The following is a 115,343-nucleotide window of genomic DNA, read 5'->3' as shown; positions in this document are numbered from 1 at the left end:
AGCTGGAAGAAGGACAAATCAACCATTAAAGTGCTGTTGGCTATTAGCTGGTAGCTTTTAGCTTAAAATTATATAAAGAAATAAATTTAATAATAACTTAAAAAAGCTGAAAGCAAAATGCCAATTGCCGGAAGCGAATCAACATTATGATAAACATTGTTCTGTTCGGCCCTCCAGGAAGTGGAAAAGGAACGCAAGCCCAGAATCTGATCGAAAAATTCAATTTAAAACAGGTTTCAACAGGTGATCTTTTCAGATACAACATGAAAAACGACACTGAACTTGGAAAACTGGCTAAATCATACATCGATAAGGGTGAATTGGTTCCGGATCAGGTAACAACAGATATGCTGATCGATGAGATCAAAAAACCTACTGATACCAATGGTTTTATCTTTGACGGATATCCAAGAACGACTGCTCAGACAGAAGCTTTGGAAAAAATCGTTAAAGAAGTATTACATGACGAGATAGACATCTGTCTTTCATTGGTAGTAGAGGATAAAATTTTGGTGGAGAGACTTCTGAAAAGAGGTGAAACCAGCGGAAGATCAGATGACAGCAATGTAGAGATCATCGAAAACAGAATTAAAGAATATTATACCAAAACAGCAGAAGTTGCCGAGCTTTATAAGCAGCAGGGTAAATATGTAGAGGTAAACGGTGTTGGAGAAATTGATGAAATTTCCCAAAAACTTTTCGCTGAGGTAGAGAAAATTAAATAATCGGGAATGAGCAAGGGATACAAAATAACGTCCCGCAACCCGCAACACAAACTATATGTCTAACTTTGTAGATTACGTAAAGATCCATTGTAAAAGCGGACACGGAGGTGCTGGTTCTGCCCACCTTCGCCGTGAAAAGTATATTCCTAAAGGTGGTCCTGACGGCGGCGACGGAGGTCGTGGAGGTCACATCATCATGAAAGGAAATGCCAACGAATGGACTTTGCTTCCCCTTCGATACACCCGTCACGTAAAAGCTGAACGTGGTGAAAACGGAGGAAAAAACCAGCTTACGGGAGCTTTCGGAGCTGATGTTTATATTGAAGTTCCGGTAGGAACTATTGCCAAAAATGAAGAAGGCGAAATTATCGGTGAAATTTTAGAAGACGGACAGGAAATCATTCTGATGCATGGTGGTAAAGGAGGTTTGGGAAATGAGCACTTCAAATCTTCTACCAATCAGACCCCGAGATATGCACAGCCAGGTCTTCCGGGAGAAGAAGGTTATATCGTTTTCGAGCTTAAAATTTTGGCTGACGTAGGGCTGGTTGGATTTCCGAATGCCGGAAAATCTACACTTCTGGCATCTGTTTCTGCGGCAAAACCCAAAATTGCCAACTACGCTTTTACCACATTGACTCCTAACCTTGGAATTGTAGATTACAGAAATTACAAATCATTTGTAATGGCTGATATTCCGGGGATTATTGAAGGAGCAGCTGAAGGAAAAGGCTTGGGACACAGATTCCTGAGACATATTGAAAGAAACTCTATCCTATTGTTCTTAATTCCGGCTGATTCCGAAAATCATTTCCAGGAGTTTAAAATTCTTGAGAATGAATTAAAAGAATACAACCCTGAATTACTGGACAAAGATTTCATCATTTCTGTTTCAAAATCCGATCTTCTGGATGATGAACTGAAAAAAGAAATTGCAGCAGAATTTCCTGAGAACAGACAGCCTTTGTTCTTCTCGGGAGTTACCGGTGAAGGTCTTATGGAACTGAAAGATGCCATCTGGAAACAATTGCACGGATAAAATTGTACATTGAATTACTTTTATAGTAACTGCATCATAAAAAAACAGCCTCAGATTTCTCTGAGGCTGTTTTTATTTATAAAATTGCTCTTATTGAAATCAACTTAACAGATTTATCCCTTTATATTTAACATAAAAACAAAAAAACATTTTATCTTTTGGAACAATTATTGACGTGACCCTTTGAAATTGAAAAGCTATGAAATATTTACTAGGCCTTTGTGCATTGATCTTTTTATTTTCCTGTAACACTTCTCAGAAAGTAAATTCCAAATATTCTACCATTGAATATGAAGCGACTCCATGTTTTGGATTCTGCCCTGTTTTTAAAATGACAATTAATCCGGACAGAACTGCTGTTTTTGAGGCAGAACATTTTAATTTTAATGACAAGCCTTCAAAGGATGAATTTTCCAAGCCACGTGAAGGCACTTTTAAAGGAACCATCAAAGAAGAAGATTATAATCAATTAATCAGCTTGCTGGATGGGCTTAATGTAAAAGGTTTAAATGATAAATACGGAGAACACAATATTACGGATCTTCCAACCTCTTATTTAAGAATCAAATTTGCTGACGGAACTTCAAAAAATGTAGAAGATTATGGAAAACGCGGAAGTGAGAAGCTTTCGGAAGTCTATAAGTTTTTGAGAATCTAAGAAAAAACCAGCAATGGACTAAGGTGAAATAAGCCTTATAAAAATATTTAAACTATCTTTGTCATAATAATTCCTTCTTCTGGGAGGAATTATTATTTACAGAACTATTAACCATTCAAAAAAAACATGAAAAAGAACATTTTTTTCGCTCTGGCATTTGTTTTATCAACAATAAGTAATGCACAAACAACTTCCGAATCGATGAGCTTTGGGGTAAAAGGAGGATATACATTATCCAGCATGAAATTCTTTAATACACAGCTCGATTCAAAATCTTATTTCTACGTCGGAATCCTGGCCGAGCAGCCATTGTCCTCTAAGTTTGGTTTGCAGGCCGAAGTATTATATACCCAACTGGGAGGTAAAGACGCTTATCCATGGTATGAGTTGGTAGGCAATGAAGTGGTAAACATGGGTAACATGCACTTTAATTATAAATTCAACCAGATACAGGTTCCCATTTCAGTAAAATATTATATTGTCCCAGAGCTTTCTGCTTCTGTAGGGATGAACTTAGGATTTAATATTTCATCCAAAGTAAAAATGAATACTGTTTTTGATGAGACTGAAACACACAATTACGAATCTTTAAAAACCTTGAATTTATTTCCATTTCTAGGCGCAGAATATAAGATTAATGAAAAGTTTTTTGTGGATGCCAGGTACAATTTCAATTTTATAGAAATGAATAAAAACAATGCGGTTCCTATTAAAATAGGATTTCTGCAGGCTGGTGTAGGATATAGATTTAAATAAACTGCAGGTATTTAACAGAAAAAATGGCGGCTCATATTCGGGCTGCCATTTCTGTTTTTCAATAGGCAATAAGTCTACAAAAGCGGAATGAGATACTTAAAAATATTTAAACTACCTTTGCAGAATGTAATTCTTTCAGACTGAAGGAATTTTTATTTAAATTTTAAAATAATTCATTTGAATTTTACAGACTTAAACTTAATAGAACCTATTGCAAAAGCAATTCAGGAGCAGGGTTACACGACTCCTACTCCTATCCAGGAAAGATCTATTCCTGATATATTAGACGGCAGAGACTTTTTAGGCTGCGCACAGACAGGAACAGGTAAAACAGCGGCTTTTTCTATTCCTATTCTACAGAATTTATCCAAAAATAAAATTCCCAATAAACATATAAAAGCATTAATTCTTACTCCCACCAGAGAACTGGCCATTCAGATTGAGGAAAATATTAATGCTTATGGTAAATATCTTCCGTTAAAGCAACTTGTTATTTTCGGAGGAGTAAAACAAGGAAATCAGGAAGCTGCATTGAAAAAAGGAGTTGATATTCTGGTAGCAACACCGGGAAGACTCTTAGACTTCATTGCACAGGGAATCATCAGCCTGAAAAATCTTGAAATCTTTGTACTGGATGAAGCAGACAGAATGCTGGACATGGGATTTGTACACGATGTAAAAAGAGTCATTAAACTTTTACCTCAGAGAAGACAGACTTTATTCTTTTCAGCAACAATGCCGGGTGAAATTCAGAAGCTGGCTAACTCAATTCTGAATAATCCTGTAAAAGTAGAGGTAACTCCGGTTTCATCTACAGCAGATACTATCAAACAATCTGTATATTTTGTAGAAAAAGATAATAAACTGAATCTGCTTTCTCATATTCTGAAAAATGATATTTCAGATTCTGTATTGGTTTTTGCCAGAACGAAGCACGGTGCGGATAAGATTTCCAGAAAATTACAGAAAGACAATATTTCTGCAGAAGCTATCCACGGCAACAAGTCCCAGAACGCAAGACAGAATGCTCTGAATAACTTTAAATCCGGTAAAACAAGAGTTCTGGTAGCAACGGATATTGCAGCCAGAGGAATTGATATTGATGAACTGAAATTCGTAATCAATTTTGAGCTTTCCGATGTTTCTGAAACCTATGTACACCGAATCGGAAGAACAGGAAGAGCCGGAGCTGAAGGCACCTCTATTTCTTTTGTAGACGGCCTTGATCTTTTAAACTTAAAGAACACAGAAAAGCTGATTGGGAAGAAAATCCCCGTGGTTAAAGACCATCCTTTCCATACGGATGATCTGGTTGCACAGAAGAGAGATTCCAATAACAAACCAGTTCCTGCCGGGGGTGAAAAACCTAAAGCAAGCAACAATAATAATTCAAGATCAGGTAAAAACCGTAAAAAGCCTTCACCAACGGCTTCAGTAGGATTTAAAAAACCTAAGAATAAGAATTTCACCAGAAAGAAATAAAAGACAAACCCCTTTCAATATTGGAAGGGGTTTTATTTATCTTGTCATTAAATTGTATTACTTAAAAAGTTTCTTTGCATTTTCAGTTGTAGTACGGTCTATTTCAGAAAAGTCTTTTCCATAAATATTCACCAGTTTTCCGGCTACGAGATCAAGATATGAACTTTCGTTTCTTTTTCCCCTGTAAGGAACCGGAGCCAGATATGGAGAATCTGTTTCCAAAACAATTTTATCTAATGGAATTTCATGCAGAAACTGATCTATCTTTCCGTTTTTGAAAGTCACTACTCCACCGATGCCTAAAATAAAATTAAGATCAATAGCATGCTGTGCCTGTTCAAGATTTCCTGAAAAACAATGGAAAATTCCTCTCAGTTTCGGATGCTTTTTTCTTTCCAGTACCTCAAAAGTTTCATCAAAGCTTTCTCTCGTGTGAATCACGATCGGAAGATCTTTTTCTATTGCCCAATCGATCTGCTGTTCAAAAGCTTTCACCTGAATATCCAAAGTTGTTTTATCCCAATAGAGATCAATTCCGATTTCTCCTATTGCAGGAAAATGTCTCTGATCAAGGTAATTTTTCACAATTTCAAGTTCTTTCTCCCAGGATTCCGGTTTTACATAACAAGGATGCAGACCCATCATTGAAAAAATCTGTCCCGGATATTCCGTTTCCAGCTGCAGCATTTTTTCATGGGATTCAGAGTCAATGGCAGGAAGGTAAAATTCTGTAATTCCTTTATCTAAAGCTCTCTGGATAGCTTCTTTTCGGTCTTCATCGAATTCTTCTGCGTACAGATGTGTATGTGTATCAATCATTTTATTTAAATTTCAACAGATCTTCATAAGGATTTTCAAGTCCCAGCAATAATCCGAAAGCCGGTTCTGTTTTTATACCCTGTTTTTTCAGTTCTATTATTTTTTGTTTAAATTCTTCTCCCTTTTCCTGTAATATTTTGTATTCAGCAATCATATGAAGATATGCATTCTGCTCAGTTGTCGGTTTATTCTGTCCAAAAATCTCTATAGGAAATTCATCCAGCATGAAATTTAATGTAATGCATTTTCCACCATTGATGATAGGATATTCAACTTTCGTTTCCACGTTGTGAGGAATAAACCTGCTGAACATCAAATCATCCAGAAAATCTTCTTCAAATCTAAGATCCACTTCAAAAATAAGATCCAGATCACTTCCTTCTATGTCTATTTCAATAGGAACAGTTCCTGCTAAAATAGGTGAATAAGCTTTTAATTTTTCAAAAATATGATACTTTGTTAGAATATTATAAGCTTTTCTCTGCCTTTCATTTCCGTTTTTCAAATAGTCAATCTTTGTAAAATCAGGCATTTAGAATATTTTATGTTTTACTTTCCTACGCTGATTTTCTATTCTTTGATCCAGCTTTTCTCTGAACTCAATAAATTTTGGATCTTTCTTATCATTGGTCTTATGCTCCAGGGCTTTGATAATTTTAAAATTTTCTTTGATAAAATCCTTGGTTTCATCAGAAAAATAAGCATTTCCAAATTTCTCGAAAATATAATTGACAGCCTGCGTACTGGGATGAATCATATCTTCTTTATAAAAACGGTAATCCCGCAGATCATCCATTAAAATTTCATAAACGGGCAGATAATGGCAGTCTTCGAACATCGAAATCGATTCGTGAATTGCTGTAATCAGTTTGGATTTACTTAACTGGTTTTCTACCATTCCATCCTTGGTATGCCTTACTGGTGAAACCGTAAACAGGATCTGTACTCCTTCTTTACAGATGTCTTTAAGATCCAGAATGGTCTGGTAAATCGAACTAGTCAGTTCCTGGTGCGAAAGCAGTCTCTTTTCAAAAAACTTCTGTGGAATTTTGTGACAGTTGGCTACCAGTTTATTTTTCGGCAGAAACTCATAAATAAATGATGATCCATAGGTAATGATGATCCAGTCGGCTTCCTGAAGAAAGGCATTTCCCGCTTCAATGGCGCTGTTAATTTTATCCAAGGTCTGATGAATATAACGGGTATCAAAACTGGTGTGGTGGTCCAGAGAAATATATTCATCATTGTAAGTGATCAGTTCCTCTTCTTCATAAAATGCAGAATCATGTAATCTGTTGACTGCATTATTGATAGAAAAAGGATTGAAAATGGTCCCAAAAGGATTATTTAAAGTCTGAAGCTGCCCGTCCTGCAGTAAGTCTGTCATTTCAGAGGCAAAACATGAACCTATCGAAAATATTTTATCTTCAATCTCAATCTTTTTATCTGATGCGGGGATATCAACTTCTGTCCTGAATTTCATTTATAAGGGATTAGGATTTAGGTATCAGGACTCAGGCCAACTAATTCCTAAGCCCTAATTCCTATAACCTTATTTAACTTTCTCTTCTCAACAAATAATTTGCCAGTTCGATAAAAGGTTTTTTCTTCTCTTCCGGCACATCTATTTTCTGAAGATAGCTTTGTCCGATTTCATTATGTTTTTCGATCAGACGCAATGCTTTCTCATCTACTTTTGTTCTTCTGAAAATCTTTTCAACTCCGTATACCTTATCTACATTTTCAGTTTTTTTGGAATACCAGTAATCCAGCTCTTTTCTTTCTTCATCTGTAGCGTGTTCTCTTGCCAGCAGATACAGAACGGTTTTCTTGTTTTCATAAATATCTCCGGCATGCTTTTTCCCGAACTGTGCCTGATCTCCGAATACATCAAGATAATCATCCATAATCTGGAAGGCAATTCCAATATGTTTTCCGAAATTGAAAATCGCTTTGGCATCTTTGAAGTCTGCTTTTGCAATCAAAGCTCCGATCTCAAATGAAGAAGCACTCAGAACACCGGTCTTATATGTAATCATTCTGATATAATCGTCAAAAGTAACATCCTTCTGAGTTTCAAAGTTGATATCATACTGCTGTCCTTCACATAATAAAAGGCCTGTGTGAGTAAATATTCTGATACATGCCTTGAAGATTTCAGGTTCAAGATCTTCAAAAAATTTATACGCTTTAAGCATCAGTCCGTCCCCGGAAAGAATTCCAACATTAAGGCCATGCAGGGTATGAATAGTTGGCTTATTTCTTCTCAAAGGCGCCTCATCCATAATGTCGTCATGAATCAGCGTGAAATTATGGAAAAACTCGATGGCCAGTGCAGGCTTAATTGCTTCTTTAAGATCTCCTCCGAACATCTCACATGCCATAAGCACCATAATGGGACGAAGACGTTTTCCACCATGGGAAATAATATAGTTCATCGGCTCATATAGTTCCGAAGGTTTATCTTTAAAAGTATATTTCGTAATAGCGTCCGCAACAATCTGCTGGTATCTGTCTAAAAATTCCATAAAATCTTATAATTTGAACAAAAATACGATTTTTCAAGGCTTTATAAAACAAAAAACTTTGCCCTTTTGGACAAAGTTTATATGATAATATGAGTTATATCTTAAGATAAGAAAGTCACCACAAGATAGGTAATTCCTGCTACAATAGCTGAGATTGGAATTGTTAATACCCAAGCCCAAAGAAGGCTTACCGTAATCCCCCATCTAACAGCTGAAACTCTTTTTGTCAAGCCTACCCCGATGATAGAACCTGTAATTGTATGGGTTGTAGATACAGGAATACCGAAGTGGTCTGTGATGAATAAAGTAATAGCACCTGCAGTTTCTGCACTTACTCCTTCTAATGAAGTTACTTTAGTAATTTTGGTTCCCATTGTTTTGATGATTTTCCAACCACCGCTCATGGTTCCTAAACCAATGGCAAGGAATGAAACCAAAGGAACCCAGATATAATGCTGAGCAAAATAATCAAAACGTTCTGCAGAAGGAATATTCAGATACTGAACATCCTGAAGCATATTAACATGATAATAAATTACTGCTGCACCAATGATCCCCATTACTTTCTGTGCATCATTCAAACCGTGTCCCAAGCTGAATAAAGCTGAAGAAGCCAATTGCAGCCTTTTGAAAGACTGGTCTGCTTTGTGCGGGTTTGATCTTTTATAAAGGTGTATAATAATCAGTGTAATGATAACGGAGATAATCATCCCTATAATCGGAGCCATGAAAATGAACAGGAAAATAGGAATTACTTTATCAAACTTCACCACACTCTGATGCGTTACCTGATTGAAAGCTTCTTTAATGGTGCCCCATGTTCCAAGGTCCGGCTGCGCTGCTGCCACATCATGATAATCCATCATGAAAGCATGCATAAGAGCAGCTCCAAGGAAACCTCCGATCAGCGTATGTGATGATGATGATGGGATTCCGAACCACCATGTCAGCAGGTTCCAGGCAATAGCTGCCACAAGACCGGAAAGTATAACTTCAAGGGTGATAAAATTCTCGTTAACTGTTTTGGCAATTGTATTACCGATTTTGAATTCTCCAATAATATAAGCAGCAATGAAGAACGCTGCAAAGTTCCAAAGCGCCGCCCAAAGTACAGCCTGGAATGGAGTTAAAACTTTTGTAGAAACTATAGTTGCAATTGAGTTGGCAGCATCATGGAAACCATTGATATAATCGAAGATAAGAGCCAGCGCAATAATAACTATCAGTAAAATAGGAAATTCCATTTTTTGCTATGTATTAGGCGTATTTAATCATGATGTTCTCAATCGTATTGGCAACATCTTCTGCTTTGTCCGTTACAACTTCAAGGTAGTTCAATACAGATGAAACTTTAATAATGTTGATGGCATCATTGGTTTCAAATAATTCTACCATTGAATTGGAAAGCAGGTCGTCCGCAATATTCTCAATAGAGTTCACCTTAATACAAGCTTCTTTCACCTGTTCCATATTTTTAAACCCTTTAAGGTTTTTCATCGCATTCTGAATTTCAAGACATGCTTTGTGGATCAATAAGGAGAAGTCTGAATAAGCCTTCATCTCAGGTGATTTATAAAGGAAAATATATTTTGTGGATGCGTAGATATAATCAGCAATATCATCAAGTCCTGTTGCCAGCGTGTGGATATCCTCGCGGTCAAAAGGTGTAATGAAGTTTTTCCCTAATTCTACGAAAATTTCGTGTGTAAGTTCATCATTCTTATGTTCGAAGTCACTCATTTTCTTCAACATTGAATCATCATTAAGATCGAAATCCTTGATTCCTGTGTTGAATTCTTCTGACATTGCAACTAGATTTTCAGTTACTTTTTCGAAAAGTACAAAGAAGATTTTATCTTTTGGTTGAAAAGCGTGGAAAATATTACCAATTCCCATTTTTTAGTATTTATAATTCGAGTGCAAATTTCTTAAAAAAGGATTGTACGTGAAACTATATAACATTAAGTTTTGTTAACATTCGCTTAACAACTGATTATCAAACAAAAAAACCGGCATAAATGCCGGTTTTATATGGTTTTGAAAGAGATTAGTTTGCCACCTCGGCTCTCATATCTTTTCCTTTAAATTTCATGGATTGAATATTGCTCAAAACATTGTCTTTGAACGATTTTTCAACTTCGAAGAAAGAGAATTTCTCTAAGATTTCAATATCACCGATTTCAGCTCTTTTCTTGCTCTTTCCGCCAGCAGTAGCTTTATTGATAATATCTAAAACATCAAGCTTCTTTAAATGGTCTTTTTTACCAAGGTTGAAGAAGAATCTTACCATGTTTTCATCTCTTCTTCTTGGCTTTCCACCACGCTCCCTGTCTCTTCCTCTGTCTCTGTCGCGGCCACGATCTCTGTCTCTGTCACGTCGGTCTCTTCTTGAGTAATCATCATCTCTGCTGCTTAATTTTTGCTCAACAAGATCATGCTTGTCTTTGTAGTATAAAGCAAGATCTTTCAGCTGGAACTGCAGAAGCTGGTGTACCAGTTCTTCTTTTGTAAAGTTGCTCAGATCCGGGATTAAACTGTCATCAAATTCAAAAAGATCTTCATGCTCCGTCAATAATTTTTCGAATACACCTCCTACCTGAGCTTTGATAATATCATCACCTGTAGGAATCGTTCTTTCATGAATTTCAATTTTTGTTGCAGATTTGATCTGTTTCAGTTTTCTGCTTTCTTCAGGCTTGATCAGAGCCATAGAAATACCGTCTTTTCCGGCTCTACCTGTTCTTCCGCTTCTGTGAACGAATACTTCAGGATCATCCGGTAAAGAGAAGTGAATAACGTGAGTCAGTGAGTTTACATCTAATCCTCTTGCCGCAACGTCTGTCGCTACAAGAATATCAATGTTTTTCAATCTGAATTTCTTCATTACCGTATCTCTCTGCGCCTGAGAAAGGTCTCCGTGAAGAGCATCCGCTGCATATCCGTTCTGCATTAAGAAATCAGCAACCTCCTGAGTTTCCATTCTCGTTCTGCAGAAGATGATAGAATACTGGTTAGGATTGGCATCGATTAATCTTTTCAATGCTTCTTTTTTCTGGCGGTACCCTACCACATAGTATTCATGCGTAATGTTCTTCTTCACTTCATTGATAGAACCTACAGAAATACGGTGAGGTTTTGTAAGGTAATTTTTGGAAATTCTTTCCACTTCTTTATTCATCGTTGCAGAGAATAAGAAAGTCTGTTTTGTTTCCGGAGTTTCGCTTAGAATGGTTTCCAATTCATCTTTGAATCCCATTGAAAGCATTTCATCAGCTTCGTCTAATACTAACCAATGAATGGCAGAAAAGTCTAATGCCTTTCTGTTGATAAGATCAATTACTCTTCCCGGAGTTCCCACAATGATTTGCGGTTTATCCTTCAAAGATCTCATTTGCTCTACAATACTACTTCCACCATAAACCGCAGTAGTTTTGATGTCTTTCATGTACTTAGAGTAATTCTTTATGTCTTTAGAAATCTGAAGACATAATTCCCGTGTCGGACAAAGCACCAATAATTGGATTTTGCGACTCGTATCGTCAATCATATCCAAAATCGGAAGCGAAAACGCTGCTGTTTTGCCTGTCCCTGTCTGCGCAAGTGCGATCAAGTCGCGAATATCTGAAAGAATAAAAGGGATAGTCTGTTTTTGGATTTCTGTTGGGCTTTCGTAACCCAGTTCGCCAATTGCCTTAAGGATATCAGGACTTAAATTGGTTTCCGTAAATAAATTCATTAACTATTTTAAAATTTTTGCAAAGATACAATAAATATTTGATTTGTTTTTGAATAAATTTTTAAATATGCAAACTTAAATTCACAATCTTTTAATGTATTTTTAATTTTTGGAAAATTAAACCTAAAAAAACATGCTTTGAGTTAAAAACTTGCTAAACATTATTTTTTTTTATTAAATTGGATTGATTTTTTCTGTGTTATTTATGAATTTTCAAAAATAAAGCCATGAAAAGCAAATTTTTCTTTTTGATATTCTCATGCATAGCCATTGAAATATTTGCTCAGACACCTCATTATCCACCCGCCTGGACATTGGAAAACTGTATCGAATATGCAAAAGCAAATAATATTTCCATTAATTCTTTACGGCTTTCAAAAAATTCGGCTGAACAGGATCTTCTTCAGGCAAAAGAAGCAAAATATCCCAACGTAAGCGGAATTATTTCACAAGGACTTTTTGCCCTCAACGGAAGTAACGGACTTCATATGACCGGTGCACAGACACAAAGTATAGGAGCCAATTCATCTATGACTCTTTATCATGCCAACTATATCAAAAACAACGAAGCTTCAAAAAATCTCCTGGTACAGATGGCTGACCTTTCAGTACAGGAAGCCCAGAACAGCATTACCCTTACCATTGCACAGGCTTATCTGAATATTCTGATGAATCAGGAAAACATCATTTCTCTTGAAAATGTACTGAAAACAACACAAACTCAGTTAAAACAAGGAGACCAGCTATACAAAGCAGGAAGCCTTTCTAAATTAAATTATCTTCAGATACAATCACAGGTTGCCCAGGATCAGTATAACCTGACCGCTGCCCAAAACAATCTTCGGACCAATACTGTTAATCTGAAACAAATCCTGCAGCTTCCTTCAGATTATGATTTTCAGATCGTAAAACCCGACAGCATTATGGTTGACAACCAGCTGAAGCCTCTGCAGGATGTACAAAACCTCGCACAAGATCAACGTCCTGAAGTAAAATATGGAGAACTGAACGTAGAAAATTCCAATACAAATCTGAAAATGGCCAGAGCCTCCATTCAGCCTACATTGAGTCTGACAGGAAATATTTCCACCAATTACTCTAACGGAAACGGAAATTATTTTAATCAGCTGGGAAACAATTTCTACATGCCTGTCGGCTTAAGCCTTGGCATTCCGATTTACAACAACAGAATTTATAAGACACAGATTGAGAAATCAAAAATTGCCATTGAACAGGCCAATCTTGACTTACTGAATACCAGAACGGTTCTTAACCAACAGATAGAGCAATCTTATATCAATCTTCAGAATGCGCTGTCTCAATATGATTCTGCCTTTAAGCAGATGGACATCAGTAAGCAAAGCTATGATATTGTTAACGCTCAAATGAAAATAGGAAGTATTGACTATGTGCAGCTTCAACAGCAGAGATTGCTATATATACAGTCTGTTCAGAATTATCTGCAGGCCAAATATACTGCAGTTCTTAACAAGCAGATCTATGAATTTTACGCAGGTAACCCTATAAATCTAAAGTAAACTATGAACACAAAGAATAAAAAATGGTTATATTGGGTTGTGGGCGGCATCATTGCAATAGGTGCAGTCTGGTTTTTCTTCATCCGGGAAAAAGAAATAAAAATCCAGCTTGAGACCGTAAAACCTGAAATGGGAGACATATCCAATTCCATTACCGCTACAGGAACCATTCAGCCTGTCGATACTGTTGCGGTAGGTACTCAGGTATCAGGAATTATCAAAAACATTTATGTGGATTTCAATTCTACTGTAAAAAAGGGACAGTTACTGGCTACTTTAGATCCTGATCTGTTGAAGTTCCAGTCAGAACAGATCAAAGCCAACCTGCAAAATGCAAAAAGTAATCTTGCTTACAACGAAATCAATATCAACAGACAATCTCAGTTGTACAAAGTCGGAGCGATCAGCAAAGCAGATTATGATAATGCCACAAATCAGTACAATGCAGCAAAAGCACAGGTAAATGCTGTAACCGCACAGCTTTCTACCGCTGATAAAAACCTGTCATTGACTAATATCTATTCTCCAATCGACGGAACTGTTCTCAACAGAAATGTAAGTGAGGGACAGACCGTAGCTTCAAGCTTCAGCACTCCTACCCTGTTCAGTATTGCCAAGGATCTTACCAAAATGAGGGTACGGGCCTCAGTAGATGAAGCAGATATCGGGAATGTAAAAGTGGGTCAGAAAGCAACATTTACCGTAGACGCTTTTCCGGATGAAACTTTTGACGGTGAAGTGTCCGAAGTACGCCTTCATCCCACCGTTTCATCAAATGTAGTGAACTATACCACCATCATCAATGCAGATAATTCCAGCTTAAAACTAAAACCAGGAATGACAGCAAACATTACGATTTACACACAGGTTTTAAACAATGTTATGAAAATTCCTGTGGCAGCAACCAGCTTCCGGCCAGACAGTCTTGTGATCAAAAAATACAAAGTTAATTCTCCGTTTACCAATGGTAAAAAGCATGAAAAAGGACAATGGAAAAAACAGGATAAAGGAACCGAAAATAAAAGTGAAGCAGCCGTCTGGATTATTGCTAAAGACAGTACTATTTCCCGGAAAAAAATAAAAACAGGAATGGACAATGATACCGAAATACAGGTAATATCAGGATTAAATAAAAATGACAATATTATCACCGGTTATAAAGTTCTTTCAAAAAAAACTTCCGGCGGACAGGCTAAAAGCCCATTCATGCCTCAAAGAAGAGGTGGCGGAAATAACAGAAACAGCGGCGGCGGCGGACCAAGATAGCCTAGCAACCAGCAAAACAAAAAAGTCATGGCAGAAAAAATTCTGGAGATCACAGATCTGAAAAGAGAGTTCAGGATGGGCGAAGAAGTTGTTCATGCACTGAAAGGCGTCACATTTACCGTAGAAAAAGGAGAATTTGTAACCATTATGGGAAGCAGCGGATCCGGAAAATCTACCCTTCTAAATATTATTGGCTGTCTTGACAAGCCATCTGGCGGCGATTATATTCTGGATGGCGTTAATATTAAGAACCTTGACCGTGATGAACTGGCTGTTCTCAGAAATCAGAAAATAGGTTTTGTATTCCAGGCTTACAACCTACTTCCAAGAACGACTGCAAAAGAAAATGTAGAGCTGCCTCTCCTCTACAATTCGAAAATATCTACAGAAGAGCGCCATAAAAGAGCCATAGATGCCTTAACTGCTGTAAAACTTGAAAGCAGGATTGATCATCTCCCTAATCAAATGTCCGGAGGACAACAACAAAGGGTAGCTATTGCCAGAGCTTTGGTAAACGAACCTGTAATGATTCTGGCAGATGAAGCCACAGGAAACCTGGATACCAGAACCTCCTATGAAATTATGGCTTTAATGCAGGATCTGCATCAGCAGGGGCGAACAATTGTTTTTGTAACACATGAACCCGACATTGCCACCTTTAGCAGCAGAACAGTGACCCTCCGCGATGGGAAAGTGATCAAAGACATTCAGAATGACAATATAAAGTCTGCCAAAGAGGCTTTGGAAAACCTTCCGGTAAATGATGATTATCAATAATATCAAACTGAAAATTTATTACCATGAACTTTTCAAACCTTTTCAGAATTGCATGGAAAGCTCTTTTACGGAATAAGCTTCGTGCATTTTTAACTATGCTTGGTATTATTATCGGCGTTGCTTCTGTAATCGCCATGACTGCCATTGGTGAAGGTTCAAAAAAAAGCATCAGTGATCAGCTTTCTTCTATGGGATCCAATATGATCACTATCCGGCCGTCCAGTAATGTGAATGTTTCCGGAGGTGCCAGAATCGGTGCTTCAGGATTACAGACGCTGAGACCTCAGGATGCGGACGCCATTTCAAAAGGAGCAGCAGATGTTTCTTATGTCTCTCCTGCCGTGCAGACTAACGGACAATCGATCAACGGCCCTAATAACTGGCCAACTCAATTACAGGGAGTAAATGAAGAATATTTTAACATCCGGGACTGGGGCATTTCCGAGGGGAATCTTTTCACCAAGAAAGACGTCACCTCATCCAATAAAGTCTGTCTTTTAGGGCAAACTGTTTACAACAGTTTATTTCCCAATGGTGAAGATGCTGTAGGAAGTATTATAAGGTTTAACAAAGTTCCTATGAAAGTCATTGGAATCCTTGCTCCAAAAGGATCTAATGCATTCGGGCAGGATCAGGATGATGTGATTATTGCTCCGTTCAATACCGTTCAGAGAAGATTTTTGGGAATTACCTATGTTCAGACGATTTATGCAGCGTCATCGAATGAAAACACATCGCAGCAGGCTACAGAACAGGTATCTGAGATCCTTAGAAAACAGCACAAACTGCCTGCCGACGGAAGCAATGATGATTTCAGTGTGAGAACCCAGGCTGAACTGATCTCCACTATGAGTTCTACCAGTCAGCTTCTGACCGTACTTTTATCAGCGATTGCCGGTATTTCTCTTGTTGTGGGGGGAATCGGAATTATGAATATTATGTATGTATCGGTAACGGAAAGAACCAAAGAGATCGGACTGAGAATGTCTATCGGCGCCAGAGGTAAAGATATTCTGTATCAATTCCTTATTGAAGCGATATTGATCAGTATTACCGGCGGAATTCTTGGCGTACTTTTAGGGATACTGTCTTCGGAACTCGTTACATTTTTTCTTTCGTGGCCAACATTTATTACAGAGTCATCAATTATAATCTCTTTTATCGTCTGTGCCGTGACGGGAGTCTTTTTCGGATATTATCCTGCTTTGAAAGCTTCAAAACTTGATCCTATTGAGGCTTTAAGATATGAATAGTTTTTGTACATTTGAATGATAGGCTTTGGGATTCAGATTTTAGATTCGAGGCTTAGCAACAACAAAATAAACACCTAATACAATATGTCCGCAAGCATTTCTTCCAAGACGTTTGATTTTTTAAAAAAATTAAATAAAAACAATAACCGCGAATGGTTTAATGAGAATAAAAACCTCTACACGGAAGCTCAGCAGAATGTAGTTTCATTTTTAGATGAACTGATTAAGGAAATGTCTGGTTTTGATGAAGAGCTTGCCAAGATTGACAGTAAAAAAGCATTATTCAGAATTTACAGGGACACCCGTTTCTCAAAAGACAAATCACCTTACAAAACCAATTTCGGAGCTTCTCTGGGAATGGGTAAAGGAAATCAGAAAGGAGGCTATTACCTGCACATGGAACCCGGAAAATCTTTTCTGGCAGGAGGAATTTATATGCCCGAATCTTCTGTACTGAAAGAAGTTCGTAAAGAAATTTCGCTGTATGGGGATGATTTCCTTAAAATTCTCAACAATAAAGAATTCAAAAAACACTTTCCTGAACTTGACCAGGACGATAAACTGAAAAAAATCCCTCAAGGTTTCGAAAAAGAAGATCCCATGGGAGAGTATCTTAAGCTTAAAAATTTTATTGTGATATATTCTGTGAAGGATGATGAAGTGCTGGATAAAAATGCTGTGAAAAATATGAGTAAAATTTTCAAACTGATGAAACCTTTCAATGATTTCCTGAATGCTCCTTTTCTTTAACACCTGAGTTTTTTGAATCCGGATCACTCAGATCTTCCAGGATAAACGACATAATTCAGCAAATTCTGCTTTGCAGTACTTTTGGTAAAGTTTCAAAAATAAACGGCTATTTTGTTACTTTAAAAACTCACTAAAATTCAAACGGTTACAAAACATTTTTTTACAATCTCTACTGAAATTCAACGTATTATAATTAACATTTTTTAAGAAAAGTTTTACATTTTTACGTATCTTTGCTGTTCGCCAAAAAGCCTACAATGTCTTTATACCAAAAAATTGCAGAAAAACTACAGTATATAAGTCCGAATTTCTACAAAAAAAGATATTTTAAAACTTTAAATAATCTTAGTAAAAATAATTTTTCGGAGCGTAATGTAGAACCGGAACTGGTATGGATTAAAGAATACCTTTCAAAAAATGCAGTGATATTAGACATTGGTGCCAATGTGGGAACCTTCCTGTATCAACTGGAAAACGCACTGGATCATGAAAACATTTATGGTTTTGAGCCCAATAAGAAACTTTACCGAAGACTGAAAAGGCTGTTTCCGGCAATGCATATCCTTCCTCTGGCACTTTCTGATGAAAACAGAATTGCAGAGTTCAAAGTACCTGTTATCAATGGAAAAACGATTGCTTCACGCGGTACTTTAAACACTTCCTATAAAGAAAAAGGGGAAGAGAAAAGCTATACGGAGAGAGTAAAGGTCATCAAGCTGGACGAATGGGCTGCACTGGAACATTTCAATAGACTTGATTTCATCAAAATAGACGTAGAAGGAAATGAAATAAAAACATTGTCCGGAGCGAGAGAAACCATCAGACGATTTCAGCCGACTTTAATGGTTGAAATGGAACAAAGACACCACGACACCCCTATCTGGAATGAAATATCCGAAGTAATGAACTGGGGATACGAAGCCAAATACCTGAACAGAGACAGCTTTATGCTGGAAAATCTTACAGAAGATATTATAACACAAAATACAAACGACGAAAAAAATAAAACTCAGTACATCAACAATATTATTTTTATACCTAAAAACATTTAAAACAACTTTATGAGTGTAGTAGCGAGACAAGGCTTCAAATATTCCATTATCGGTTATATTGGTTTTTTGCTGGGCACCGTTTCCGCAATATTCATATTTCCGAATGATTTTGAATTTATGGAAAGCTGCGCTACATTCTTCCTACCGCAGAAATGCTGGTTCCTTTTGTTGTATTGGGCATCTCCTATTCGAATGTAAAGTTTTTTCACACCGTGGAAAGAGATGGCAAAAAGCAGAATATGCTGTCACTGTCACTGCTTACTGTTTTTATCAATTTTCTTATTTTCACAGTGGTATTTTTCTTACTTCCTTATTTTTATCCGAAGTTCAGGCATTCAGAGGCATGGAAGATCAAAGAAATGATTCTTCCGCTGATCTTAATCCTTTCATTTTGTGCTATTTTTAATAAATACACTTCCAATTATAAGAGAATTGTAGTTTCCAATATTTTCGATAATCTGTTTCCGAAAATAGCCAATCTTGGAGCATTCTGTCTTTTTTTCTTTGCTTTATCCCAGAATATCAATGCGGCAATATCACAAAAAATTGCGTTTGCTTTCTTTTTTGGAATTTTCTTTTTGATGCTTTTGGGTTACATTTATTACACCAACAAGCTTGAAAAGATTCAGCTGGATTTTAATACAGATTATTTAAGAAGAATAATTTCTGGAAAGAGTTTTTCAATTACAGTTTCTTCGGATTTCTTGGGACTTTCGGAAATTACCTGGCCATAAACAGTTTTATGATCGGGGAATTTATGGGAATGGAAGAAGTAGGAATTTACTCGGTTTTATATGCTCTTATTTCGCTGATTTCTATTCCACAACTGGGATTGTTCAATATTTCTGCTCCTATCATTAATAAAACACTGGCAGACGGAGATATGGTAGAACTGGACAGGTTCCATAAGAAAACATCCTTAACACTGTATTTCCTGGGTGCGGTTTTATTTTCCTGTATTATGGTAGGTTTCCCTTATCTGACGCAATTCATGCCCAAGAACGGAACCATGCTCAGAGAATACGAGCCTGTGGTATGGATCTGGGGTTCTGCTGTATTAATAGACCTTGCCACCGGCTTCAATGGAAATATTATTTCACTGTCAAAATATTACAGATTCAATATTCTGGTTATGCTTTTACTGGCTGGGTTAACGATCGGACTGAATTATTATTTCATTAAAAACACGGATCTCAAACTGATCGGAATTGCTTTATCTACAGCGATCTCCCTTACGATCTACAATGTGGTGAAAATCGTTTTCAATTATATTGTCTTTAAGGTTTCGCCTTTAAGTATTGAAATGATTTTTGTCTCCATCATATGTACGCTGGCAATTACAGTAGCCATTGTTCTTCCAAACTTTAACAGCAATCTGCTTAATCTTGTCTATAAACCCGCAGTTGTCTTACTGTTGATTTATATTGGAAATCATTTCACAAAAATCTTCCCTGTTGAAGATTATCTGAATATAAGGTTTATTAAGAGTGTGTTTAAGATTAAATAATCACTTCCCAGTTTGAAAGAGGAAGCGTCGGAGATTCAGAGTAAGCTGTATAAAAACTGCTCCAGTTTTTTCTGAATTTCTTTCCTGCCATATGTTTTGTAAAAATCAAATGAGGTTTCTGAAAGTGCAGTTAGCTGATCAATAACATTTTCTTTCTCAGGAATAATAAAATCAAGTTTTGAAGGATAATCTCTTGGGAAAACAGCCCATTTTCCATAAGCTACCGCGTCTCCCAGGTTCCCCGTCATTTTAGTCACTCCATAAGTTTCTTTCATGCTGAAAAATTCCGTCTCCTGCTGAATCGGACACCATAAAACATCTGCTTTCTGCATCCATCTTTCAAAATCTTCAGATGAAACTCTTTCGGAAAAATAAGTGATTTCAATATTTCCAGGCAATTTTTCAGACAACTGTGCGAGTTGTTTCAATTCATGCCCGGTTGCTTTTCCAAGGAAAACAAACTTACAAGGTTTATCAGTTTTCAGATTCTGAATAGTTTTAAAAATATAGTCATAATCCCTTCTTTTTTGAGATACTCCGCCGGGAATAAGTATAATGAGATTTTCATTTTTTGTTTTGTCAAAATCCCTCGTATAAAATAGCGGTAGAAACTTATACTTTTCTGAGATTAAAGCTTCGTCCAATACCAAAAGAGAGCCGGAAGTCTGATATACCTTTGTTTTGTAGAATAGCCCTTCTTTAAGCCATAGTTTTAATCTGAAAACAACGTCTCCTTTGAAAACGCTTTTTATCAGATCAAATTTCGATGCTTTGATAAAATTAAGATTGTGGGAAATAACTGCTGTATTGTACTTTTTTGTTATCGCTAAAAATGTGTTAAAATAACGGTGAACCGTTCCAATAACAACGAGATCATAATCTTTCCCTTTTAACTGATCCAGAATCATTGAGCTGTCTGATAAATACACAGGCTCATCACTATGATTCATCTGATCTTTAATTCTTTTTGAAAAATAATAGTCTACTGAAAACTCCAGAGAGTCTTTCATAATATCCATGAAAGCCTTGGCAATTTCTGCGTGGGTGTCTATTTCTATGTAAGCTATTTTTTTCACGATGGGAGTTACATTCTTAAGTTTCGGCTAAAGCCGATGGATTTTTTATTTTTTTAATTAAACGGGCCAAAGCCCATTCCTGTTGAATTTTTCCAATAATGATTCATGAATCCTTCTACAATTCCTGGATTTACACTTCTTACATCTTCAGCCATTTCTTCTTCAGCATTTTCCAACGTTGATCATTTACAGCTTTCTGTTCTTCTTTTGTAATTTTCAATTCCAGTTTCTTTGATCTGCAGCCTTCATAAGACTTAACAATGTCTAAGAAAAAACCGACAGACTTGCTTTTCATCGCTTCTTTTGAAGAGGCAATATATGCAAGAAACCTATTCAGCCCAAGGAAATAAAAATATCTTCCGTAATAATCGGCAGAACGTATTGTGTAATCAGCTCCTTTTACTTTGATCAGCTTTACATGGAGTTCAGGTAAAACAACTTCCTTCCATCCCAGATTTTCAAGCAATATGGAATCAATATTATCCCAGCCCAGTGTTTCTCTTAATCCTCCGATCTGCATAAAACAATCTTTACGATAAGCCTTCATAGGGCCTCTTACATGATGCTTATTGGAATTCCCTTCATATACCCATTTGCCGTCTTTTTCTATATACAGAAGTCCTCCTACCAAACCATATTTTGGGTTATTGGCAAAAGCTACTTCTACAGTTTCCAGATAATTATCCGGAAGAATAATATCGGCATCAAATTTACAGATGATATCAAAATCATTCAGGAGCTGAGTCTGAAGTCCGCTTTTAAAGGCATGAACAACTTTTGAGCCCGGCTGATGTTCTGATTTCTGAAGGGTAACGGTTTCAAAACGGGAATCCGCTTCCGTATATTTCCTGATGACTTCAGGTGTTCTGTCTGTAGAACCGTCATTCACGACCACCACTTTAAAATCCTTGCTGCTTTGCTGCTGTAAAGAATCAAGAGTAAAGGAGAGGTTGTCTTCTTCGTTATGAGCAGGAATTATAATTAAAAACCTCACGGGAATGATAAATTGATGAATGATGAATGAGTAATGATCAATGATAAGAATCCACGAAGAGCATCAATTATCACTGATCATTAATTGTTTATAAATTTATTTGTTATGCGGTTTCAGCATGTTTTTCGGATCAAGGATCTCATCCAGTTTTTCCTGGGAAAGAATTCCTTTTTCCAACACAAGGTTGTAAACGCTTTTTCCGGTTTCCAATGCTTCTTTTGCAATCTGTGTAGACTGTTTGTACCCGATATAAGGATTCAATGCCGTTACAATTCCGATGCTGTGTTTTACCATATTCAGGCAAACTTCTTTGTTGGCTGTAATTCCAACCACACATTTCTCACGAAGGGTATCCAAAGCATTACAAAGGAAATTGATGTTTTCCATAATGGCATGGGAAAGTACAGGTTCCATTACATTCAGCTGCAATTGACCTGCCTCAGCGGCAAAAGTTACGGTAAGATCATTTCCGAATACTTTGAAACAAACCTGGTTCACCACTTCCGGAATCACAGGATTCACTTTGCCAGGCATAATAGAAGATCCCGGCTGCATTGGTGGAAGGTTAATTTCAAAAAGACCTGCTCTCGGACCTGATGAAAGCAATCTTAAATCGTTACAGATTTTAGATAGTTTAACAGCTAAACGTTTTGTTGCAGAAGAATAGATTACATAAGATCCTGTATCAGGAGTAGCTTCTACCAAATCCGGTGCAGAAACAATCGGGAATCCTGTAATCTGGGCTAAGTTTTTAGCACAAAGAGTGGCATAACCTACCGGAGCATTTAATCCCGTTCCGATAGCTGTTGCTCCCATATTCACTTCCACAAAAAGGCTGGCATTGTTATTCAGCTTGGAAATGTCTTCTTCGAGAGTGGCAGCATAGGCTTCAAATTCTTGTCCCAAAGTCATAGGAACAGCGTCCTGAAGCTGTGTACGTCCCATTTTGATCACATCATGAAACTCCTGTCCTTTTGCACGGAAAGCCGCAATAATTTTTTCCAGTCTTTCCACCAGTCCGATATTCATCTGAAGCAATCCCATTTTGATCGCTGTAGGATAAGCATCATTGGTAGACTGTGAAAGGTTGATATGGTCATTAGGTGAACAGAATTCATATTCTCCCTTATTTTTTCCTAATTTTTCCAACACGATATTGGCAATCACTTCGTTGGCATTCATGTTGATGGAAGTTCCTGCCCCACCCTGGATCATATCTACCGGAAACTGGTCATGATATTTCCCTTCTACAATTTCATCACACGCTTCTGCTATCTTGAAATACAGGTTTTCGTCTAAAAGCCCCAGTTCATAGTTGGTTTTTGCTGCTGCCTTTTTAACAAAAGCCAGCCCTCTTATAAACTCCGGATACGAAGACAAAAGCTGCCCTGAAATTTTAAAATTGTTGATAGCTCGTTGTGTCTGAACCCCATAATAAGCGTCTAAAGGCACATTAAGTTCGCCCAATAAATCACTTTCTTTTCTGAAATTTTCCATTACAGATATTTTACTGTTTTTGATCGTTTAAAGATAGCAAAAACGCATCTAACCGATGCGTTTTAATCTGAATTATTTTACCGGATATTTTTGATTTAACGCCTGCAGTATTGCCCATGTTTCGGCATCCATGATTCCGTCATAATTCTGCGGACGGAAATGATACTGGAATGCCTCAATTGTTTTCTTGGTAGCGTCATCCCATTGTCCGTTGGAATCAAGTGCATATCCGAATTTCTGCAGTGAAGTCTGAATAAGGAAGATAAAGCCAGGCTCATTATATTTTGCGGTAATGTCTGCCTGGGCAGCTTCAAGATAAGTTTGCTTAGCTGCTTCATCATACCACATTCCAATCTGGTATTCGTCATACAGCTTTTTCCATGGGAACATAGGCCCCGGATCCTGCTTTCTTGTAGGAGCAATATCTGAATGGCCAAGCACATTGGTAGGCTGAATCTGATATCTTGTTACAATATCTTTAACCAATGCCGCTACTTTTTTCACCTGATCGTCACTAAAAGGAGCAAATGTTCTTTTACCCGTAGCATCTGTCGTATATCCTGTATTTACAATTTCAATACCGATAGAAGTATCATTAAGGTTTTTGTCGTTTCTCCAAGCACTTACCCCTGCATGATAAGAGCGTTTGTTCTCATCTACCAGCTGGTAAATCTCATTATCTCCTGTATTATTTACCAGATAATGCGCACTCACTGCCTGCTGGGTAAGAACTGTAATTGATTTGTCGTCCGGAAGTGCGGTATAATGTAATATTAAGTAACGCTGTCTGAAGTTCTGGGCAATGGCCGGAAAATAGGTCTTCACTACTTTATATCCGGCTGGTTTTGCAGATACAATAGAACCATAACTTGCCGTGTTATCATTTTTTGTTGGATCTGCTATATTGGTAGTAAAAAAGTCGACCCCATGATCAGATACCACTTTTGGTTTTGGAGCAACCGGAGGTGTTGTCTGAACTGTTGGTTTCGCCTGTGTTACCGGGGTTTTCGGTTTGTACGTATTTTTTTTCACATTTTGTTGGGAAGTACATGAAAAAACAAATGTGCTTAATCCGATGATATATAATGTCTTACGCATCAGTTTGATTTTTGGATGATTTATTACTTCAAAAATACACAAAATTTTCTTGAATTTTATTTGGTAAATAAAGAAATCTGTTCTATATTTGCACTCGCAATAACGGAACAACGATCATTAAAAATAAACAAAAAGGAGGGTTGCCGGAGTGGTTAACGGAGCAGTTTGCTAAACTGTCGACGCGAAAGTGTCGCAAGGGTTCGAATCCCTTACCCTCCGCTCTTCTATATATTCGGGGCGTAGCGTAGTCCGGTCATCGCGCCTGGTTTGGGACCAGGAGGTCGCAGGTTCGAATCCTGCCGCCCCGACTTTTTAATGTGCTTATTAACTAAGCGGGAATCAACTTTTAAGGGTGCGTAGCTCAGCTGGATAGAGCATCTGCCTTCTAAGCAGACGGTCAAAGGTTCGAATCCTTTCGCGCTCACTTCATGGTCATCAGGATTTTTTAGATTCTGATGACTTTTTTTTTGCTTATCTAAATCGTTCTTACTCAGCTTAATAAGATTCAAAAAAGCATTTGATTTTGGAGTTCGAAAACGTCTGCCATCAAATTCTAATTTATGGTAGTAAATTGAACTGGCTATATTTCTTCTATCTTTTACCGACGCGTCAATGTATCTCTTAGCAATATTAGAAATAGAATCCAAGGCTGCAGATAACTTACCAGGGACATCCTGATCTTTGCTTGCTTTCGTTAAACCTTTCAAGGTTTCTTCCAGCTCATCCACCTTGTGTTTGCATTCTAATTTTACCTGTGCATAATCTTCTTCGTCCAGTCTATCAGTCAAAAATAAATCTCTTGCCTTACTGAGTTTCTGAGTAATTTTATCAATCTCTTCGGTGATTGCTTGTCTTTCCCCATCAACATTACTGCAATGCTTTCGATAATTCTTTAAAAGAATAACCTTTAAGGTATCTCGGTATTCCGGCAGTATTTCAAATTCACGTAGATTTTCTATAAACTTTTCGTTTACGGCATCTGAATTATGGCGAAAACCACATTTAGAATTACAATGATAATAACTATAACGTTTTGTATTTCCTTTTGAAGTACTTGCCGTCAGCGTATTTCCGCAGCGTGGACAAATTAATACTCCTCTTAATGGGAAGCTTTCATTATGTAGTACTCTATTCTCACCCTGCTCGGAATTATTCCTTCTACTCTTTCCTTCCAAAACTTTCTGCACCCTATCAAAAAGTTCCTCGGTAATGAGTGGTACGTGTTTACCTTTCACATAATGTGCAGCCTCGTTCTCAAACTCAGAAATAAATACCTTTCCTGTATAAACAGGATTTCGAACAGCAACCATGAAGGCATTTCTAGTAAGGTCTTTACCTTCTCGTTTGTTCATTAATTTTCTGACGTGTTCAGATGGCAACTCACCTTTTGCAATCTCCTCAAACGCCCAAACAATATTTTCCGCTTCTGGATGCTTCACTCCGATATATTTTGTACCATCTTCTGTACATCTATTAACATATCCGTAGGGTGGAATTCCCATTATACGACCTTCTTTTCTTGCCCGTCTCATACCATAGAACACATTTAATGCCCGACGGTCATTTTCTACTTCAGGGGTTGAAAGATAGATTGCCAGAACTATTTTATTTTCGGGAATTTTAAGATCAAGCGGCTGCTCTATAGCTTGTGGATCTACCTCTAAACCTTCCAGAACGCTGATCATATGATATGCCTCGCCAATATTTCTGCTGAAACGGTCCCACTTCGTAAATAAGATTAATCTAGGTTCCCTATCGCTCCTATTCCTTTTCTTAAGATTCTTAAGATACTTGCTCCACTCGGGACGGTCAAAATTTTTTGCTGAATGGTCTTCAAAAATGACATTCTCAACGGCAATACCATATTTAGCACAGTATACCTGCAGTCGCTCCGCCTGGTCACGCTGTGAATACCCTTTGTCAGCCTGCTCATCTGTGGACACACGGATATAAAGATCCGCAATCTTACTGCTAAAATTCTTTTTCATAGATATAAAATTACATTTGACTTTCTTTGTAATGGTCTCTGGAAGATCTGGACATCTTCACGATCATAAGTTGGAACTCTGATGTTCAAACCAACAGTCCCAAATAAAATAGTAGTTTTCATTTGAAAAAATTTACGAATTATTATACTTGGTTAAAATGCTGAATCAATTAACTGATTGCTAATTATTTATCAGCGAAAACAATTAAACAAAGTTACAAAAAATTGATTATTCAGGGGAGAAGAAATGTTTAATTGTAATCCTTGTCAACATATATAAAAACTCAAGCATTTCTTTTGCTTCCTGTTCCGTAACATCACGTCCCGTTTTTCTTACGGTTTCCATAAATTGCTCAAACGGTATTTCCTCCAATTCTATAAAACAGGAATGTTTTAACATCTCAGCATTAATCGATTTATTATTTTTTGAAGAAACAGATTTTGCCATAATTTCCGCATTTAGATCGGTTGGGCTACCCACCAAATTATATGGCCAACTTAGCAGTAAAAATATTTGTGAATCCACCAGTACCCTACGTTTTCCTCAAAAATCCTCCTCATTCCTATTCCATTAATAAAAAATAAAATTTGGGTGTTTTAGATTAACAGCTTAACCATTTAAATCTGTTGCAGGGGTTCTTTTTATTTATTTTAACCAATTAATAGTATATTTATTTCTCAAAGTAAAAGCTTAAAAAGTAAAATTCTAAACTACCAATGTTATAACCTGATCCATATTTATGACAAATAATGAAATTGCATTACTTATAAATTCGAAAGAGAAAATAGATGACAAATTTGCAATCTGGATGGCACATTACGATATTTTGCAAAGTAGGGGAAGAATTTTCACCAAAGATAACGATGGTCACGAGGTCAGTAAAATCTACTGTAATTGCAGCAATTGCAACAAAATTCCTGAAAATAAAAAAAATAAGAAACTCTATTTGTTAATGTTTAACCAGTCCTTTACAGCACTTCGAGAAGAACTTGAAAAAACATCCAGTTATAGGGAAAAACTCGATATCTGGATAAACAGGTTTGGTATTAATTATTGCGCAACTTATATAAATGAAGATCAGGAATTATCAATATTACCAGAGACTTCAAGCGAAATCGAGGATTATAATAAGATGCAATACAATCTTTGGAAAAATCATCTTTTTTCTTTCAAGGGTAAGGAGAAGTATTGCAAGACAGACCTCTTTTCACGAGTTGACGATTTAAATAAACAATTGCTATTATCTCCTTTCAAAGATGAAGTCATAAAGCAAACCAAAACACAAATATTGGTACAATATGAAAGTGAAGTCAATAGTAAAACCAAACAGTATTTTAATAATTTAATTATAGGAAAGCCAGAACCCTTCAACCTAAAAATATGGGAACTAACTGAACTAATTAATTACATTGACGCGAATGAAGCCTATAAATTCCTATGCTATTTACACAACCAAAATATGATAATAAAAGAAGCATTTTTAAGCCACGCTGCAGATGTCATTGCAGAAAGAGATAAAGGTATGACATGGACACAGATTGCAAAGTATTTCACCGAAAGGGCGGTACAATTTAATAGAGATATACCTTATGCTGATAAAAATTTCCTCAATCTTGAAGATAAAAACGGAAAAAAGGTTTCAAATAAAAGAACAGCGTTCTTTGAAAACCTTAAGGCTTTTAGTCCAAACGAACAGTTTGAAATTATTAATGATCTCTGTGATTCATACAGCGGAACTCCAGGTGCAATCCAGCTAAAACAGCTCCTTATTACCCAGTACAAAGACCTAAGAATGACATCTCCTATTGATGATAGCGCAGAGAAAATCGAGGAGGTTTCCGGAATTCTTAGCATGTTTCCAAAGGCCGAGGCCGCATACAATACAGCAGTCGAAAAATTTAAAAATAATATTTATCAACGAAATGCTGTCGATGATTTACGCCTAAGTCTTGAATTACTTGTAAAAGAAATATTAAATAATGAAAAATCCCTTGAGAATCAGCAGGCAGAACTGAAAAAATTCCTAACCTCACGAAAAGTTCTGCCCGAAATAGCCAATCTTATCTGGGCAAATATCGATAACATAACAAAATATCATAATAGATATGTGAAACATGACGATAATGTTGGAAAAACTGACAGCGAGACGATGTTGGACATGACTACAACTATTATTAAGATTATAATAAAAGCCGCTACTTAATTTAATGTTAAAATAAGAGCAATGCCCTTAGCATTGCTCTTTTTCTTATAATCCCTTTTTCCAAAAAACACTAAACATCTATTTAAAAGAATATGTACTATTCTTAAAAATTACACAATATTATCTGACCATGTTAAAAGAAACTGGGTCATTAATTCTATATATTGCTCAGCGTCCTGCTTCGCCATTAAAATCCCAGGGTGGCCAGCATTATTTCGAGTTTCTCTTAGTTCATTGATCATATCGATCTGCAACGATAAAGGATCAACAAACATAGAACTTAAAACGGTATTCAATAAGGTAAACTCAGATGCATTGCAACAAACAGATATCCTGTTCATTCCAAATTTAAATTTTTCCAGAGATCCCTGCATTACACCTATTTTCCACTTTTTGGTAGCATTAACAGATCCGAACAATTTCTTTAACTCATTTTCCATAGCTCTTCCATACTGCAGAACAACCGGAGAAAAATCACTGCCTACACTGATTATATTTAAAAGATACTGGCCAGATGCCAAATAATCTATCGTTCTATTATCAAGTTTTGCACTGTTAAAAATAGAACATATATTTTGCACATAACGTTGTACATCAGTTTTATGATGATATTCATCTATTTTTTCTTCCAAAAGAGTAATCTTCTCTTCATTTTCATCAAGGTTCTTTTTTAAGCCTATGAATTCGGTGATAAAGCGATCGCGCCTAATATTAAGAAGGCTTAACTGTAAATTGTTGGATTCATCAAAAAAACCACTGTCAAATGCTTCATAATTTATGCTTCCATCCTCTGCAATTGCAATTGTTTCAACTTGTTTCTTACCGTCGGCTAATGCATGTATGTTCCTTAAATAGAATATTTTTATGGAATCTGAAAAATCATTATTACTCGCGACCAAATTTTGAAAATTGCGTATCAAATACTCACTGTGAGTTTCAACAACAAATTGGATATTAAATTTTTTATTAGCTTCATAAAACATTTCCGAAAGTAACGACTGCCATTTTGGATGTAAGTTCGTTTCTGGCTCTTCGATCAAAAGTAAACTCGGGTCGAACTGATCCATATAATATTCACCATCGTCACCATAGTCATGTAGAATTCTTTTATTTTTTTCTGCTAATACACTTATTTGAATTAATAATAAAATAAGCTGTTTGATTCCATAACCATAATCAACGAGCTCTCTTTTTTTCCCAATATTATCAATGACCGAAACGAAAATCAACTGATAATCAAGTCTTAATTCGACATCTAATCTTTTCCCAATTTCAAACGCTTGTAAATATTTATTCACGAATGTATTAGGATCATGCTGCAAAGGTATATAAGCCTTTAGCAAATTTACGAAAGGAGAATTTAAGGACGCGTTATAAATTCTTACATGCTGTTCGCGAACCGTTGATAGGTAATTTATAGAAAGTAAACGGTGCTTTAAAACTTCCCAACCTTTTTTGAATGTCTCCTCCAGAACATTATATTTGTTAATAGTTTCATCCGTACTTTCTGTTTCCATCCATTTCAGATTATCTCTAATTATTTCCAAAATACTTCCATAAAATACATCTTCTACTTCTGGCTGTGGATAAAAAACCTCCGGAGGCTCAAAGTCATGATCACCAATCTTAAGTTTTCCCTTTCGATCTCCAGTTTCTTCTAACTGCTTAATAAAATCGTTCCATTTCCCAATATCCGGTTTTGATCTGAAGGCATTGACGACAGCGGAAGGTATAAAGCAATAATCTTCTTTCTCTGCAATATTATCAACCCAATCAAGCCACCTAGTGTTACGCTCCTCTTCTACATAAAAATTATAAAATTCGTATATTTCAGACAAGTAGCTGCTCAATTTGCTAGAATTGAACTTCCATTCCACGAGACCAACCATAGGATCTTCGAATGGTCTTGCGAAAATGCCATAAATTTTCCAAAGATCTTTTTTTGAAATATCTGGATCTTGAATTAGCTTTTCATATTCCTGGGTTTGCTTCTCATACTCCTTCTTGTCATCTGCAATATCCTCCTCAGTTGCATTCTTAAATTCAAAATAAAACAGAAAATCATGGTCCTTTCCGTCACAAACTTCCATTTTCCTAAGTTTTCCTTTGTAAGAATCTGTATCCAAAACAGAATATGTAAGCTTAATGTATGTGTATCTCTGACCAAAATAATTGAATGGTAAGGAAATCATAACTTCCTTGTTTTCCTTATTAAATAACAAGTTTTCAAGATTTCCCAACAAATGCTCCTGATCCGTTAAATCTAATTCATTTGGAAAGACGTCTCCGCTAACACTATTCTTCAACAGCTGCATTCCCTTAATTATAGAGCTTTTACCTGAATTATTGGTGCCAGTAAGCAGATTAATAGCAGTTAAGTTCTCGAAAAATCCATCGTGATCATTAAATATTCTGAAATTTCTAAAACCTACAATATCAATTGGATGCATATTTCTTTAGAGATCTATTTTTTATTTTCTACCACCTTTGTTGTTTTCCATGTTCTGACCTCAAATAAAACAGCTGCATCACCGGTATTATTCCATACAGAGTTTCCGAGGTTCCAGAACAAAGTATATCTTTTATTTTTACCGCCGTTAATTTCCTCGGTTTTGTTCGTACCACTTTTGGTGTACAGAATTACCTCATCTCCTTTTTTTACATTCTTCGAGACAAACCAATACATATGCCGCATTTTGTTTGAAATCTCAGTATCGCCAACAAAAGTTGTATCAACAATAATATAATAACATAGATCGCAATCTTCTAGAACTGATATATTTACTCGTTCGGACGCAAGAGTGCCATAATCAGTGACACTATTAATTATTAGATTCATAATAGGTTATTTAGCTTTTAAGCAATTTATTGATTTTTTCGTTCTTAACAAAACTGATTTAGATACTTAAAAAAATTAGTTAAATTTATAAATAGGAACAATATAAAGCTAAAATGTCCCATCTTTTTGAACATCATAAATTTACTGTAGAAATTAAAGGCTTAAAAATTGCTGTTATTGAGCATACAGTGCAGGACCAAAAAGTTTTTCATCTTGCATTTGCAGATAATAGAAAACCTTTGGTAATTACTAAAGCAAAGACTTGGAATGGAGAAATTTGGACAAGTATACCACAAGGTAGACAGCAAGAAGCGGAAAAATTTGGTAATGAAATTAGTAAACACTTAAAAGAATAGAGCTATGTGTTATTATAATGGACAACGCGTATCACGGGAGGAATTCATAAGATTAATGGATCTTGAAAAAGCCGTTATGAACTATGACTTTCTGGATCAGGAAATACATGAAGGTTTTAATTACGGAAATATTGCGGTACTTAGACCCACAGAGGACAAGTGCAATTTTGATATCGTACAGATGGAATGGGGATTTATACCATCTTATATCAAAAATAGAGACGATGTAAAAAAAATGCGTTTTGGCTATAAGGACGGCGCAGGAAAATGGCATCAAGCTTACACCACATTAAATGCCAAAGGTGAGGAGCTTCTTTTGAAGGATGAAAATACCGGACGTGAGAAAATGTTTCGCAAGGCAGCGCTTGAAAGACGATGTCTAATTTTATCCAGCGAATTTTATGAATGGCGACATATTTACCGTCTGAACAAGAAAACAAACCAGCCCCTAAAAACAGCCGATAAATATCCATATCATATCGGATTAATAAATAAAGAATATTTTTTTATTGCTGCGATCTGGCAGAACTGGACTGATAAGGATACAGGTGAAACAGTTGACACAGTTGCGCTTGTAACCACCGAAGCGAACTCTCTGATGAAGCAGATCCACAACTCAAAAAACCGTATGCCTACAATGCTTCCTGATGAACTCGCTTGGGAATGGATGATGTCAGACCTAACTGAAGAACAGATAACTGAACTAGCAACTTATCAGATCAATTCAAACGAGATGGAAGCTTATACGATCGAGAAGGAATTTAAGACCACCGGAACGCCAACGAAAGCTTTTGTGTATGAAGGTGTGCCTGAACTAACTTACGAAGTATAATCAATAAAAAAGGAAGCAAAAATGTTCTACAAGGCTCTTTTGCTTCCTTAGTATATAAAAAAAAACAAAAGCAGGAAATCCTGCTTTTGTCATTAAATATCTAAAGTCCTAAATACATTTTGAAATCAAAATGCTTTCTTGTCTTTGGTTCTAAAAGACGATAATAACTTTGCGGTTTGCCGTCCCTTCCGACATACAGAGGAACGTAAAAGGGATTGAAAGTATTAACCTCCTCAAAACTCCAATTAGGAAAGTTAAATTTACGTTTTGTAACCTCCATCATATAAAAATTGAGCAGAAAACGACTTTCCTTGTCCCACACCGTCTTTCTGACCTTTTCATTAATTGTCGAAAAGTCAGATTCATTTGGATCATAATCCACCTGCAATTTAAATGCTTTGTTAAAACGTGCCAGAAATTCGGCAGATTTTTCATCGATATTTTCAGCAGTGATTTTTTCCAGCTCCTCCTGCAAGTCTGTTTCCAAAATTCCATAATCGTAACGTTCCGTAGAATCCAAAAACTCCAAAGCATTATCTTCCTTGTCAAACAGTAAAAAGAATTTCTTATTACCATCAGCCATAACTCTAAATTCGTTTTTGTCCTTGTGCTTGGTGCAGGACTTATGCGTATTAAGGTTTTGCTTAAAAAATTCAAAATTCTGCAATTCTTTCCTGATTGCCTCAAAATCATTCAGATTATAATTTGTTTCGACGATTTTAAAATTCTGCTGTCCCATTAAATTCATGTATATTATCGGAAATAAAATTAGTGTAATTTTTTTTATGTTCATGACTTTTAATTTGGAGTTCTATATGCAGGTACACTTGTACCACCCAATTTTACCGCTGTATTAAATAGGTTTATGATTGAGGACGTCATAAAGCGAACCTTCATCAAACTCCCTTCCATTCTATACATACTGTAAAAATGAACAAGATCGATGTTTAAATTTCTAGCATATCCCATCAATGGGCCTGTTAGATTAACCCCTGCAGGAGAAGCGATGATCATTACGCCGCCCGGAATTCCGTGCGTCAAATTATTGATTGATAATGCATTCATTTCTCGTTTTACCTGCGCAGTTGCTATTCCAATATTTCTAAAAGTATTCTTAACTTCATAAAATACGCCGTCAGGCACATAATTGGTATCGGTTGCCAATGGTGAGGTCGCATCAGGAACGGTACCGTAGTAATTTTTTCCGATCGTATTATCCTTTACATTAGGTCCAATATTAAACTGAGCCCAATCTATAAATACCTTTTCAAACATATGCCCTAAATAATTTTCGTCAGTTCCACTCAGCTGTCCTCTTCCCCTTCCTAAAATGTACTGTGCATATATTTCCTTTGTTAAAGGCATATACCCGCCAAAAACATCAACATCTGAACCGCTCTGATTGTAATCTGGGGATATGATGTACTTAAATCGATCAGCAATACCTTCAGTAGCGGTCACATTATTCCCACCAATATTAAAGGAATAGCTTAATCCCGTAAATCCTACCAACGCACTCTTAAAGATATTCTGTCCCGTCGCTAACCCATTAAAGATACTTCCAACAGCGCCTACTACGGAGTTTTGTACGAATTTGGTCCCATTGACACTGATATTCTGAATACTCTGCCCAATGGCTGCTCCGGCAAATGCACCACCCACAACAGCTGTCCAGGTCTGTTTCCAGTCCCATTTTACAGGGTTCAACTGTCCATGATTGGCCTGAACCCCGCTAATGTAACTTCCCACTACCATACCAATTAACCAACCCCATATTTCCCCGCTTGGATCATTATATAATAACGGATTATTCATTACATAACCGTATTTATTATAGTTCTGCGTGTTCGTAGGATCTTGGATATTTTCATCCGCGTTCAAAAATCTTCTTAATAGCGGATCATACAGCCTTCCGTTCATGTGGACGATACCTACCTGCATAAAATGCTCATGGCTGGTATATCCACGATCAAGAAGTAAGCTTGCCGTTTTCAGCGTTGCCTTATCCGTAATAACGGCTCCGGAACCTATCTTTAGGTGAGTAAAGTTCCCCCAGGCATCATAATGTCTTTGCTCTAACTTATTGCCGGCTTCATCTGTGATCGCCAGGATACTTCCCAGATAGTCTTTGTGCAAAAATTTAAATGATCCAGTACTCTCCCCAAAATTCTTTAAGAAAACTATGTTCGATTCGTAAGGTGTGCCAGCAATGTAAAGAATATGCTTTTCCTGGTTTGTTGTCTGGTCGAATACAATCTCAAAACTTCCGTCTTCATTGTAAAATTTAGATTCCTGAACCTGCCAAACTGGTGGCAGAGGTTGTAAGTTCTCGCCTGTTGAAAATGACTCCACGGGTGGATCTCCCGGATCTCCACCGCCGAACTGTTTTAACTTAATAATATCGACACGCTGCCTCATCGAACCTAGCCCGTACTTGAAACTGATACGGTCTTTTTCGCCATTGATCTGTACAGGATCATTATTCTCGTTGTAAAGTATCGATTGAATAAGATCACCGTTGTAATTCTGTGTTCCTGCGGCATTCAATGTCATTCCCGTCGGCTGGTAAATCTTAGACTGATTTTCATATTTCATCGTACCTACCTGGTCATTTTGAAGGATTCTACCCTTAATGTCATAGGTATTTTGAGAAAGCTGTCCTGTTCTCGGATCAGTCCAGTTGATCAGACGGTTGTTTTCATCATAATTGAATGATTCTGAAATATTGAAATCACCTAATGTCTCCCTGAGCTTCAGTTCATTTTTAACAGCATCAAACGTATATTTGATATTTAAAATACTTTGCTGTACCACTGAGGAGTGCTTGATCTCAGTTAGGAAACCTGTCGCTTCATTATAAGAATTTAGAATATTTGTACCACCTAATTTGGCTGTCAGCGCCTGCCCTTTTGAATTGCTGGTCTGCAGTTCCCACAAGATCTTCCCTGAATTTTTTTCCTTTAACTGATAAAGTTCACCGTTCCACGAGCTGTAAACATTTTCGATCTTTACATTGGTCGTAACTCCAGCAGACTGCAGTTCTTTTTCATAAGAAGATATTCTTCCTTTACTATCATAAATGATATTCTTTTCAAGGTATTTCTTCCCGTTGCTGTTCTCTGTTGAAGATAATGGTCTACCATAAGTATCGAAAGTAAAGGTGGTGCTGAAAGCCTGACCTGCAACTGTGCCGGACTTTGAGGTAAGCTGTCCCTTGGTGTTATATCCGAAAGAAATGCTTTTGTTAGTGGTCTGACCACTATCAATTGTTGAAAATTCGGTCTGGGATATTAATTGCCCAAGATTATTATAGACAAATTCCTTTGTTCCCCTAGGGCTGGTCGTCTTTTTTCCTTTTCCTAATCCATCAAATTCATATTTATACACGCCATTGGATGGATCGTTATGTTCGGACTTTCTGCCCCATACATCATATTTTGTACTGACTGTATTTTCACCATATTTCGCTTTGATCTGCTGTCCTGCAGCATTGTAACTGAACTGGATCGTTCCGCCCTTGTCTGTTGAGGAAATGATGTTTCCAAGTATATCGCTAGTTTTTGAGGTAACCTTATTATAATTATTAAGCTCAGTTGTGGTAACGGTTACTCCGGAAGTTACTGTTTCCACTTTCTTTCCTACAAATGAGCTTATGGCTCCAGAAGCGTTTAAGGTAGCTAAACCAGTTGTGGTCACTTTCACCGGATAGACAGTATCGTCATACGTAATTACGTTCCATAATGTAGGGGAACCACTGTCGAAATACTGCTCGCTTTCAGCAGTCTTTCTACCCAAAATATCATATTTCGTATCTTTTGAAATGAACTGTCCCTGCGCAAATGCCTTGCTGGATTTTTTATAGACCTGACCCCATTCATTTGTAAAAGTTTTGGTCACATTCCCATCCGCAGCCTGTTGAGTAATGGTTACATTATATTTGTTATCCTTGTCATATTGATAGGTAGTAATTCCACCTAAATTTGATGCTGAGGTTAACATTTTATCCCATGAATCATATGTATTGGTAACAACAATTCCGAAAGGGTCTGTCTGAGTCTCTAATTTCCCCCAGATATTATAAGTACTATTGGTCTCTAAGTTTAGATTATCAGTCTGCTTGGATACAAAACGTCCCGTTGCATCATATACTTTACCATTACTTTCCGTACTGGAATCAATACTGTTGCTAGTAACCTTTTGCGTTACATTACCAAAACCATCATAGGTAAATGTATCCAGCAGATAACCGGAGTTGTCCCTATTCCATTTTTTTACCGTTTTTAGATTGTTATTATCATAGGTGTACTCTTCCTTGTTCGACTGTACATCACTATAAGCCTGTACAGTTTCATTTTTTGATAACGGACGTCCGACATAATAATTTGCTCCAGTTCCAGCTGGATTATTAGCATAGAGGTAATTGGTAGTCTTAACTGCATACGAAGTATTAAGTTTCGATAGGGTCTGGGAAGGAAGATAAAAATCGCCATAAGTCACGGTACTTTCGGAAACCGCACCCGTCAGGAAATCCTTTGCTCTGGTTATTTTCGGAAAAATTGCCGTTACTACTTTAGCCTTATTGCCATCGTTGACAGTTGTCACTATTTGTCCGTCAACAAGTTTGTCCGTCTGATAGACCGTAGATTTAAAACTTAAAAGCTGATTATTGTTTTCAGAAATATCCGCTGGAAATATTTTAGTTTCATCGTTGGTTCTGATCGACCATTCCTTAATGGTTGCACCCTGGTTAAGTGGGTCGGTTTCCACCCCGGACCATACGTGCGTACTAAGTAAAGTGTTTGCAGGATAAATAGTTGTATTCCATGCTGAACTTGCTATTTGTCGAAAACCTATCGTCTTTCTATTGTGCAGGTTCATAATAAGGCCACGATAGCGGAACAATTTAAATCTGCCACTGTTAGGCTGATTACCCCATTCAGAAATCCTTGAAACCAGTTGTGAATTTACATTCGCCAGCTCCATCAATGGATATTGTTCATTTTTAACACCTGTATAACACGCTGCACATCCACTTATCCCTGTATCGTAGCTGATTAAGGTTCCCCTTCCTGCCTGATTTATTCTTTCCACCATTGCCCTCTGCAGGTTGGAAAAATGATAATAATTGTTTATGCCCCCCACATTTGAATTACTGGGTCTGAACAGATATAACTCATTCTGTCTTAGTCCCAAAAGTTCCCTGTAAATAAGAGGTGCATTATAATTATTCGTTACCGGGGTATCGGAACCAAATTGTATCTTACCATTCGCGTAACCTTGGCTCGGACGAACCTTGATAGTAAAAGATGAACTTGCTGATGTCGGTGAGGCGATATTATAGCTTGTACTAAAATCTATGATATCCGACTTTCCATCGGCATTGATGTCCAAAACCTTTGCAGTTGAATAATAACCATTTTGAGATGATGTATAACTGTCAGTAGCATTAAAATCATTGAAATATGGCGTTTTCTCAAAGCTTTTACCGTTGTTCAGATTCACAAAGTAATGGTTGTTAACATTCGTTCTGCTAAATAGATCTGAAATTCCATCGCCATTGAAATCTGCTACCTGTACACTCGCCGATAAGCCCAAATAGTCCGCATTGTAGACTTCAACCAAACTGTAATTCCCCTGGGCATCTTTTTTGACATTATATGCCTGTAATAAATTAGCAGGTACGAATTCACCATTTACCGTAGAACCCCAATTCGGACTGGATTGCGCTATATCATCAAGACCGTCACCATTGAAGTCTCCCATGACAATGTCCTCACTTTTGGTTAGGTAAAATTCAACATATGGAAATGTGCTGTCCTGTTGTTTGGCAACGAAATATTTTGTTTCATCTATGCTGGAACTCTCGCAATTGATCGGCCGTCCGTTTGGATCTAAACTAGGATCAACGGTACCACCTCCGCCACCACCGGGACACCATGTATTGGTGATGCGGATCGATTTTTCAATCAGTACCTCAGAAATGCCATCGCCATCAATGTCATATTGAAGCAGTTTTCTGATAGACGATGTTTTATCATAGTAAGTTAAAGGATTTGTTGTCGATGTGTGCTCTGTTTCGCTCCACTGGCTTCCCGGAATGACTTTAGTCTCAACAAGGGTCAACGCATTGGGATAGAGAAAACCTGAACCCGTATAGGAAATAGGTTTTGTAAGGTCAATAAGATAATATTTCAGCGTTACATCCTTTGTTGTGGAATTCAGTGTATATGAAACAAAACCCTGCCGGCTGCTCGTATAATTATTGCTGTCTTTAATAGTTATCGGAATCGCGCCGTTGTATACATTTTCTGTTCCTAAATAATAAAGTGGCGAAGTATTACCACCTGTACTTAAATAATATCCCGTGGGATTACCTCCCCAAGCATTATTATATACAATAAAATCAGTGCTGTGTATCCCCCTAAAATCACCACTAAGGGCCATTTCGCGAAACGGTGTCCATGTACCATCAGAAACAGAACCTGTCGCACCACTTTGATTTTCATTACGGTGAAATTCGATCGGATTTGCTGGTTGATTGTCAGCACTGAACTCCTGTATCTTATCGACAAACTGATATTTTGAAACATCTAATTTGTAAGTGATTTCATATTTGCGGTACTGTGAGTTATTAGTCTTTGATACAATGCTGTTCAGAAGCTTGTCCTGTATTAAAGCGATTCCATTGACGTACGATTGTTCGATTAATTGCCTTGTATATGTCCCATTATAATTGAACTGAACCTCGTTATAATGAGCTTTTCCCAGACTTTCATTACCGCCCCATTTTATACTCGAGATCAATGAAACATTCGTTCCGCTGCCCTGCAGATAGTCATACGAGATATAATTTCCCTGTGGGTCCTTCCACTTAACAATATTATATTCCAGAGGAGTTCTGGCATTACTACTTCCCGAAGCTGTTGCTCCGTACCATGCCAGTGAACCATCTGCTAAAGTAACCTCCCAATATTCCGGCCCACTCCAGATTTGACCTGTGATCGAACCTACAGACTTAATTTTTGTGTTCGAGAATTTTTCCGTTACGTACTCCGCTCCATCTTTACCATACTCGCCTGATTTCAAAATTAAACGTTGACCGTTAAAACTGTAGTAATCGGAATAATCAAGCTGTACGCCCCTAAATTCACCGTCTTTTTCTATATTTTTACCAACCCTGGAGATTGATGTAATACCCGAAATATTCCATCCGTACCCCGCAGTACCGTTCCCAGCGCCACTCAGATAAACAAGACCTACCTGCGGAGATACATTTTTAACGCCGGGCGGTAAATCGATTGCCATATTAAATTGAAGCTGTCCTCCTTCATTTACATCTATATTCCCCTGCGTATCATGAAAATACTGCGAAGGGCTTACAAATTGCCCGAAGGTCATCAGCGAAATGAAAATCTGTAGAAAGGACAGTAAGAATGTCTTTTTGTTAATAAATTTCATATCCATTTTATTTATCTTTTTGTGATGTTCTTACTCAGTGTTCTTCCGTCTTTCAGTACAAATCTTACGACATAGACACCCCAATCATACCCCGTCATATTGATCTTGAGCTGCTTATTCAAACTCGGCAAATTCTGTTGCTGAAATTTCCAGTGCACAGTACTATGCTGGTAGAGTGAAACTGATTCAATCAGTCCATCAACCTTGTCCGTCCAGTCAATGGTCAAATAATCATTTACAGGAACCGGATACAAACGGATCTCTTTGAAGAACTCAGCTTCTGTCATAACCTGGGTCTGCCCCACGGAGGCTACCTTATTCTCCTTTTTGTCGGAGCTTTCAGCAGCCTGCTTTCCATTGATGTCCGGTCCCCTATACCGCTGGTTCCCGGCTTCATCATACTTAAAATAAACTTCGGATGTTTGAGAAAATCCGAATACCCCTATCGATAAGGATAATAGGGAGATAAATTTTCTTTTCATAAAATCATAATATTATTTTGTTAATAAATTAGGTTTCTATTGTAAGTGGGGAGTAACCCTATCATAGGGTCATATATTTACCATTCAAGCGCACAATTGATGCTTCGAAATTACCTGCAGCTTCCTTGCATTTTTTTTAAAACACCTTGATGGATTTTTTTAGCTGTATTAAAGCGAGCTTAGTTAGCTTTAAATTTTCCCGTAGGGGTAGCTAATCGAAATGTCTAAAAGTAGGAGGATTACAATTTAGGGGATAAATTGCATAATTAAAGTTTTGCATTTTGGTTAGGTTATTTTGTTTCAGGCAGTTAAGATAAAAAATATTGAAATTCAGTGATTAAGTGATTCCACTATTTATTTATCGGGTTTTTACGGATTGTACAGTATTAGAAAATTGCATATCAAACTGGTTATAATTCACTTCTAATATGTAAAAATTTCCAACTTTACTTAATATTTCCGTGCATAGGATAACACTATTCAACACTGTAATTACTTTTGAACTGCCTTGAGAAATTTAGTCAGATAACCTATAATGTGGGTGCCTTTTAAGAATTTGGTTCTAGGCTGAAACCCTACAAATATTTACAGCTTAAAGAAGCGCATAACCTTCTCTAACAGAGATGCCTTTTGTTTAATTAAAATTTGAACATGACTAGCCTGCTTATGGAGTTTTAAATAATTTTCAAAACTAAAACCGATATCCGCCTTATAAAATTCTTCAGTGCAATTCATATAAAAATCATTTTCCAACTCATCAATAGCTTTTTGTTCATTATCAATTATATCTGACCACTTATAAATTTTTTCCAGAAGGTTTCTCTTTAGTAAATTTTCCAGCGGATCACCCAGATCCTGGTCCTCCAAAACTGTCACGCAGGAATCAATGATTGCAGTGTTCAGCGTTAATTCAAACTCCTTGTTTTGTTCGAACTCATTAAAGTAAAATGCAAAATGCCCTTCACCTATATACAGTCTTTCTTTTGGATGCATTTTCAAATATTTATGTAATAATCCAGCTTCAACGTCGCTGATGCTTACATCAATACTGATACTATAAAATATTTCCATGATAAGTTTTTTAGCACAATTTACATCACTTTAAATAAAAATGATATCTCTTTATGAGCCGTATTTGCTTTCACTGTCGAGAACATTACAGAAAACAGTAAATCTTTCCTATTTTAAAATATAAAATTTATAACTGGACTGGCCACTCCTAGCCCCATTAATTGAACATATCAGTCCCCCTCACTGTTGCATTTCCCTTCTGTTGAGAAATCATCAATTTATAAAATTTATAAAAAAATATCCTAAGCCTGCATTACTAAAACTGAAAAAATATTGCTATATTAACAACTAAATTAAGCCAGTATTAACAAATGAAGATTTCGTACAAGGAGGTCGGTTCCGAATTTATTACCGCAAACGATGAATTATTTAATCTACTCATAGTTACTGCAACAGAAACTGAGAAAAAAGAACTTCATCAATATTTAAAGCCCTTACCAGAAGAGGATAAAATTATAAAAGTATCAAAAGATAAACAGACTTATTTTTTAGGGACCTTCGGAGCCTATCCTGCAGTTCATGTCGCATGCGATGACATGGGAGCCGTAAGCAGAAATGGATCTATTACAACAACAATGCACGCAATTTCTTTATGGAAACCCAAAGCTGTACTCATGGTAGGTATAGCATTTGGTATTGATAAAAAGAAGCAAAAAATAGGCGATGTTTTAGTAGCAGAAAGGATCGTTGCTTACGAATCTCAAAGGGTTGGCATAAAAGTGATACCCCGTGGAAAAGAAGGCCCTGCAAGTTCAGTACTCGTTAACAGGTTTAAGTCAGTGACCGATTGGGAGTATAAGATCGGCACACGTACACCGCAAATAATTTCCGGCTTGATATTATCCGGAGAAAAACTTATTGACGACCAGGAATTTAGGGATGAACTTTTAAAAGCTGAACCAACTGCAATCGGCGGGGAAATGGAAGGCGCCGGCATTTATGCAGCCTGCGACGGCCAGGTCCATCATTGGATTTTAGTAAAAGCAATCTGCGATTACGCTGACGGTAACAAAAGTAAAAAGAAGGCCCATAACCAAAAAGTAGCTATTTCTTCAGCAGTTAATCTCTGTGAACATGTTTTTAGCTCTCCATATGGTTTTGATGATATTTTGACCACAACGGCCCCTAAGAAAATAGTTGATAAATTATCAACCTCAAAAAAAAAAGTTCATGAAGCACTAAAAATTCAGACGAACCGTCAGATTAAAAAGCAGATAAATTCAGGTAAGTACATTCCCGACACCTTTATAGAGATGGGCCGGCAGAAGGATCTACTTCGAAATATGGCTCATCCTGTTTTATTTGCCGAGAAGTGTCTTAAAGAAGTAGAGGTTCTGGACTTTTCTGCTTTGGAGAAAAGACTGAAAAAACTGGCCCTTCCACCTTTTAGTTTTAATCCCTCGTTATTTAAATTCGAGCCTAAGCAAGTGAACATTACCAATATCAGTGAACAGGCGCAAAACTGGTTACAAAATCTCCGAGATACTGATAACAGAATCAAACAAATAAATCTTGGAAATGAATGTAGTTTGTTTTCTTACAAATTGAGAGATAATCTATCTGATCTGGAAAGTCTAAAATCCAAGGTTGCATTGATCAAAGAAATGCCAGGTCAGGGGAAAACAAATTTTGTATGTGACTTCTCACAAAATTTTCTGCTCAAATTAGATATCCCGTGCGTCTTTCTGCTGGGAACAGAAATTGATGCAAACGATATCAGAAGCTCAATTCTTAAAAGAGTATTTCCTGATGGTGAGGAAGTAACCTTTGTGGAGTTTATGGCTGAACTAAAAGATTACGCACTAAAAACCGGTAAATGTTTTGTAATTATTATTGACGGACTGAACGAAAACGGTAATCCAGCTGAACTGAGTAAGTCCCTTAATGAATTTATATCAGAAATTCTTGATTACGACTTTGTGCGTATGATCCTGACCTGTAGAACAGAATACTACAAAGCTAATTTTGCAAAACTTGAAAACTCGAGCTTCAAAGAGGAAATTTTACAAATTGATTCGCTTAACAATTATAGGTACCACCACGAAGACAAAGTAAACCGAAAGCTTTTTGACAGATATCTTGAGCACTTTAAAATCAAGTATAAGTCCTTTAGCCATAAAGCCTATGGCCAGCTGGTCGATAATTTTTTATTGTTGCGGATTTTTTGTGATGCCTACCAAGGTAAGGACGTTCATAAGGTTGAAAATATTTACAAAGAGGAACTGTTTACACAATACTTTGAGGTAAAAACCAAGGAAATAAATGATCGTCTTAAATCGAATGACGATTTTGGTATAAGTGGAGAAATCGATATCAAGAAGTTTATCTTGGCAATCGTTGAATACATGATAAAACATAACGAATACGCCAATATACCCCTTGATGATATTATTCACGGCAAAAACAAGGAACTGTACATTAGATTTCTTGATGAAAATATATTGGTTCGTCGTGACCTACAAAATAATGATGATATTTTTGACACATCGGAAACTGTCAACTTTACATTCGATGAATTTCGTGATTTTCTATTGTCTAAATATCTGATCTCCAAAACTTATAAAAATTCACCCGCAGAATTTGAAAATTTTCTAAATGACCAGTTTATTGAAGGATCTCCTATTCGCGAAGGCTGCGGAATATTTTTATTCCATGCATCCCGAAAATCGGGCGACGGTGATTTAATTAAACTAATCGAAAAACAGGACTGGTATGAATATATATTCGAGCGATCAATTTTTAATCTAAAAGACGAATATATAGAAGAAAAAGACAGGGAAAGATTGTTTAGTAATTTATTAATACATGCCTATAATTCCGCTCGGATCTTATACGCCCTATTGTCACGAACTGACTTACAGCGCCATAAAAACCTAAATATCCAACATTTATTTGAGCATTTAAGGTCATTAACCAGTACAAATTATGATAAAGCCTTTATCAGGGCTTTCTCATTAAGTGATTGGTCCGGCGGCTTAATAAGACAAAATGATATTTTAGATCGATTAAAGAAAAGGCTAGCATCAAAGAAGTTTGAGGATGTACACCACCATCCCTTTGAATTACTCATTTATATGTTTACAAATCCCAACAACTGGGAAATAAAATCAATTTATGAAAGATATAGATACAAATATCCCGACAAAGCAAAAGAGCAGCTTTCGAAAGCTCTGAAAGCGAAAAATGAAAATCTAGTTAAAGAAATTAAATCCTTTTGTAAGCAATATGGTATTATTTTATGAATCTTATAAGATCATGGTGCTGATGCATCCTGACTTAACCGAAAAGAATTTCCTAAAAAAAACAGGTGCAAAAGATGGGTATGCAAAAAAAATGTTCACGGAAATGTATCAGAGCATAATTTCTGAACGAATAGACGTGATTGCTGAATACAAAAAATTTTATTCCGTTGAATATGGGACCCTTGAGGAATATCTGTACAAAAAATACAATCTTGAAGTTGAATCGATTGAAGAATTAATGGAAGCCCTTGAGGAAAATAAAGAGTGTCGACTTTATCGAAAGGACCAAAATTCATATGGAAATTGGGAAATATCAACATTTATGAATTCTGAAACAATGTTCGACCGAATTACTGAAATACTTTTAACCAAATAATTATGAAAGTTAGATATGATTTTGTGACCAATAGTTCTTCTACCTCTTTTATTATAATCAGTGATGGAGAATTTAAGCTTAATACATTCATTAAGGCTGTCGGCATTGATACCAGCAGCCAGTTTATTGATATTTACAAACAGCTATTTGAATGTTTTAAAGACAGCATGACACCAGCCCGCGAGCTTCACCGAAGAGAGGGATTCAGTCTCAGTTTTGAAGATTTTATTAAAAATCGGCTATGGTACGGTGAGGAATTGCTCCCAAAAATATTGGAAAGCGAGAAAAAAGGTAAACTAATTTATATCGGCAAGCTCAGTAGCGATCATGACGATGTAGAGACATTTTTCTGCACAGACGAGTTTATAATAGAAAATCCTAAATTGTATATAGATGCTAGAGAAAATGGATGGTAATAACCGAAGTATTGTGCACAAACATTATCCAGAACAAAATTACCGGATAATGTTCAATAAAAAAACAGGCTACTTTATTCGCGCGGAAGAAAAAGGATATCCCGAACCGCTGTGGGCAATGCATGGTCCGGAGCTTTTGGATATCAGTATTACAAACTGGTGTGACAAGGGATGTAGCTTCTGCTACAGAAAATCTACGGTGAAGGGATCACACATGTCACTACATGACTATGAACATATTATGAAGGAAGCGCAAGCTGCTGATGTACTCCAAGTTGCCTTGGGTGGGGGGAATCCCAATCAACATCCTGATTTCATAAAAATACTTCAAAAGACTGTAGAATATGGTATTGTACCATGCTATACTACCAACGGTCGTGGACTGACGGATGAAATACTGCACGCAACCAAGGAGTATTGTGGCTCAGTCGCGATAAGTGCTTATGAACCATATACCGAATTCAGGACTCACCTTGAGCTTCTCTTTCAGTATGGAATTAAGGCAAATGTACATTTCGTTACTGACAGTCAAACTATAGATACAGCTATAGAATGGCTGGAAAATCCACCATACTTTTTGGATGGTATAAATTCAATTATATTCTTAAACTATAAACCGATCGGAAGAAATCCCAACCTCTCATTACTATTAAAAGATCCAGAAAAAATTAGCAGGTTCTATGCTTTGGTAAATGAAAAAAAGCAGGCATTTAAAATTGGATTTGACAGTTGCAGCATTTCTGGCGTTGTTAAGCATGTACATGTTAATACTAGCTTTTACGAAGGATGTGATGCCGGAAGGTTTTCAGCTTTCATCGATGAGAATTTACGTATGATGCCATGCTCATTTATGACTAATAATGATTGGTTTGGAGATTTAAAAACGCATTCTTTAGTGGATATCTGGCAAAATAATCAATTCTTCAAAAAATATAGAGGTAACATTCTTAATAACGGCTGTAACGGTTGCTCCCATCAAAGTACTTGCATGGGCGGCTGTCCTTTTATCGAAGAGCTTTCACAATGTGGCTGGAAAGATGAACGACTAAATTTAAAATATAACTTTTAAACCTTCAGCTAACGTCTAATGAAATTTCGAAGATCTGGAAGCAAATATGGTCCGCGAAATTTAAATGTAGGGGTACGATTGCAGATCTATAGCTTGTAAAATAAAATTTGGGTGTCCAACATAACTTGGTCACCCATTTTATTTTGACCACTATATCTTTTTATAACAAAAGTATTTCAGAAACCTTCTCATCAACTATTTTCCTACCAAGATTATATTTTCAACTAGTTTTTCTTACTGTCTCAAAATGGGTGTGCTTCTCCAAGTATGTGATATAATGGCGAGCAAATTTGAAAAAATCAAATAAAGGACGTCCAGATTTTTCACTATGCTTCAAAAAAATGCGTAGCATACTGAAATTATCAGCACATATTTAAAACAAACTGTAAATCGAAACAACTACAATTGGGCGTGCCCTTCACTCATTTTCATAAATGACCGGAGGACCGCGCTTTTCACTATATCTTTTGCCCAAGCAAAAGGATGCCATTTCAATCACTCACGCAAGATTATGTTTCTTTTATATCCCTATTTTTTTAACAGTTATATTTTTTCCCCTTCAAAAGCAAAGCACATTTACTCCATCGCTTCACCACTCCGTAAAAGAGCTTTCTGCTCCCCATACATAGCAAATCGCAAGCTGTCCACAGCATACCTCCACAATCATCTCGCAATTCCCTATGAAATAACAATGCCTTTAACCCCATAAATCTATTAAAGAGATAAGATTGGGGGAATCAGTTTTATCAAAAGAACAGTCGAAAAAGACATTCAAAAGTACATCGGGCAGCCAACCCTCAGCCCGCAAAAGACTACGGCATAAACACATGCCGTCGCACTCACCCATCCTTTATTCCGTTTCCTTTTGCCTTACCGCAATTCCCCTATGTACGGATTGACTTTCTTTTTTTTCCTGTTTTTTCTTTTGAAAAAATGATTTGGGGCCGAGCCTCAGCAGGACTGGAAAGGGAGCAAACGTAACAAGATTGTACAACAACTTAAAAACAAAAGTTATGAACATTTCAGGAAGGCTGACACAAGATGCAACCGTCAGCAAAACAACATCAGGTAAGGAAGTGGTAAACTTCAGGGTGGCGGTAAATGACGGCTACAAAAACAAACAGGGGGAATGGGTGGACAACACCGCATTTATTGAATGTGCCTACTGGCGAAGCGCAAAGCCAGTCTCATGGCTCAAACAGGGGCTATATGTAGAACTAACAGGACAAATCAGCGCAAGGGCGTGGAATGGAAAGGACGGCAACCCAAAAGCGGGGCTGAACTTCACAACCTCCAATATCAAACCCGCTTGGGGAACAGCATCGGAAAAAGATTCTCTGCAGGCTAGTAAAAAACAGGAACCTGCCAACACTGCAAAAGAGGACGAAAATGATGACCTACCATTTTAGGCAGGACATCACAAGATCCAAATCATTTAACCCTTTAATAATTAGAAATCATGGGACACAATTTAAATTTCAACAACAGAACAGGACGCTACTCATTTTTTAGTGTAAAAGAAAAGGCATGGCACGGACTAGGACAGATTGTTCAAGACTACCCCACCAGTGCCGAAGCAATCAGACACGCAGGTCTTGACTACGAAGTAGAAAAAAGCCCTTTGTTCACCAAAGGATCAGGAATTGTACAGATTTCGGACGGTATCGTTATTCAGGACACTGAAATCGAAGTACCTAACTATTTCGCCAATATCCGCACAGATAACAATACCGTTCTCGGCGTTGTGGGTAGAGATTACCACATTGTGCAAAATAAAGACGCCTTTAAGTTTTTTGATTCTATCGTAGGTGGTGGAAGTGGTATTCTGTACGAGACTGCAGGAGCACTCGGGCAGGGCGAACGCATATTCATTACCGCCAAACTTCCAAATTATATCCGTATAGGAGGTTCGGATGATGTGATTGAAAAATACATCTTCCTGACCACAAGCCATGACGGAAGCGGAAGCATTACAGCAGCCTTTACACCGATCAGAATCGTATGCCAAAACACCCTGAACGCATCACTGCGCAATATGAGCAACGTTGTAAGAATCAAACATACCGCAGGCGCAAAACAACGTCTGAGTGATGCCCACAAAGTAATGGGACTGGCAAACACCATGACCACGCAGATGGATGGAATTTTTAACCATTGGGCAACCATCAAAATCAAGGACAGCGAAGTTAAAAAGTTGATACAGCTTGCCTTATGCCCAAATACGGAAGCCTATAACCTGCTAAAAAAAGGGGCTGAGGACGAACTATCGACCATGTTCAAAAATACGGTTGACGATGCCTTCGCATACGCCATGATGAACGATACACAGCAACTGGAAACAACCAAAGGCACGCTGTTCGGGGCTTACAATGCCGTAACTGGCTACTTTCAAAATGTACGGAACTACAAGGACAATGAATCGAAGTTACAGAGCATCGTTCTCGGAGGTACTGCGCAACTGAAATCACAGAAAGCATTCGACCTATGCACATCTTTCGAGAAAATCGGAACAGACATTTTCCAACTGAATTAAGCACAGCCCAAAAGGTGGCAGGCTTGTATAGAACTGCCACCTTTTTAAAATGAAAATATCATGAAATCATTACAAGAAATGAACAATAACGAAAGGGCATTTGCCGTTGCAAGGCTCTTTCCGGATCAGCTCGGAACGTTGACCAACTTTATTAAAACCGAAATTGCGCATTTACGTGAGAAAGAGCAGGATATTAGAAAAGCATGGCCACCAAACTGCATTGTAACAGCCGATTATTGGTATAGCCTTGTGCAGAATGCTGAACAGACAATAGAAAAATTCGGTGTACTGCTATACCGCAATCCGAGGATTTTTGCCGACCATTTTTTCTATCAGGATAACAGCGTTTTCGGTATTCACTGTATGATAAGATTTGCAGGTTCCCAAGTGACACCCACCATGCTGAGACTGGCAATAGAACTCTATTTCGGTGACGATAAGGTAGTAACTATTGATTTTAGAAAGAACGAAACCTCAAATTAAAAAGATATGAAAACCTTACATCACATGAACAACCTTGACAGAGCCTATCTGCTCGCAAGACTGTTTCCCGAAGAACTCAAACCACTGACCGAATTTATCAAGAAGGAAGCGGAACTGTGGCACAACCATAGAACCGAGATTGAAGAAAATTGGACTGAAAAAGATATTGATGTCAGTATATGGTTTGACTACATAGCCAATTTTGAGCACAGATGCCTTAAAAACGGCACAAGGCTGTACAGAAATAAAAAGACGTTCAGAGATCAATTGTTTGACGGTTACGATGCGCTTTTCTCCATGCATGCTACCATACATTATACCGAGCAGAAGGAATGTAGCCGAGACTTTAAATACGCCATTTATATGCTGTTCGGTGATAGAAAAATTGTAGACATAAACTTAAATCCTTAGTCATGAAAAAATCAGATAAAATGACTGATGTCATGCTGATCAAGGCATTTAGCGAAGTAGGTCGAAACAACTATGAAGTAGCCATTATCCCCCTTTGGGGGGACTGGCTAAAAAAGTCTCTTGAAACAACAGATCTGCTCGAAATCCTAAATGTAGAATCCTATTCGGGATATATCGCACGGAAAGAACATGGTATTTCCTTTCTGCTGTGCAGGACAGCAAAAGTACCATTCTACGAGCAGTGGCTCGGTGAAAAAGAACTGGCTTTTTTAGATGCCAAAGCGGAGGAAATCGAGCAGTTATGCAGGCACTTTGACTGCATAAAAAGCGATTCGCTGATAGTTCATCCCTCTGGAATGGCAAATTACGAAGCTTTTGAAAATGTCAAATTCAGAACAGTCGATTTTGACATCACATTGATACAGGAAATTTTAACCGCTAAAAATTAAAAAAAATGACACGTTCAAACTTACATATCACATTATCAAACGGACAGCAGATTATCTGTGTTGCCGATACTACGAGCGCACCCGAACAGGGCTATATCGTGGAGGAAGTATTCACCCCTCTGTTAAACTTCAATAACCACATCAAAGAAATGGATTTTCTCAAAAAGCACTGTACAATGGATGAAAGAAGGGTAAACGCCATGTATAGATATTACATAAATCTTATAACAAAAGAGATCAGGATGTACGAGGAAAATTACAACTATCGTGCTGACCGATTTTATAAGGGTGCAGATCTAACCGAGCGTTATACAAGCTACGTAGAAACCCTAAATAACCAAGATAGTGAAGAACCAAATTGAAACAGAATTAAAATTAAGTAACAAACTCATAAATATTTAAAAAATGGAAATACTGGCAAAATATAAGTTCGCAGACTGGCTCTATAACAGGTTTGTAGAGAATTACAAAAATCAGAATGTAGTGGAAGCGTTCATTTTCTTGGATATTCTTTCACGATACCAAATGTTCGCAATGGAAGTCCGTAAACTTTCCGATCAGCGAAGACACATCAAGGAACTATACAGGGACATTAACAAGGCTCTGAAAAATGGAACCGCACATAAACTTTTTCTCACAGGGGAGGAAGGTACAGCGGAATTTAAAAGGGAAATGAAAGCCTACGAAGACTACCTACGGGAACAGGGCTTTTCAGAATCATATATCACTGAGTGCGTAAGCGACAAAGCAATGAACTACTATGGAAACAGCTAATTTTTTCAGACAGATTGCACAGATGGACATCAACAGCAAATTGACGCTATCTATTACAAAAGCAACAGAAAACAGGATACTCGTATCTATTTTGATCGAGAATGATGGTTGCGCAGATAAGGCAAAAAATGTCATTCCTCCTTTTAATCTAAAAGGAAGTCCCGAAGAACTGGATTTTGGATTCTTTGAACATATCAAAAAACCCGTTCAGATGGCAGACGGACTGATTTCTAATATGCAAAATTTTCTAAAGGGACTGGAAACCGCTCAGGCTAACTCTGCGATGGAAAAACAGAAATCAGATAAGGAAAAAGCTAAGGGCAGAAAGTATAGCGAAGCACTACTGAAAGCTGATGCCCTTGCCAAAGTAGGAAAGTACAAGGATGCATGGACGGCACTGCCGAAAGTCGGTGATTATCCCGAGCATAAGGAAGACATCAGAAAGAAACAGGATGAGTACGAAAAGCAATTTGTTCCCGATCTCTGGTCAGCTTCCGAGCAGAAAGCAGAGCAGGAACAAGAGCAGGAAAAGGTCGATCAAGAAGAATATAACCCTTAAAATGCAATATTATGTTAGTAGCAACAACACTTCAGCGAGTTTTTATCCTCAAAGAAAAAGAACATGAAATCAGGCTCGATGATCCCGAGCCAAAGTGGAATCTTCAGGCGGTACTGAATTTTTATTCAAATAACTACCCTGCCCTGACAACGGCAAAAATTTCACGTCCTACAATTGTGGACGACATTGTGGAATACCGCTTTGAGACAGTTATCGGAACTAAAGGTTAATTAAAATTCAAAACCCATGAACCATGCAAAAGAAATATCCACAAACGGTAAAACTGCCAACAGCAGTAAGCCAGTCACAACTTCACCGCCAGTTGTGCGGGTTCGGGAACTGGATGAAACGCCCGAAGGATGCAGGAGAAATTCGCAAGGACAAACGGCAGTCCGCTCCGCACACGATGTTACCAATGCCTTTTTAGGAATGCAGTTCCATGCAAGATTGCAGGAACCTGAAATTGGCGAAAATTACGACAGTTCTAAATTGGAGAGGGAGTTTTTTAAATCCCTCTCCAATATCTCAAAAAAACTGAATGTAACTAAACTGGAATGTGCAGGTCTGCCCTATCCGTACAACATTTCGGAATCACTGGAACACCTGAAAACACAGCTTAAACTTAGCACCGAGGACTGGCGGGAAATTAGATTGGTCAATGATGGAAAGTGTACATTTTTTGCCAAAGAGGACAGATACAACACAGGATGTACACTATATTATATCCCTGTAATTCCACTTTACACAATCCTGCACAATAGAAAAACCGTAAAAGCAAGTAAACTTTTGGTCTGTGTTTACGCATATATCTATCAGGTACTCGCTGTTCCCTATTACAGAAATGACGATTGCTACCTGAACTCCATGTACGATATGCTCGAAAACTCTTATTTGGACGATGAGGAGGAAGATTCAAATTCAGATGAATATTTAACTGAGTTCAAGGATGCAGAATTGATAGGAAATCATATAAAAGAACTAATCACAGAACCTACGAATCTACAGTCTTTTAAAAAGCTCTTACACAGATTTAAACCAAAAAATGAATTTGAAAGAGATGTTCATTCAATAGCCAGTTCATTTTATGAACTCTTTACCACCTATCCAAATGTCCGCATTGATCGGAAATATTTTCCATTACGGTACAGGGAAATGACCGAAGAATCCGAACGCCCTGTCACCCTTGACAACTACGTTTCATTCTGCGCTTCCATCGAAGGAAGCCTTTTTCACACGCTTTGCGATTTTGTAAATGGCGACCTGCAGGAATTTTCGGAGATAGACGAACCGACAAGGTTTATTCCCTTTGATAACAGAAAAATAGAAAATAATGATTTCGATTTTGAAACAAAGGTATTTGACAATATTGACAGGCTCATTCAGCTATGGCAGGAACATAACTTTTAAAAAATAGAACTCATGGAAGATATAACCAACAGCTTCGCAAATTATTTTGACCCTACCTGCGCATTGGTGTTTTATCAGTGTAAGACAGGCTTTAATGAAACGTATGTCGAATATTTTGACATGGAAAATGGTATACCCATCAATCCACATCCCCTATCTGTGAACGAGGGCAAAAGACTTGCGACAGCTTTACAGGTGGATGAAGAAAATCTTAACCTTTTAAAATCGAGTGGCATCCTTAACAACAACCTGCTATCATTCGATGCTAAATCCGCTACTATTGTCTGGTACACAAAAGCACAGTTTCGGGATCTGCACTTTAGTAGCCATCTTGGGATAAAGTCGGGAAAAGCACATACCCCTCCAATGGTATGGGTTGCAGACAGGGAAACGCTGAAAGTTTTTGCACTTTCAACATCGAGAAAGCCCACAATCAATACACCGCTTTACAACGCACCATATTTTAACGTCTATGCGGATGGCTCCGTATGTATGGGGACTGTGGATATTTCAACTGCTGAAACTGGTTCCATTGACCAGCTGATGAAATTATGGGAAAACTACTTTTTCAATAGCTACTTTTCACACCTTATGTCTGACCATAATCCTGTTAAGGGAAACTGTGTGATGCTGTGGGAAAACCTTATCGATAACGGTAAACTATTCCCTACTGAAATGCTTGTAAAAACATCACAAAAACTTAAAGACATTTTATTATGAGAACGCCAAAGAAAAATATCCATTTCTTGGACAATTATCTGTTAAGTCCAACAAATCCCATTCGTGTAAATGTAATTGGTGCGGGCGGAACGGGCTCTAAATTTATGACCGCACTTATGGAAATCAATCATAGTTTAATGGAACTTGACCACCCAGGATTGGACGTACACCTGTGGGACGATGATATTATTACAGCTTCCAATATCGGACGGCAACGGTTTGCTGAATCGGAACGGAATCTTTATAAATCGCAAGCCATCATCAATAGGCTTAACAGGTGGGCTGGTACAAACTGGAAAGCGGAAACAAGAAAATTCGAGCGTAATGCCGATGGACAAATACCCGACTACGCAAGCGCATCAATTTACGTAACCTGTACAGATACGGTTGCATCAAGAATTGAAATAAACAAGATATTGCAGAAGTTAACCAAAGATTATAGTTACCACAGGGACAAAGCAAAGTATTGGCTAGACCTCGGCAATACCAAATTTTCAGGACAGGGCATACTTTCAACTATCGGAAACATAGATCAGCCGACCTCAAAAAAGTTCAAAACATTTGAAAACCTACCATCTATTATTGAGGAATATGGTACAGCTATGCAAATCTCGGAACAGCAAGATGATACCCCGAGCTGTTCACTGGCGGAATCACTTGAAAAACAGGATCTTTTCATCAATAGTACCATTGCGCACTTGGGGGCATCGCTTTTATGGAACCTGCTAAAGGACGGTATGACAGAAAACCGTGGTTTTTTCCTCAATCTGAAAAATTTTAAATCACAACCCATTACCGTCGGCAGTTGAAAAAACTGCCGGCGGCCAAAAGCCTTCGGCTTTTGGCGCGAAAATCGGCTGCAACGGCTGTAACCTTCTACGCTATCCCCGCTTCGACAGCCGTTGCGGGTTATTTGTGGGATACATAGTATCCCAGTTAGCTTCGCAGATATGTTTTTTATCGTTTTATATTCTTTATAAGATAAATAATTCAGACATCGAATTTTATAATAAAATAGAGAAATTATGTCATATCATTTTTCGTGAAATCAATCCCCGTCTAATAAAGAAAAGTTCCTTCCTGGTCTTTTCCGGTCACGCTCAAATTCCTCCCACTCTTCAAGTGTATATTTTTTCCCTTCGAAGATCTTGTGTACATTTCCTTCATAGCTATCAAAATCTGTATGTACCTCATAAGTAATTTCCTCCAAAAGATCCTGTTCGCCTTTAACAGTTAAACTGAAAGTTATCTGTTTCACTACGTCAGCAACAGTATCTTTAATAACAATTATTTTGGAATCAATGGAAAAGTCTCTGGATACATGGTAATCCTTTACTTTACTCCTAAACCCCTGATCAAGAAGTAGGTTATCAAGAAACTGTTCGTTTAACGTTACCCAGCCTTCGAGCAATATTTCCCTTTCATGTGCTTTTTTGCAGACAAATACAGTATCCAAGGGTATATCCAGTGGCATTGACAAATATTGCAGTCCCCTGTAATTTTCGCCCTCAGTATAAGTGCCATTGGAATCTATAAAGAAAGGTAAATAGACACCATTTGAAAAGGTATCATGTTCCATCCCTAATGGTGAATTGAAATATAATTTTTCAATGACCATCAATAGAACTCTGTTTGATGGATTACGATGTTTATCCCTAAAACGGTTCCACTTGGGTTTAAAATTCTTTTTATTGATAATTGCAGCAATCCCTAAATCGCGGGAATACTTCCATTCGACAGGACTGAACAATAAAGGATCGTTCGTGTTGCTGCTTTTATAGCTAAGATTGGTAAAGGTAAAATTCGATTCTGCTTTATCACCATCCACTTTTTCTAATGTGAATGTACCAGAGGATTCTATATTGAATAACGATTTACCTTTATAAGAACTTTTTTTGTGAAATGAAAATCTATATTCCACTGCGTTCAATAGATCGGACATGATTTAACGGCGGATGATGGCCATCCTATAATTTACTGTTTATACGGCATAATTTTCGGGGTTTGCACTTTCCAAATACCCCTGCTGTGCATCTTTCTTCATCGAATCAATCATACTTTCAGGAAGCATATAGTGGTTTAGCATCTTTTCTTCCATCTCCTTCATCTTTTCTTCATCGTTTAAGGCATTGTACAGTTTAAACAGGATCTCATCTTCGGTAAGGAACTGATAAGGATCATTTACATAGTTAGCTCTGAAAGCAACAAATTCTTTGATTTTATTAGCTGCCTTTTCATATTGACCAATTCGTATAAGGGACGAATAGAGCCTATTATACGCAAACGATAGCCATTGGGCAAAAATTTGACGTTGCTCATCGGCTGAATACTCATTCCTACCTATATCAAAATTGGCAAGCAGATATTCAGCTTCCTTAATTGCATCTTCATATTTTTCCAGGTTGTAATATAATAATACAAGCCTAAGATGCCCCATTTTAAAGGGAATGCCCGTTGAAATAGATTCCTTATAGTATTTTTCGGCCAGTTCATCATCACCCTTCTTCTCTGCAATAAGACCTTTGAGCTCAAATATCTCCGGATAACTAGGATCTATTTCCAGTGCTTTTGCGCAATATTCCTCCGCCACTTCCACGGAATCGGCATCAAGATAAGAACTTGCTAAAAGTGCTAAGTACTTCTTTTCTTTCGGGAACTCATTATTTAAAATATGTAAGTTGGCGATTGCTTTTTCTGTTTCACCAAACATTTTTTGATTGCTAATTTTCTGCAATAACTTCTCTATTTCTTGCTCATTCATTATTCAAATTTTATAATTGTGTGAAAAACTAACCCCTAAAAGTGTTACCAGGAGGTAGCTTACCATGCGTCGCCGTATATGCATCGATCAAAGAAACTTCCTCAGCGTTGGCTGTAGCATAGTTCACATTCTGTAAATACCACTCATAAGGTAATAATTTTCCTGAAGATAGATTATTTAAAATATATTCATCTTTATCACCATGATATAATTGGAAAATTACTAAATATCTTGCATAAACCGACTTAAAAGAAGTTAATCCATATTTCCAGATTGCTCCACTCATCATAAATTGATTTACGAACCCAGCTCCAAACGTGTAATTACGCATTAGTCCGGGTGTTCCCACATGAAGGTCATAAACATTATAAATATCTTTCTCACGCCTTCTTGTTCGAGGCTTTACCTGTGGAACTGTAATCGGCGGTGCTATCGGAACTGTAACGGGTTTATCCAGGGGTATGTCTATTGGAGGAGGTACTGGTTTTGGCAGATCCTCATCTATTGCTGGAGGCGGAGCAGGTATAGCTGGACTGGAAACAAATTCCCAGATCACCTTTGCTGTTTCCGCTACTGCATTGCCTACAGCAGAGAAAAAATCACATATATCGTCCCAGAAATACCAGATTGCAGCAATCGCAACAACTGCTAGAATTATCCATCCGATAGGATTCCACGACATCGAAGTCCCTGCGGTGGTTGCGCTTGCAAAAAAACCACTTGCTCCACCTGCTATTGCTAACTCCATAATTTAATTTTTTTTATAGTTGTCCTGAGTTCTTACAGCTTATAATACCACCATAGGGACATATACATTTTGATACGTCTGATAATGGTTTTTTATCCAATATTTTGATCTTTGGTACAGCCTTGATCCAAGTCAATGGAACACCTGAAAGTTCAAGATTTAAACGGCAGATTCCTTTCAGTGCGCACAATCCAAAATGAGAGATATTCAATCCTGCAACATTGTCTTTATCAGTTGCAAACTTTCCCTCCCGGAGCTTGATCTTCGGATTGGAAGTAACAATCAACGTTGATGTCAGTAAGCCCTTGTCACAATCCAGAATCGCCTGGTCTTTTAGATATTCCATTTTAGGTCAATTTAACTTCAATTCCACCTTTCACATTTATATTCTTGTCATTACTGATCGTAATATCACCTCCTTTGGCCGTGATGTCGATCGTACCTGAACCACCTCCCTTTTCAGAGGGCGTAGCATTTATCGCCAGATTGTTGCTTCCTGTAACAGTGATGTCCTTTCCGGTCAAGCTGATTGTACCGTCTTCTTTCATTTTCAGAGAACTGTTTCCGATAGTAATTGTTAGGCTCTTTTTTCCCTTAAAATTGATATTACCCTCATCATCCATTTCAAAAATCGAAGTCGCAGGACTGTTTTCTTTTGCACCTACATTGATGGAACTTGTACTGCCAGCATTGACAACATGATTTAAATTAGCATCAGTAGTGGCATTGCCCGTTCCGTCAAAATACATATTTGCGCCACCTTTGTCTTTAAGATTTATTGAACCTGCACCATTATCATATTTTAGTTCTGTTCCACTCCTTCCACTAAAAGACATAATATTGTTTCCTGTTCCTCCACCAGCTCCAATGCCACCGTGGAAAAGACCACCCATAACAAAAGGTCGGTCAGGATGCTGGTAGACGAAATTTACCATCACCTGATCTCCTACCTCTGGAACTGACATAAAGCCCCTATTCGTTTTCACATCATCACTGCTTCCTGCATCAGGTGACATGACCCGGATAAACTCGGAGCAATCCGTCCCCTGTTGCCAGTCGAATTGAACCTGAACTCTTCCCTGGTTTAATGGATCTGTATTGGATACCACCTTTCCAAATTGCGGTTCAGCTTTTGGGGCAATAAATTCTGGTCGGGGGATATAACCCGAATCAGCGGCTATAGCCTCAAAACGCCCGCTATAGTATCCCCTTGCATCAACTTCATGTAAGACTTCCGTTAATAACAATCGGGTAAAATATGACGTCTCGCTGGTTTCTGCTTTTCGCATTTCCATGTCCGCTATACAACCCGGATAGAGGAACGGTACAGTGGATATTCCGGTAGTAACAAATACCTCCGCAGCCTTGCTGCCAGCAGTACCCTTCTGTGAAGCTTCAACATCCAAAAATGAATTTGCCTTTATCGGTGCTATACGCAATGAAGGAGTTTTAAAAGTGTTAGCAGAGATTTCATAGGCTCGCTGAGCGATATCTGAAGTATGTTTAATAGCTGGATCTCCTCCGGTCAATTTCTCATTCTTACGGCTATTGTAACCGTAGAAAGAAGGCTTGACATGCTGGGCTTTCATGCTTATTTTCACATCACTGAGATTCCTGCCGTATACTAGCTTTACAGGGTTTTCAGCTGGCGGAAGCTTTCCAAAATGCAATACCTCTCCATCATAGAAGAACTGTTCTCCATAAGCCTCCGCCATCCGCCCCAAATAGTTATAATGCGTTTCTTCATATTGAGAACTGTAACTTATGTTCCCGTAGTTCGCATCAATCCTGAAATCAAACTTATTGGGATCAAGTCCCTCGTTTATAACTTGTTGGGCAATACTATTGAGACTAATTTCCTGACTTCCCCCAAAACTTTGCGTATGGGGTGCAGCGTCCAACAAAATTGTCGGGCTTTCACCAATAAGGACTATATTACCCAAACTTCCCTGATCCTGACTGAAACCGACCTCAGTCACAACCCCTACAAAATTTCTTTCAGGGCTTTCTTCTACATCTTTATATCTGAAAACAACGGTAATCCGTTTTCCAAGGAAATTTTGAGCCTCTTCTAAATTGTGGTTTTCAGCATCGCCCAATGTGTCGTGCGCTAAGGTCAACTCAAAGGTATGGTGCTTTACGGCACTCTGTGTAAGCTTGAAATGCTTGAAGAATCGAATGGTGGTGCCTTCAACCACGATTTCAAGCTTCACCAGCCTGTTCAGCCCATTTACTTCATTTTCCGAAATCGCTCCAGCATTATAAATTTTTGAAGTAGGCTGGTTCTTCCATAGCTTCCCTTTAGTAAGCGACCTTTCGTTATTCTGCATTGGCTTATCAAAAAAAGTCTTTGCCCCTGCATTCTCAGGCTGTGAAGAAAAAACAGTAGTTGAACTGCTACTTTCTCCTCCTCCTGTTGACGAATCTATATGATCCATGTCTTTCTGAAACATACATATCTATTTTTTCATTTATATAATTACGGTGATATTCTCCCTGAGCGCGGTGAGACTTTTTGTTCAGCTACGTCGTCCGATCTATTTTTTTCCTTATTTGGGATAAAGGAATTAAGTGACTGTACTGAGATGAATTCGTACAAATTTCAATAGGATTGAAACTCCATTCTATGTGCAGGGTTGCACGTCTATACTAAATAAATATATATTCTTTTTCATAAATTAATGTGATTTTGGTTTTGCAATATAGTATATTGAAAAATCACGGCAAAATGATTTACCCACTTTTTTGAAAAGTGTCGTAATTTTACTATCCCCTATCTATCAATGATTTAAATCCAAAATATTGGAGTTAATTGACAGCAATAGGCTATTTATATAGGTGTATTTTGAAGCTGCTCCTTATCCTTTTCAATTTTTTCAACCCTATATACGTAAACTTTGATCGGCTGTCCTAATTCGTCCGTTCCTACATATTCAAAAAGTTCAAAATGACGGGGTATTGGTTCCTTCACAACACGACCAGTCCATGTGATAGTGCATTGATCTTTCATAAGAGGCTAAATATATTATATATAATATAAGGATAATTACGGAAATCCGTAAGGTAAATTGCGAATTTTATTCATTTACGGATATAGGAGCGCTACCCAGTTCAGATTTGACTTTGTGTAGATATTGTGTAAAACTCATACCATTTATCTGCTGGAATACTTTTGAAAAATTAGTCCTGGATGAAATTCCACACATTTTTGAGAGTGTGTCACTGGTATACTTATGGTATTCTTTATCGGTGTCAAGTTTCTTAGTAATGTAGGAAATCCGCAACTCGCAGAGATATAGATGAAAATTTGCGCCCCTATGTGCCTGAATAATTTCGGATAGATAATTGTGGTTTACACCAAAACTTTTGGCCATTGATTTGAGCTTGATATGCTCATTAAGATATTCGTGATTTGCTTCAAATTCACTCAGCTTCCGAAGAACATCCTCAACAATACCATTACCTATATCGGTTTTCCTGTAAGTTCGCATCCTGAATGCTCCTTCCTCTTCCATATTTAAGGTACCACCTGCGAGGTTAATCCCTAAAATGCTATTCCGACCAATAACCGTCTTTCTGGACCTCAGCCTTAAAAGCAGATAGAACGCTCCAAAGGAAAAAATAAATAATAGGATCACATATACAGTTCCTCTAATCCAGGATATCCGCTGTAATTTGTCCTTCTCCTGTAAAAGTTTATCAGCATCATACTCATGATGGATTTTTGAAGACAGATAAACGAAATCCTCTTCAAGAATTTTATCGACTTTAAGAAGCTGTCTGGTATAGTATAATGATTTTGCACTGTCTTTATTATCTGCATAATAATTTATCAGATCGACATATATATGTCTTACTTCCGGCAGAACAAAATTATGCTTTACGAAAATTGAATCTATCTTTTCAAAATCCCTGATCGCTTCTCTGGTATTTCCCTGCTCCCACTTCGCTCTGCCGAGGTACGAGTATGATACGGTCAACCAGGCGAAGTCATTGACCTGGATAAGCTCTGCTAAAGAATTGTTCAACATTTTGACCGCATTGCCATAATGCTTGTTTCGGAATTCACGAATGCCCTCTTCTTTGAGGAAATAACTGTATTCCTGCTTGTAATCCGCATTTTTCGATGATCCTGCAAGCCCTACCGCTATCAGCGAATCAGCCTTTTTATTATCATCCAGTTTGCGGTAACATACGATCATTTGATGGATCGTATTCAAATACCCTCTTTGATTCCCATACATCAAATTTGGGTGCTGATACTTCTTGATCTCACCCTCAAAAAAAGCTCTGCCCTCCTCAAAATTATTAAGAGCCTCCTTATAATAACCTATATAGCTTTTAACAACTCCTATGTGGTAATTAAGTTTGTTTCTGTAATATGGATCTTTATTGCTTTTATTCTTCTCAAAAGCTTTCAAATATTCATTTAGGGCGAGCTTATATTTTTTGAGATAAAAGTAATAAACCACTCCTTTACTCATGTACGCACTGCTCAATAAACTATCGTTCCTAATTGCCTTTGCAACATAAATTGCACTGTCTGCATATTTCAGTTTGATCTGCGGATCAGCCGAGTAATAGCGGGCGTCCTTGTAACCAAGAAACAGCTGGGTATGATTATTCTCCGATTTTGCCTTTTGGATAAGCTTTCCTACCAGCGGAAGTGCTGCTGCATCATTTTCCGGTAGGTTCTCGTATTGACGTTGGATGAGATAAAAATCGCTCAGCTTTTCTTGCTGGGCAAACAGCAATTCGCACAGAAAAAGTAATATGATTGATAAAAAATGAATTTGTGGGCGGTTCATGGCTAAGTATTACTATAAAATTAAGAAAATTTCTCATATACCACACAACCCAAATTCATCGCTACGTGAAAAAGCATTTTACAAATTAGCGAACTATATATCAGCGCATTATGAAATTAAACATCAAAATTGCAAGTGTGAATTTGCGTTCTAATACATGTGAATGGTTTCTAATACACTTCAAAAATGCCCCCAATACCACATTTTTTTTCAAAAATATTAGGTGACTTTTTCTCAATTATTTACATCTGCTGCAGTGGGTAATTCATTGATGTGCATTTGATAACTGAGACCACAAGTTGTTTTAACCTATCACAAAGACTGATAATTTGGACCACAGAATTCAACCACGTCTCGGCCGAGATAATCTAAAAAATTTTACAATGAAAAAAACAACGGTTATCTCAATATCGATAATCCTTTTCATCCTTTGCACATTACAATCTTGCAGACAGGATGAAATGGAAATAGTGCCAGAAGAAAACAGTCTGGCAGAAAAAGAAAATCAGCAAAAGCTCTATTTAAAAACAGAGAATGACACTTTGCAAACGACGTCAAACTTAAGTTTTGACGCCGACGGAAATGAGATCAAAGATCCACCACCAAAAGATAAAGATCAATGGAAACATTAAGTGTGAATTTTTTCTAATACAGTGTGCATTTGCATTTTGAGACAACAAGTTCTTGCATTTCAGCCAAAAGGCATTCTAAATTTGATGAAATAGAAATTTTGAAAATAGATTTTTAAATCCTCGAAAATGCATGCGACCAGTTAAGGCATTTATGACAACCACTAAATAACCACATCATGAGAATTAAGAACATCATTTCAGAACTGATCATATTTATCCTCATTCTTGTATGGGCGTACACTTTCGCCAGTAAAATCTTTGATTTTGACACATTCAATAGACAGATAAAAGGGGCTTACCTGCTATCTGCAGGAGGGGCTGTCCTACCTTACATTTTACAGGCTGTACACCTCGGGATTGTCATACTACTATTAAACAAGAACTGGAGAAGGTTGGGATTATTAACTTCCCTTTCTATCATGATCCTTTATACTGCTTACCTAATTTACATTTTAAAATTTGCATCGAGCATCCCATGCTCATGTATTGCAGTTTTCAAAGGAATGAATTGGAACGACCAGCTGTATTTTAATTTCATTGCCTTTGCAATTAACATTATTGGTCTGATCACTTTTTTTTCGCTAAGGCGAGCCCCACACAATAGTGTTCAGACCACTTATAACTAAACTAATAACCAAACAGGAGACGCCGAAAACCTGAACAAAGAGTAGGCAAAAAACTAACCAAAGTTTAGCTTTTTGATTTATAAAAGCACCAAACATCATGAAATCACTAAGAATTACATTAGGAGTTGCAGCAATTGCAATCGGAAGTTTCGCAGCTTTCTCTTTTGCTCCGGCAAACACAGTGAATGAAGATGAGACAGGAATTTTTTACGCGAATCCGGATGGATCAATGGGAGATCCAGTCGGGGCGACAAACGAATGTAAATTGTCTGGTCCAATATGTTCTCAGGAGTACGATTTGCAGACTGAAGAACCGACCGGAAATAATATTGTTCATGGGGTTAGACAACCTTAGAATTGACTTAAACAAAATTAACAAGAAAAGGGCTTGCATTTTGCAACCCTTTTCTTTTACTCAAAAAGAAAGTATACTAAATACAGGTTTATTTTATGTAAATCCCGATGGGACCATTGATGACAGTTACTGTTTGAAATATCTTCTCTGAATTTAATTATAATAGCTTTTTAATATATGATTTGAATTCCTCAAAATGATTTAACGGATTTGGCGGAACACCGACTAAGTTTCCATTTTTGTCTAAGACTATTAACGAAGGATAGGATGGTATCTTTGCAAATTCAATAATAGGATGATTAAATCGTTGATCTTGAGTATAAAGTTGTAATGAACTTTTACTTGAATATTCTCCAATTCCAATTTTCCAAATTTCCGCTTTATCGACGTTTATTGAAATAAATTGAATTCCATCATTTTTAATTTCCTCCTCAACTTTTTCCAAAACAGGACTTATAAGTTTACAACCGGGACATCCAGTGAACCAAAAATCTAGTACAATGATCTTACCGTTGAAATCTTCGAGCTTATGTAACTTTCCAGTGGTATCTGGTAAGGCAAATTTATAAAATGGTTTACCTGGTTGAAGGTACTGTTCTACCTGTTTATATTCCTGCACTATCCTTTTGTAAAAGTTATTTTTTTTGTTAGCATGGGATATATAAAAGTCATACATATTTTTTGATATTTGATTATCCCAATGCTCTTTAAAGATATCTATAGCTAAATCGGAAAGTAAATAATCGCGAATTTCAGGTTTATTAACGAATTGTTTAACAATTAAGCGATTATACTGCAGGGGTTCAGCGAAACGATCAATGTTATCCCCGCCTGCGTTTCTATTTAAAAGGCTTATATAATTAGGGATCAGACGAAAACCGCCAAAATACTCAATCGTGGTGCTGTTAAATAGCGGCAACATTCTTTTCTTGTTTAGAATATATTTTTTAAATAAAATTAATGTAGAATCACTCTTATTTTGTAAGGAGTGGATCATAATCATATCCAATGCTTGATCCACAAGTTGTGCGTGTAATAGTTGATTATCACGAGAAGAAGGCTTTTTAATTTTCTGAAATTCAGAGTCAATTACATCCAATGACCGATCCACCTCTAAGAATTTTTCCGTTACAGTTTGTTTATTATAAGTTTTTCTGAATAACCGATTTGCATATACTTTTCTTATTATATCTCTAAATAATATAATTCTCTCAGCACCTACGCCATCAACCTCCATATTTACTAATCCTAATTTCTTAAGATTTGGGACTGTGAAATTCAAACTGTCACCCGGATTTATGATAATACTGAATGTACCGGGTGAAAAGGCAATGCGATTATTAAAATATATTGTTGCTAGCGATGTTCTATTTAAAGTGAAACTGAATTTAAAATTGCCATCCTTGGTAGGCATCGAAAATTCTTTTGAAGTTCTTATTGCTGACATCCCATCAATTATTAATAAATCAATATTAAGCACAGAATCCTGCCAATTTTTAATAGTGCCCGCTATCACAGTTTGTTTCTGGCAATAAGAGAAATGTACTTTTAATAAAAACAATGCAACAAAAAATAGTATTTTTTTCATGATGACTTTTAAATTTTTGGAAACAAACTAATTTTGTTCTATACCGCTATAATTAATAATATATTGTGGTATGGGTAAAATATATCGTTTATCATTTGGTGGCAATGTATAAACGTTTTCGCCAACAATCCTTGTTAGAGTTTTGGCATATCTTGGCTCCTTATTAAGTCTCTTTAAATCTTGAAAACGCAAACCTCTTTTCAATAGCTCTTTTCTTCTTTCTATTAAAATGATATCAAGTGCTTGAATATCTGATTCGGCAGTTAACGGAACAAATTTTCCATTTTTAAATCTTGTCTTCAACAAAGTGTTAAGCAATTGCATAGCTCTATCCTTATTCTTAAGTCTAGCAGCACATTCTGCGGCTATTAAAAAGACTTCATCAATTGCTGTGCATGACATTTCGTTGGACAGCAAAGAACCTCGCCATACCATTTTTCCATTTTGAAATTTGAAGAAAAGTGTTTTTCTTAAATCGTTCTCACCGTAAAGATTATACAATTCGTCAGGTATAATTGAAGAAGCTCCTGTCGTTTCAGCATTTCGTGTCATTTGAATCTGAATGTGCATTTCTTTACTTTTTGCCAAAAGTGGATATGAATCTGTAGCATTAAATGAGTTATAATCATCTAGCTTTGAATTAAGTTCAAGTGATTTATCCGCTACTTCATATGCCATATGATAATCATTCATATATAGATATGTCCTTGCCAACAATGCATATGCACCAGCATTCGTGATATGAGTTGGAGAAATTGCATTGTTTGGCAATAGAATCGCTGACTCATTAAGATCTTGTATAATACGTAGATAGGTTTCAGCCAATGTGTTCCTAAAAATAGGCTCATTAATATCTTCATCTAATTTTAGTGGAATTCCTAGATCTATATCAGCAGTGGATGAATCGTAATATTTACAAAAAGTCATGGCCAAATTTAAAAAAGCACGCGAACGATGATATAATGCGGTGCCCTTTATACGGTCATATAGTCCGGCATTGACATCAGTCCTTTTAATATTTGAAAGTGCTTTTAGCGTGACATTGCAGGTTTGTACCTGTGCATAAGCATAATCCCATTCCTCCTCATAGAGTACTGATCCTAATTTGGGGAACTCATCCACAGTCCATGTTAATAACTTACGGCTAAAATCATAATACAATGAATTGTATTGTTCCACAGTAACTTCAAAATCGTCACAAGAACCTTCCATAGAACCTCGACCGTCACGGGCGAACAAGGTTGTATTCATTAATAAGTCCAAATCGGTCAATGTTGTAGGTACAATCAACTTAATATCCTGCTTCTCTTCTAGCCATTCTTTCGAACATGCAGATAATAATATTACCGTTAATATTATTAGTGATTTTATTATATTCTTCATAGGATTAATTCTTACAGGTTACAATTTAGTCCCAGCGCAATTGTGCGTGGAGGTTTTGTCGTTGGAAAATCGGGATCGAGATTAACCTTGTTTGCCTTCCAAATCATGCAGACGTTATTTACATAAGCAAAGAAACGTACATTCTTAAGATGAAGACTTCTTAGAATATTTGGCGATAATGCATAGGAAAGATTTATATCTTGAAGCCGTATGTGATCACCTTTACTGACCAATACTTCTGAATTTCGGTAAAACTGATCCGCAACGTTTACGGCAGGATACGTCAGTGCGGGAACATTGGTCTTTAGCTCATCGCCAGGATTCTGCCATCTATCATTATAATCGCCATTAATCCCATAGCTATTATAGAGAGCTGAATACATAATTGAATTCCTTCTAAAATAATACCCAAAACGATATGTTATATTAAAGGAAAAATCAAAACCTTTGTAGCTAAATGTATTACGCAAAGCACCAAAATAAGGTGCTAAAGCATTCCCATTATAAATCAAATTATTTTCTGGATCATCTGATAACTGCTGCGTTATCTTAGCATATTGTGTCGAAGGTTCTCCATCCAAAAATCCCCGTGCCTGACCAGTTTGCGGATCAAGGCCCGCCCAAGGGTAACTATAGATTCCAAAAAGAGATCTTCCCTCAACAGGATTATATAGATTAGTTACTCGACCTAGGCTATTATCAGAAAGAAAGTTTGTGATGGTGCTAGACCTTTTATATTTTGTAACTATATCTTTAGCGTAGGAAAAAATAGCTGTGGTTTTCCAGCTAAAATATTTGTTTTGAACATTGATTGAATTGAGTTCTATATCCACTCCCTTTCCATCCATATTAGCAAGATTTCCACGAAAAGAAGTAAAGCCTGTTGTTGGATCAATATCTCCATTCCCAATTAAATCAGTACCTTTTCGTTTAAAGTATTCAACACTTCCAGAAAACCTATTATTTTGTGATGTGAAATCAACACCGATATTGAACATTCTATTTTTCTCCCAACGTAGTTCATTGTTTGGGGGAGTAACTAAATCTGCGGCAGGTAAACCATTGTCGGGGTTTCTAGTCAACCTTGCAGTTGTATAAGCTGTAGTTGTACGGTCAATATTGCCGCTATAACCAAATGTTGAGCGCAAACTTAATTCCCGTAGAAAATCAAAATTATAGAAGCTCTCTTTATTTATGTTCCACTTAAAACCTGTTGACCATAATGGCACAGATTTTTGGTTGGTATTTACGCCAAAAAGATTTGATTGATCAATCCTTGCACTGGCAGAAACAACGTACCGTAAATCGTAATTGTATGCACCGTTGACATAATAAGATCGTATCCTATCCAAAGTACCTGAATAATTATCATTATTAGGAATTGTTCCAGTAGTTCCTTTTCCATATAATGAAAAGCGTGTCAGGTAATCGACTAAAACACTTGAACCAACATTGGGATCAAAGCCATATTGTCGGGCACTAATACTATTCGCTTTTGTCTCTCTAACTTCAAATCCGGCGATTGCATTCACTTGGTGTTTATTCCACTTTTGATCAAAATTTAGTTGGAAACGTCCATTTAATGAATTGAGTTCACTATTTGTATTATCAAGTCTTCCCCCCATCGGTATATTTCGGGTTAAAACTCCATTACTTATTGTTGTATACCTATTAATTTGATCGCGCATTGCATAGCTATCCTGATCAAAGAAACTCCTACGTCTTCCTTGCTGATTTTCGTACTGAAAACGGACTTCAGCTGACAGAGACGGTATAATTGAATATTTGACAGCAGCATTTAAGCGCATTTCGGATTGCTTAAACTTATTATCTTGTAGTTGTAATTCATCCAAAGGAACAAAATCCCAATTTAGTAATCCTGCCGAAAGTGCTTTTTGCTTTAATACCGTACTATGATCTTTGATAACGACAGCCGGTTCCCCATTGTCATCGACCAACCTTGCATATGGATACATAAGTTCTGCTCCCATGTTGGTTAACATTGATACAACATTGGAAGTAGATTGGTTATTTTGATTATAACTCAATCCCGCACTTATTTCCATTTTTTTTAATGGACGAAATACTTGATTGCTATTTATGCTAACCCTATTAAATCCTTCGCCTTTTTCAGAATTTCTATTTTTATCAAAACCCGAAGAAAAATAGTAGCTATATTTTTCTGACCCCCCACTTATATTTAATGAATATTGTTGTTTTACACTCTCTTGATAAAGATATTTTTTCATATCATCTCGCAGATCATATTTCCTTAATTCATCAATCTGCATCGTAGCATCCTCTGAGGTAATAAGTCCATTCTTTTGATTATTCAAAATTTGAACAACAGGTGAATAAGGTCTATTTGTAGAAGTGTTGCTGATAATCGTATTGTAATATCCTTTATCAAATAACATCTTCTCAATATCAATAAAATCTGTTGATGCTATCTTAGGCAAATAATAAAGATCCGGTTTCTGCCCTATCGTAACATTCGAAGTAAAACCTATGCTCATCGGCTGGTCTGCTCGTCCTTTTTTAGTTTTAATCACGATCACACCATTGCCAGCACGTACTCCCCAGATTGATGCGGCAGCCGCATCTTTTAGAATGTCAATATCCTCAATATCGTTCGGATTGATATTATTGATATCCCCTTCATACGGAAAATTATCAACAACAATCAATGGCTGGTCGTTGCCAAAAATCGTAGCCTGTCCCCTGATCGTTAATTTCGGAGAACCTGAACGTTCGTCAAACAATATAGAAGGTGCTATCCCCTTTAGTCTGCTGATAACATCGGTCGAAACCTGTCTGTTAAAAGTCGCATTATCTACCTTTGAAAAGGAGCCTGTAGCCCTTTCCTTTGGAATAGACTGATACCCACTGGCGACAACACTCACCTCCTCGATCCGGTTGTCATTTGTTGTCAGCACAATCCTGTCAATATTTTTAGCTGCTACCTCTATCCGGCCATATCCTAAATAGGATATCTGCAGATCAGATTCTAAAAAATCATCCGGTATCTCAAAAAATCCTGCACCATCAGAAGTAGCTATAAAGCTCGTTCCTTTAACTTGGATCGTTGCACCTGCCAATGGATTCCCCTTGTCATCGACCACCCTCCCTTTTATTGTTTCCTTATTTTTTGAAGGAGCTATACTATTTCCGTTTGCTGGTTTTTCTTTTAAAATGATAATGCCATCAGCAATCTTGTAAGAGATCGGTTGATCAGCAAACATTTTATTCAGTACCTCGGTAATGTTGGCATTTTTAAGATTAACGGAAATTGGACCAGCTTTTTTTAAAAGTTCTTCACTATAGGCAAAGTCATATTTTGTTGTCTTCCGTATTTCAGAGATGGCCTTAGCCAGTGTCGCTCTCTGTAGCGAAAGGTTGATCTGCTGTGCCTTGATAGCAGTGCCACTAGCAAGAAGCATAAAGAATAGGGTACTCTTTAAGCCTGCACGCAGCAATTTTTTCCTGCCTGAAAACATATCCGCCACCTGCGGAACGTTTTCCCTGTTGGAAAAATCATGTTTTTTCATAGATTTGTGTAGGGTTAATTATTAGTTGCTCGAAACTCTAGTATACAGACCCGATCGCCGGAGTGCGCTAACACTCCGGCATTATTTCAGGCCAACATATGAAACATTAGGTTTTTATTTCTTGATCTCAATCCTCCTTCCGGTCATTTTAAAATTTAAATCAGTAACTTCTCCAAGCGCAAAGAGAACGCTGGTCAATTTTTTATCTCGGCTAATTGTAGCATAGACTTTTGCATTTGGAACATTCTGATAATCCACATCTATATCATACCACCGTTCCAGTTGCCTTAAAACCTCTACCAGTTGCGCGCCATTAAATTGGAATTCATTATCAGTCCATCCAATAAAAGTCTCTGGATCAACTTTTTTCACGTCAATACCACCGAGCACAAACCTCCCCTGCTCCCCAGGTTTCAGTCTCACCATGAGCTCATTCTGTAGATTTCTTAGCTCAACACTTCCGCTAATAAGTGTTGTCCTTGTATACTCCTCATTCGTATAGGAATTGATATTGAACTTCGTTCCAAGAACCTTGACACGTTGGCCTTTTGATTCCACTATAAAAGGACGTGAAGCATTATGTGCCACTTCAAAATAACCTTCTCCCTCAAGTTCAACCAGCCGTTCTGCACCCGCGAACTTTGTAGGATACTTAAGTTTGGATTCAGCATTCAGCCAGACTGTAGTTCCATCCGGTAGGATCGCTTTATATTGACCTTTACGTGGTGTAGTAAGTGTTGCAAATTGCATCTTTGACGGTGAAACAGCTTGGCCATTCAAATAGGTTACACCATCTGCATCGCTCTTCACAGTCTTCCCTTCCAGGTCAATGACCTGACCATCGTCAAAAGTCAGTGTCGCCTGATCCTTGCCCGGATCAATGTCGGCCGTGGCCATATTAACCGTTTCATCAATGACATTTCTGGACTGATGATACCTGTAAAGAAGTATAGTAAGCGAAAAAAACAATAATATCGCAGCAGCAGTAGTCCAAATAATTACACGCTTATAATGGGATTGACGTTTTTTCACTACGCCATGTAATTTTAGAAGTTCTGAGGATGTCGTAGCACTAGCAGCATCCCTTTTTAGAAGTTCCCGAGCAACGTGATCCTTATCTTGTAATTCCTCAAAAAAAGCACGGTTCGCACTGCTCTCGTTGAGCCAGATCTCAATAGTCTTTTCTTCAAGAACAGTCATATCCTCTCCTCTGACAAACTTCGTCAGAAGCGGTACGATCTTTAACTCTTCAAGGATTCTGCGCTCTTCCATTGGTTTCATTTTAAATAGAAACCCGAAAAGATATTGCGTTGTCCCAAAAAAGTTAAAAAATTATGAATAAATCATTAAAAGTGCGATTCCAGCACCTGATAGGGATTTTTTTAGAAGTGAAAGTGCTCTTGATTTTTGGGTATTGATCGTACTGACAGGAATACCGAGCTCCTCAGATATTTCTTTTGGCGTATCGCCAGTGACAAGCCTGCCCATGATAAGCCGATATGGTTCGGGCAACAGATCAATCGCTTGGTAAAGCTCTTCATATACTTCGTTCTGAACAATGTTATCCAATACATTTTTTTCAAACTCATCAAAATTTTTGGTGTACAAATCAAAGCGCTTCTGATTTACTTTCTCTTTTTCAATGGCTTTTATACAGCTGTTTCGCACAGATATATAAAGGAAAGCCTTGATATTTGAAAGGGATTCAAATCCCTCCCTCCTGTCATATAATTTCAGAAATATATCCAATACTAGATCCTTGGAAATTTCCATTCCGATATTCATAAGTAGTCTATCTGCGAAAAATACCAATGAAGAGTGAAACATCGTGAAAATACGATCAAAGGCCATTTCATCACCGCTTTGAAACTGGGAAAGCAGTGCCCTTTCGTCGATCAAATTTCGAGATGTCATAACAGGGCAATTGGTAAATGATTAAGTAAAGTTAGAAAATAATAGTTGTAAAAAAAAGATATGATGGATTGGTGAATTTATAAAAGGAGAATTTTACGGGATTTGAAATGTCATGAAATGAAAAATCATTAAATTTAACCTAACCAATTGGGATATCAGCAGTATTAATATTTTATGATATTCCAAACAAAAACTTTAGCCATGAAAAAAATATTGACCCTTTTGCTCCTTATTGGAGTAACCAGCTTATGCTATGCACAAGAGCAGTCCTTTCACGATCCCGAAATATGGAAACATGGTCTGGGAAAAATTAAAGTAATTTCAACAGAACTTTCTAAGGATTCTACACAAAAAGACAGTAAAGTTTATCTTAAAGTCCATTTCTATGACATTAAAAATAAAATGTTTAGAGATTACTTCGCGGATCTGGATGATGAAAAAAGAGAATATGTAAGCCATAGCAATAGTTTTAAATGTTGGTCTGCTATGAGACAGTTTTCAATCATGACCGTCCCTTTTAAAGTTAGGGCAAGAAACAAAGATGGCTATGTCACAGCAAAAGCTGATGTTGATAATGTCGGATTTTTTGTTCCGTTTTATGTTAAGAGTATTGATAGATATTGGGTAGATAAATCCAGCAGCCATAAAATTTCTTTTGGTATACTACTCGCACCAATGGCTGAAGAATTGAGCGATAAAAACACGCAGAATTATTTTAATGACTCTGAAAAGTCCTATACCGCATTTATGTTTTCAACTTCCCTAGCAGCAACTTATACCTATAATAAAATAACCTTTGCGCTCATCCCTGTTGGTTTTGATTTTGGAACCGACAAAGCTGGCAAAAAATGGATCAACAACGGCAGATACTGGTTCGGATTTGGTCTGGGAATAGATACTGAGTTGTTTGGGTTTTAAATAGAAAGAACATTCTAAACATATTAACCAACATTTTAAATTATGAATATTAGATTCGAGACAGTAAATGAAATTAGGGCTGAGGAGCAAATTGTAAAAAAAATGCTTGATGAAGCACAAGAACGATTGAAAGAAGAAATGACCAAAAAACTTGACACCATTAAGCATGTATTCCATAATGAGACGGTCGTAGTAACAATTGATTACGAAAAATCAAAGGCAAGTATTTCTGTGGAAAATGCTCAGCCAGATCGTATTCCGATTATTAGGAACGCAATAAATAGTCTTGCCTAAAAAATAGTCCCACTTGGGACTATTTTTTTATCAAATCTCAAAACATGAAAATATTTCCTTCTCAAATTTTGTAGTCTATGACTTAGTAGCTGCTCTTACTTTTAAAGATCATCCCCAGTCTTCCTTATTGATTTTTTGCCTTATGTCAAAAGTTTTAAGTTTTTATAGGCTTAATTTAGTTTCAATAATTCATTGGATAAAGAAATACAGCGACACTAACCTTTAAACCACATAAAATGTTAACAAAAATTTTCAGAAAACTAATTTGTGCAGTATTTGCAATTATGCTACTACAGTCATGCGAAAGGGATATGGAAAATTATCCTCAGAACGATCAAACCTCGATAGCAAAAAAATGGTACGAGGATAACGGGAAACCTTTTCCCTTAGATTGGAAAAAAGCACAGCTCATAAACGGAAATAAAAGTACCACGCTCGTGGTTCCCCTGCAGGACGGCACAATCCTAGGTTGGGGATATTCCATGCAGCAAAACCTGATTTTTACCATTGAAGAAAATAAAGTTGCCAGCGCCAATAAGGTGAGCCTTTTCGCAGATACAAGAACCGTGGCGGAATTTTCCGAACAGACTATTTCTAATTTCGTTAAAAAACAAGTGTATCGAGGTGAAGAGCTTGGAAAAGTATATTATATGGTATATGATTTAAATGATACCTTGTTGTACAGCCAATCACTTGACTCAAGTGGGCTGAAAATGGTAAACCTTCAATTGAAGACTAAGGATGCCGATACCAACGTAAACAAAGAAAACAGTAAACCTGATACCAGTAAAAATATACCTGTTGTATGCAGCGAGTGGTATCTGGTACAGTACTACGATGATGGTACCGAATATTGGACTTATCTATATACAACGTGCAGCGGTACAGCGACCGGAGGTGGCGGCGGAGGTGGTAATCATGGAGGTGGTAGTGGAGGTACTTCAAGTACATCTTTCGTGGCAGCTGCACCTATAACCACTATTGACATTCAGGAGCGATTGAAATGTTTCAACAATGTGGTAAATGATGCTAACACAAAATACAAGGTGACTTTAAATGCACATAGAATAGACCTCAATTCTGATAAACCTGGTCACGCTTTTCTAACAATTGAAAAATCAAACGGTACTCAGCTTCAAAGGCTTTCTTATGGATTCTACCCGCAATCTGGTCCATCGGCGGCTACCATGCTGCCAGTTACCAGTGCAATGGGGGAAGAATCGAGTGATTATAAGCGAAAAAGTGATGCAAGATATAGTTTGTCTGTCACCAAGGCGCAATTCGACGCAATCATAAGCCAGTCTATTGCCCTATCGAAAGTCCCCTATGACCTCAATGATAACAACTGTACACATTATGCTACCGATGTTTTTAATTTACTCCTACCAAGTAACGGACAGTTAAACAATAATGGATTTTTAACACCAGATGGCGTATACACATATTTAGCAAATTTAAAACAGGCGGGCAATCCAAATGTCACATTAGGTCGGATTGATCCTCCAACTAGCACGAATTGTCAATAAAGGATATGAAAAGAAAATTTATTATAGGAATTGTACTATCTGTTCTGGTGATACCCAATACACCGGTTATAGGTACGGAGATACTGAAGGCCATCGATGGTGACCATTTTCGGTATGCTAATGCAAACGCTTCTTTTACCGGTATAGAGTACATGGAAGTTTTTCACCCTTGGATGAGCAAGTGGGTAACATTTGGATTTATCGAGGCTACGAGACCGCAAATGGCCAATATGGAAATTTTTAGGTTGTATAGAATTAACCCGTTTTGTTTTTGGCGTTGGCGTTATTATTTAACCGTAAGCAAAAATTTTGAATACCGCGACTGGGAAAAAATAAAGCCGAACAGAGTTCCCTTTAAACCATCGAATAAATGGCAGGACTTCTGACTTTTTCTAATAAAAACCAGCCAAAGTAATATCATGCAATAAATGAGCTCAATGGACTTTCAAAACTCAGATAATGCAAATCGCCCGCAACTGAACTAAAAGCTATGAAGAGGAAAACAATTAGAATGATGAGGCAAACAATTATTATAGTGCTAGGCATTATGATCCTACTTCCCAATGTGCCTTTTATTGGAAAGGATATTCATCGCTGGTTAGATGAGGGATATTTCAGATACTCCAATCTTGATGGCTCATACAGGATAACCACAGATTTTGGTTTTAAAAGCCCCGGATTCTCAACTTTTGGTTTTGAATATTGGATTAAAGAGACATCTCCAGCCAAAGAAAACCAGAGGCTTTACAGATTGTACAAGATTAATCCATTGTGTTTTTGGCGATGGAGCTATTATCTTAGGCATAGTATCTATTTAGATTATATGGACCCCAGTGTCATTGAAAAGAATATCGAAAAAAAAAAGACAACGCGAAAGTAATGTGGCATCGAGCATCTTCAAATATTAGCGAGATCATAATCTTAAAAACTCCCAAGAAATGGGAGTTTTTTATGTGATTAGCTCCATAAAAAAACGCACCTTTAAAAGATGCGTTTAAAAACTAATAACCATGAAAGGTATTAAAACCATAAGTGGCCTCATACGTGTATTTGAAATATACTATATTTTGTATGTTGACAAATAATTATTGACCATTGAACGACCTGAGCGAAGATTCTCAATTTTCAGGTGCAAATTTAAGCATTAATTTCAGATCAGCCTACGGGTTTCCGTAGTGGCATTAAAATCATTTTTCTTTATCAATACCTTAACATCCTTTTTCCGGGAAGACCAACCTCAATCTCCTACGTTTAAGATACCCGAAAGGTCATGCTAACATCTTCCTTTTCCACAAACTATTTCCTGAAAGATAGAGTGCCTTGCATCCAGTCTCATTATGTCTCGGACTGACAGACAAAGTGAAAAAAAATAGACTAATCTCACGACTAGTCTACAATATACTATTAAGATGGTTAGTTAACTCTTAACCAATATACGAAATTTAAAGCTTAATCGTAAATTCCATCGCTTTTTTTGGATATACGGTTGTAGAAAGATATCCATTTGCAGGATTACGTACATACTCAAAATAGTCTTTCATGGAAGGTTGAAATCCCTGAACATCATCCACAAGGATCACGGCGCCCTTTTTCAATTTCGGCTCGATCAGCTTGAATACCGCATATACCATGTCCGGCCATCCATCAAGAAGAACAAAATCCCATTCCACATCCAGATCCTTTAAAGTCTGCATCGCATCCCCTTCCAAAATCTCTACATGCTCATGGACACCTGCTTCAATGAGGTTTTGCCGGGCAATTTTAACCTTATGGGGTAAGTACTCCGTTGAAATAACTCTACCTCCGTTGTCCTTCGCTGCCTTTGCAAGATAGATCGTAGAAATTCCAAAAGATGTTCCAAATTCCAGGATATTTTGCGCATTTAGTGCCCTCGCCTGCATATAGATAAAGGTACCTTGATACGGTAATATCGGTATATATTTATCCTCATAAAAGCTTTCATTTTCCGTTTTCCAGTCTATACCCCTGCCAAAGAATTTAAATGCTTTGGGCATGAAATGAAAAACCATAGACCAGCCCTGCTTGAGAGCTTCTTTATACAGCCTAGCCAATGTATTTTCAGCTCTGCTATCGTGTAGAACTTCAAAAAGTTCTGGGGTTACTTTGGGCATATCACTTCCTTAAATTAAGTTATTAAGAATTATTCTAAATAATAAAAGTAAGAAATATAATGCAGATAGTACTTGTATATCCCTAAAAAGTCCTTTTAATCCGCTTACATCATCATTTGGACCTGAATCTCTAATACATACAATTATTTTCTGTATAATCTCCTAAAAGAAAAAGCTGTGTTAATGAATCAACACAGCTTTTCAACCATTTTCTATACAATTTAATCCTTATTTTTATTTGCTCAAATCTCTGAGAGCTTTGACCGCATCATGGCTCGCCTGGATACCATCCTGTTGTTTTAATAAAACTTCACGAACATCTTCTCCGAGCTCATTTTCCTGCAGTGCGTCTTTGTATGCCTTTTTAATCGCATCTTCCCCACGTTCACATTCTTCCAGAATACTGTGACGGTCACTACCGCCAAAAGTTGCTTTTATATCGATCCAAGCGCGATGTAATGTTCCAAGGACCGTATTCCCGTCTTCGGGAACTTCACCCTTGCTTCCCACAAGTCCCGCAAGCTCTGTAATATTGCTTCGACTTTGTGAGGCGAATTTTTCAAAGGCAGCTTTAAGATCTATGTTTTCGGCATTAATATCCCTGATAGCTTTTTCAAAGCCTTCAGCTCTATCGTTGTTGATCTCTATTAAATCATTTAAGACTTCGACAATTTTGTGATTTTCCATTTCCTATCTGTTTTTCTAAATAACCGATCCCCAGAACAATTTGTTTAAAATTTCTTCAAAAGAATCTAAAAACGTTTTCGGGGAAGTCCTATTTCATGCTCCTGCGGATAAGGGGCCCTGAAAGTCATACTTACATCTTCCCGAATCCGCTGTTGCGCTTCATATTTCTTCTCTTCATCATGGGAATATCTTGGGTCAGGTATAAATGGCATCTTTGCCATTTTGGTGATCGTAATTGTCGGAAAATGGAAATCAACTTCCACAATCCCCAATAATAGATAGCATCCCCCACCCTGAAAAGGGTACTTCTCAAGGCAATCTGCGAAATGTGCAGTGTCAAAATAGTTTCCCTGAACATCTATCCAGGTACCAAAGTACATTGTTCCCCTTTTTGTAGGAACATGTTTCCTTGAAATCAAGTAGGCAAGCATCTTCACCTGCTTTTTGTGATGTTCTGTAAGATCTTTGGCCATAACAGTTCCCCTGTACTTCGTCTGAAGTAGATCGAAAGGTGTACAGGATACCGGAAAACTTAAAATCTCGATTTCATCGAAAGCATCCTCAAACACATTTCTTTTTAACTCCGGAAATTTGTATTCCTTGATCGGTTCTTCAAAAAGAGTCTGAAATCTTTTCTCTGGTTTAAAATCCCCCAGTAGAATGCGCGCTTTGAGCAATAGTTCATTCTTTGGAACACCTGAAAAACGGAATGCTCCAATAAAGATCAACGTCTGCAAAGTCTCAATACCAATTGGAACTCTCTTGATAAAATCTTCCATTGACCTATACTCCCCATTTGCCTTTCTTTCCTTTGGTATCAGCTGAGCAAGTTTCGATTCAACTTTTTCAAGCAGCATCAGTCCCAGATATATTTCCTCTCCATAAATCGTTGTTTCGTACTCGCTTTTATTGACACATGGATTCAATATAACACCCCCTGACATCCTTGCCTCGTGTACATAGACCTCTGTCCTATAGAAACCGCCCATATTATTTATCGCCGAAACCATAAACTCCAATGGATAATAAACTTTCAGGTACAGCGATTGATAACTCTCTACTGCATAAGAAGCTGAGTGAGCCTTACAGAATGAATACCCTGCAAAAGATTCTATCTGTCTATAAATTTCCCGGCTCAGTTCCTCTGGATGCCCTTGTTTTCTGCAAGATGCAAAAAAATCGTCCTTAACTTTTTGAAGTGCACTTAAAGACCTACCTTTTCCGCTCATAGCTCTTCTCAGTATATCTCCATCGGCAGCAGACACCCCGCCATAATGAAGCGCAATCTTGATCACGTCTTCCTGGTATACCATGATGCCGTAAGTATCTCCTAGCTGCTTCTCAAAGACAGGATGGAAATACTCAAACTTGTCAGGATTGTTATGTCTAAAAATATACTCGTGCATCATTCCCGATTGGGCAACACCAGGACGAATAATGGAAGAGGCGGCTACCAAAACTTTATAGTTATTACATTTCAATCTGCGCAATAATCCACGCATCGCAGGAGATTCAATATAGAAGCATCCTATTGTCCGCCCTTGGCTCAAATATTCATTACATTTTACTTCATCTTTGGAAATAGTGGTATCCTTAATATTTACCTTAATTCCCCTCTTCTCTTCTAAAAGCCTGACCGTATCGTTGATGGTACCTAGCCCTCTTTGAGATAAGATATCAAACTTTTCAAAACCGATCTCCTCGGCAACGTGCATATCCCACTGCACGATAGGAAACCCTTTGGGAGGCATTTCAAGGGCCGTAAAGTTTGTGAGTGGTTCCTCGGAAATAATAATCCCGCAGGAATGCATACTCCGCTGGTTAGGAAATTTTTCAAGCAGCTTCCCATACTTCTGCACCTGCTTTACTATATCGTCCCGAAATACACGCTCTGGATATTTGCTGAGCTCGTCAAGTTCCTCCTTTGGAAGTCCAAATGCTTTTCCAACTTCCCGAATGATCGAACGGTATTTGAATTCGACATTGGTTCCGCAAAAAGCAACATACTCCTTACCATAACGGTTAAAAATATAATCAAGGATGATATCACGCTCCTGCCAGCTCCAGTCAATGTCAAAGTCAGGCGGACTTTTCCGGTTAAGATTCAGAAATCGTTCAAAATACAGATCCAGCTCTATCGGGCATATATCGGTAATTCCCAAGCAGTACGCAACAATAGAGTTCGCTCCACTCCCACGCCCAACATGCATAAAGCCCATACTGTTGCTATATCGGATGATATCCCAAGTGATAAGAAAGTACCCACTAAAGTTTAGTTCATCAATTACCTTTAGTTCCTTTTCAATTCGCTTAGTTGCTACCTCGTGATTTCTACCGTACCGTCTTTCCAATCCTGCATAAGCTAAACGGGTCAGAAGTTTAAGGTCATCGGCCTTTGTACCTGTATAATGTTTTCTATTTCTGGGTGTGGAAAACACAAAATCAAAGCTGCATTTTGAAAGTAATTTTTGCGTATTCTCAATAATTTCAGGATAGTGACGATAAATTCTATGTATTGAATCCACAGAACGAAAATATTCTGATTTCCTGCACACTTCTTTTTCTGCAAGCTTGGAAAGCAAGGTATTGTTATCAATGGCGCGTAAAATCCGATGTAGGTTATATTCTTTTTTTGTGCTGAAAGTAATGGGACAAAGAATAACCATTTTAGATAACAGCTTGTTATATTCCGGTCTTATCAAAAGATTGAGTTCATCTTCATAGATTCCTACATATTCATTTTCTTGGAGGTTGTCCGGCATATTGCTCAGTGGATATAGGATAAAGTTGTAGGCTAATTCCGGTTGCAATGGTAAATCAATCTTATCGCAATTATAAGAAGTCAGCATTTTGTTTACTTCGGCAAGCCCACTAAACTCTTTTGCAATGGCTATATAATATAATTCACTACCGTTGCGCACCTCAACACCAACAATCGGGCGGATATTATTTTCTTCGCATTTCTTTTTAAATTCATAAACTCCGGTCACCGTATTAATATCTGTCAGAACAAGTTCCTTTATCCCCAGTGCTAAAGCCTGAGAAATAAGGTCGTCTATGGAAAGTGTTCCATAGCGGAGACTGTGAAAGGAATGACAATTTAAAAACATACTTGTAAATGCTAACGTAAAAAATTGAACCCAACAGCCCGTCCAACCGCATCTTTACCGAAACGGTTCTTGATATTATCCATCGCCTGATACAGGCTGATAAGCTCCGCATTATCTTCAAAAATATTCATCTGATAACTCCCGTGAACAAGGTCCGTAAATCGCAAACCAACCAAACGGAGCCGCATACGTCTTGTGTAAATCTTATCAAATAGTTCAAGTGCAACTCTCGCTAAGGTGTGGTCAGAGGATGTATAACTCACCCTGCATTGTTTGGATTCGGTGTCAAAGTTTGAGTATCTGATCTTGATCACCACGGTTGAGGTCAGCCATTTCTCCTGCCGGAGCTGATGGGCAAGCTGCTCCGCCATTCCTGATATTAGACCTTTTACCTCATAGGTATCCATTGTATCGCTGCTAAATGTCCTTTCCTTGGAAATGGATTTCCTTTCAGAATATGGAATGACAGGAGTTTCATCAATACCGTTTGCTTTCTTCCATAAGTCTGTACCATTTTTGCCGATCATCTGCTGCAGGATCTCTACAGGCATTTCCGAAAGTGTGCCTATGGTTCTAATTCCGACCCTCGAAAACAATTGAAAAGTCGCATTCCCCACCATCGGCATTTTTTTTATTGAGAGCGGATTTAGGAAAGATTGTACACCTAAAGATGGTATTTCCCGATGTCCGTGAGGCTTTGATTCGCCAGTTCCTATTTTGCTCACAGTTTTGTTAGTCGATAACGCATAACTTATGGGTAAACCTGTTTCCTTTTCGATCTTTGCCCCAAGCTCATTTGTCCACTTGTAAGCGCCGAAAAACTTATCCATTCCGGTCAGATCGAGATAAAATTCATCGATTGAAGCTTTTTCCATCACAGGCGCACTTTCCTCTATAACCTCAGTAACCGTATGGGACATTCTGGAATATAGTTCCATATCACCTTTGACAACCTTCGCCTGAGGGCAAAGGCGCAGCGCCATTTTCATGGGCATTGCTGATCTCACACCAAAAGTTCGTGCCTCATAGCTACATGAAGAAACTACACCTCTGTCCCCACCACCAATGATCAGTGGAATTCCGTTTAAACCGGAATTTACCAATCTCTCACAGGACACGAAAAACGTATCCAGATCTAAATGTACAATCGACCGCTCCATTTTTTTACTAAATTATTTAGCAAAGTTGATAAGATTATTCACAAATTACAGTACATTTGTTGTGAAAAATATTCACAAAATGTCAACGATATCAATTTTAGCTGATAACATAAGGTATTTAAGGATGCAACAGATACCTGAACTTTCGCAACAGCAGCTTGCGGATAGACTGTTTTTGACAAGGGTATCTTATGCTAAATATGAGACTGCAAAAGCCTCTCCGCCCTTGGATGTATTATTGGCAATTTCCAGATATTACCATATCAGTACAGATTTGTTGCTAACTGTTGATCTGAGAAAATATAAGCTGCAAGAGATGCTGAACCTTCCAGATAATAGGATCTTGCTTCCGATCAAAACCGATTCAGTTGGAGAGAATAAAATTGAGATAATACCTTACAAAGCTTCAATGGGATACTTAACAGGTTATGCTGATCCCGAGTATATAGATAGCCTGCAAACAATGTCACTACCTTTCCTTCATAATGGAAAATATAGGGCATTTCCCGTAGTAGGTGATTCGATGCCACCTTATAAGGATGGAACATACGTTGTAGGAAAATACATAGAAAACATTAAGGATATTAAAATTGGTAAAACCCATGTACTAATAACTAGATCAGGATTTACTTTCAAACGTATTGAAAAGATAAACGATAATTCTATCACCGTCGGAGCGGACAATACATTTTATGATAGTTATGATATTCCATTTAGTGATCTTTGGGAAGCCTGGCAATATGCTGGCAGTTTCTCCAGTAAAGAACTGGAAATAATTGATTTTGCAAATGAGGACATAAAATCGATGCTCATAAAGTTGATGCAGGAAGTTCGTGAACTTAAAAACAAAGTTAGCTAAAACAATGTTTTAGCTAACTTTTTCACAAACCATCAATCACACAAAAATTTAATTTTTCAACCTAATATCCTCGTATTTTTTTCTTTCCGTTTTCAAAGAAACGAGCCACTCCAAATACATCCCTTCCGGCATATTTCTATACCCTATCTTATGGATATGATTGTATTCTTTATTTAATGAGGCCAGAAGCTCTTTTGATTTCGGATCAGAACGTTCCACTTTCTGATATTGTTCTTTGTGGGTTTCAGCCCGTAAAATTAACGCTGTTACTAAATTAGGACTGATCTGCAGAGCCCTTTCAGCACACTTGATTGCAAAGGTTCCGTCATTATCCGGAAAAGAACGCTTATAGGCATTTGCCAAATCAACAAGACATAACCCAAGGCTCTCGCGATTGTCAAGTGCTTTCATATAAACTCCATTTTCAATAGCATTTAAATGGATAAATCCCGAAGCCATCAACCAGGCATCCTGTGGAAAGATGCCACTTGTTAACTCTGTATTATACCAACCGATGGATTTTATATTGTGTTTAATATAAATATGGTTCGGAGCCAATGCAAGATTCGCTTCAACACCTAATTCCTCTGCAAGAATTTTATATAAGTAAGGTAACGAATTACAGTTTCCTTTCTGCGTAGTAACCAGTTTTGAAACAAAAAGACTTGTCAGATCTTTGTGCCCGAAAACGTCTTGAAAATCATAAGAGAATGGTTTATAACGAACAGTATCTTGGTTGATTAAAATAGGTGTCTCCTCACAGATAACTGAAAAGATTGCTGCATATTTACTAACGGTCTCCTTATCTCTTTCATTATAGGTAAGATCACGATTGCGAACGATTGTCTTACAAAAGTTGGCCATAAATTTAATTTTTCTGTCAACTTCAACCGTATCTAGCTTTCCCTGATAATATGCATTTTCTACACTCAGTACAGCAGTCTTAAAACTATATTTCTGTTTATCGTTCAGCATATTATCAATAGTCAGATATGCTTCATTATAAAATCGATTTTCCTGTGACTTGACAAAACCGGCAACCAAGAAAAATAAAAAGATATAAAAGTGTTTCATAATTTTGATGCCCAAAAAAGAGCAGATTTAAAAATTTGGATCATCTAAATGATCGATGATATCTATTGCAAGTATGTCATCTGGCTTTCGATCATACTGAGAAAGGTAATAATCTATCAAAAAGCCTAAATCTTTAAGTGAACAAAGGCGTTCGTAGGTCATTTCACCATCTTTAACTATATTTCCCATTCCCCTTTTTGACTTGAAGAACCTGTATATTGTATCAACTCCCACCGAGAACTCTCCATATAGGATTATTTTCTCATAATCTATATCGCTGAATTCTTCACCGAGTAAATCATTAATTGTATTTCTTCTGATCGCTTTAATAATTTCAACTAATTTCATGACTATCTGCATTTTAATTTTTAGTCCACTAGATTCAAATAAAAGTAAAATTCCAATTTGTGCTTGGAATCTTTCACAATCCCATTTTTATACAGATCATTCACTGCTTTAGCATATAATTCTTTGATAGCAATCTCATTATCAGATTTTGCCGTTACAATAACATTATAATCTACAACTTTAGATGAATCAACATTTGGTTTATCACTTTTCTTATTACAGGGTAAGAATTGTAAGAATTATAAGAACACTCGTAACTTTATTCATATTACACCGTTTTTTATTCAAAACCCGGATAAATAAAATTATAATGGCCAGTCTTTATTCTATCAACTATTGCGAAAGGGGGTATGACAACTCCTATTTCCGCGTTTCGATTTTCGCCTTCCAGTTTACCTACTTTTGTGAAACTCTCATCATTAATTTTCCATACAAACCAATTAACGGAAACTTTTATTGGTTCTTCTCCAACTTTTTTACCATAATCATTTGTGTCGCGGAATAATACATCGTTTAAAGCTGGATAAACAATGCTTTTTCCTCCCTGTTTAAATAAATCTTGTTTTACTCCGATGTTGATCATAGTATGCGCATGAAAGTCAATATCACCCGCTAACAGTTCGGAAAAAACAGGAATTTCATCAGCTGGATATTCTCTTTTAAATGATCTAATGACATCGCTGTTTAATTGGTTAAGGTCATTAGCAACGTATTGAAAATATTTTTTATTTCCATTGTCCAATGTCACTGAGAATATATCTCCAATCTCTGTTTTTACTCTTTTAGCCATTAATAATAGTGGTATTGTCAATGTTATTTTGAAAACCTAACAATATCAATTTTTGAGAATTATTTATTTTAAACTATCTTTTATCCATTGCGCAGATTTCAAAAATCTTTTTGCAGTATCATCGCTCCATTGTACCCCATATTCAAACTTATGATTTATACAATTTTCATTTTTCAAAACTGTCTTAGCAAGTTGTAAAAGTTTGGAACTACCGACTCTCATGCTTAGTTCATCTAACTTTGTTAACCAACTCGATGTAGTTTTGGCACCTCTCGATGTATCAAAGAAATGAATTAGCTGAACTTTAATTTCAAAGTCTTTCCATAGATCTGCTGATATTGCAAAATTCAGAACGTCACTAATAATTTTATAACAGCATTGGTTATTTTCCACTTTATAATTTTTCAGATAATCCATTAATCCAGTGTCGTTTGCTGTTACTAATTTTAAAATCTTTTTAAAACAGATTACATCATGGTGAAAAGTTTTCTGATTTAGAATATCCAATATATTTTTCGAAGTTGATAGCTTAGCTTCCACAGTAGCTTTTCTGAAAATACTTCGGGATTGTTCAATTTTTATAATGTCTTCCAAAAAGTTGCTATTCGGTGAAACAAAATAGTTATGCTTAAGATAAACCGTAATATGAAAATAATCTTCCGGTGAATAAGTAATCATCTTGTCCTTCACAAAACTTGGGATAATATTTCCGAGCAAAGCTCCCAATCTGGCGACGTATAAAGACCTTAAAAAAGCTCCATGAAATTCATTATTATAATGCAACAGTTTTGGCAGGATGTACTTATAGCTATTCTTTTCAATTTCTGATGAGATCAGTTCCTGGAAGTTAATCTCCAAATCCTTTTCTGCTTTCAATTGGTCTTCCCTATCATTAGTTAATTCTTGATGATACAGAAGTAATTGGTCAAACCAATCTTGAATTTTTAAAAAATCGCTTTCAGAAATATTTAATGCTTCGGCTAAAGCTTTAGATTCCTTCAGGTCATCATTTTTAAATTTTAAATATGGATTGTCCGTCATAAATCTGAATTTAGATCATTTCCCCAAATTTCACTTTTTTACCATCGATAGTATAGGGATATATTTGCTGAAATCTGCTTTCAGGTGAAAGTATTAAATCCACAACCAATACATCCTTACCTTGATATTTTCCGTCCTGAGCAATAGCATAAACCCGAACATCCCCATCTTTTAAATCATCATATGCTCCAGCCAACAAAATATCATACATTTCTTTTGAATCAGTTGATTCCGAATAAGCAGAGATATAAGCTAGGTCACCATTTGCTCTGACATAGGTAGCATAAGGGGCAAATTCTCCGCTTTCTGATAAAAATTTTTCTGCTTGCTCCTTAATAGCGCTAAGCAATATTTGAACATTTGTCATCTTTAAATATAATAAAATTGGAATTATGTGCAACCTGGTACACCAGCACAAGGATCTTTAGGTTTTGGCACAGGAATTAGTTTTGGGGCCGGAGCAGGTGTAACTCTAAGGTTATCAATTTTAGGCTTCGCCGGAGGCGTATATCGTTGAATATTAATGCCGGAATTTTTAAGGGGTTCGCTTAATTTTGCAGATTCATTAATTTTCAAAATTGCTTCCTGCCCACTTGCTTTTGAAATTTCCTGCTGACCCCTAAGCTGTTTGGTAAAAGATTGTTTGGCAACGTGCTTTATTTCCACTGTTCCTCCTTCTTCTGTCATTGCGTCTGGAATAGTTTTTCCTGTCTTTCCAGTCTTAGGATCGGTGTATTCATAGGTTTTGGTATTTTTCTCTTTTCCCATTTCGGCAAGCTGTTTTTCTTCAACATATCTACCAAAATTGAAATGTTCTTGCTGAGCTTTTGTTACGGCTTCACTTTGCTTGGTTCCGACTTCACCAGTCTTCGTAACTGTTTCAATTAAGTTTGGTTTTATTGAAGATTCTTCAAATAATGGCATTAGACGAAACCACCAACAACATTCGGTAGCGTCTTCTGGTGCTAAACCTGTGGGATCTTTAAATCTTACAGGGTTATTGAACGACATGCTATAGGGACTCCAACTTGGAAATTCCTCACTTAAAGGATCTGGACTGATCCACCTGCCGTGTGTATCTCCGATCGGTTGTGCGTCCGGATCATCAAGGTCTATTTCAATAAAATTAACGATTTCACCTTTTTTCACATTAAACCTTACCGATCCGATTGTGACTATGCTATCCTGATCGTGGAATTCCAGATACTTTCCTTTGCTTAACGTGGCTACTTTCGGATAGTACCCGTACTTTTTGAATGGGTTTCCCGCCTCAATGTTTTTTCGCCTCCTCTCAGCTTCCGTAGGGCTTAAGCTATCCCTGGTCTTTAAAACCTCATCCATGTAGGGACGAGAACGTTCTTCCCTTGTCAGTCTGACAGGATTTACCCATTCCTTTTTGTTGCTTATCTTTTTGTTTTGTTTTACCTGTCCCTGGCTAAAGCCAATAAAAAACAGTAAAACAAAAAATAAAATCTTTCTCATTATTGTAGTTGTATTTTGAATTATCTGGTTATAAAAATTCCTTTGGAATTGCATATACTTTTGGAGTTTCCTTCTTAGGGACGATAGGTTTTATTTTTTTTGCAGCTTCCCTTTGTTTTTGTGCATTCAATATCCTCAAACGTTCTGCAATCTCCTCACTCTTTTGCTTATTCTCCGTCGTTTTTAGAGAACCCAGCCATTGTTCATATTGTTCCGCAGGCATTTGGGCAAAACCTGACTGGTCTATGTAATCAAATCCAGCCTTTATTTCCAGAAATTGGTTTTCCAGCGGAGGATAATTCCTGATCTTTTGCAACTGTTCCTTATTTTCAGGGTCAATATTAACGCGGTTACAGGCCTGCATAAAACGCATCTGATCGGTGTTGCTTTTCCATAATGTCGCATTTATATTATTTTGATTGAGCTCCAGTGCTTTTCCTAAAACTTTTGCAACAAACTCATCATAGCCAAACTTATGTATATATCCACTGGCAAGGTCAACATAAGTCTGTGAGAGGACTTCTCTCTTTGATAGGTTCTGCATATAAAGCTTGTTCTTTAGAGCTTCAGCTTTAATATATCCGGAATTCAACACAAAAGAGTTTGCAGAAAACATTCCATTGGTAAGCTCAACACTAAGAACTTCGCCGTCCCCATCTTTAAAGCGTATATAAGAATGATTGGGTGACACAACAAGAAAGGCCTCTGCACCAATCTGTTCTGCTAACATCAAATACAAAAGTGGCATGGAATGACACTGCCCAGTATTTGTTGTCATCAATTTGGAAACAAACATCTTACTGTAATCCTTGGCACCCATATAGTCTTCAAAGTCATATTTGATTGCATTATGGATAACTTTTCCATTCTGCTTTGTATCCTGCGCAAAGTATTTGAATATTGCAAGATTCTTGGCCACATTATCAGAATCATCTATTGCACTCCTTTTCATCTGTTGCCTGATCATGTTAGTAGCTTTCTGAATCTGCGTTTGATATGCTGACTGAAAATTACGGTCATTGTTGTTGTATGCATTTTCAACCAGAAAAACAGCGTCTGTAATGGAGTAGCTTTCAGGGTCGAACTTCATTAAGTTATCAAAAGCCCTGTAATAGGAATCCGTTCCTTTTCTATCGGATAAAGAAGTAAGCATATAATTTTTCACATACGATTCTTCCCTGATCATTGCCATTTGACGATCTACCTCTTTATTGATCTCATCCTGATCATCTCGAGGTGTAACCTTTTTATAATAATTTGAAGTCGCATTAATATTTGGAGAGTTTGGTCTATGGCTGGGTTGATTATTCAGACTTTCAGGTACACTGTAAAGATTGGAAACACCTGGTCTTTGCGGCAGATTTGGAATCTGTCCATATATGTAATGATAGCATAAAAACAAGCTAAATAATAATATTTGTCTCATCTCACAGGTGTGTTTTTCAAGGTTAATTTTGGCTTCGCAATATATTTTATTTTTAATAGTCTGGCTTCCGTATTTTCACGGAAATTTGAATTAAATTCTCAGGCCAGCTATTTATTATCAATGATTTAAAAGCGAAACTAAACTGTCAAAACGTCAAAACCTGTCGTATCATAATCTAAATTATTACGGCTTTGCACTCAAGTATTCTTGGGTAAATACAAAAGGCATGGAACAAGGTGCTATTGCTAGAGAAGGTACTGCGAAGAACCCAAAACCAAAATAGACGACCTAGCCCATGCCCATATTTTGAGACACAGGCGTAAGTCTGTCAATATTTTTGGTTTTTTTAGAAGTTCGCAGTTTCTCTCATCCAAATTTGACAGCTTACGCTTTTTTTTCCGATAAAATTAGGGTGCTAATATATAAATATTTTTACAAACGAAAATTATTATCACTAAAATATGATATAAAATTTAAAATTGAATTATAATCGGTATATACTACTATTTAGTATAATATCCTTTAATTTTTATACCATAAACATACAAATATATTGCTAAAATAAACATTTTTAATAAAATATACTTAAATTTGTGTACTGCGAATTATCCTAAATAAACCAAAAATGCCATTATTCTCAAGCAATAAGAATAGTTACGATGTTATGTTTCAGAAAATTTATGAGACATATTGGAACCGTATGTTCGCGATGGTCTCCCGAAAAGTGAAAGATCGTGATGATGTCTTCGATATATTACAGAATATTTTTTTCCATTTATGGAATTATCGAAAATCATTATCAGAACAGAATGCGGAAAGCGTCATTATAAAAACCTGCATTCAGGAAATTTCAAATTTCTCCGTACAACAGAAAAAAATTCCTTACACAATAGAAGTCGCTGACCTTCATTTATCCGATGATTCATCTGACCGATTACAGGCAATTCTTGAAGAAGAAAAAGAGCTTGAACTTTTAAGGATAAATATTGAACTGCTACCTGCAACACGAAAGAAAATATTCACCATGAATAAATTTGAGGGCATGACACAGGAAACAATTGCCAATAATCTCAATCTATCATCCAAAGCTGTAAAAAAACAGATCTCAAAAGCAATGCTTTTCTTGCGTGAACACCAAAATCATAGTTAAATTGCGTTAAAACTTCTTAATTTTAGTTAAAATTCAATTTTTAGGGGGGGCTATTGCAGCTACTTTCAGGTATACATAATAAAGCCCTTTTATTATGGACAAGAGAAAACAGCCCGATCAGCTTTCTTTTGATGAAGCAAAAGAATTATGGAATGAGCTCGGAAATAAAAGAGACGCCGAGCTGGAAACTCCGACAGAGCAGGAAAAAAGAGAGTTCCATCAAAAACTTTACGCCAGAATAGAAGCTCACCAAGCAAAAAAAAGAAGGATAAAAACTCTTCGATATACTTCCCTGATGGTTGCTGCCGTACTGTTGTTAATCGGTAGCGTAATTTCATACCGCTCTTTGTACCTTCCAGATGTTTATCAGGCTGATCAGCATGTTTTGACATTTACCCTAAAAGATGGTTCCAGCGTAACGCTGTCCAAAGGCGCAAAATTGACCGTTGAAAAGTCCTTTCCAGCTGATACAAGAGAAGTAATCCTTGAAGGTGACGCAGTTTTTAATGTGACCAAATCAAAAATACATCCCTTCATCGTTCACGCAGGATCTTACCAAACCAAGGTTTTGGGTACAATTTTTAAAATCACACAGGACCATCAACGGTTTAACGTAGATCTTTACGAGGGCAAAGTTCAGGTTATAAAAGCGGAAAAACCGACAGAAACCTTTGTAATTAAACCCAAACAGACATTTTCCAACTTCGGCTCAAAGGATGTTGCAACCATTGTTGCCACCAAAACTACTGATACAACGCTAAAGAACAATACAGCGACAATCTCGTTTACGGATTTAAAGCTTATGGATGCCATAAAAATTTTAGAAGATACCTACGGCGTAAAAATTCAGTACCCTTCTACCGCTTCAAATTCAAAACTTAGTGCTACAAAAGAAAAAGCCACTGCAGCGGATATGATAAGACTGATCTCCCTAAAGCTAAACCTAAATTCAAAAAAAATAAATGATAAAACATTTCAATTGGAAGAATAGACTTTGGTTAGTCCATACTTCTGCACTGATCCCCTACTCCTAAAACAAACTGACCTGGATGAATAAAATAAAAAAGACCGACGGGTGCAACCGTCGGCCGCGTATTCAACCAATAACTGTTCGATCCATTATTAATTATAAATACTATGCAAAAATAATGAAAAAAGTTTGCAGCGCAGTACTATTGATCCTAATACTATCAATAACCTGCCAAGGGCTCTATGCTCAGGAAAAACTCTCAACAAAGAGGGTAAATTTTGAAACCGGAAAAACAACTGCTTCACAAGCAGTCGAAAAATTCCTCTCCGAAAATGTAAAAGATCATATCTATTCGAGTGATGATCTTGAGGGTTACACTGTTCAGTCCACCAAATGTAAAAACGAACCGGTATTAGACTGTCTGAATAAAATTTTGAAAGATATTCCAGTAGAAACTTTAATTGACAATAACAGTGTTATAATTAGACCAAAAAAAATCAAATCGAAAGCTTCTAACACAGAGTTATCTGCAATATCAATCGCAAAAAAGGATACCATAAGCGAATCATCTGATATTCATACCATTGATGAAATAACCCTTAACGCCGGATACTATAGGGTATCCGACAAAAAGCGAACAGGAAGTATTGCTAAAGTATCCGCAAAAGATATAGAAAATCAGCCTGTCACTAATGTATTATCCACAATACAAGGACGCATGGCAGGTGTCAATGTAGCCCAAAACAGTGGTGTTCCCGGCGGAGGATTTGAAATTCAGATCAGGGGACAGAACAGTTTACGTACCGGATCTTTTACAACGCCTAATGGAAATATCCCTTTATATGTTGTTGACGGTGTACCCATCAGCGAGATTCCATCTTCCCAAATATCATCCGTAACCATGCCTAATGGAACTATAAACCCTTTAAACAGTATTAATCCCAACGATATTGAAAGCATAGAGGTTTTAAAGGATGCCGATGCCACTGCTATTTATGGTTCTAGGGGTTCGAACGGAGTAATATTGATAACAACAAAAAAAGGGAAGACAGGAAGAATACGTGTAAATCTTTCCTCAAATTATGGGATTAGTGAAGCAATATCTAATCTCAAGCTTCTAAATAAGGATCAATACCTACAAATGCGCAGGGACGCCTACGCAAACGATGGTATTTCAGCTTACCCTGCCAACGCATATGATATCAATGGCACTTGGGATCAGGAACATGAGACAGACTGGATAAAAACCCTGATCGGAAAAAAAGCAACGCTAAGTAATACCCAGCTTTCATTAAGCGGCGGTAATCAGACAACAAACTTTATGCTGAGCCTCGGACATAATGAACAGACTACTGTTTTTGGGCAGGGTTTTAAGTACAGCAGCAATACTTTTAATTCCAACATTTCACACCGTTCTGCTGACAATAAACTTTCCATCAGTGTTTCCAACATGTTTAGCCAACAGAAAAATAATCTGGTAAGAACGGACATGACAAGAAATGCATATATGTTAGCTCCTATTACACCTCAGCTTTACATGCAAGATGGCGGCCTAAACTGGCAGAACAATACTTTCACAAACCCATTGGCGGCGTATAATGCTTCTTATGATAACGACACAAAATTGTTCCAAACCAACTTGAATGCAGAGTATCGCATATTAAAGGATCTTAAGGTTAAATTGAATGCCGGACTTAATTATACTGCTGTCAATGAACTTTCACTGACACCAAATACCGTTTATAGCCCTTATTTAGCAACGGGTATGTCAAGTTCAAGCTCTCAGGCAGACAAAAAATCGCAGCAATTATTTTCCTTTATAGCAGAACCTCAATTAAATTGGTTAAAAAAATGGGGACGACACCAGCTAGATGCACTAATCGGTGGTAGCTTCCAAACAAGCAGGAGAAATGCAGATGAGAGGTTAGGAATAGGCTTTGAAAGCAATCAGTTCATTACAAATATTGGGGCTGCTAAGTCTGTCATGACCTTAGAAGATTCCAATATTGAATATCGGTATGCGGCTTTATTTGGCAGACTCAATTACCAGTTTGAGAACAGGTATATTGTAAATTTAACTGGAAGAAGGGATGGGAGCAGTCGATTCGGGCCAAATAATCGTTTCGCAAATTTCGGGGCCGTAGGAGTAGCCTGGCTTTTCTCAAACGAAGCTTTTCTAAATGGTATTAATTGGTTAAGCTTTGGAAAACTCAGGGGAAGCTACGGTTCTTCAGGAAATGACAATATCGGTGATTTTCAGTATCTTGATAACTATACCGTCAACTCTACATTAATCTATAATAATGCTACTGGAGTTGCTCCTTCGCGTCTTTATAATCCAGATTATAGTTGGGAGATCACCCGTAAAATGGAAGCAGCGCTGGAACTGGGCCTTTTAAAAAACCGGATAAATCTCACCACCGCATGGTACAGGAATCGATCTTCCAACCAATTGGTTGGATATCAGCTTTCAGCAGTTACGGGATTTAACAGTGTAATTGCAAACCTTGCAGCAACAATCGAAAATACAGGCTGGGAATTTGAGTTATCAGGGCGACCTATAGTTGGAAAGAACCTGCAATGGGAATCCGCCTTCAATATCAGCTTCCCGAGAAATAGATTAATCTCATTTCCAGGTTTAGCCGGATCAACTTATGCCAACCAATATATTATAGGACAACCAACAAATATTGTACGACTGTATCAATTACTTGGAGTTAATCCCCAAACGGGCCAATACCAGTTTACAGACTTTAATGGTGACGGGAAAATAACCACACCAGAAGACCGACAGGTTATTGAAGATATAAGTGTAAAATATTTTGGAGGTTGGACCAATACGTTACAATATAAAAACTGGGATCTTTCCTTTCTTTTCCAGTTTGTAAAAAAGAAAGCACGGAATTATATCGGTATAATGACCATGCCCGGAACAATGAATAACCAACCAGTACAGGTACTTGATGTCTGGTCACCCGAAAATCCAAATGGTACTTTCATGCCTTATAGTACTGTCAATACGAGTAGTCATAATCTACTTCGCTCAAGTACTGCGGCATATACGGATGCTTCCTTCATCCGTTTAAAAAATGTACAACTCGGATATAGAATTCCATTAAAAAGCGGACCTTTTAAAGATGTTAAGATTTACTTTCAGGGGCAGAATCTCTTCACATGGACGAAATTCTTCGGAGTTGATCCAGAATCTTCATCGCTAGGTTTTCTTCCACCATTAAGAACATATTCCTTTGGTATCCAATTTAACCTCTAAAATTTATAAAAATGAAAACTATACATTTTATTATATTAATTATTGTGAGCCTTGCAATTACTTCATGCGAAAAAATGATCGAAGTAAATATCCCCAATGATCAAATTGATAAGGAAACTGTCTTTAAGGACGTGCAAACTGCCAATGCAGCATTAGCTGCCCTCTATGCTGATGCCATGAAAAGTTCACCAATAGCAGGTGGAGATCTCGAAACCTATCTAAGCGCTTATACTGATGAATTGGATAACTTCACCACCGTTTCCTCAGACAGCAGGGATCTTTTCCTTAACCAACAGATAGATACCAATAGTATTGTATATAATGTCTGGGCAACGGCTTATAAACATATTTATTCTGCCAATTCTATTATGGAAGGGGTTACTGCTTCAACAGGAATTTCTGCATCAGACAAAAGATATCTGAGTGGGGAGGCATTGTTTGTAAGATCAATCATGTTGTTTTATCTCAGCCAGCTTTACGGTGACATCCCATACCCCGAATCAACTGATTACATGATCAATAATACCATAAATAAAACAAATTTTGCGCAAGTACTTTCAAATCTCGAAAAAGATCTGCTAAAAGTATCGTCTCTACTTGAAAATGACTATAGAAATTCAGAGCGTATTTATCCGAACAGGTTAGCAGCAAGATTGCTCCTGGCAAAAGTTTATATGGCAAAACAGGATTGGAATAAGACAGAAAACATATTGAAGGAAATTGCACAAAGTGGACTATATCAAATAGAGCCTGACATTACCAAAGTCTTTCAGAAAACTGGCAAACATATCATTTGGCAACTTAAACCAAACAATAATCTATCATTACCACAAGCTGGAATTTATTATTTTAATAATTCGGCACCTTCAAGCTATGCCCTAACAAATGCGCTGATCAATTCATTTTCAAATGACGATTTACGTAAACAGAAATGGATTGCACCTGTAGTCTTCAATGGAGTAACATACTATCGAGCGGAGAAATATAAAAACCGTGGAGGCAACAACCTAACAGAATACTCCATTATATTCAGATTGGAAGAAGTGTTTTTACTATTGGCAGAGGCGTTGACACAACAGGACAAGATTGTAGAAGCATTGCCTTATGTAAATGCGACAAGACAGCGTGCACAGCTAAATCTCCTGACATCATCCATTACAAAAAGTGCCCTACTGGATGAAATTCTGATAGAAAATAAAAGAGAATTTTTTACTGAGGTGGGACACAGATTCATCGACTTAAAAAGAATGGGAAAGCTTAATAACCTTCAAACAACAAAGCCCAACTGGAAGGACATACATAAACTATGGCCAATTCCCCAAAAAGAAATTCTACTAAACGATAATCTTAAACCACAAAATCCTGGGTATTGATAATGAAAAATATACTGCAATTAGTTTTGTTACTTGTAGGATATCTCGTGATATCTGCGCAAAAACAGCAAGACACCTTATCCAATTGGAGAGCAAAATTTGCTACTCTGTCAGATTTTGTAGTTCAATCAAAAAGTTCGAACTGGATTGGAATCAGAAAATTAAGCAAAAAGAACGGAGACAGTGTTTTTCTCGTTAATACGAAAGACCATGCACAAAAAGTATATAGGATAATGAATTCACAGATTACATTCCTAAATGATGAAGGCGTATTGGGAAGACAGGGAAATAAAGTTGTATTTCTCAATCTTATTACGGGTAAGTTACTAAACTTTGAAAATGTAATTGACTTTTATGTCCTAGAACAACAAAATAGCTATGGATTGTTATTCAATGACCATCATCTCAGGTTCTATGATATTTCGGGAAAGCAGCTTCTTGAAATATCAAAAGTAGATAATCTTGCTGCCACCGATTCTAAAAACACAATATATTTAAGCAAACAATATGATGGTAAATCCGAAATAATAGAAATAACGGGTTCATTGCATAAGGTTATTTACCAAACGGTTAATAAAATAAGGAAAATATCACTGGCCGAAACCCCAACACAACTTCTAATAACAGAGGCAACATCGGATAATGAACACGATAGGTTAACATTTTTGGAAACCGGATACTACAGTAAGAAAATATTGAGACTAGATATACCAAAAAATGCAGTGATCAAGTTTTCTGCAATACAGGACGGCAATTCTTATCTGATCAGCTCACGCGTTGCTGCTGAACAACACAGGGATTCTCTTGTGGAAATATGGCATGGAAACGACCCCTACATAAACGAACATTTTAAAATGTTTTCTAAACGAAGTTTTTGGATCTGGCACCCTAAAAGAAATAAACTGCAGAAAATCCCTGTACCCGATAATATTGAAATTAATTCGATCAACAATGACCGCTATTTCTTGACCTATGCTCCACGAAGGGGACACAATTTCATTACCAGTGAACCGGAACTAAATGCCGCCCAGATTTACGACCTAAAATTAAATTCTTATACTGATATTGGAGATATTAAACTGGTACGGAAAATGGGAAGAGAATGGCCGCAACTACTTAACCATTCAGTCTACGTATCTTCTGACGGCAAATGGTTTTTAGCCAGCCACGATGGCATAAAATGGTCGTTATATAACTCAAATGGAGAAAAAGAAACCGTAATTGAAAAGACGGGGTTGGAACAGCCCGTGTTCTCACAGAAATCAGATCATATTTATTTTGAAAGCCCTGATGATCTGTGGGACTTTAAAATACATCATAAAAAATTAAAAGCGTTGGAGATCGGCGTGGGAAAAATGATAAAAATCAAAAATTATAACCTTGAAAGTGATGGTTATACGGCTCTTTCTTTTTTATCTAAAGACAAATTTTTAGCAGAAATATACGATAGGGAAGAAAACGTAATATCATATCACCTCTTACAAAGGGCGAAAGGTTACGAGACAATATCCCCGACAAAAAATAGAATTCATAAGCTGATTTATGATTCCGCAATGACATCCTTTTATACCTTGGAAGAGAATTTTAATCTTCCACCAACACTGTTTTCCTATAAAACCAAAAATCAGAAGACCTTGCTTTTTGATGGTGATATTAAAGACAATGGAGCAAAAAAAATAAAGCAGGAGATTTATAGGTATTCTGCCGTAGGAAAGAACCTAAGCGGTATCCTGTTTTATCCATCCAACTTTGACCCGAAAAAGAAATACCCGATGATAGTTCGCATTTACGATATCCAAAGACATCTTTCAAATTCTTATCTTTCACCAAACAGGACATTTCCTGAAGGCTTACAATTCAGGACATTATTGGAACAGGGATATTTTGTTTTTTTACCTGACACAACGGTGGGGGAAAAAGGCCCAGGTTTATCAGCACTGGAATGTGTTAACAATGCTTTGGATGTGGTGTTGAAAAATCCTTACATTGACCAAAAAAAGATAGGTCTATGTGGGCAGTCCTATGGCGGTTATAAAACGGATTTCATCGCCACTAAATCGAACCGTTTTGCCGCTTATATATCCGGTGCAGGTATAAGTGATATTATTAACAATTTTTATTCATATAGTACTGACTGGAATAAACCGCTATATTTCATATACAATACCGTATATCAGATGGGAACAACCCCAGCCGATGATAAGGAAAGATATCTGGCTAATAATCCTATCCTTAGTGTTAAAAACGTAAATGCTCCTATACTTTTATGGGCAGGTAAAAAGGACGGGAATGTTCCCTGGACACAAGCGATGGAATTCTATACAGGTCTTCGACGTTATAAAAAAGATGTAATTGCCTTGTTCTACCAAAACGGCGGACACTCTTTTATAAATGACACTCCCGAACAGAGAGATTTGAGTGAAAAAGTAATGGACTGGTGGGATTACTTCCTGAAAGGTAGAAATGATATCGATTGGATCAATAAACAAATGAAAAAGGATGCCCTATAGGCATCCTTCTTTTTTACTGAATACTTCTACTGAGTTCTTGAGAACAGGTAGTTTCATCAGAACTACGAAACTTGTACAGCTGAGAAGACGAATCCTCATTCCAGGTACAAACTTCACCAGGTTGCTCATTACATTCCTGTTGAACGACATCACAATGGCTTCCGTTGATACGGTAGGTTGGCATTGCGGTCTTCATTGTACTGCTAGCATAAGCCCCCCCTAGTCCCATTGCTACAATAAGACCAGGTAATAACAATTTTTTCATGCTATCATAATTTAATTGGTTACTGCCTAATCTATTCAGGGTTTTCGGCAATTCCCTATATATCCCTATCCGCCAGTGCCTCCTTGAACCACTGGTTTCGTTGAATGTTAAATTTAAAAGCTCCGTCTCTAATCCTATAACGCTGTAGCTCGTTACCGATAAGTACATATAAATAATGTCCGTCACAGATCATAGATGACATAGATTTACCTTCTCTATTGCGTATATAAAAACTTCCGATATAATGTTGCTCGTCTGTACTGTAAACATCAATAATAGATGAATTCTTCCATGAACTTGATGGTTCATGCTTCCCTTTAAGATTAGAACGGTTAAAGATTAAGCCACCGTATAGCGCAAAACTTTTGTTTACACTCACCGATGGAGCATTCATCTTGTTGCGTCCATCGGAAAGTCTGATTACTGAGATATTAGCTCGGCTTGTTGTATCAATAGTGTTAAACCTATTTTTAACGCTTAAATCGCCATCCATCACAATGAACTGGTTCCGATAAAAGTAAGTGTAAACAATTTTATCATTTACAGGATCGTAATTCAATGACCCATCCACATCAAAGACACCATCTATCTGCTTTTTTAAAATTTCAGTCTTAAGAGATAACTTTGGATCTCCATTAAGGTCAAGAGAGGCAAAAGTATAATGATTGTCAGAACGTTTTTGCGTACGAATTCCGAACTTCATCGAATCTAGTACAATTAGCTGATTGAAATATGCATCACCATTGCTTATAGTATTTGCTGTTGAATCGCCCAGTTTACCTCTATAGATAACCGGAACATTTCCATCAAACAAATAATAATAAGGATACTTGACCTTAAGCTGCACATTTCTAAAGGTATGATCTAAATTATCCAAAGTAATCTTTGTACGGCGCATAGCAGCAAACCCGGTATCGATCTCAGTGATAAATAATGGTGTCGTCAAATTGCCAAGATAAATTTTACCATTTGTGATCCCCGCAAAATAATAGGAGTTAACGCCAAGATTATAAACCTTATCTTCAAAAATTGGATGCTGCAAAAAACGACGTGTAAAGTTATTTTCCTTTTTAATAATATTTTCCGAGGAAAGAAACATCATAACGACAACAAGACAACTGACAATTACTGTTCCTGCCGAAAAGGATAATATTCTGGTAATCATTGTTTCCCTGTTTCTCTCCAATAGGAAAATTGCAACAGCAGTTAATATAACAACGCAAATATTAAAGATCAGATGCCCTGTCCATCCCATTTTTTCTAGAATTCCCCCGCAGCTGCAGGGGACAAATTCACTATAAGTAAGGATAATATAAATGTAAATTGTAAAAGCGGCCATTAAGCCGAGCGATAGATACAGTCCCAATAAACGAGTATTTTGCAAACAGAGCAAAATCGCTACAATGAATTCAATGGTTATGATGCTATAAGAGACTACACCGGCATACGCACTTAATAAAGGGGATTGAGCAAGCTGCACCTGAAAATTCTCAAAGTCGAGTAACTTACTTCCAGCAGCATATACAAAAAGTAAGGCCAAAAGAATGCTGACCGTTTTTACAAAATATTTTTTTACGAAGCCTATCATAATCATTGGCATTGATTATGACAAATTTCGCTATTAGGGTAAAATTATATATTGACAATATTAACAATTATATACCAATATGTAATAAACTTATACCAATATGCAACAAAAGTATGTACAATAGTAACTTAAAATATTATAAATTAGCTAATCGAGGAATTGTTGTCAAACCAATTCCGTGACGAATGAAAGCCTTGTACATATTCTGATAGTCAAGAAATCTATTTTTGAATGCAACCTGCTTTAAGCTCATCTTCGTGAAAACAATATCCTGAACAGCCTCTATCATCTTCTTTTTTAACCAGAAGCTATAAAAGGAATCCCCAAAACATACTTTGCAGTCCCGTTGGAAATGATTGTAATTATATCCTTTTTTTTCTATAAATGTTCTCAATGTCTGCTTTTCATCAGAAATGTAAGAATCAAGTAAGTCCTTAACATAGGTTACCTCAGATGGGATATTTTTTATTTCGCTTTTAGGTAGGCATAAATCTACTATGTGCAAAAAGCTTTTCTTAATATTCTCTATCCGGTATAAACCTACAACTAAATGCATATTATCCTTATCTGTATATCTTGTTTGAACTGGTATTACATCTTTAAACAGCAGTTTTTTATGACTAAGGGCGCGCAAGATTTCGTTTACTGGCCGCTCATATATATTAGGCTCTGTAAAATTATAATAACCCAAATGATTTGCAATAGAAGCTTCGTTCGATATAAAATTTAGTTTTTTTAAAAAGGAGAAATAAAAATCTGTAACCACTTTGAAACGATTGGAAATTTCATGTAGGTCTGAGAAAAATCCAGCAGATTTTACGAAATTAAGATCGCAAAATATAGATAAGTTTTGCTCCGCCATAGCGTCCAATAATGAAACAATATAAAAATTCATCACAATCTATAAGTTGACATCAAAATTAGACCGATCTCAGGGATAGCAAAAATAAGTTTCCGTATAGTGTAATTTATGGTCTATAGTTTATATAAATCTAACATTTTTACCCTAATAAAGAAATATTTCCATGTAAAAAAATCATCTTACTTTCTCGCGCATACATTTACTAATTAATTGTAACAAAAAAGGACAGCCATTGGCTGTCCTAACGAGCATGCTCTCACTCTGGTAGTGTAAGGCCTTCGCCCTATTTTTACTGTAATACTTTTATAAATATAATATTATCTAACCGGACCGATAATGATCGGACCCAATTTTTTGTTGTTAAATTGAAAAGAAATTTGCTTTTCATTACCAAAACTGTCTACTATCCACACATCAAATTGTTGTGAAACTAAAGATTGGGAGGTATAATACAAGCGAAATTCTTTCTCGGCCAAGGGATAAAGATCGTTCGGTAAATAAGGTTTATAACCTGAATAATTTAAAATGCCCTGTCCATCGTTCTGAAAATAACGTATCCGGTAGGTATTACCTGTATAATTTCCGTTTGAAATGATAGAAAATCTGATCTCAACAGTTTCACCTATTCCGATTTCCTTTGGTACTGGCATCACCTTCACCTCAAAAGGGAAAACTTCCTGTACATCCAAAACCTCTTTATCACATCCGGAAAGTAACGTAATTCCCAGCATAGCAATAAAGCCTAGAAAAAGCGTTCCTATCGACATTTTCCACTTATTAATTAAATTTTTCATTTTATTCTCTGATTTTCAAAAGTTAAAACGTAAACCGACACCCGTTGAAGGTCTGAACCGCTCAAGATCTGTTCCCCAAAGCACCCTTATGCGACCTTGCAGCATAAAAACAATCCGGTCTGAAAGGTATGTCTCGAGCGACAATCTCCCGCTGCTCCCAAAAACAAATCCATTATTACTTTTTAGAAGCCCCCCATCCAAAAGGAGACTGTCTCCCCTATTGACAGATTCATAGCCCAGAACTCCAGTTACACCTCCATTCAGCGTAATAAATTTTCTTGAATCCGAGAGAAGCTTAACACTATAACCAACCTCTCCGATGAAGTCTTCTAAAGGAATTTCCCAATTTTTGTAGCCTACGGTCTTTCTTTGATATTCCACTCCCCAGATCCAATAGTTGCCATGTTTCGCAAAACTGTTCAGTGTCAGATTTAGATAGAAATTTTTGCCTACCCTTTCTGTATTTAGAAGTCCCGTATTAATTTCCAAAGATTTCTGTTTATAGACCATTCTCTGTGCATGTAATTTGATGCTCAAAATCGCCAGTACCAAAAAGATGATATATTTTTTCATAATTCGCTGCTTTATTGAGTGACTTTAATCTTCATTTCAGATACGGGCTTCGCGGCAACCAGATCCGAATTTTCAATTTCCAGAACCTGATTCCTTGCGCCATTCCTTTCAAAAATTTCAATTCTTAGCACCTGTTCATCGGTGATTGTGAACTGATCCAGAAGTATGACGTTGCCAGCGATTGAATTATCCGAGATTACTTCAAGACCGGGATATTGCCTTACCGGAACCAATTGCTTTTCCTGAGATACTGTTCTTTTCGCAATCTGTTTATCCACAATTTTGTAGGTACAGAAGTCAACGACAAAAGGTACATTGGATCTGTTCTTCACTTCAAGATGAAAATAAAACTTTCCATTGTGGACATAGATTCCCTTAAGAATTGACTGAATGCCATAGGATCTGGCAGCGATATGCCGTACATATCTTTTATTTTGCTGATAGATGGTTTTCAGTACAATTTCTGTTAAAGATGGTGGATTAAAACCGAGCTCTTCAAACTGAACGTTTCTTCCTTCCTCACGCTCAACATCAGTTTTCATTTTCTTTAGATCATAACTCAACGTATAAGGATCAGCATTATAAATAACATTAAAGCTATAAAATTGCCCATCCTCTGTGATCACGCTGAAATTGGTTTCCTCTGCAAAGTCCTTAATCGCGGCCTTTATACGCAGGACGTTCTGCGCATCCTCAGCTTTTTCCGCAATCAGATAATTCGATCCCAGGTCTGTGTACCTGATCGCTACCGGAAAAATCAGGTGGCAGGTTTTATTATAGGTAACTTCCAGCCTATAAGGTTCGACCCTTCCCGCTTCAAGAGACTGTTGTCCAAAGGTCTTGATGAACAGTCCTACAAAAAGCAGGATCATAAGTGTATTTTTGATTGACATCATAGATTGATTATTATTGTTGTTATATTACTTTTTTGTCAACAGGAGTACCGGATGCCCTGATCTCACTGTTACCTTAACAGCTCTCAGCTTCTTAGAAAAAAAGCCGGAAACTCCCTGTATCAGGCCCCGGCTCAGATCACTGGCAACCTGCTGGCCCGCAGAACGTGACATCGAAATATTCATTCCTGAACTTTGGCTCATGTTAGCCGCTATTTCTCCTGCGGCATTGATCTCATCTGTTCGTGGGACAAGGAGCCCAAGCTGACCGTCCGTGCCATAGACTAGAATCTCAACCGGAACTATATTTCCGGATACTTCAACTGCGCTGATCTTTAGCTGTAACCTGTTTCCCTGAAATTTGGTATCGGCAACCAGTTCGGTTCCTTTGGGAACATAATGACCGCCAATAGTTGCATTTTCGGATAACCTCAACTTTAGAGACCCGTCGCCTGATAATGTTTTTGTTTCCATTACCATTGCACGTATGCTGTTCCTGACAACATCGCTTTGAACAACTTGTCCTGGCGTTATAAAACCCATGTTACGATCTCCGATCCCATTTAAAATCTCCGATGCGTCCTCTTCCCGATAGAGGGCTGAGACGACACTCTTTTTCAGCACCTTCAAACTTTCGGTTTTCCCTTTTTTGCCTGGTAAAGCAGTTGTTTTAACTGCAGTTGAATCCATATTCTGTCCAACATTCACCGTACGGCTTGCGGGTCCACCATTTGCTGACGGAAGATAGCGCGAAGCCATTTCGTATGATTTTTCCATTAATGCGAGCTGATCCTTATAGGTAGGTGCCTGCGGGACATCTTTTTCTGAAAGCTTATCTTTGAGTTCATCTACCTGTTTACGAAGTGCCAATTTCTCACGGTCATCATCCCTGTAAAACGAGCCAAGCGTTTGCTGCGCATTCTGATAACTGCTCAACGAACTATTCTGTGCACCGCTCATCCCATATCCCCCTGAGCTTCCTGCAATAACCTTCGAAACTGGAGTTTCAGCGTTAACCGATGTGTCTGCACCACTCCAATAATCTGACAAAGACATCAGGGAATTACGCTTTGCCGCTTCCCTTTCCTCAACCATCTCTTTTTCATATGCCTTTTGTTTATCGGCCTGCAGTCCTTTATCCGTTGCCTCGGGTACGGCATTTTTTAAACCTTTGTCTTTATTTTCCTCACCACTATTTTTAGGCTTAAATATTAAGTAAAGACAGGCGATGAAAACAATGGCCATCAGGCCAAAGATGATGGGCTTTTTAAGCTTATCATTTTTTGAGGAACTACTTTCCGGATTTTCTGTAGAATCTTCATCCACAATTAAACTGATCCTCTTATTCTCTTTCTCTTCCATTGTGTATAGTTTTAGGATTTCTAACAGAATCTTTCAAAGAAGATTCATTATGAATTACTGCGGGCACCTCGATATGGCTTATATCGATTTTATCCCCTTTTCCCAGATCATAAAATACCTTGACCAGTACGCCTACGCCCATAAGTAGGTAGAAGGCGAATAGATAAAGTACATATCTGATCTGCTTACGGACGGGTAAATTCCGCCATCTCAGATCGAGCTTCTCAAGCTCATTATCAATTGTTGTTCTAATATTTTTCATTTTCTAAATTTTGAACCATAACGCCTCCCCCTTTTAAGAAGAGAACTAATTTTCTCTACCGCTCTATCACTTCCTCATCCTTATTGGAAAGGACTGAAAATTTTAAAATCTGGAAGCCCTGTGGATTGCTGTCTGACCGGACGCTATTGAGCAGATTGCATGATGTGACAAGGCTCCTTCGAGTAAGATTACTGGACCGGATGATAAACTGCTTGGCGTAGGTGGTGACAGAATATGGATACGAATTAAAATCACAGACCACACTGTCCACTTCAACTCTTTGCTGAATGTTCCCGGAGATAATCCTGTTATAATACCCCTTTTCAGAAAGGTCACGATAATAATCAAAAGCACTTTTATCCGCCAGGTCGAACGCCCGTTTCATATTGCTTTCAATCGCAGCTTTATCTGGTGCCAGCGTAAAAAAAAGCTCGTGGAACCTCCTGACATGCTCACGTGCCTCAACGGGGCGGTTTATGCTTGCATCCTGTGAGAGTGCCAGCATCAGCGATTTTCCCTGATCAAGAACATAAATTTTCTCCCGTTGTACCGATGCAAAGGAATATGATTTCCAGACTGCAAAAGCTGCTACCGCTAAACACAATATTGCAAAGACAATTGCGTATAGCCTGATCTGCTTGAAACTGTTTTCAATATTTCTTAATGTTTTGAATTCCATAATCAATTGCTTTTTTGTCCCTGTCCATTGCTTTTATTATCCAACAGTTCACCCCCGATATTCCCCACTGCAGCTCCGGCAGCGGCAGCGCCAACATTTCCTGTACGCATCGCAGCCTGACTGACATTACGGGTAAAGTTTCCTGCACCTCCAGCCTGAATGATCCAACTGGTAACAGTTGGAATGGTAAAGTATCCAACAATTCCTATGATCATAAAAATCAGATAAACGCTATTTTCAGGATCGGGCACAAATGAGGGATCACTTAAGAGCTCTATATCCCGCTGGACGCTCATGGCATTTATTTTCGCCAGCATTGCGCTGAAAAGATCAGCAACTGGAAGCCACAGATATACACTTATGTACCGTGTAAGCCATTGGTTGAGCGTACTCTGAAAACCATCCCACACAGAAATAGCAAAAGCAATGGGTCCGAGTATCGAAAGAACAATTAAAAAAAATGTACGGATCGTATCCACAACCAGTGCCGCCGCCTGAAATAAAAGTTCCAGTAATTCGCGCAACTGCTGCTTGATTTCCTGCTTTATATTATAAACCGCCTGATCCCTGTACATATTCATCATCGTTGCAATGTCTTCAAAAGACCAACCCAGATCATCAAGCTTTTTGTCGAATTCCTCGTCCGAGACCAGATAGGCCGTTGCGGGATTCCGCAACATCGCTTCTTTTTCCAGTACATCTTTTTGCTGTTGCAAAGTGTTTAGATCCAGAACCTGTCCTTCCAGCATAGAGTGTGTACCCTTAACAATTGGGCTAAGTACACCGTTAATTGTCCCCAATACTATCGTCGGGAAAAACATGATGCAGATGCCTATTGCAAAAGGTCTCAGTAAGGGAAAAACGTCAATAGGTTCCGCCCGGCTCAGTGCCTGCCAGACCTTTAACGCCACATAAAACAGAGCTCCCAGACCCGCAACTCCTTTTGCGACAACTGCCATCGTTTCCGACATCGGGATCATTTCATCATAGAGGCCCCGAAGGATCTCATGTAAATTATTAAATTCCATAACCGTAAGAATTTATTACCAATATTTTTGATTAGCTGTACCATATAAGTCCATGACACGCTTGGTGTCATTCTGCTTTTTTGCACGCAGGATACTGACAGAGATATTTTTGTTCGTAAAATATCTTACCAGGCTATGGTACTCCTTTACCTCCTTGTAGACACGGTCTATAATTTCCATACGCTCCTTATCATTCAGTGAAAGGCTGCTGGAACTTACGATCTGCTTCAGTTCCTTGAGCAGTTCTGTACTCTCATTCAGCAGCGATGAATACCCATTTCCAATTGCTACCAGTTCCGCTGCAGAGAAATTTTTGTCGTTCAGCATACGGGAAAAATTATTGACATAGAGATTACTGACATCCCCGACCAAAAGGACGGTCTGTTGCACTTTTCTCGCATCTTTCACCAGGTTGTTGACGGCCTTTAATTTGTCATAATACTCTTTGCCTTGTTCATAGACTTTTTTGACTTCGTTAAAATTCTTCACCACATTACTTACAGTATTTGAGGTCTGTACAATCTCATTGGCGCTGTTCAGAACACCTGAGATCAGATTGCCCGGATCAGTTACAACCCATTGTGCTTTTACTTTTTGTGTTATGGTAATTGCCATTACCATAAACACGGTCATTAATAAATTTTTCATTTTTTTAAATTTTTAAGATTGTTTAATTATTGGGATGATCGCCGGGCGTTAACCCTTTGATCTTTTTCAGTGAGATTTTTTTTATGGCGGCTTCAACATCCCCGCCCATTTCATGCGCTAGATCCATCACTTCCATTTTCTCCGATTCCTCCGTGGTGTATGCCAGATACTCCTGCTCGCTCACTTCTGTCGCATAGACCGCTGAATGCGTTCCTCCAAGTCCTATCCATACTTCCTTATATTTCCGGTTCGGATCATTGTCCTGATTGATCGAAAGTATCTGCGATTTTTCCCGTTCTGTAAGCCCGAGCATATTCTGGATCTCGTCAAATTTATTGGCGTATTTCCGCTGATCGAGTAGTATCTTGCAGTCACTGTTGTTGATGATTGTTTCCTTGACTATGGGAGACTGTATGATATCATCGACTTCCTGCGTGACCACAATCGCCTCACCGAAAAATTTCCTGACGGTCTTAAATAAATAGCGGATATATTCAGCCATTCCTTCCTTAGCGATTGCCTTCCAAGCCTCCTCTATCAAAATCATCTTACGGATACCTTTTAACCGACGCATCTTGTTGATAAAGACCTCCATAATGATGATCGTAACCACAGGAAACAGGATTTTGTGATCTTTGATCGCATCAATTTCAAAGACAATAAATCTCTTATTAAGCAAATCAAGCTCTTTTTCTGAGTTCAATAAGTAATCGTATTCACCACCTTTGTAATAGGGTTCAAGAACATTTAAAAAGTTCGCCAGATCAAAATCTTTCTCCCGAACTTCCTTGTCCTGAAGGACTTTTTTGTAATCCCCTTTGACGTATTCGTAGAATCCATTAAAACAGGGTATCTCATTACTGTTTTTAATCCTTTCGATATATCCTGCGACTGCATTGGACAATGCTACTTCTTCGCTTCGCTTTGGTGCTTCATCATCCCTTTTCCATAAAGTCAGGATCAAGGTCTTGATACTTTCTCTTTTCTCGATATCAAAGACATTATCTTCGGTAAAAAAAGGATTGAACGAGATAGGGTTATCTTCCGTATAGGTGAAATAAACCCCGTCTTTTCCCTTAGTCTTACCTTTGATCAGTTCGCAAAGCCCCTGATAAGAATTACCCGTATCTACTAATAGCACATGAGTTCCTTGCTCATAATACTGTCTCACCATATGATTGGTGAAGAATGATTTTCCACTTCCATTTTTTGGGTGGGCTGGCGGGCTACTCAATTAAGAATAGCCCGCCAACCCCCAGATGGCCCTAAAATGAAACGGTTTCTATTGCTCGTGATCCCCTTTTTCATCGGCAAGTCACTGATATCCAAATGCACAGGTTTGCCAGTCAGCCTGTCCGCAAGCTTGATCCCAAAAGGAGAAAGTGAATCCTGATAGTTGGTCTCCTGCGTAAAAAAACACAATGCCGGTTCGATGAAAGTGTAAAAGGATTCTTCGGCTGGAAAATCGCCGGCATTGCCCGGAATTCCCGCCCAATATAGAGTGGCGGCATCTACTGTGTTATGACGGGGTTTACATTCCATAAGAGCAAGTGCACTTCCGACATCATTTTTCAGATTACGCAGATCCTGTCGGTCTTCACTCCACGCAAATACATTATAATGGGCCCTGATCGATGGTGAACCGTGGGAGTGTGCTTCATTCAGATAACGCTCTATCCATTCTTTATTGATCTGGTTCGCCCGGCTATAACGTGCCAATGAGTGCATATTTCTGGCGGACTTCTCAAATTTTTTGAGGTTTTCAGAACTATTATCGATGAACAGGTACTGGTTATAGATATGGTCGCAACTGAGCATCAGTCCCACAGGACTGGCAAAAGACAACATACAGTCACTGCGATCTGTGGAAAGCCTATCATAGCGATGGCAGTCTGAAACAGCTCCGGGAAGATCGTCTGTACTGGATAAGGTATGAAGTACCATCCTCTTACTTCCGATCCTAAGTTCCTCTGCTCCCAGAGCCATATCCTGCAGAACGGGATTGGCATCACGTGACAGTGTAAAATACTGTTCAAGGATTCCGGTTTTCATTTCGCTCCCCAATATTTCAGCTTCACTCAGCTGATCCATTGTTATATGACCACTGTCATTGATGATACGCTGGAACTGGCTTACCGATTCTAGGAAACGACGCATTCCTTCCTTATCCTTTATTTCTTTGGGAACAAGATTTCCCTTGCACAAGCTGCTAAAATTGCTCTGGGACTGCATCCGTGCCTTTGTCGTTTTCGTCAGAAAAATATAGCAGTAGTGGTTCAGAAACGGCCGCTCATTAAAATGCAGCTGGAAAGAACGTGACAAAAAACTGTGTTCACTTTTTTCAAGATCCGGCTGGTAGTTTTCCTTTAGATACCAGTCCTGTTTGTGCAGGATACTATAATCCGGCAAAGTCTTGATCGCTTTACTCCATGAGGAATGAATGGATTCGTACACATCCGTGCCCACCGTAAAAATTTCCGGTAGCCTTACACGGAAACACACGGTAAGGTCTCCTTCTTTCGATATAATACAATCGTTCTCAATTGCAAGGAGAGGAAAACGGCTTTCTAAAGTAGTTGTTTTAGAGATATTTCTCATGATAGCCTTGAAGATTTAGTGTTAAAATTTTGGATTTTCTCACCTTTTGCAACTGGGTATTTAAGGTAAGATTGGACAGGTTTACGGGTGATGATAAATTGTGGATGCTTTCTTTTTGCACCTAGCTTCATCAGCCCATGTTCACCGTACTTGTTGTTCAGACTGAAAGTTTTCCAAACAATCAGCGATGCAGAAATACAGCCGACCGAAAGGCAGATATACATATTTACATCAGCCATGTACAGCACCATAACCAGGATCAGGACCAATAACAATCCTCCGGCAAATCCGAAGAGATACTGCGCTTTCAAACCTTTAAATTCAACTGTACAGCCGATACCCTTATTGATATTCCAGGTTCTCATTTCAGTATGATTTAAAGTTTAGCGTTCCCTGCACGATATGCAGGTCATAGTTGGCGGTAAGTACTTCGATCTTTTTCTTGGGTACTTTTCCCGAATGTTTATCGACCAGCACCTCTTTCTGCATTTTGACAGTATGCCAGTCAAGATCGCGGCTGAATTTGTTCAGGATATCACTAGGATAGCTGCTCAAAAGAAACTTTCCCTTCGTATTGGATAGACACAATAGCAGAGATTCAAAATCATGTTTGCTATACCCATCGTAATGACCGCAGTCACTGTTAAAATAAGGCGGATCACAGTAGTGAAAAGCCTTTTCGTGATCGCGTGAATTGATGATCCTAATGGCATCTGTATTTTCGATCTGAACATTTTGAAGGCGTATTGCATAATCTTCACAGAATGACGCACGCTTATTGCTCAATCTTTTGGAAGAAGTCTGATTCCGTACATCGTAACCCCATGAATCGCCGATCTTTGCGCTGAAAGACTGGTTACATAAAACCCAGACTGCCCAGGCCCGTTGTAATCTGTCAAAGAGATGGGGATTGTTATAGATCACAAGCGCATCACTATGGAGCGACCTGCTGTGTAGTGTGATCCTTATCATTTTTTCCAGTTCAACAAACTGATTTTTCACCATCTCATAGAAGTTGATCAGCTCACGGTTGTAATCGTTGATCACCTCAACCTCAGATCTCGGTTTCGACCAAAAAATTGCGCCTCCTCCCACAAACGGCTCTACGTAGGTATAATGGGGTGGAATAAGCGGAATAATGATCCTGGCCAGCTGTTGCTTTCCGCCATAATAGGTCAATGGCGTGACCATCTTATTTTTTGACATAATTGAAAAAATTTAAGTGGGTTAGCCTAAAGGAAAAATGATCTTAAGATGGTCGCTGCTACGATCAGGAATATACAGGCACCGAACCAGCTCGCCGCTGTCTTTGAAGTGTCAGGGTCGCCCGAACTGAATTTGTTGTACACTTTCACGCCGCCGATCAGTCCGACCACAGCACCGATAGCATAAATCAGCTTCGTGGCAGGATCAAAATAGCTTGTAACCATCTGCGTTGCCTCCTGAATACCTGCAGCGCCATTTCCTTGCGCAAAAGCCCCATTGCTGATAAGCGAAATAAACAGCAACGCCAGCAGAATTTTTTGTCTTGATTTTTTCATGTTTCATTACATTTTAAGTTTGTAATACCCGCCTCTGCGGGCTTGGAAACAAAGGTGTTGCAGATAGTATCGGATTTGGGGGCAGGTGGTACGAGACGTACTAAGTTTGCCGTTATTGTCCTAATCGGAGTTCGGAAAAAGCCATAAAAAAACCGCCAGACTTGAAAGTCTGGCGGCTGTATTGCCCTAGGCTACATTTTCCGCCCCTTTTTATTTTCTTTCCTTTCATTGTCTTTAACTGCTTCCCTGATCGGCTGTTTAAGTCTATTTTCCGAGATAATTTCATCAATTCCAGATTTATTCCACGGCACCAACTCGGCCTTAAAGTCAAGTCTGAGGCCCGTTTCTTTCAAACCTTCCATCTCCTCCCATCCATTTCTTCGGTTCCATCCCACCGGATCAAGGGTTCTTGAATAAGGAATTTCAACAAAAATTAAATCTATGGGGTAGTCCAGTATTTTATCCCATTCTCGATCTCCTATTTCAAAATTTTTGGGATCGTAAGGAAAGGCATAGACATTTTTATCCTCAACATACCAATCCTCCAGATCATCAAAACGTATACCCATTGTTGATAGAACATCTTTAGGCCTCAAAAGATCTATCCGTGCATCTGCATAAAAGATGTGTCCTCCAATTTCAACCGTTGGAAGTTCTCCATGTTTAATTCTTCTTGTCAGTGCCTCCTGATCGACCATGAGCTCAAAATCAGTCAGCAATAGAATTTCCTCAACAGCCTTATTGTACTTTTCTGCCATCTCCCTAGGGGCAAGCGTTACAAACTGTGGAGGAGTTATAGTTAAATTCTGTCTACTCGTCTTGTCGAAATGATCAAAGCGGTATCCCTCTTCCTCCAGATCGATCATATCTTCTAATGTGTAACGGGTTTCGGGGTTGACCCTTTCCCGAAATTCGAATTTCTCCACATCAACGATAAACTCGATTCCGTAATCTGGATCTGTATAGATCGGTAGTTCTTTTTCCATAACTCAGCTTTTATTATTTTTATTAATTTAATTGCTGAGCTAAATTCTATCGTACAGTTAAATATTTGGTGAATTGCAGAATATTGAGGTACCATTTTTCCTTAATTTTCCTATCTAATTTCAAAATTTTGGCCTCTTCCCTTTCTTGGGATTCTCTATTGCTGATTTTTCATTTTTGATCAATAATTTTTTAGCTTCTATTTGATCTTGCGAATGATACAGTTCGAGATATTTATTAATGGGAAGAAGTCTGCTCAATATAGAATTACTGGATATATTATTCGCTTTATCGACTAAATTGTCAATATGTTTCATTGCTTCATTTACACCTGACTGCTTCATATTGCTGGCTGAATGTTCAGAAAAAGGAATGATCACCTGTGCATTGTACGGTTTGTTGTTTTTTTCATAGATTATGGTCAGGTCTTTAGCAGGATAGCCAGTGTCATTGCTACTCGCAATAATATAATTTCGGTATTCCTGCAGAGTAAAATCAGGATCATTTTCTGAGATCACGATCAAGGTCTTCAGATCTGGATTTTTAACTGTAAAATCACTGTTTAATAAAGCGGTTCCATTGATCTGTTGTTGTGACGGTTCGGCAAAATGAAACATTTTAAGATCCTGATAATATAGTTCAAGATCTGTAAGGAAATGAAAATTATTGATAACTGCAATTGGATCTAAGTTTGTAAGATCCGGAACTTTAAACTCTATTGAATTTTCGACCGTTTGATCTCGAAGCAGATCGACGATATGGCCATCATTCATATTGCAGTATAAGTAATAGCAACTTTCATCATCAATAAAATAATCATACCGATACGCTGTTAATTTGATACTATCCATATCGCCGTTCAGTGGTCGAAGTGAATTAGCAATAGCATCTATTTCATAAACTATACCCGCAATATCAATTTTTACACGTTCGCCAGATACCCTTCGTCTGAGTACCTCCTGATCCACGATGATGTCAAAATCAGTTTTATTTTTAATGTCATCCACGCTACAGCCGTATTTCCGCATCATACCTTCTGGATCAATCTCAGCAATTCTTGGAACGCTTACTTTTACTGTTGACTGAGCAAATTCTTCCTTACTTTTTTCGGATTCATGAAAGATATCATCAGCGGGACCTAAAGATCTTTCCGTAGGAGTATTTTTATTTATTTTACTGTAAAAAAATTCGTAATGGGTAAGATGATCAAGCATTTCGTTGAAAAACAACAAATTATTTGGATCATTTTTTTCAATTAAAACTAATCTATCAATATCAAATTGAAATTTGGTTCCGCATAGTTCAATTACTGGTAGGTTTGCTTCCATACTTTCTTTATTATTTATGAATATCTAGTTAGATCCCTCTACCCTTTTTCCGGGATTTCCTCGGGAACTGTGCCTCATTATTTTCCAGCCTTCTCAAAGCGACCTCAGATAAGATCTGGCCCACAATTTCTTTAATCGGAATGGGAACAGAAACTGAGGCATCTTGCTGGAGGTCGTTTTTATTGGTCACTTCTGCTAACCAATCAATATAACCTCTAGCATCATCCATATTGACAGGTTCCATTTTCCTGTAGCCTGCACTTTTAGAGTCATCAAGTCCGATGTAAAATCCGTAATCAGGAAAATCAAGCTTATCATAAACGATGATTATGTTGTCCATTGATTTTTGGGAAACATTATTTTTATGACTGGCTATTATCCGGCCTTTGTATTCTTCGATCACATAATCGGGATCATCCTTTGCTATCATAGCTCCTTTTTTTTATTGTTACTGATTAGTGCTTTAAAAATTCAGTATCAGATAAAGTCTCCGATATTAAAATTGTCCAGAGCATTATTCTGGTTCTCTTTCGGAATGACATTATGCTTTTCCGATAGCGACTTATCCAAAAGCCTGGCGATCTTCTGCGAAGCCCCATCGATGGACTGTTGCATCATCGCAAGAAACTCCGTTCCCTCCATTTTGTGGAGGATGTCACTTGTTTCTTTTTCCTGGGCTGCATCCAGATTGTCCTGCTTCAACAGGTCCCCAACTTTTGTAAGTTCATTTAAAGAAACTGCCTGCCCAAACCGGTCATCATCCTCTGGAATATTATCGGTTTCGTCAGGTTCCTCAATATTAGAACTGGAGACATCTTCCTTTTCCAGGTCATTTCTGGTTGGATCTTCGTTGCCCTGATCCGCCTTATTTGTCAACATTTGTTCGATTAACTTTTTCCTATTGGCAAGCCAGGCGGGTGTTTTTGCTTTTTCAGGAATTGTGACCTTCCCTATCACATCCGGTTCAGCTATCTGCTCAACCTTTCGAAATATTTTCCGCTGTGGTTTTATGAACCTAACCTTATCGACCAGCAATAGTATAATCACGACAATTAGGCAGAACAATATTACGGTCTGTATTAAAGTTTCCATGATCTTAAAAAAGTGGCTTTGATTTGTCCTTGAACTCCCTGACGAGCATTTCTTCAAAAAGCGTGAAATGATGTCTTAATATATTATCCAGCAGCGCATATAACGGGATTTTATCCTCACCGATCACATTGGCGATCCTGGCT

105 protein-coding genes, 3 tRNA genes and 3 pseudogenes (2 of these 111 running past the window's edge) are annotated in these 115,343 nt (G+C 37.6%); 49 read left to right on the top strand and 62 right to left on the bottom strand.

The window, feature by feature from the left end; translation table 11 throughout:
• The 6 genes from EL165_RS22865 to EL165_RS22840 all read left to right on the top strand — a co-directional run.
• Positions 1-29, top strand: the end of a protein-coding gene (locus EL165_RS22865) for a phosphoribosyltransferase (protein ID WP_041461548.1). 526 nt of this gene lie to the left of the window's left edge; 29 of the gene's 555 nt are visible here — the last part of the coding sequence; its start codon lies off the left edge, out of view; its stop codon occupies positions 27-29.
• Between the two features lie 117 nt (positions 30-146).
• The gene (locus EL165_RS22860; protein ID WP_002981283.1) at positions 147-725 is read left to right on the top strand and encodes an adenylate kinase; all 579 of its coding nucleotides are present in this window, start codon (positions 147-149) and stop codon (positions 723-725) included.
• 55 nt (positions 726-780) lie between these two features.
• On the top strand, positions 781-1,764 hold the full coding sequence (gene obgE / locus EL165_RS22855) for a GTPase ObgE (RefSeq protein WP_002981284.1): 984 nt from the start codon (positions 781-783) through the stop codon (positions 1,762-1,764).
• Between the two features lie 199 nt (positions 1,765-1,963).
• On the top strand, positions 1,964-2,422 hold the full coding sequence (locus EL165_RS22850) for a DUF6438 domain-containing protein (RefSeq protein ID WP_232529148.1): 459 nt from the start codon (positions 1,964-1,966) through the stop codon (positions 2,420-2,422).
• Between the two features lie 126 nt (positions 2,423-2,548).
• Positions 2,549-3,178 carry a porin family protein gene (locus tag EL165_RS22845; protein ID WP_002981288.1) on the top strand — a complete coding sequence of 210 codons (630 nt, stop codon included), beginning with the start codon at positions 2,549-2,551 and terminating at the stop codon, positions 3,176-3,178.
• A 177-nt stretch (positions 3,179-3,355) separates the two neighbouring features.
• A complete protein-coding gene (locus EL165_RS22840) occupies positions 3,356-4,660 on the top strand; it encodes a DEAD/DEAH box helicase (protein ID WP_002981290.1) in 1,305 nt (434 codons plus the stop codon).
• A gap of 57 nt (positions 4,661-4,717) precedes the next feature.
• Here the strand turns inward: EL165_RS22840 and EL165_RS22835 are convergent, their stop codons facing one another.
• The 7 genes from EL165_RS22835 to EL165_RS22805 form a co-directional block, all read right to left on the bottom strand.
• The gene (locus tag EL165_RS22835; protein ID WP_002981292.1) at positions 4,718-5,479 is read right to left on the bottom strand and encodes a TatD family hydrolase; all 762 of its coding nucleotides are present in this window, start codon (positions 5,477-5,479) and stop codon (positions 4,718-4,720) included.
• Between the two features lies 1 nt (position 5,480).
• Positions 5,481-6,011, bottom strand: coding sequence for a DUF4269 domain-containing protein (locus EL165_RS22830; RefSeq protein WP_002981293.1), 531 nt, complete (start codon positions 6,009-6,011; stop codon positions 5,481-5,483).
• Positions 6,012-6,962 carry a GSCFA domain-containing protein gene (locus EL165_RS22825; protein ID WP_002981295.1) on the bottom strand — a complete coding sequence of 317 codons (951 nt, stop codon included), beginning with the start codon at positions 6,960-6,962 and terminating at the stop codon, positions 6,012-6,014.
• Between the two features lie 73 nt (positions 6,963-7,035).
• Positions 7,036-8,007 carry a polyprenyl synthetase family protein gene (locus EL165_RS22820; RefSeq protein ID WP_002981297.1) on the bottom strand — a complete coding sequence of 324 codons (972 nt, stop codon included), beginning with the start codon at positions 8,005-8,007 and terminating at the stop codon, positions 7,036-7,038.
• A 101-nt stretch (positions 8,008-8,108) separates the two neighbouring features.
• Complete coding sequence (locus tag EL165_RS22815; protein ID WP_002981299.1) at positions 8,109-9,251, bottom strand: inorganic phosphate transporter; 1,143 nt, start codon at positions 9,249-9,251, stop codon at positions 8,109-8,111.
• A 13-nt stretch (positions 9,252-9,264) separates the two neighbouring features.
• The gene (locus tag EL165_RS22810) at positions 9,265-9,903 is read right to left on the bottom strand and encodes a DUF47 domain-containing protein (RefSeq protein WP_002981301.1); all 639 of its coding nucleotides are present in this window, start codon (positions 9,901-9,903) and stop codon (positions 9,265-9,267) included.
• A gap of 151 nt (positions 9,904-10,054) precedes the next feature.
• A complete protein-coding gene (locus EL165_RS22805) occupies positions 10,055-11,743 on the bottom strand; it encodes a DEAD/DEAH box helicase (protein ID WP_002981302.1) in 1,689 nt (562 codons plus the stop codon).
• A gap of 227 nt (positions 11,744-11,970) precedes the next feature.
• Between EL165_RS22805 and EL165_RS22800 the strand changes: the two genes are divergently transcribed.
• From EL165_RS22800 to EL165_RS22770, 7 genes and pseudogenes are all read left to right on the top strand, one after another.
• Positions 11,971-13,281 carry a TolC family protein gene (locus tag EL165_RS22800; protein ID WP_002981303.1) on the top strand — a complete coding sequence of 437 codons (1,311 nt, stop codon included), beginning with the start codon at positions 11,971-11,973 and terminating at the stop codon, positions 13,279-13,281.
• Positions 13,282-13,284: 3 nt separating this feature from the next.
• Entirely contained in the window at positions 13,285-14,547 is a 1,263-nt protein-coding gene (locus EL165_RS22795) for an efflux RND transporter periplasmic adaptor subunit (protein WP_002981305.1), read from the top strand.
• A 27-nt stretch (positions 14,548-14,574) separates the two neighbouring features.
• A complete protein-coding gene (locus tag EL165_RS22790) occupies positions 14,575-15,324 on the top strand; it encodes an ABC transporter ATP-binding protein (protein ID WP_002981307.1) in 750 nt (249 codons plus the stop codon).
• 23 nt (positions 15,325-15,347) lie between these two features.
• Positions 15,348-16,577, top strand: a complete 1,230-nt coding sequence (locus EL165_RS22785; RefSeq protein WP_002981309.1) for an ABC transporter permease — start codon at positions 15,348-15,350, stop codon at positions 16,575-16,577.
• Between the two features lie 84 nt (positions 16,578-16,661).
• The gene (locus EL165_RS22780) at positions 16,662-17,327 is read left to right on the top strand and encodes a DUF2461 domain-containing protein (protein ID WP_002981311.1); all 666 of its coding nucleotides are present in this window, start codon (positions 16,662-16,664) and stop codon (positions 17,325-17,327) included.
• Positions 17,328-17,584: 257 nt separating this feature from the next.
• A complete protein-coding gene (locus EL165_RS22775; protein WP_002981313.1) occupies positions 17,585-18,379 on the top strand; it encodes an FkbM family methyltransferase in 795 nt (264 codons plus the stop codon).
• Positions 18,380-18,388: 9 nt separating this feature from the next.
• Positions 18,389-19,886, top strand: a pseudogene (locus EL165_RS22770) (lipopolysaccharide biosynthesis protein).
• Positions 19,887-19,921: 35 nt separating this feature from the next.
• On the opposite strand, the gene EL165_RS22765 reads toward EL165_RS22770, so the two are convergent.
• The 4 genes from EL165_RS22765 to EL165_RS22750 form a co-directional block, all read right to left on the bottom strand.
• Positions 19,922-20,962, bottom strand: coding sequence for a hypothetical protein (locus tag EL165_RS22765; RefSeq protein WP_002981317.1), 1,041 nt, complete (start codon positions 20,960-20,962; stop codon positions 19,922-19,924).
• A gap of 139 nt (positions 20,963-21,101) precedes the next feature.
• Positions 21,102-21,956, bottom strand: coding sequence for a glycosyltransferase family 2 protein (locus EL165_RS22760; protein ID WP_002981319.1), 855 nt, complete (start codon positions 21,954-21,956; stop codon positions 21,102-21,104).
• A gap of 96 nt (positions 21,957-22,052) precedes the next feature.
• Positions 22,053-23,453, bottom strand: a complete 1,401-nt coding sequence (gene aspA, locus EL165_RS22755) for an aspartate ammonia-lyase (protein ID WP_002981322.1) — start codon at positions 23,451-23,453, stop codon at positions 22,053-22,055.
• Positions 23,454-23,525: 72 nt separating this feature from the next.
• Complete coding sequence (locus EL165_RS22750) at positions 23,526-24,551, bottom strand: N-acetylmuramoyl-L-alanine amidase (protein WP_002981324.1); 1,026 nt, start codon at positions 24,549-24,551, stop codon at positions 23,526-23,528.
• Between the two features lie 134 nt (positions 24,552-24,685).
• Here EL165_RS22750 and EL165_RS22745 point away from each other — a divergent pair.
• From EL165_RS22745 to EL165_RS22735, 3 genes are all read left to right on the top strand, one after another.
• Positions 24,686-24,770: transfer RNA gene (locus EL165_RS22745), tRNA-Ser, on the top strand.
• A gap of 14 nt (positions 24,771-24,784) precedes the next feature.
• Positions 24,785-24,859: transfer RNA gene (locus EL165_RS22740), tRNA-Pro, on the top strand.
• A 42-nt stretch (positions 24,860-24,901) separates the two neighbouring features.
• A tRNA-Arg gene (locus EL165_RS22735) sits at positions 24,902-24,975 on the top strand.
• 589 nt (positions 24,976-25,564) lie between these two features.
• Here EL165_RS22735 and EL165_RS26680 read toward each other — a convergent pair.
• Both EL165_RS26680 and EL165_RS22720 read right to left on the bottom strand, forming a co-directional pair.
• Positions 25,565-26,539: pseudogene (locus EL165_RS26680) on the bottom strand (recombinase family protein); the annotation flags it as partial.
• A 228-nt stretch (positions 26,540-26,767) separates the two neighbouring features.
• A complete protein-coding gene (locus EL165_RS22720) occupies positions 26,768-26,986 on the bottom strand; it encodes a hypothetical protein (RefSeq protein WP_041461549.1) in 219 nt (72 codons plus the stop codon).
• A gap of 292 nt (positions 26,987-27,278) precedes the next feature.
• On the opposite strand from EL165_RS22720, the gene EL165_RS22715 reads away from it, so the two are divergent.
• Positions 27,279-28,742, top strand: coding sequence for a hypothetical protein (locus EL165_RS22715; RefSeq protein ID WP_002981328.1), 1,464 nt, complete (start codon positions 27,279-27,281; stop codon positions 28,740-28,742).
• A gap of 110 nt (positions 28,743-28,852) precedes the next feature.
• On the opposite strand, the gene EL165_RS22710 is transcribed toward EL165_RS22715, so the two are convergent.
• Both EL165_RS22710 and EL165_RS22705 read right to left on the bottom strand, forming a co-directional pair.
• Positions 28,853-31,192 (bottom strand): AAA family ATPase, encoded by a 2,340-nt coding sequence (locus EL165_RS22710; RefSeq protein WP_002981330.1) that lies wholly within the window; start codon positions 31,190-31,192, stop codon positions 28,853-28,855.
• 14 nt (positions 31,193-31,206) lie between these two features.
• On the bottom strand, positions 31,207-31,428 hold the full coding sequence (locus EL165_RS22705) for a hypothetical protein (protein WP_050791126.1): 222 nt from the start codon (positions 31,426-31,428) through the stop codon (positions 31,207-31,209).
• Between the two features lie 266 nt (positions 31,429-31,694).
• Here EL165_RS22705 and EL165_RS22700 point away from each other — a divergent pair, with 266 nt between their 5' ends.
• Positions 31,695-31,937, top strand: a complete 243-nt coding sequence (locus tag EL165_RS22700) for a hypothetical protein (RefSeq protein WP_002981334.1) — start codon at positions 31,695-31,697, stop codon at positions 31,935-31,937.
• A gap of 4 nt (positions 31,938-31,941) precedes the next feature.
• Positions 31,942-32,769 carry an SOS response-associated peptidase gene (locus tag EL165_RS22695; RefSeq protein ID WP_081457776.1) on the top strand — a complete coding sequence of 276 codons (828 nt, stop codon included), beginning with the start codon at positions 31,942-31,944 and terminating at the stop codon, positions 32,767-32,769.
• Between the two features lie 100 nt (positions 32,770-32,869).
• Here EL165_RS22695 and EL165_RS22690 read toward each other — a convergent pair whose 3' ends face one another.
• The 4 genes from EL165_RS22690 to EL165_RS22675 all read right to left on the bottom strand — a co-directional run bounded on the left by EL165_RS22690 (position 32,870) and on the right by EL165_RS22675 (position 41,780).
• Positions 32,870-33,562: a hypothetical protein gene (locus EL165_RS22690; RefSeq protein WP_002981338.1), complete on the bottom strand. Its 693-nt coding sequence runs from the start codon at positions 33,560-33,562 to the stop codon at positions 32,870-32,872.
• Between the two features lie 5 nt (positions 33,563-33,567).
• Complete coding sequence (locus EL165_RS22685) at positions 33,568-40,227, bottom strand: FG-GAP-like repeat-containing protein (RefSeq protein WP_126358703.1); 6,660 nt, start codon at positions 40,225-40,227, stop codon at positions 33,568-33,570.
• An 11-nt stretch (positions 40,228-40,238) separates the two neighbouring features.
• Entirely contained in the window at positions 40,239-40,709 is a 471-nt protein-coding gene (locus EL165_RS22680; RefSeq protein WP_002981342.1) for a T9SS type A sorting domain-containing protein, read from the bottom strand.
• Between the two features lie 585 nt (positions 40,710-41,294).
• Entirely contained in the window at positions 41,295-41,780 is a 486-nt protein-coding gene (locus EL165_RS22675; protein ID WP_002981343.1) for a hypothetical protein, read from the bottom strand.
• A gap of 311 nt (positions 41,781-42,091) precedes the next feature.
• On the opposite strand from EL165_RS22675, the gene EL165_RS22670 reads away from it, so the two are divergent.
• The 16 genes from EL165_RS22670 to EL165_RS22595 all read left to right on the top strand — a co-directional run bounded on the left by EL165_RS22670 (position 42,092) and on the right by EL165_RS22595 (position 55,028).
• On the top strand, positions 42,092-45,022 hold the full coding sequence (locus EL165_RS22670; protein WP_002981345.1) for a phosphorylase family protein: 2,931 nt from the start codon (positions 42,092-42,094) through the stop codon (positions 45,020-45,022).
• Between the two features lie 22 nt (positions 45,023-45,044).
• The gene (locus EL165_RS22665) at positions 45,045-45,398 is read left to right on the top strand and encodes a hypothetical protein (RefSeq protein ID WP_126358702.1); all 354 of its coding nucleotides are present in this window, start codon (positions 45,045-45,047) and stop codon (positions 45,396-45,398) included.
• A 2-nt stretch (positions 45,399-45,400) separates the two neighbouring features.
• Positions 45,401-45,814: a hypothetical protein gene (locus EL165_RS22660; RefSeq protein WP_002981350.1), complete on the top strand. Its 414-nt coding sequence runs from the start codon at positions 45,401-45,403 to the stop codon at positions 45,812-45,814.
• Entirely contained in the window at positions 45,792-46,883 is a 1,092-nt protein-coding gene (locus EL165_RS22655) for a radical SAM protein (RefSeq protein ID WP_002981353.1), read from the top strand. Before EL165_RS22660 ends, EL165_RS22655 begins: the two co-directional genes overlap by 23 nt.
• A 986-nt stretch (positions 46,884-47,869) precedes the next feature.
• Complete coding sequence (locus EL165_RS22650) at positions 47,870-48,292, top strand: single-stranded DNA-binding protein (protein ID WP_232527557.1); 423 nt, start codon at positions 47,870-47,872, stop codon at positions 48,290-48,292.
• Between the two features lie 50 nt (positions 48,293-48,342).
• A complete protein-coding gene (locus EL165_RS22645; protein WP_002981359.1) occupies positions 48,343-49,416 on the top strand; it encodes a DUF932 domain-containing protein in 1,074 nt (357 codons plus the stop codon).
• Positions 49,417-49,476: 60 nt separating this feature from the next.
• On the top strand, positions 49,477-49,899 hold the full coding sequence (locus EL165_RS22640; protein WP_002981361.1) for a hypothetical protein: 423 nt from the start codon (positions 49,477-49,479) through the stop codon (positions 49,897-49,899).
• Positions 49,900-49,905: 6 nt separating this feature from the next.
• The gene (locus EL165_RS22635; RefSeq protein ID WP_002981363.1) at positions 49,906-50,310 is read left to right on the top strand and encodes a hypothetical protein; all 405 of its coding nucleotides are present in this window, start codon (positions 49,906-49,908) and stop codon (positions 50,308-50,310) included.
• A 2-nt stretch (positions 50,311-50,312) separates the two neighbouring features.
• Positions 50,313-50,759, top strand: a complete 447-nt coding sequence (locus EL165_RS22630) for a hypothetical protein (RefSeq protein WP_002981366.1) — start codon at positions 50,313-50,315, stop codon at positions 50,757-50,759.
• Between the two features lie 5 nt (positions 50,760-50,764).
• Positions 50,765-51,121, top strand: coding sequence for a hypothetical protein (locus tag EL165_RS22625; protein ID WP_002981368.1), 357 nt, complete (start codon positions 50,765-50,767; stop codon positions 51,119-51,121).
• Positions 51,122-51,164: 43 nt separating this feature from the next.
• Positions 51,165-51,533, top strand: a complete 369-nt coding sequence (locus tag EL165_RS22620; RefSeq protein ID WP_002981370.1) for a hypothetical protein — start codon at positions 51,165-51,167, stop codon at positions 51,531-51,533.
• A complete protein-coding gene (locus tag EL165_RS22615; protein WP_002981371.1) occupies positions 51,520-52,092 on the top strand; it encodes a PRTRC system protein E in 573 nt (190 codons plus the stop codon). Before EL165_RS22620 ends, EL165_RS22615 begins: the two co-directional genes overlap by 14 nt.
• Positions 52,093-52,103: 11 nt before the next feature.
• Entirely contained in the window at positions 52,104-52,322 is a 219-nt protein-coding gene (locus EL165_RS22610; protein WP_002981373.1) for a PRTRC system protein C, read from the top strand.
• A 16-nt stretch (positions 52,323-52,338) separates the two neighbouring features.
• On the top strand, positions 52,339-53,499 hold the full coding sequence (locus EL165_RS22605) for a hypothetical protein (RefSeq protein WP_002981375.1): 1,161 nt from the start codon (positions 52,339-52,341) through the stop codon (positions 53,497-53,499).
• Between the two features lie 12 nt (positions 53,500-53,511).
• Positions 53,512-54,219, top strand: coding sequence for a PRTRC system protein B (locus EL165_RS22600; RefSeq protein ID WP_002981377.1), 708 nt, complete (start codon positions 53,512-53,514; stop codon positions 54,217-54,219).
• On the top strand, positions 54,216-55,028 hold the full coding sequence (locus EL165_RS22595) for a PRTRC system ThiF family protein (protein ID WP_002981379.1): 813 nt from the start codon (positions 54,216-54,218) through the stop codon (positions 55,026-55,028). Before EL165_RS22600 ends, EL165_RS22595 begins: the two co-directional genes overlap by 4 nt.
• A 239-nt stretch (positions 55,029-55,267) precedes the next feature.
• On the opposite strand, the gene EL165_RS22590 is transcribed toward EL165_RS22595, so the two are convergent.
• The 7 genes from EL165_RS22590 to EL165_RS22560 form a co-directional block, all read right to left on the bottom strand.
• Positions 55,268-56,161, bottom strand: coding sequence for a hypothetical protein (locus EL165_RS22590; RefSeq protein WP_002981382.1), 894 nt, complete (start codon positions 56,159-56,161; stop codon positions 55,268-55,270).
• Positions 56,162-56,200: 39 nt separating this feature from the next.
• The gene (locus EL165_RS22585; protein ID WP_002981384.1) at positions 56,201-56,980 is read right to left on the bottom strand and encodes a tetratricopeptide repeat protein; all 780 of its coding nucleotides are present in this window, start codon (positions 56,978-56,980) and stop codon (positions 56,201-56,203) included.
• A 28-nt stretch (positions 56,981-57,008) separates the two neighbouring features.
• Complete coding sequence (locus EL165_RS22580; RefSeq protein ID WP_002981386.1) at positions 57,009-57,728, bottom strand: hypothetical protein; 720 nt, start codon at positions 57,726-57,728, stop codon at positions 57,009-57,011.
• Between the two features lie 13 nt (positions 57,729-57,741).
• Positions 57,742-58,074: a DUF4280 domain-containing protein gene (locus EL165_RS22575; RefSeq protein ID WP_002981387.1), complete on the bottom strand. Its 333-nt coding sequence runs from the start codon at positions 58,072-58,074 to the stop codon at positions 57,742-57,744.
• A 1-nt stretch (position 58,075) separates the two neighbouring features.
• Positions 58,076-60,181 carry a type VI secretion system Vgr family protein gene (locus EL165_RS22570; RefSeq protein ID WP_002981389.1) on the bottom strand — a complete coding sequence of 702 codons (2,106 nt, stop codon included), beginning with the start codon at positions 60,179-60,181 and terminating at the stop codon, positions 58,076-58,078.
• A 377-nt stretch (positions 60,182-60,558) separates the two neighbouring features.
• Positions 60,559-60,738 carry a hypothetical protein gene (locus EL165_RS22565; RefSeq protein ID WP_002981391.1) on the bottom strand — a complete coding sequence of 60 codons (180 nt, stop codon included), beginning with the start codon at positions 60,736-60,738 and terminating at the stop codon, positions 60,559-60,561.
• A gap of 67 nt (positions 60,739-60,805) precedes the next feature.
• Complete coding sequence (locus tag EL165_RS22560) at positions 60,806-62,536, bottom strand: helix-turn-helix domain-containing protein (RefSeq protein WP_002981393.1); 1,731 nt, start codon at positions 62,534-62,536, stop codon at positions 60,806-60,808.
• Positions 62,537-62,919: 383 nt separating this feature from the next.
• Between EL165_RS22560 and EL165_RS22555 the strand changes: the two genes are divergently transcribed.
• From EL165_RS22555 to EL165_RS22545, 3 genes are all read left to right on the top strand, one after another.
• Positions 62,920-63,168 carry a hypothetical protein gene (locus tag EL165_RS22555; protein ID WP_002981395.1) on the top strand — a complete coding sequence of 83 codons (249 nt, stop codon included), beginning with the start codon at positions 62,920-62,922 and terminating at the stop codon, positions 63,166-63,168.
• Positions 63,169-63,344: 176 nt separating this feature from the next.
• Positions 63,345-63,794, top strand: a complete 450-nt coding sequence (locus EL165_RS22550) for a MauE/DoxX family redox-associated membrane protein (protein WP_002981397.1) — start codon at positions 63,345-63,347, stop codon at positions 63,792-63,794.
• A gap of 97 nt (positions 63,795-63,891) precedes the next feature.
• Positions 63,892-64,149 carry a hypothetical protein gene (locus EL165_RS22545; RefSeq protein ID WP_002981399.1) on the top strand — a complete coding sequence of 86 codons (258 nt, stop codon included), beginning with the start codon at positions 63,892-63,894 and terminating at the stop codon, positions 64,147-64,149.
• Positions 64,150-64,306: 157 nt separating this feature from the next.
• Here the strand turns inward: EL165_RS22545 and EL165_RS22540 are convergent, their stop codons facing one another.
• The 5 genes from EL165_RS22540 to EL165_RS22520 form a co-directional block, all read right to left on the bottom strand.
• Positions 64,307-65,737 carry a peroxiredoxin family protein gene (locus EL165_RS22540; protein ID WP_002981400.1) on the bottom strand — a complete coding sequence of 477 codons (1,431 nt, stop codon included), beginning with the start codon at positions 65,735-65,737 and terminating at the stop codon, positions 64,307-64,309.
• 27 nt (positions 65,738-65,764) lie between these two features.
• Positions 65,765-67,120 (bottom strand): RagB/SusD family nutrient uptake outer membrane protein, encoded by a 1,356-nt coding sequence (locus EL165_RS22535; protein ID WP_002981402.1) that lies wholly within the window; start codon positions 67,118-67,120, stop codon positions 65,765-65,767.
• Positions 67,121-67,131: 11 nt separating this feature from the next.
• The gene (locus EL165_RS22530; protein ID WP_002981404.1) at positions 67,132-70,668 is read right to left on the bottom strand and encodes a SusC/RagA family TonB-linked outer membrane protein; all 3,537 of its coding nucleotides are present in this window, start codon (positions 70,666-70,668) and stop codon (positions 67,132-67,134) included.
• A gap of 114 nt (positions 70,669-70,782) precedes the next feature.
• Positions 70,783-71,940: a FecR family protein gene (locus EL165_RS22525; protein ID WP_164720351.1), complete on the bottom strand. Its 1,158-nt coding sequence runs from the start codon at positions 71,938-71,940 to the stop codon at positions 70,783-70,785.
• Positions 71,941-72,000: 60 nt separating this feature from the next.
• Entirely contained in the window at positions 72,001-72,582 is a 582-nt protein-coding gene (locus EL165_RS22520; RefSeq protein WP_002981408.1) for an RNA polymerase sigma factor, read from the bottom strand.
• Between the two features lie 201 nt (positions 72,583-72,783).
• On the opposite strand from EL165_RS22520, the gene EL165_RS22515 reads away from it, so the two are divergent.
• The 5 genes from EL165_RS22515 (at position 72,784) to EL165_RS22495 (ending at position 76,200) form a co-directional block, all read left to right on the top strand.
• Positions 72,784-73,500 (top strand): hypothetical protein, encoded by a 717-nt coding sequence (locus EL165_RS22515; RefSeq protein WP_126358701.1) that lies wholly within the window; start codon positions 72,784-72,786, stop codon positions 73,498-73,500.
• Positions 73,501-73,542: 42 nt separating this feature from the next.
• Positions 73,543-73,794: a hypothetical protein gene (locus tag EL165_RS22510; protein WP_002981414.1), complete on the top strand. Its 252-nt coding sequence runs from the start codon at positions 73,543-73,545 to the stop codon at positions 73,792-73,794.
• A 236-nt stretch (positions 73,795-74,030) separates the two neighbouring features.
• Positions 74,031-75,320 carry a hypothetical protein gene (locus EL165_RS22505; RefSeq protein ID WP_002981417.1) on the top strand — a complete coding sequence of 430 codons (1,290 nt, stop codon included), beginning with the start codon at positions 74,031-74,033 and terminating at the stop codon, positions 75,318-75,320.
• Positions 75,321-75,325: 5 nt separating this feature from the next.
• Positions 75,326-75,706, top strand: a complete 381-nt coding sequence (locus tag EL165_RS22500; RefSeq protein ID WP_126358700.1) for a hypothetical protein — start codon at positions 75,326-75,328, stop codon at positions 75,704-75,706.
• Between the two features lie 125 nt (positions 75,707-75,831).
• Entirely contained in the window at positions 75,832-76,200 is a 369-nt protein-coding gene (locus EL165_RS22495) for a hypothetical protein (RefSeq protein ID WP_041461552.1), read from the top strand.
• 562 nt (positions 76,201-76,762) lie between these two features.
• On the opposite strand, the gene EL165_RS22490 is transcribed toward EL165_RS22495, so the two are convergent.
• From EL165_RS22490 to dinB, 4 genes are all read right to left on the bottom strand, one after another.
• The gene (locus tag EL165_RS22490; protein ID WP_002981422.1) at positions 76,763-77,452 is read right to left on the bottom strand and encodes an O-methyltransferase; all 690 of its coding nucleotides are present in this window, start codon (positions 77,450-77,452) and stop codon (positions 76,763-76,765) included.
• A gap of 234 nt (positions 77,453-77,686) precedes the next feature.
• Positions 77,687-78,139: a PA2169 family four-helix-bundle protein gene (locus tag EL165_RS22485; RefSeq protein ID WP_002981425.1), complete on the bottom strand. Its 453-nt coding sequence runs from the start codon at positions 78,137-78,139 to the stop codon at positions 77,687-77,689.
• Positions 78,140-78,204: 65 nt separating this feature from the next.
• Complete coding sequence (locus tag EL165_RS22480) at positions 78,205-81,249, bottom strand: DNA polymerase III subunit alpha (RefSeq protein ID WP_002981426.1); 3,045 nt, start codon at positions 81,247-81,249, stop codon at positions 78,205-78,207.
• Positions 81,250-81,260: 11 nt separating this feature from the next.
• Entirely contained in the window at positions 81,261-82,409 is a 1,149-nt protein-coding gene (dinB, locus tag EL165_RS22475) for a DNA polymerase IV (protein ID WP_002981428.1), read from the bottom strand.
• A 79-nt stretch (positions 82,410-82,488) separates the two neighbouring features.
• On the opposite strand from dinB, the gene EL165_RS22470 reads away from it, so the two are divergent.
• A complete protein-coding gene (locus EL165_RS22470; protein ID WP_228370550.1) occupies positions 82,489-83,268 on the top strand; it encodes an XRE family transcriptional regulator in 780 nt (259 codons plus the stop codon).
• Positions 83,269-83,316: 48 nt separating this feature from the next.
• On the opposite strand, the gene EL165_RS22465 is transcribed toward EL165_RS22470, so the two are convergent.
• The 7 genes from EL165_RS22465 to EL165_RS22435 form a co-directional block, all read right to left on the bottom strand.
• Complete coding sequence (locus EL165_RS22465) at positions 83,317-84,342, bottom strand: tetratricopeptide repeat protein (protein WP_002981432.1); 1,026 nt, start codon at positions 84,340-84,342, stop codon at positions 83,317-83,319.
• Between the two features lie 27 nt (positions 84,343-84,369).
• Complete coding sequence (locus tag EL165_RS22460) at positions 84,370-84,690, bottom strand: hypothetical protein (RefSeq protein WP_126358699.1); 321 nt, start codon at positions 84,688-84,690, stop codon at positions 84,370-84,372.
• A 280-nt stretch (positions 84,691-84,970) separates the two neighbouring features.
• Positions 84,971-85,480 (bottom strand): hypothetical protein, encoded by a 510-nt coding sequence (locus tag EL165_RS22455; protein ID WP_002981436.1) that lies wholly within the window; start codon positions 85,478-85,480, stop codon positions 84,971-84,973.
• Between the two features lie 63 nt (positions 85,481-85,543).
• Positions 85,544-86,521, bottom strand: a complete 978-nt coding sequence (locus EL165_RS22450) for a hypothetical protein (RefSeq protein WP_002981438.1) — start codon at positions 86,519-86,521, stop codon at positions 85,544-85,546.
• A gap of 10 nt (positions 86,522-86,531) precedes the next feature.
• Complete coding sequence (locus EL165_RS22445) at positions 86,532-86,888, bottom strand: hypothetical protein (protein ID WP_002981440.1); 357 nt, start codon at positions 86,886-86,888, stop codon at positions 86,532-86,534.
• 23 nt (positions 86,889-86,911) lie between these two features.
• A complete protein-coding gene (locus EL165_RS22440; protein WP_041461553.1) occupies positions 86,912-88,003 on the bottom strand; it encodes a putative toxin in 1,092 nt (363 codons plus the stop codon).
• Positions 88,004-88,031: 28 nt separating this feature from the next.
• On the bottom strand, positions 88,032-89,429 hold the full coding sequence (locus tag EL165_RS22435) for a hypothetical protein (RefSeq protein WP_002981444.1): 1,398 nt from the start codon (positions 89,427-89,429) through the stop codon (positions 88,032-88,034).
• Between the two features lie 625 nt (positions 89,430-90,054).
• On the opposite strand from EL165_RS22435, the gene EL165_RS22430 reads away from it, so the two are divergent.
• The 5 genes from EL165_RS22430 to EL165_RS22410 all read left to right on the top strand — a co-directional run bounded on the left by EL165_RS22430 (position 90,055) and on the right by EL165_RS22410 (position 98,703).
• Positions 90,055-90,579 carry a sigma-70 family RNA polymerase sigma factor gene (locus EL165_RS22430; protein WP_002981445.1) on the top strand — a complete coding sequence of 175 codons (525 nt, stop codon included), beginning with the start codon at positions 90,055-90,057 and terminating at the stop codon, positions 90,577-90,579.
• A gap of 94 nt (positions 90,580-90,673) precedes the next feature.
• Complete coding sequence (locus EL165_RS22425) at positions 90,674-91,570, top strand: FecR family protein (protein WP_002981448.1); 897 nt, start codon at positions 90,674-90,676, stop codon at positions 91,568-91,570.
• 157 nt (positions 91,571-91,727) lie between these two features.
• Positions 91,728-94,820, top strand: a complete 3,093-nt coding sequence (locus tag EL165_RS22420) for a SusC/RagA family TonB-linked outer membrane protein (RefSeq protein ID WP_041461555.1) — start codon at positions 91,728-91,730, stop codon at positions 94,818-94,820.
• A gap of 11 nt (positions 94,821-94,831) precedes the next feature.
• Positions 94,832-96,193: a RagB/SusD family nutrient uptake outer membrane protein gene (locus EL165_RS22415; protein WP_002981452.1), complete on the top strand. Its 1,362-nt coding sequence runs from the start codon at positions 94,832-94,834 to the stop codon at positions 96,191-96,193.
• 2 nt (positions 96,194-96,195) lie between these two features.
• Positions 96,196-98,703, top strand: a complete 2,508-nt coding sequence (locus tag EL165_RS22410) for an alpha/beta hydrolase family protein (protein ID WP_002981453.1) — start codon at positions 96,196-96,198, stop codon at positions 98,701-98,703.
• Between the two features lie 13 nt (positions 98,704-98,716).
• Here EL165_RS22410 and EL165_RS25970 read toward each other — a convergent pair whose 3' ends face one another.
• From EL165_RS25970 to EL165_RS22315, 20 genes and pseudogenes are all read right to left on the bottom strand, one after another.
• Positions 98,717-98,932: a hypothetical protein gene (locus EL165_RS25970; RefSeq protein WP_164720349.1), complete on the bottom strand. Its 216-nt coding sequence runs from the start codon at positions 98,930-98,932 to the stop codon at positions 98,717-98,719.
• A 91-nt stretch (positions 98,933-99,023) separates the two neighbouring features.
• A complete protein-coding gene (locus EL165_RS22405) occupies positions 99,024-100,562 on the bottom strand; it encodes a MauE/DoxX family redox-associated membrane protein (RefSeq protein WP_185097071.1) in 1,539 nt (512 codons plus the stop codon).
• 130 nt (positions 100,563-100,692) lie between these two features.
• A complete protein-coding gene (locus EL165_RS22400) occupies positions 100,693-101,451 on the bottom strand; it encodes a helix-turn-helix domain-containing protein (protein WP_002981461.1) in 759 nt (252 codons plus the stop codon).
• A 284-nt stretch (positions 101,452-101,735) separates the two neighbouring features.
• Positions 101,736-102,212, bottom strand: a complete 477-nt coding sequence (locus EL165_RS22395; protein WP_002981463.1) for a DUF3872 domain-containing protein — start codon at positions 102,210-102,212, stop codon at positions 101,736-101,738.
• Positions 102,213-102,227: 15 nt separating this feature from the next.
• On the bottom strand, positions 102,228-102,785 hold the full coding sequence (locus EL165_RS22390) for a conjugal transfer protein TraO (RefSeq protein WP_002981465.1): 558 nt from the start codon (positions 102,783-102,785) through the stop codon (positions 102,228-102,230).
• 11 nt (positions 102,786-102,796) lie between these two features.
• The gene (traN, locus tag EL165_RS22385; RefSeq protein ID WP_002981467.1) at positions 102,797-103,681 is read right to left on the bottom strand and encodes a conjugative transposon protein TraN; all 885 of its coding nucleotides are present in this window, start codon (positions 103,679-103,681) and stop codon (positions 102,797-102,799) included.
• A gap of 24 nt (positions 103,682-103,705) precedes the next feature.
• On the bottom strand, positions 103,706-105,040 hold the full coding sequence (gene traM / locus EL165_RS22380; protein WP_002981469.1) for a conjugative transposon protein TraM: 1,335 nt from the start codon (positions 105,038-105,040) through the stop codon (positions 103,706-103,708).
• The gene (locus tag EL165_RS22375; protein ID WP_002981471.1) at positions 105,021-105,302 is read right to left on the bottom strand and encodes a hypothetical protein; all 282 of its coding nucleotides are present in this window, start codon (positions 105,300-105,302) and stop codon (positions 105,021-105,023) included. Before EL165_RS22375 ends, traM begins: the two co-directional genes overlap by 20 nt.
• Before the next feature lie 55 nt (positions 105,303-105,357).
• Positions 105,358-105,981 (bottom strand): conjugative transposon protein TraK, encoded by a 624-nt coding sequence (gene traK / locus EL165_RS22370; protein WP_002981472.1) that lies wholly within the window; start codon positions 105,979-105,981, stop codon positions 105,358-105,360.
• Positions 105,982-105,983: 2 nt separating this feature from the next.
• Positions 105,984-107,009: a conjugative transposon protein TraJ gene (traJ, locus tag EL165_RS22365; protein ID WP_002981474.1), complete on the bottom strand. Its 1,026-nt coding sequence runs from the start codon at positions 107,007-107,009 to the stop codon at positions 105,984-105,986.
• Positions 107,010-107,024: 15 nt separating this feature from the next.
• The gene (locus tag EL165_RS22360; protein WP_002981476.1) at positions 107,025-107,657 is read right to left on the bottom strand and encodes a DUF4141 domain-containing protein; all 633 of its coding nucleotides are present in this window, start codon (positions 107,655-107,657) and stop codon (positions 107,025-107,027) included.
• A 22-nt stretch (positions 107,658-107,679) separates the two neighbouring features.
• Positions 107,680-110,255: pseudogene (locus tag EL165_RS22355) on the bottom strand (TraG family conjugative transposon ATPase).
• Entirely contained in the window at positions 110,252-110,620 is a 369-nt protein-coding gene (locus EL165_RS22350; RefSeq protein ID WP_002981483.1) for a DUF4133 domain-containing protein, read from the bottom strand. The pseudogene EL165_RS22355 and the gene EL165_RS22350 overlap by 4 nt, the downstream one beginning before the upstream one ends.
• 1 nt (position 110,621) lies before the next feature.
• On the bottom strand, positions 110,622-111,461 hold the full coding sequence (locus EL165_RS22345; RefSeq protein ID WP_002981484.1) for a DNA adenine methylase: 840 nt from the start codon (positions 111,459-111,461) through the stop codon (positions 110,622-110,624).
• 26 nt (positions 111,462-111,487) lie between these two features.
• Positions 111,488-111,796, bottom strand: a complete 309-nt coding sequence (locus tag EL165_RS22340; RefSeq protein WP_002981486.1) for a DUF4134 domain-containing protein — start codon at positions 111,794-111,796, stop codon at positions 111,488-111,490.
• 191 nt (positions 111,797-111,987) lie between these two features.
• Positions 111,988-112,782 (bottom strand): hypothetical protein, encoded by a 795-nt coding sequence (locus EL165_RS22335; RefSeq protein ID WP_002981488.1) that lies wholly within the window; start codon positions 112,780-112,782, stop codon positions 111,988-111,990.
• A 120-nt stretch (positions 112,783-112,902) separates the two neighbouring features.
• Positions 112,903-114,108: a hypothetical protein gene (locus EL165_RS22330; RefSeq protein WP_002981490.1), complete on the bottom strand. Its 1,206-nt coding sequence runs from the start codon at positions 114,106-114,108 to the stop codon at positions 112,903-112,905.
• A 28-nt stretch (positions 114,109-114,136) separates the two neighbouring features.
• Positions 114,137-114,538 (bottom strand): hypothetical protein, encoded by a 402-nt coding sequence (locus tag EL165_RS22325; protein WP_002981491.1) that lies wholly within the window; start codon positions 114,536-114,538, stop codon positions 114,137-114,139.
• 47 nt (positions 114,539-114,585) lie between these two features.
• Positions 114,586-114,987 (bottom strand): hypothetical protein, encoded by a 402-nt coding sequence (locus EL165_RS22320; protein ID WP_126358698.1) that lies wholly within the window; start codon positions 114,985-114,987, stop codon positions 114,586-114,588.
• A 217-nt stretch (positions 114,988-115,204) separates the two neighbouring features.
• Positions 115,205-115,343, bottom strand: partial view of a DUF3408 domain-containing protein gene (locus tag EL165_RS22315; RefSeq protein ID WP_002981495.1) — the 3' end only. Its footprint extends 158 nt past the window's final position; the window shows 139 of its 297 coding nt (coding positions 159-297); its start codon lies beyond the right edge, outside the window; its stop codon occupies positions 115,205-115,207.

This window comes from Chryseobacterium gleum (assembly GCF_900636535.1).
Taxonomy (GTDB): domain Bacteria; phylum Bacteroidota; class Bacteroidia; order Flavobacteriales; family Weeksellaceae; genus Chryseobacterium; species Chryseobacterium gleum.
Note: the sequence above shows the minus strand (reverse complement) of the source record. Positions and strands in the feature narration are given on the sequence as shown.

Excerpts from the sequence above, each read along its gene's own strand:
- EL165_RS22615 (WP_002981371.1), top strand. The coding sequence starts at position 51,520 with ATGGAAACAGCTAATTTTTTCAGACAGATTGCACAGATGGACATCAAC.
- EL165_RS22860 (WP_002981283.1), top strand. The coding sequence starts at position 147 with ATGATAAACATTGTTCTGTTCGGCCCTCCAGGAAGTGGAAAAGGAACG.
- EL165_RS22465 (WP_002981432.1), bottom strand. The coding sequence starts at position 84,342 with ATGAAACACTTTTATATCTTTTTATTTTTCTTGGTTGCCGGTTTTGTC.
- EL165_RS22410 (WP_002981453.1), top strand. The coding sequence starts at position 96,196 with ATGAAAAATATACTGCAATTAGTTTTGTTACTTGTAGGATATCTCGTG.
- EL165_RS22785 (WP_002981309.1), top strand. The coding sequence starts at position 15,348 with ATGAACTTTTCAAACCTTTTCAGAATTGCATGGAAAGCTCTTTTACGG.
- EL165_RS22600 (WP_002981377.1), top strand. The coding sequence starts at position 53,512 with ATGGAAGATATAACCAACAGCTTCGCAAATTATTTTGACCCTACCTGC.
- EL165_RS22405 (WP_185097071.1), bottom strand. The coding sequence starts at position 100,562 with ATGATTATGATAGGCTTCGTAAAAAAATATTTTGTAAAAACGGTCAGC.
- EL165_RS22505 (WP_002981417.1), top strand. The coding sequence starts at position 74,031 with ATGTTAACAAAAATTTTCAGAAAACTAATTTGTGCAGTATTTGCAATT.
- EL165_RS25970 (WP_164720349.1), bottom strand. The coding sequence starts at position 98,932 with ATGGGACTAGGGGGGGCTTATGCTAGCAGTACAATGAAGACCGCAATG.
- EL165_RS22655 (WP_002981353.1), top strand. The coding sequence starts at position 45,792 with ATGCTAGAGAAAATGGATGGTAATAACCGAAGTATTGTGCACAAACAT.
- EL165_RS22350 (WP_002981483.1), bottom strand. The coding sequence starts at position 110,620 with ATGAGAACCTGGAATATCAATAAGGGTATCGGCTGTACAGTTGAATTT.
- EL165_RS22575 (WP_002981387.1), bottom strand. The coding sequence starts at position 58,074 with ATGGAATATCTAAAAGACCAGGCGATTCTGGATTGTGACAAGGGCTTA.
- EL165_RS22700 (WP_002981334.1), top strand. The coding sequence starts at position 31,695 with ATGTCCCATCTTTTTGAACATCATAAATTTACTGTAGAAATTAAAGGC.
- EL165_RS22330 (WP_002981490.1), bottom strand. The coding sequence starts at position 114,108 with ATGGAAGCAAACCTACCAGTAATTGAACTATGCGGAACCAAATTTCAA.
- EL165_RS22360 (WP_002981476.1), bottom strand. The coding sequence starts at position 107,657 with ATGAAAAATTTATTAATGACCGTGTTTATGGTAATGGCAATTACCATA.
- EL165_RS22520 (WP_002981408.1), bottom strand. The coding sequence starts at position 72,582 with ATGACATCTCGAAATTTGATCGACGAAAGGGCACTGCTTTCCCAGTTT.
- EL165_RS22510 (WP_002981414.1), top strand. The coding sequence starts at position 73,543 with ATGAATATTAGATTCGAGACAGTAAATGAAATTAGGGCTGAGGAGCAA.
- EL165_RS22665 (WP_126358702.1), top strand. The coding sequence starts at position 45,045 with ATGCATCCTGACTTAACCGAAAAGAATTTCCTAAAAAAAACAGGTGCA.
- EL165_RS22810 (WP_002981301.1), bottom strand. The coding sequence starts at position 9,903 with ATGGGAATTGGTAATATTTTCCACGCTTTTCAACCAAAAGATAAAATC.
- EL165_RS22670 (WP_002981345.1), top strand. The coding sequence starts at position 42,092 with ATGAAGATTTCGTACAAGGAGGTCGGTTCCGAATTTATTACCGCAAAC.
- EL165_RS22710 (WP_002981330.1), bottom strand. The coding sequence starts at position 31,192 with ATGCATCCAATTGATATTGTAGGTTTTAGAAATTTCAGAATATTTAAT.
- EL165_RS22550 (WP_002981397.1), top strand. The coding sequence starts at position 63,345 with ATGAGAATTAAGAACATCATTTCAGAACTGATCATATTTATCCTCATT.
- EL165_RS22390 (WP_002981465.1), bottom strand. The coding sequence starts at position 102,785 with ATGAAAAAATATATCATCTTTTTGGTACTGGCGATTTTGAGCATCAAA.
- EL165_RS22825 (WP_002981295.1), bottom strand. The coding sequence starts at position 6,962 with ATGAAATTCAGGACAGAAGTTGATATCCCCGCATCAGATAAAAAGATT.
- EL165_RS22430 (WP_002981445.1), top strand. The coding sequence starts at position 90,055 with ATGCCATTATTCTCAAGCAATAAGAATAGTTACGATGTTATGTTTCAG.
- EL165_RS22750 (WP_002981324.1), bottom strand. The coding sequence starts at position 24,551 with ATGCGTAAGACATTATATATCATCGGATTAAGCACATTTGTTTTTTCA.
- EL165_RS22605 (WP_002981375.1), top strand. The coding sequence starts at position 52,339 with ATGAACCATGCAAAAGAAATATCCACAAACGGTAAAACTGCCAACAGC.
- EL165_RS22565 (WP_002981391.1), bottom strand. The coding sequence starts at position 60,738 with ATGAAAGATCAATGCACTATCACATGGACTGGTCGTGTTGTGAAGGAA.
- EL165_RS22435 (WP_002981444.1), bottom strand. The coding sequence starts at position 89,429 with ATGAGACAAATATTATTATTTAGCTTGTTTTTATGCTATCATTACATA.
- EL165_RS22500 (WP_126358700.1), top strand. The coding sequence starts at position 75,326 with ATGAAAAGAAAATTTATTATAGGAATTGTACTATCTGTTCTGGTGATA.
- EL165_RS22680 (WP_002981342.1), bottom strand. The coding sequence starts at position 40,709 with ATGAAAAGAAAATTTATCTCCCTATTATCCTTATCGATAGGGGTATTC.
- EL165_RS22580 (WP_002981386.1), bottom strand. The coding sequence starts at position 57,728 with ATGGAGTTAGCAATAGCAGGTGGAGCAAGTGGTTTTTTTGCAAGCGCA.
- EL165_RS22490 (WP_002981422.1), bottom strand. The coding sequence starts at position 77,452 with ATGCCCAAAGTAACCCCAGAACTTTTTGAAGTTCTACACGATAGCAGA.
- EL165_RS22705 (WP_050791126.1), bottom strand. The coding sequence starts at position 31,428 with ATGTATTGGTTTGTCTCGAAGAATGTAAAAAAAGGAGATGAGGTAATT.
- EL165_RS22640 (WP_002981361.1), top strand. The coding sequence starts at position 49,477 with ATGAAATCATTACAAGAAATGAACAATAACGAAAGGGCATTTGCCGTT.
- EL165_RS22620 (WP_002981370.1), top strand. The coding sequence starts at position 51,165 with ATGGAAATACTGGCAAAATATAAGTTCGCAGACTGGCTCTATAACAGG.
- EL165_RS22425 (WP_002981448.1), top strand. The coding sequence starts at position 90,674 with ATGGACAAGAGAAAACAGCCCGATCAGCTTTCTTTTGATGAAGCAAAA.
- EL165_RS22775 (WP_002981313.1), top strand. The coding sequence starts at position 17,585 with ATGTCTTTATACCAAAAAATTGCAGAAAAACTACAGTATATAAGTCCG.
- EL165_RS22540 (WP_002981400.1), bottom strand. The coding sequence starts at position 65,737 with ATGAAAAAAATACTATTTTTTGTTGCATTGTTTTTATTAAAAGTACAT.
- EL165_RS22660 (WP_002981350.1), top strand. The coding sequence starts at position 45,401 with ATGAAAGTTAGATATGATTTTGTGACCAATAGTTCTTCTACCTCTTTT.
- obgE (WP_002981284.1), top strand. The coding sequence starts at position 781 with ATGTCTAACTTTGTAGATTACGTAAAGATCCATTGTAAAAGCGGACAC.
- EL165_RS22800 (WP_002981303.1), top strand. The coding sequence starts at position 11,971 with ATGAAAAGCAAATTTTTCTTTTTGATATTCTCATGCATAGCCATTGAA.
- EL165_RS22445 (WP_002981440.1), bottom strand. The coding sequence starts at position 86,888 with ATGACAAATGTTCAAATATTGCTTAGCGCTATTAAGGAGCAAGCAGAA.
- EL165_RS22535 (WP_002981402.1), bottom strand. The coding sequence starts at position 67,120 with ATGAAGAATATAATAAAATCACTAATAATATTAACGGTAATATTATTA.
- EL165_RS22375 (WP_002981471.1), bottom strand. The coding sequence starts at position 105,302 with ATGAAAAATATTAGAACAACAATTGATAATGAGCTTGAGAAGCTCGAT.
- EL165_RS22590 (WP_002981382.1), bottom strand. The coding sequence starts at position 56,161 with ATGTCCGATCTATTGAACGCAGTGGAATATAGATTTTCATTTCACAAA.
- EL165_RS22610 (WP_002981373.1), top strand. The coding sequence starts at position 52,104 with ATGTTAGTAGCAACAACACTTCAGCGAGTTTTTATCCTCAAAGAAAAA.
- EL165_RS22820 (WP_002981297.1), bottom strand. The coding sequence starts at position 8,007 with ATGGAATTTTTAGACAGATACCAGCAGATTGTTGCGGACGCTATTACG.
- EL165_RS22585 (WP_002981384.1), bottom strand. The coding sequence starts at position 56,980 with ATGAATGAGCAAGAAATAGAGAAGTTATTGCAGAAAATTAGCAATCAA.
- EL165_RS22570 (WP_002981389.1), bottom strand. The coding sequence starts at position 60,181 with ATGTTTCAGAAAGACATGGATCATATAGATTCGTCAACAGGAGGAGGA.
- EL165_RS22685 (WP_126358703.1), bottom strand. The coding sequence starts at position 40,227 with ATGAAATTTATTAACAAAAAGACATTCTTACTGTCCTTTCTACAGATT.
- EL165_RS22460 (WP_126358699.1), bottom strand. The coding sequence starts at position 84,690 with ATGAAATTAGTTGAAATTATTAAAGCGATCAGAAGAAATACAATTAAT.
- EL165_RS22850 (WP_232529148.1), top strand. The coding sequence starts at position 1,964 with ATGAAATATTTACTAGGCCTTTGTGCATTGATCTTTTTATTTTCCTGT.
- EL165_RS22835 (WP_002981292.1), bottom strand. The coding sequence starts at position 5,479 with ATGATTGATACACATACACATCTGTACGCAGAAGAATTCGATGAAGAC.
- EL165_RS22335 (WP_002981488.1), bottom strand. The coding sequence starts at position 112,782 with ATGGAAAAAGAACTACCGATCTATACAGATCCAGATTACGGAATCGAG.
- traK (WP_002981472.1), bottom strand. The coding sequence starts at position 105,981 with ATGGAATTCAAAACATTAAGAAATATTGAAAACAGTTTCAAGCAGATC.
- traN (WP_002981467.1), bottom strand. The coding sequence starts at position 103,681 with ATGATGTCAATCAAAAATACACTTATGATCCTGCTTTTTGTAGGACTG.
- EL165_RS22420 (WP_041461555.1), top strand. The coding sequence starts at position 91,728 with ATGAAAAAAGTTTGCAGCGCAGTACTATTGATCCTAATACTATCAATA.
- traM (WP_002981469.1), bottom strand. The coding sequence starts at position 105,040 with ATGGAAGAGAAAGAGAATAAGAGGATCAGTTTAATTGTGGATGAAGAT.
- EL165_RS22470 (WP_228370550.1), top strand. The coding sequence starts at position 82,489 with ATGTCAACGATATCAATTTTAGCTGATAACATAAGGTATTTAAGGATG.
- EL165_RS22485 (WP_002981425.1), bottom strand. The coding sequence starts at position 78,139 with ATGGAAAATCACAAAATTGTCGAAGTCTTAAATGATTTAATAGAGATC.
- EL165_RS22720 (WP_041461549.1), bottom strand. The coding sequence starts at position 26,986 with ATGGCAAAATCTGTTTCTTCAAAAAATAATAAATCGATTAATGCTGAG.
- EL165_RS22815 (WP_002981299.1), bottom strand. The coding sequence starts at position 9,251 with ATGGAATTTCCTATTTTACTGATAGTTATTATTGCGCTGGCTCTTATC.
- EL165_RS22320 (WP_126358698.1), bottom strand. The coding sequence starts at position 114,987 with ATGTTGACAAATAAGGCGGATCAGGGCAACGAAGATCCAACCAGAAAT.
- EL165_RS22515 (WP_126358701.1), top strand. The coding sequence starts at position 72,784 with ATGAAAAAAATATTGACCCTTTTGCTCCTTATTGGAGTAACCAGCTTA.
- EL165_RS22675 (WP_002981343.1), bottom strand. The coding sequence starts at position 41,780 with ATGGAAATATTTTATAGTATCAGTATTGATGTAAGCATCAGCGACGTT.
- EL165_RS22395 (WP_002981463.1), bottom strand. The coding sequence starts at position 102,212 with ATGAAAAATTTAATTAATAAGTGGAAAATGTCGATAGGAACGCTTTTT.
- EL165_RS22695 (WP_081457776.1), top strand. The coding sequence starts at position 31,942 with ATGTGTTATTATAATGGACAACGCGTATCACGGGAGGAATTCATAAGA.
- EL165_RS22450 (WP_002981438.1), bottom strand. The coding sequence starts at position 86,521 with ATGACGGACAATCCATATTTAAAATTTAAAAATGATGACCTGAAGGAA.
- EL165_RS22555 (WP_002981395.1), top strand. The coding sequence starts at position 62,920 with ATGAAAAAAACAACGGTTATCTCAATATCGATAATCCTTTTCATCCTT.
- EL165_RS22340 (WP_002981486.1), bottom strand. The coding sequence starts at position 111,796 with ATGAAAAAATCAAGACAAAAAATTCTGCTGGCGTTGCTGTTTATTTCG.
- EL165_RS22780 (WP_002981311.1), top strand. The coding sequence starts at position 16,662 with ATGTCCGCAAGCATTTCTTCCAAGACGTTTGATTTTTTAAAAAAATTA.
- EL165_RS22845 (WP_002981288.1), top strand. The coding sequence starts at position 2,549 with ATGAAAAAGAACATTTTTTTCGCTCTGGCATTTGTTTTATCAACAATA.
- EL165_RS22455 (WP_002981436.1), bottom strand. The coding sequence starts at position 85,480 with ATGGCTAAAAGAGTAAAAACAGAGATTGGAGATATATTCTCAGTGACA.
- EL165_RS22635 (WP_002981363.1), top strand. The coding sequence starts at position 49,906 with ATGAAAACCTTACATCACATGAACAACCTTGACAGAGCCTATCTGCTC.
- traJ (WP_002981474.1), bottom strand. The coding sequence starts at position 107,009 with ATGGAATTTAATAATTTACATGAGATCCTTCGGGGCCTCTATGATGAA.
- EL165_RS22790 (WP_002981307.1), top strand. The coding sequence starts at position 14,575 with ATGGCAGAAAAAATTCTGGAGATCACAGATCTGAAAAGAGAGTTCAGG.
- EL165_RS22345 (WP_002981484.1), bottom strand. The coding sequence starts at position 111,461 with ATGTCAAAAAATAAGATGGTCACGCCATTGACCTATTATGGCGGAAAG.
- EL165_RS22560 (WP_002981393.1), bottom strand. The coding sequence starts at position 62,536 with ATGAACCGCCCACAAATTCATTTTTTATCAATCATATTACTTTTTCTG.
- dinB (WP_002981428.1), bottom strand. The coding sequence starts at position 82,409 with ATGGAGCGGTCGATTGTACATTTAGATCTGGATACGTTTTTCGTGTCC.
- EL165_RS22795 (WP_002981305.1), top strand. The coding sequence starts at position 13,285 with ATGAACACAAAGAATAAAAAATGGTTATATTGGGTTGTGGGCGGCATC.
- EL165_RS22525 (WP_164720351.1), bottom strand. The coding sequence starts at position 71,940 with ATGGAAGAGCGCAGAATCCTTGAAGAGTTAAAGATCGTACCGCTTCTG.
- EL165_RS22545 (WP_002981399.1), top strand. The coding sequence starts at position 63,892 with ATGAAATCACTAAGAATTACATTAGGAGTTGCAGCAATTGCAATCGGA.
- EL165_RS22625 (WP_002981368.1), top strand. The coding sequence starts at position 50,765 with ATGACACGTTCAAACTTACATATCACATTATCAAACGGACAGCAGATT.
- aspA (WP_002981322.1), bottom strand. The coding sequence starts at position 23,453 with ATGGAAAATTTCAGAAAAGAAAGTGATTTATTGGGCGAACTTAATGTG.
- EL165_RS22595 (WP_002981379.1), top strand. The coding sequence starts at position 54,216 with ATGAGAACGCCAAAGAAAAATATCCATTTCTTGGACAATTATCTGTTA.
- EL165_RS22400 (WP_002981461.1), bottom strand. The coding sequence starts at position 101,451 with ATGAATTTTTATATTGTTTCATTATTGGACGCTATGGCGGAGCAAAAC.
- EL165_RS22715 (WP_002981328.1), top strand. The coding sequence starts at position 27,279 with ATGACAAATAATGAAATTGCATTACTTATAAATTCGAAAGAGAAAATA.
- EL165_RS22830 (WP_002981293.1), bottom strand. The coding sequence starts at position 6,011 with ATGCCTGATTTTACAAAGATTGACTATTTGAAAAACGGAAATGAAAGG.
- EL165_RS22805 (WP_002981302.1), bottom strand. The coding sequence starts at position 11,743 with ATGAATTTATTTACGGAAACCAATTTAAGTCCTGATATCCTTAAGGCA.
- EL165_RS22480 (WP_002981426.1), bottom strand. The coding sequence starts at position 81,249 with ATGTTTTTAAATTGTCATTCCTTTCACAGTCTCCGCTATGGAACACTT.
- EL165_RS22645 (WP_002981359.1), top strand. The coding sequence starts at position 48,343 with ATGGGACACAATTTAAATTTCAACAACAGAACAGGACGCTACTCATTT.
- EL165_RS22440 (WP_041461553.1), bottom strand. The coding sequence starts at position 88,003 with ATGAGAAAGATTTTATTTTTTGTTTTACTGTTTTTTATTGGCTTTAGC.
- EL165_RS22415 (WP_002981452.1), top strand. The coding sequence starts at position 94,832 with ATGAAAACTATACATTTTATTATATTAATTATTGTGAGCCTTGCAATT.
- EL165_RS22495 (WP_041461552.1), top strand. The coding sequence starts at position 75,832 with ATGATGAGGCAAACAATTATTATAGTGCTAGGCATTATGATCCTACTT.
- EL165_RS22630 (WP_002981366.1), top strand. The coding sequence starts at position 50,313 with ATGAAAAAATCAGATAAAATGACTGATGTCATGCTGATCAAGGCATTT.
- EL165_RS22690 (WP_002981338.1), bottom strand. The coding sequence starts at position 33,562 with ATGAACATAAAAAAAATTACACTAATTTTATTTCCGATAATATACATG.
- EL165_RS22530 (WP_002981404.1), bottom strand. The coding sequence starts at position 70,668 with ATGAAAAAACATGATTTTTCCAACAGGGAAAACGTTCCGCAGGTGGCG.
- EL165_RS22325 (WP_002981491.1), bottom strand. The coding sequence starts at position 114,538 with ATGATAGCAAAGGATGATCCCGATTATGTGATCGAAGAATACAAAGGC.